Here is a 111,092-nt window from a genome sequence, read left to right on the forward strand (position 1 = left end):
CAAGGACCCCGAGGCCCCGATCTTCGAACTCGTCGACTACGGCGTCGTCGGCGACCTCTTCACCGTCCTCCCCCAGCTCACCGACGAGGTCAAGGCCCGCAAGGGCTGACCTGTCGAGGCTGAACTGCGGCGCGGCCCCCGGGAGTTGTCCCGGGGGCCGCGCCCTTTTCGCGCCGTGGCGATCAGCGTCCCGCGAGGGTGCGCACGAAGCGGTTGGCGTCGATGGTGCCGAGGCCGGACGCCAGGTCGTAGCCCTTGACGGCCTGGTACCCGGTCACGCCATTCCAGGAGTTGTCGCTCTCGGTGACGTCCGTGATGCCGCTCCACTGCGGGGGCAGCGCGGCCATCGCGTACAGGCGCGGGTTGAGCTGGCCGAGGCGGTGCCCGGCGAGCTGGTTCGCGAGCGCCACGATGCCCGAGAAGATCGGGGTGGCCTCGCTGGTGCCGCCGGTCAGGTGCCAGCCGACCCGGGTCGGGTCGTAGGACTCGTACGTCCAGGCGGCGCCGTCCACGGCCGCGCTCATCGAGATGTCCGGGGTGCCGCGGTGGTTGCCGGTCACGTGCGCCACGCCCGCCTGGTACCAGGGGCGGTCGAAGACGCCGGAGACGCCGCCGCCCGCCGCGCCGTAGTCGTCGTGCCAGACCTTGTCCGGGGCGGTGCGGTTGCCGTTGTTGTCCAGGGTCAGCTGGGTGCCGCCGATCGAGGTGACCAGCGGGTCCGCCGACGGCCAGGAGTTGACCCGGTACGGGTACAGGTCGGTGCCGTTCTCCATCGCGTCGGTGGCGCCGTTGTCGCCGGACGCGGCGAGCACCGTGACATCCTTGGCGGCGGCGAACCTGAAGGCGTACCGCAGGCTCTCGATGGACTTGAAGTCGCCCTTGTCGAAGCCCGGGAAGGTGTTCTCGGTGGCGCCGAAGCTCTGCGAGATCACGTCCACGTCGCGGTGCTGCATCAACGCCTTCTCGGCGTCCATCATCTCCGGCAGACCGGTGACGCCCTCGGTCTCCGCGACGCCGGTCTCCACCAGCACGATGTGCGCGTCCGGGGCCACGGCGTGCGCGTACTCCACGTCCAGGGTGGTCTCACCGGCCCAGCCGGTGTGGTCCGGGTTGCTCGGGTCGAACACCGGGACGTCGCCCCACTTGACCACCTCGACCTGGGTGTCCGGGATGCCCCACTGCTTGTCGAACACCTCCAGGTCGTGCTGGATGGTCGGCGAACCGAAGGAGTCGACGATCACGATGGTGCGGCCCTTGCCCGTGATGCCCTGCTGGTACAGCGGGTTCAGGTTGTAGGCCTGGCGGTACTGCAGCGGCGAGTAGCAGTGGATGCCGATCTGCGAGACGCAGTCCGAGGTCGATATCGGCGCGACCCGGCCGAGCGCGTCGATGTGCCCGGCCGAGGCGGGGCGCAGCTGGAAGGCGGCCGGCAGGTGCAGGTCGGCCGCCGTCCGGGCGGTCGCGGTGGCGCCGGTCAGGGCGGTGGCCCCGACAGCGAGCAGCGCGGCGGCCCGCAGCGCGGTGGAGCGTCGGGGACCCGCGGTGGCGGGGTGCATGCCCAAGGGGACTCCTCGAGGAGACGGTGCCCGGCCGGACCGGTCGGGGCGGACCCCTATCCCACCGGGACCGGCGGGGCCGGGCCATAGTCCGAGACGGGCGGTGGGGATGGTTCCGGTCGGCCACCGGAATCGGTAAAGGAAAGGGAGGGATCCGGTAACGCCCCAGCTCAGCACGGGCGGTGACGCGCCGCCAGGCGGAGGGCGCCGCAGGTGTACTCCGGCGGGTCCGGCTCGTAGAGTCGGGCGGCATGGGACTGCTGAGGCGACTGGACGGCGGGTACGAGGTGACGGCATGGGGCTGCTGACGGCGTTGGACGGTGTGTTCGGGGATCGTGCGGACGGGGTGGTGACGGCATGGGGTTGCTGAGGGCGTTGGACGGTGTGTTCGGGGACGGCCCGGACGCGGTGGTGGTGGACGGGCGGGCGCTGTCCCGGGAGGAGTTGCTGGGCGCCGCCGGTGCGGTCGCCGAGCGGGTCGCCGGGGCACCCGCGCTGGCCGTGCTGGCCCGGCCCGAGCCGGAGACGGTGGTGGCCGTGGTCGGCGGACTGCTGGCCGGCGTCCCCGTGGTGCCGCTGCCGCCCGACTCCGGGCCGCTGGAGCGCGCCCACATCCTGCGCGACAGCTGCGCGACCCTGCTGGCGGGCACCCGGCTGCCCGAGGACACCGAAGGGCTGACGGCCCTTCCGGTCCGGCTCGGCGACCGGCCGAGCGGCCAGTGGCGGCCCGCCGCCGACGACCCCGACCGGACCGCGTTCGTGCTGTACACGTCCGGCACCACCGGCGCCCCCAAGGGCGCGCTGATCCCGCACCGCGCCGTCGCCGCCGGACTCGACGGCCTCGCCGACGCCTGGCAGTGGAACGCCGAGGACACCCTCGTCCACGGCCTGCCGCTGTTCCACGTGCACGGCCTGGTGCTCGGCGTGCTCGGCGCGCTGCGCACCGGCAGCCGGCTGGTGCACACCGGCCGGCCCACCCCCGCCGGGTACGCCGCCGCCCGTGGCAGCCTGTACTTCGGCGTCCCCACGGTGTGGTCACGGATCGCCGCCGACACCGAGGCCGCCCGCGAGTTGGCCGCCGCCCGACTGCTGGTGTCCGGCAGCGCCCCGCTGCCCGTCCCCGTCTTCGAACAGCTGCGCCGGCTCACCGGCCAGGCCCCCGCCGAGCGGTACGGCATGACCGAGACGCTGATCACCGTCGCCACCCGGGCCGACGGCGAACGGCGGCCCGGCGCGGTCGGCGTGCCGCTGCCCGGCGTGCGCACCCGCCTGATCGGCGAGCACGGGCAGCCCGTGCCGCACGACGGCGAGAGCGTCGGGGACCTCCAGATCCAGGGCCCCACCCTGTTCGACGGCTACCTCGGACGGCCCGACGCCACCGTCGAGTCCTGGACCTCCGACGGCTGGTTCCGCACCGGCGACGTCGCCGTGATCGGACCAGACGGCTTCCACCGGATCGTCGGCCGCGCCTCCGTCGACCTGATCAAGAGCGGCGGCTACCGGATCGGCGCGGGCGAGGTCGAGGCTGCGCTGCGCGACCATCCCGGGGTCGCGGACGCTGCCGTGGTGGGCGTCCCCGACGACGACCTCGGGCAGCTGGTGGTCGCGTACGTGGTCGCCTCGCGGGCCGACTTGGCGCAGGACCAGCTCGTCGACTTCGTGGCGAAACGGCTGTCGGTGCACAAGCGCCCCCGGCGGGTCGTGCTGGTCGACGACCTGCCGCGCAACGCGATGGGCAAGGTGCTCAAGAAGCGGCTGCTCGACCCGGACGCGTGAGCCGGAACTCCCGGACGCGGACCGGTCCTCGCGGGGACTCCTTTCAGGGCCCCGGGGAGTGGGTACCACTGGGATGGCGCGGGGCCAGGGCCTCGCGCTGCCCGGCGGACCGGCCGGGCCGGCACGGAGGGGCAGGGGTGCTGTGATCGTCTGGGTCAATGGGGCATTCGGAGCGGGCAAGACGAGCGCCTGCCGGGAGCTGACCGGGCTGCTGCCCGGAAGCGTGCTGTTCGAACCGGACACCGTCGGGACGCTGCTGCGCGCCACCCTGCCGCCGGGCCGCCTCGCCGAGGTGACGGACCCGCAGGAGCTGCCCGCATGGCGGCGACTGGTCGCCGAGACCGCCGCCGCGCTGGCCGGGGAGGCGACCGGCCCCGTGCTCGTCCCGATGACGCTGCTGAGCCAGCAGCACCGCGACGAGATCTTCGGCTCGCTGGCCGGGCGCGGTCTCCCCGTGCACCACGTGGTCCTCGACCCTGTCGAAACGATTCTGCGGGCCCGGATCGCCACCCGGCAGGACGTCCTCGGCGACGCCGGCTCCCGGCAGCGCAGTCGGGAGGCACTGCCCGCGTACCTGGTCGCGCGGGGCTGGCTGGCCGGTGACGCGCGGATGATCGACAACGGAGTGCTGACGCCGCGCCAGACGGCTGAGCGGATCGCCGAGGTGGTGCGCAGCGGCGCCGCGCGCTGTCCGATCGTGCGGACCGAGGGCGGGGACGGCGACACCGTGGCCGCCGCGGTGCTGCTGTTCGACGACCGGGACCGGGTGCTGCTGGTCGACCCCGCGTACAAACCGCACTGGGAGTTCCCCGGCGGCGTCGTCGAACGCGGCGAAGCACCGACCGCCGCCGCCGTCCGGGAGGCCGCCGAGGAACTCGGCCTGCGCCTGCGCCCCGAGGAGCTGCGCCTGCTCGCCGTCGACTGGGAATCCGGCGCGGGCGGCGGTGGTGGGCGTGGCGGCCTGCGCCTGGTCTACGACGGCGGCCGGCTCGGGCCCTCCGAGGTCCTGCGGCTGCGCCTGCCCACCGGGGAACTCCGTGACTGGCACTTCGCCACCCTCCGGGAAGCCGCGCAGATGCTGCCCGCGACACGGCTGCGCCGGCTGGTCGCTGCGCTTGAGGCCCGCACGGAGGGCGAGTTGAGGTACTTGGAGGGCGGGCGGCGGGCGGCGACGGGGGCTGCGTCGGCGCGGTGAGAGGGCCTCGTGGGGCGGCGGGGCTGCGGGCGCGGGGTGGGGCGGCTGCTGGGCGTTGACCAGGCGTATGGGTGGCGGGTGAGTGGTGTGGTGCGTCGCGGGGCTGCGCGTTGACCGGTGAGCGGGGGGTCGGGGCTGGGAGGATGGCGGGTATGCCGTTCACGTTGAGTCATGTTGCGGCCGTGCTGCCGGGGTTGCGGGGGGCCCGTCGGAAGGGGGCGGTGGTGGCGGCCGGGCTGGTGGCCGGGGCGATGGCGCCCGATGTGCCGTTCTTCGCCGAGTCGGTGGTGCCCGGGGTGTACCGGCACGGAGATCTGACGCACCGCTGGTGGGCCGCCGGGACGGTCGATGTGGTGATCGGGGCCGGGCTGGTCGCCGCCTGGTACGGGGTGTGGCGGGGCCCGATCGCCGAGGCCGTCCCCGGGGCGTGGACGGGGCCCGTGCCCGAGGGCCGGCCGGCCGCAGGCGAGTTGGCGCTGGCCGCCGGGGCGGTGGCGGTCGGTGCGGTCAGCCACCTGACCTGGGACGCCTTCACCCATCACGGCCGGGCCGGAGTCCGGGCGCTGCCCGTGCTGGAGCGGCGGGTCGGGCGCGTCCCGCTGTACACCGCCCTGCAGTACGGCACTTCGCTGCTCGGCCTCGCCCTGCTGGCCAGGCACGCCGGGCCCTGGCGGTCCGCAGACCGTCGCACCGCCGCGCTGCTCGCCGCCGCGACGCTGCTGGGCGCGGTCGAGCGGGTGCGACGCGGCGAGCGCGGCGTCGTGGACGAGGCGTGCTTCGGCGCCGGCGCGGGGCTGGCGGTCGGGGCGGCGCTGCTGGGTGCGGCGCGGGGCTGACGGGGTGGGCCCGCGGGCGTTGTCGCTGCGCCGCGAACCAGGGAGGGCACGGGGGGCCGGTGGCGAGTAGCGTGACTTCGCATGACTGAAGCCGAGATCGAGGTGAGCGAGGGTCTGGTCCGCGCGTTGTTGCGGGACCAGCATCCGGATCTGGCCGGGCTGCCGATCTGTGAGGTGGCGGGCGGCTGGGGCAATCAGATGTGGCGGCTCGGGGGTGAGTTGGCGGTTCGGGTGCAGCGGATGGACAGCGGCCCGGACTCGCAGCTCAAGGAGCGGCGGTGGCTGCCGGCTCTCGCCCCGCGGCTGCCGCTGCCGATTCCGGTGCCGGTGCGGGACGGGGTGCCGTCCGGGCGGTTTCCGAAGATCTGGACCGTCATGACGTGGGTTGAGGGCACGCCGCTGGACCACGGTTCGATCACCCGGGGCGATCACGCGGCGGACGTGCTGGCGGACTTCCTGAAGGCGCTGCACGTGGCGGCGCCCGCCGAAGCGCCGGGCTCCGCGGACCGCGGTGGTCACCCCGGGGAGTGCACGGAGGGGTTCGAGTACTTTCTGCGGGCCGTGGACGACCTCGGCGGGCTCGCCGCGACGGACGTCCGGGCGGTGTGGGACGACGCGGTGGCGGCTGCGGGGTGGGAGGGGCCGCGGGTGTGGGTGCACGGTGACCTGCATCCCGCGAACGTGGTTGTCGCGGACGGGACGCTGGCGGGCGTGGTCGACTTCGGCGATGTGTTCGCGGGGGACCCGGCCTGGGATCTCGCGGCGGCCTGGCTGCTGCTTCCGGCGGGTGGGGCCGCGCGGTTCTTCGACCGTTACGGGGTGGCCGACGAGGCGGCGGTCCGGCGGGCGCGGGGGCTGGCGGCGATGAAGAGTCTGTTCCTGATGCTGATGGGGCAGAACGGGGACCGCGGTCTGCCCGGCGGGAAGCCGAACTGGGGGCCGGTCGGGCGGTCGGCGCTCGGTCGCGTCCTGAAGGGCCTCTGACGCCGGTTCTGTTCGACCGGGCAATGCCCGGCACTTGTCGCCGAACCGGGTTGGTTCCTGGGCGAGTTGTGAGGTGGGGCCGCCGCCCGGGCGGGGTGTCCGGGCGGCGGGGGAGGGGCCGGGTTACTCGCCGGGCTGGGGGAGGTAGCCGTGGTCGGAGAGGTGGGCGCCGATCATGCGGTAGACCTCGGGGTCGTCGGGGGTGAGGGCGGCGAGGCCGTCGACGTAGCGGTTGTACATGCAGAACGCGGAGGCGATCAGCACGGTGTCGTGGATGGCCGCGTCGTCCGCGCCGACGGCCCGCGCGGTGGCGATGTCCTCCTCGGTGACGGACAGTCCGCTCTCGGCGACCTTGCCGGCGAGCCGGAGCAGGGCCCGCATCAGGTCGGAGACGGGCGCGGTGTCCAGGTCGCGCTGGACGGCGGCGACCAGGTCGAAGTCGCCGTCCAGGCGGTGCGCGGCGGTGGCGCCGTGGGCGGCCGCGCAGTAGCGGGTGCAGTTGAGGGAGGAGACGTAGGCGGCGATCAGTTCGCGTTCGCCGACGGACAGCGGGGATTCGCCGCGCAGGAGTTGCTCGGCGAGTTCGCTCAGGCGAAGGCCGGACGCGGGGTTGAAGGCGAGCAGGCCCCGGATTCCGGGGTGGGGGGCGGGGAGCGCGATATGCGGCATGGGCTTACTGAACCGGTTCGGGATGCTCTTGGCAAGGCCTTGACCTGCGGTTGTGCCGTCACAGCGGGTAGGCGGCAGGCCGGTTGGGCACGCGGCCTCCGGCTGCCGTTCGGCAAGGGCGGGTCCTGGCCGGAGACCGGTGCGGGCAGATTAGGATGGGCGACCGTGACTGACACCGGTAGCACCCAGGACCTGGACCCCGTCGAGCCGGTCGCGGCCCTTGCCGACGACGCCGGTGACGAGGCGTTGGACGTTGCGTCGGACGAGCCGTCGGACGCCGCGTCGGAGGAGAGCGTGAGCACGGACGCGGGGGCGGATGCCGAGCGGGCGGCGCTGCTTGACGGGGTGTGGGACGTGGTGGTGGTCGGCGCCGGACCGGCCGGATCGTCGGCGGCGTACGCGGCCGCGGCCCGGGGCCGGCGGGTGCTGCTGCTCGACAAGGCCGAGCACCCCCGGTACAAGACCTGCGGCGGCGGCATCATCGGCCCGTCCCGCGACTCGCTGCCGCCGGATTTCAAGCTCCCGTTGCAGGACCGGATCTCGGCCGTCACCTTCGCGCTGAACGGCAAGTGGACCCGCACCCGGCGTTCGAAGCGGATGCTGTTCGGCGTGGTCAACCGCGACGAGTTCGACCTGCGTCTGGTGCAGGCCGCCGAGCAGGCCGGCGCGGTGCTGGTCACCGGCGTCACCGCGACCGGTGTCGAGCAGCAGGGCGGCGACAGCCGCACCGTGTTCGTGACGCTGGCCGGCGGCGGGCGGGTGGAGGCCCGGGCGGTGGTCGGCGCGGACGGCTCCGCCAGCCGGATCGGCCGTCATGTCGGCGTCAGCTTCGACCAGATCGACCTGGGCCTGGAGGCGGAGATCCCCGTCCCCGAGGCGGTCTCGCGCGAGTGGGCCGGCCGGATCCACCTCGACTGGGGCCCGCTGCCCGGCTCGTACGGGTGGGTGTTCCCGAAGACCGACTCCGGGACGCTGACGGTCGGTGTGATCGCGGCGCGCGGGCAGGGCGAGCAGACCAAGCAGTACCTGGCGGACTACATCCGGCGGCTCGGCCTGGCCGGGTTCAAGCCGCTGGTGGAGTCCGGGCACCTGACGCGCTGCCGGGCCGAGGACTCGCCGCTGTCGCGCGGCCGGGTGCTGGTGGCCGGCGACGCGGCCGGCCTGCTGGAGCCGTGGACCCGCGAGGGCATCTCGTACGCGCTGCGCTCGGGCCGGCTGGCCGGCGAGTGGGCCGTGCAGGTCGCCGAGGCGAACGGGGCGGCGGACGTGCGGCGTCAGGCGCTGAACTACTCGTTCGCGATCAAGGCGGGCCTGGGCGTGGAGATGCGGGCCGGCAAGATCATGCTGGCCTCCTTCGAGAAGCGCCCGCACCTGTTCCACGCGGCCGTCTCGCTGGTCACCCCGGCGTGGCGGGCGTTCGCCCGGACCACCCAGGGGCACACGACCTTCGCGCAGATCATGCGGGACCACCGGGCGGCGCGGAAGCTGGCGTCGGTCGCGGGGCGGTAGCTTCGACGCGGTCATGGATCCGCCCGGGGAGGGGAGTTCCCTTCTCGGGCGGATCCGTCTGCGTTGCGGGTCGCGGGGCCGATCGACTGGGGCCGTGATCTGCGGATTGTCGGTGCCGGCTGGCAGCATCCTCGGCATGGGACTCGATGTGGTGGTGGGGGCGCTGATCGGCGCCGAGGAGGATGTGGCGGACTGGTTCCGCGCGGAGTGCGTGACGATCCGCACCGTGCTGGAGCACGAGGGCCTGCCCGGCTGGCAGGAGCCGGTTGACGGGCCCCGGTTCAGCGACCGCGTGTGGGGGTACTCGGGGCTGCACACGCTGCGCCGCGTGGCCGCGCACCTGGCCGCGAACGGGCAGCTGCCCGAGCCGCTGGCAGAGGGCGAACGGGCCTCCGAGGACCCGGAGTTGAGGGAGGCGTACTTCGACATACCGGACGACCCGGCCGGCCCGTTCGACCACCTGATCCACCACTCGGACTGCGAGGGCTACTACGTCCCCGTGGACTTCGGACCGGTGCTGACCGACGAGGAGCTGTCGGGCGGGATGCTCGGGTCCTCGGTGCGGCTGCTGGCGGAGCTGACGGCGGTGGCCGAGGCGCTGGGCCTGCCCGAGGGCCTCGACCCGTACGGGGACGAGGTCACCGCGGTGCTCGACGGCGAGGTCGCGGACCCCGAGGGCTGGCGGCGCTACGGCACCGAGTCGTTCATCTGCCTGCTGCTGATGCGGGCGGCCCGGCACTCGGTGGAGACCGGAGCGGTCATGGCCTTCTGCTGACGCCCGGTCACGGTCCGATCAGCTGCTCGGCGAGCGGGCTGCGCGCGTACAGCACCAGGCGGCCGTGCCGGGCGCGGGTGACCAGGCGGGTGGCGTGCAGGACGGAGAGATGCTGGCTGACCGCGCCCGGGGTGACGCCCAGGCGGCGGGCCAACTCGGTGGTGGCGGTGGGCTCCTGGAGCAGCGCCAGCAGGCGGGCCTTGGGCATGCCGAGCAGCTGCTCCAGGGCCTGCGGCGCGGGCGGCGGGTCGGCCGGGCCGGTCAGGTTGCCCTGGCCGCGCGCCACGTAGCTGATCGACGGGGTCAGGCCGGGGCCGATCGCGGTGATCGCGCCGCGCGCGAAGCAGGTCGGCAGCAGGGCCAGGCCGCGCCGGTCCACCACGATCTCCAGGTCGCCGCAGCCCCAGTTCCGGTCGATGGTCAGCACCCCGTCCGTCCAGCGCAGCCGGTGGTCGAGGTCGGCGAACAGGCCGGCCGCGCCGCGTTCGGCCAGCACCCGGGCGCGGTGCACGATGTCGGCGTGCAGCACCGAGCGGGCGCGCGGCCACCAGCCGGGCTCCAGCACCCGCGTCCAGTACTGCTCCAGGGCGTCCGTGATCAGCCGGATCAGCTCCGCCGGACGGTCGTCGAAGGCGGCGAGCAGCGGCGGGATCTCCCGGTCGTGCGGCAGGAAGGTGATGGCCAACTCGCTCCGCAGCCGGGCCGGTTCGAAGGCGCGGACGACGGCCAGCTCGGCCGCGAAGTCCGGGAACGGGACGCTCGGGCGGGGCGTCAGGAAGTCCGGCACGTACTTGTTGCTCGCCACCAGGGCGCGCAGCAGCGGCGCGGCCGGCAGCGCCTCGAAGGCCGGGCGCATCGCCTCGAACGCCGCCCCGTGCGGGTACATGCCCGGGTGCGTCCACATCCGCAGACTGAGCACCGCCTCCTGGAGCGGCGAGCAGGCGAAATAGGTGGCGGCCAGATCGGCCAGGCCCAGCCGGAACCGCAGCGTCATGGTGCTCCCCCCGTGCGGGCCGAGGATTCAGGCCCGGGCTAAATCAATACCACGAGCGCTCCGTACCCGGTCTGATCGGATCATGACCGCCACTGAACTCGCGGCCGACGAGGCCGCGTTGCCCAGCCATGCCCCCAGCCAGGTTCTCGGCCGGCTCGCCCGGCTGCTGCCCCAGGACCCGGTGCTGCGCCGGCTGTCCGTGATCACCCTGATCAACACGGCCGGCAACGGCCTGTCGATGACCCTGTCGGTGCTGTTCTTCACTCGCATCCTGGGGTTCGGGGTCGCGCAGGTCGGCGTGGTGCTGACCGTCGCCGGGGCGGTCGGGTTGGCGGCGGGCGTGCCGGCGGGCTGGCTGTCCGACCGGTTCGGGCCCAAGCCGGTGCTGGTGGTGCTGCTGGTGGCCCAGGGCGTGTGCTCGGTCGGGTACGTGCTGGTGCACGACCTGACGGTGTTCGCGGTGCTGGCCTGCCTGTTGGCCGCCGCCGACCGGGGCGGCATGGCGGTGCGCGGCGCGCTGTTCGCCGAGGTGCTGCCCCAGGACGGCCGGGTGGCGGGCCGGGCCTACCTGCGTTCGGTCACCAACATCGGCATCGGGCTGGGCACGGTCGCCGCCGCCGCGGTGCTCCAACTCGACAGCCGGGGCGCGTACTTGACGGCACTGCTGTTCGACGGCGCGACGTACGGCGTGATCGCGGTGATGTACCTGCTGATGGTGCACGTCCCGCCGCGCACCGCCGAGCAGGCCGCGAAGGCGAAGGCCGAGGGCGGGGTGCTGGCGGTGCTGCGGGACGGGCGCTACCTGGCGGCGACCGGCCTGAACGCGGTGATCACGCTGCAGTTCGTGATGATCGAGGTCGGCGTGCCGCTGTGGGTGGTGCGGGAGACCGACGCGCCGCGCTGGATGGCGGCCGGCGCGCTGCTGGTCAACACCGGGCTGGTGATCGCCCTTCAGGTGCGGGCCACCCGGGGCACCGAGGAGATCGGCGCGGCCGCCCGGGTCTTCCGGCGCGGCGCGCTGCTGGTGGCCGGCTCGTGCGCGGTGCTGGCGCTGGCCGCGGGCCTGCCCGGCTGGGCCGCTGCGCTGGTGATCGCCGCCGGTGTCGGGCTCCAGGCGCTCGGCGAGGTGTACAGCCAGGCGGGCGCCTGGGCGCTGGGCTACGACCTGGCGAAGGAGCACGCGCAGGGCGCCTATCAGGGCGTGTTCAACACCGGTATGTCGGGCGCGATGATGTTCGGTCCGGTGCTGATCACCTCGGTGGTGATCGCCAACGGGACGGTCGGCTGGCTGCTGCTGGCCGCGATGTTCGCCGCCGCGGGCGCCGGGATGACGCTGCTGGTGCGGCGGGGCTGAGCGTGTTCCGGCGGCCGGGCTGAGTGTGCTCTGACGGCACGGCTGAGCGGGTGCTGACGCGGCGCTGGGCGTGTTCCGACGGCGGCGCTGAGCGTGTGCTGATGCGGCGCTGTGCGTGTGCTGACGGCGGCGCGGGTGACGGTTCGTGGAGGACCGCCGCCCGCGCCGCTGTCGTCCTAGCAGGTCAGGTTGGAGCCGGTGGGGACGCCGAGGATGGCGGCGAAGCCGGTGTAGGCGTTGACCCGGCTCTGCACCTGGGCCGGGTTGCCGCCGTTGCACTCCAGCGCGCCGTTGATCGAGCGGATGGTCTCGCCGAAGCCTTTACCGTTGACCATGGCGTTGTGCGCGGTCATGGTGCCCGGGCCGTTCTGCGTCATCCAGTACCAGATGCCGGTCTTCCAGGCGACGGCCGCGTCGGTCTGCACCAGGTTCGGGTTGTGCAGCAGGTCGATGCCGAGCGCGTCGCCCGCCGCCTTGTAGTTGAAGTTCCAGCTCAGCTGGATCGGGCCGCGCCCGTAGTAGGCGGCCTGGCCGGCCGGGCAGCCGTAGGGCTGGGTGGTGTCGCAGTAGTGCGGGTAGTTGGCGGTGTTCTGCTCGACGACGTACACCAGCCCGCCGGTCTCGTGGCTGATGTTGGCGAGGAAGGCTGCCGCCTCCTGCTTCTTCACGGTGTCGGAGCCGGTGCCCGCGAACGCCGGGTAGGCGCTCAGGGCCGCGACCAGTCCGCTGTACGTGTAGAACGGGTTCCGGCTCGGGAACATCTGGTTGAACTGGGCCTCGGAGACCACGAATCCGCCCGGATTGGGGGTGGCACTCGTGCTGGTGCTGGGGCTGGGGGACGGCTGGTCGACGGCGCAGTCGGACGGGCTCCAGTACCAGGTGGAGATGGTCGGGTCGTAGCCCGGGTTGTCGTGGGTGGCGACGTAGAACCGGCCGTTGGGCGGGTACTTGACCACCGTGCCGGTGGTGTACTGGGTGCCCGCGACCCAGATCTGGAAGGCGCAGACCGTGCCGGTGGGGTTCGGGCTCGGCGTGTTGCCGCCGCCGGTGCCGCAGGCGCCCTGGTCGGCCCAGACGCCGCTGCCGGCGGTGCTCGGGGTCTCGCCCTGGGTCCACCACTTGGCGTTCCAGTTGTGGCCGTTGTACGAGGCGGTCATGCCACCGGTGTACACCTGCGAGGCCGAGTAGGGGCTCGCGCAGGCGGTGGCCGCGGTGGAGGGGGCCGGCACCAGGACGGCCAGTCCGGTGGCGGCCAGCGCGCCGGTCAGCAGGGCGGCGACCTTGCCGCGGCGGGAGTGCGAGCGGTGCGGGGAGAGTGTGCGGGTGGGAAACATCGGTCACTCCTTGTGGGGGGAACGAGCGGTGTGCCGAGCACTCAACCCAGGGTGACCGTTAACAGTCAATAGGTCTATACCTTAAGAGAACTGAGGGTGCGTACCCGGCGGGTACTGGCCAGTGGGGCCGCTGTCGTGCCAGGGTGCAGGCGGACACCGACCGACCCACCCTCAGCCGGAAGGCAGACCAGCCCAGATGACCAGCGAAGCGCCCCTCCTGCGCCGCAGCACCGCCGACGCCGTCGCCATCCTCGAACTCGACTCCCCGCACAACCGCAACGCGCTCTCCACCCGGCTGATGGCCGAACTCACCCAGGGCCTCGCCGACGCCGCCGCCGACCCCGAGGTCCGCGCGGTCGTCCTCGGCCACACCGGCCGGGTGTTCTGCGCGGGCGCCGACCTCTCCGAGGCCACCGGCGACGACCCCACCGTCGGACCGCGCGGCCTGGTCGCCCTGCAGCGCGCCATCGTCGACTGCCCCAAGCCCGTCATCGCCCGCCTCGACGGCCACGTCCGGGCCGGCGGACTCGGCCTGGTCGGCGCCTGCGACCTCGCCGTCGCCGGACCCGACTGCACCTTCGCCTTCACCGAGGCCCGCCTCGGCCTCGCCCCCGCCGTCATCTCGCTGCCGCTGCGCCCCAAGCTGGAGCCGCGCGCCGCCGCCCGCTACTACCTCACCGGCGAGACCTTCGACGCCGCCGAGGCCGCCAGGATCGGCCTGGTCACCGAGGCCGCCGACGACACCGGCGCCGCGCTGAAGACGATCCTGGACGCGCTGCGGCTGTGCTCGCCGCAGGGCCTCGCGGAGTCCAAGTACCTTGCCAACGCCGCCGTCCGGGAGTCCTTCGAACGGCACACCGAGGAACTGGTCGCCCAGTCCGCGCGGCTGTTCGGCTCCGAGGAGGCGCAGGAGGGCATGCGGGCGTTCCTGGAGAAGCGGCCCGCGCGCTGGGTGCGCTGAGTCGGCTGCGCCGGCCGGGCGCGTTGACCTCGCCGTTCGACGGAAGTTACCGGCCGGTGTGAGTTTGGTCCCGTTGTCCGTCGCGGGCCGCCACCGGCCGATACGGTGAGCGCATGTCGATCGTCCGCGCGCTGCTGGGGTCCGTCCGTGAGAGGTCGCGCCGGGCGGCCGGGCGCGCGGTGCACCGAGGCTGGCGCTGGGTGCAGGACGCCGGCGCCGTCAGCAACCGCAACCCCGGGCCGTACCGGTTCGGGGAGCTCGGCGACGGCACCAAGCTGGCGTTCCCGCTCGGCACCGTCTTCAACGAACAGTGGATCACCATCGGCCCGTTCTCCATCATCGGCGAACGCGTCACCATCTCGGCCGGCTTCCTGCCCGGGCTCGACCTCGGCCCCGAGCCGATCGTCCGGATCGGCGGCGGCTGCGTGATCGGCCGGGGCAGCCACATCGTCGGCCACCAGCAGATCGTGCTCGGCGACGACGTGTGGACCGGCCCGAACGTCTACATCACCGACCAGGCCCACGAGTACCGCGACACCGAACTGCCCATCGGCAAGCAGTGGCCGCGCAACGAGCCCGTCTCGATCGGCGCCGGCTCCTGGATCGGCACCGGCGCGGTGATCCTGCCCGGCGCCCGGCTCGGCCGCAACGTGGTGGTCGCCGCCAACTCCGTGGTCTCCGGCGAGGTTCCCGACTTCACGGTGGTGGCCGGCGCCCCCGCCCGCCAGGTCCGCACCTGGGACCCGGAAGCCGGCTGGCAGCCCCCCATCCGCCACGAGGCCCCCCGCCCCGTCCCCGAGGGCGTCACCGCCGAACAGCTCCGCGCCCTGGTCGGCTGGGACCTGCGCCTGCCCGGCGAGAGCGCCCCCGAGGCGTAACTGTCGTACGGCGCTGGGACGATGACGCCATGAACGAACAGCTGGGCAGCGACGGCGCCGGTCTTGAGCAGGCGGCGCGGCAGATCTTCGTGCGGTTGGCGAGCACCGCGCCCGCGCAGTGGACGGCCCTGCGCCTGGACTTCCGTGGTGGGCCGGTCCATCGGTGGGTGGACGGCCACTGGACGCTGGCCGACGGCACCCGCCGCCACACCGTCCCCGACACGGCGGACCTCTACGCGCTCGCCACCGCGATCGGCGCGCTGCGCGGCTGGCCCCGGACCCGGCTCGAACTGCACCACCAGGCCGACGGCCCGTTCACGCTCACCGCGACCCGCGACACCTCCCTCACCCGGCCCGCCGGGGGCGGCCACGGGGCCGTCCTCGACCCGGACCTGGCGATGGCTGCCCCCGGCGAGGACCGCCCCGACTCCACCGCGCCACCGGCCGGCGACCCCGAACGGGCCGCCGACCTGCTCCGGGCGTCGATCGACCGTCGGGCCGAACTCCTCGGCCACCGCGCCGAGTTGCCCCCGCCCGCCACGCCGCAGCGGATCGTTGAGGCCGAGGCGACCCTCGGTTTCCCGCTGCCCGCCGACCTGCGCGCCCTGTACCTGGTCGCGGACGGCAGCGGCGAGAACGACGTGCTCGACGGGCCGCGCCTGCTGTCGCTCGCCGAACTCCCCGGCGCGCACGAGCACTTGGCGTACGCCGCCCCGCCGTTCGACTGGAACAGCCCGGACGAGGCACTGGTGCAGTGCGAGCCCGGCCCGCTCGACACCGTCCGCCGCCGGCACCACCACCCGGCCTGGCTGCCGTTCGCCACCGACGACTCCGGCAACTACTACGCCGTAGACCTCGCCCCCGCCGAGGCCGGCCGCCCCGGTCAAGTGATCGAACTCGGCGGCGACTTCTACGAGGGCCCCGCCTACCGCGCGGACTCCGTCACCACCCTGCTCGCCCGCTGCCTCGACCTGCTGGACCGCGGCTGCTACGAGATCGAGGACGACGAACCGCCGTACCTCGAGTTCACCGAATCCGCCGAGGAACCGGACGGCCCGCAGACCGTCCTGACGGCCGCGACCACGCCCGGCACCGTCCCCGCCACGCTGCTGCACGCCCGCCTGACCGGCCCTGCCCCCGTCCTCGCCCCGCTCGCCGCCGCACCCCGGCTGCGCCACGTCACCCTGGCCGCCCGCCCCGCCGACGGGCTCGGCGCGCTGCGCGGCGTGGCCCTCGAACACCTCACCGCCACCCTGGCCGGTGACGACCTCGCGCCGCTCGCGGGCCACCCGCACCTGGGCGTCCTCGACCTGTCCGGTGACGGCCCGCTCGACCTCGCCGTGCTGCGCACCCTGCCCGCCCTGTGGTGGCTGGACCTGTCGCGCTGCCGGACGCTCGACGTCGCCGTCCTGGGCGAGTTGGCGGGCCTGCGGCACCTGGCGCTGACGGCCGCGCAGTGGGAGGCGCTGACGGTGCTGCCGCCGGGGCTGGTCTCGGCCCGGCTCGCCGACCGCGACACCACCGCCGAGCAGGCGGCGGCCTGGGCGGTACGGCTCGGGCTGGTGCCCGGCGAGCCGTACCGGGTCACCGGGGCGCACAGGAGCTGAGGGCGCGGCACGGGGTGCAACGGCTGTCGCAGGTGGGCATCACCGGCAACCGGGAGGGGCGGATCGGTGTGGTGAGGGCTGTCGGGTGGGGCAGGACGCTCCCTCGTAAGGACGGCGCGTGAGCCGGACGCCTGCGGGCCCAGGCCCGATACGGACTGAGTCCGTCAACGTCGAAGACCCCGCTCGCAGTCGGCGAGGGGGGTCTTGTCGGTTGGGTGTCGGTCGTCGTGGAGCCGCCGGGAGGTGGAGGGGACGGGCCGTCAGGCCGGGTGGCGGGTGGTGAGGGAGAGGAGGGCGGCGAGGGCGGAGGTGGTGGCGACGGTGAGGAGGGCGAGGGGGAGGGTGGTGGCGTCGGCGAGGAAGCCGATGACCGGGGGGCCGATGAGCATGCCGGCGTAGCCGAGGGTGGAGGCGGTGGCGACGCCCTGGGGGCCGGCGGTGGCGCCGGCGCGGGCGATGGCGAGGGGGAAGATGTTGGCCAGGCCGAGGCCGACCAGGACGAAGCCCGCGAGGGCGGCGGGGACGGACGGGGCGAGGGCGGCGGTGGTCATGCCCGCGCAGGCGGTGAGGCCGCCGAAGAGGACGAGGCGGGTCTGGCCGAGGCGTTCGGTGAGCCAGGTGCCGGAGAGGCGGCCCGCCGTCATGGCGAGGGCGAAGGCCGCGTAGCCGGCGGCGGCCAGGGCGGTGGTGGCGTGGACGTCGTCGGTGAGGTGGAGGGTGGCCCAGTCGGCGAGCGCGCCCTCGCCGTACGCGTCGCACAGGGCGGTGAGGCCGAGGAGGAGGACAAGCAGGCGGGTGTGGCTGGAGAGGCGTGAGGTGGTGGGGGAAGGGTCGGTGACGGGGCGCGGGCGGGCCGCCGGGGCGCGCAGCAGGGTGGTGCCGGCGGCGATGGTGACGGTCAGTCCGAGGGTGGCGGCCAGGGTCAGTGACCAGGCTGCGGAGAGGTGTCCGGCGAGCAGGCCGCCGACTGCCGCGCCGAGCAGGCCGCCGAGGCTGTAGCCCGCGTGGAAGCTCGGCATGACGGGCCGTCGGAGTTCGGCGACCAGCTCGACGGCGGCGCTGTTCATCGCCACGTTGGCCGCGCCGTACCCGGCGCCGAACAGCAGCAGGACGGCGCCGAGGGCGAGCACGGAGTGGGTGTGCGCGGGCAGGGCGATGGAGAGGGAGAGCGCGGAGAGGGCGGCGACCGTGACGGGGCGTGAGCCGTAGCGCAGGCAGAGCCGGCCGACCAGGGCCATGGTGGCGACCGCGCCGGCCGAGATGCAGAGCAGGGCCAGGCCCAGCGCGCTGTGCGAGGCGGCGACCTGGGCGCGGACGTCCGGGATGCGGACCACCCAGGCGGCGAACAGGAAGCCGTCGGCGGCGAAGAAGGCGGTGAGGGCGAGGCGTGCCGCCGACCAGGAGGAGCTGCGGCCGGACGGAGAGCTGAGGGCGGAGGAGCGGGCTTCTGTTTTGTTCAGTAGCGGCACAAAGTCAGAATAGGGGAGTGCCGCACACACCTTCAAGCCAGCATCGGAGCCCCGCCGTGAGCAGCCCGCGCCGTACCGCCCCCGACCGCGGCCGCACCCTGCTCGGCCCGGCGCTGCGCCTGATCCACACCGGGCAGGCCCCCACCCGCTCCGCGCTCACCGGCGCCCTCGACGTCACCCGTGCCACCGCCGGCGCGGTCACGGCCGAGCTGGAGGCGCTCGGCCTGATCAGCGTCGACTCCCGCCCGGCCGGCGGCGGCCGCGGCCGCCCCTCGCACCGCCTCGCGCTCGCCGACCCCGGCCCCGCCGTGCTCGCCGCCCAGCTGCACGCCGACGGCGTCTCCGCCGCGCTGGCCGGTCTCGGCGGCCGGCTGCTGGAGTCCGTCCACCTGCCGCTGCCCGCCGACACCTCGCCCGCCCGGCTGCTCGGCGCGGTCGCCGAGGCGGGCGCGCACCTCGCCCGAGGCAGCCGCCGCCGGGTGCTCGGCTTCGCGCTCGCCCTGCCCAACCCCGTCACCGAGCCCGACGGCACCGCGCTCGCCGCGCTGCACTTCGACTGGCCGTCGGGCACCCCCGTCGCCGAGCTGTTCGCCGAACAGGTGGCCGGCGCGGATCTCGGCCCGCGCGCCCGCAGTGCGCTCCCGACCGCCGTCGCCAACGACGCCAACCTGGCCGCACTCGCCGAACACCGGCACGGCGCCGGCCAGGGAGCCCGGCACCTGCTGCTGGTCACCTCCGGGCACCGCGGCGTCGGCGGTGCGCTGGTCGTCGACGGCCGCCTGCACACCGGCAGTTCGGGCCTCGCCCTGGAGGTCGGCCACCTCACCGTCGACCCGCTCGGTCGGCCCTGCCCGTGCGGCAACCGCGGCTGCCTGAACGCCGAGACCGACACCGACGCGCTGTTCGCCGCCGCGAAGCGCCGCCCCGACCCGGACCGGCCGCTGCTGCCCCAGGCCCGCGAACTGGCCCGCGACCCGGAGGCCGCCGACGCCGTCGACCACCTGGTGGAGCGCCTCGGCCTGGGCCTGGCCGGGCTGGTCAACATCCTCAACCCCGACCGGATCGTGCTCAGCGGCCTGCACCAGGACCTGCTGGCCGCCGCCCCCGACCGGCTCGCCGCCGTGGTCGCCGAACGCTGCCTGTGGGGGCGCAGCGGACGGGTGCCGATCGTCCCCGCGCAGGTCGTGCACGCCGGGCTGGTCGGGGCCGCCGAACTCGCCTGGGAGCCCTACCTGGACGACCCGCAGGCCGTCGCGGCGTCCTGAAACGCGAGTGGCGTTTTGAGACGCGAACGGCGCGGGAAACGTCGGCGGCCCCGGAAACGCGAACGGCGCGGAAACGCGAACGGCGCGGGTGACGGATCGTCAACCCGCGCCGTTCAGCGCACTGCCAGGGGCGGCGTCACTTGCCGAAGCGGAGCTTCCACGGAGCGACGGCCGACTCCAGCTGCACGCCCAGGCTCATCTTCGACATGCCCTCGACCCGCTCCTCGAAGCGGATCGGCACCTCGGCGATGCGCATGCCGTGCTTGACCACGCGGTAGTTCATCTCGACCTGGAACGAGTAGCCGTTGGAACGCACCGACTGCAGGTCGACCCGGCGCAGCGCCTGCGCCTCCCAGGCCTTGAAGCCCGCCGTGGCGTCCTTGACCTTCAGGTGCAGGATCGCGTTGACGTAGAAGTTCGCCCACGCGGACAGCGCCTTGCGGTGCCACGGCCACTCGGAGGCGGTGGAGCCGCCCGGGACGTAGCGCGAGCCCAGCACGACGGAGGCGTCGGTGGTGGTGAGCTTCTCCACCATGGCGGGGATCGCGGTGTGCGGGTGCGACAGGTCGGCGTCCATCTGGATCACGATGTCGGCGCCGTTCTCCAGCGCCTGCGTCATGCCCGCGATGTAGGCCCGGCCCAGGCCGTCCTTGTCGGTGCGGTGCAGCACGGTCAGCGTGCCGCCCGACTCGGCGCCCAGCTTGTCCGCGACGTCGCCCGTGCCGTCGGGGGAGTTGTCGTCCACTACCAGAACGTGCAGGTTCGGCATGCCGAGCTCGCCCAACCGACCTACCAGGATCGGGAGGTTCTCCCGCTCGTTGTACGTCGGAACAACCACAACAACCTTCGGGTGGGCCTCAGCCATGTTTCTTCTATCCTCGATACGGTTATGAGAGCCGGATGCGGCAGTCTAGCGTTGATCCCCGCACGTACGTTCCGGGGGGCCGCCCGGGTGCCGCACGGGAATCGCGTCCGGGAATCGGTGCGCCCGCCTGCCCGTTCACCGGGCATGACCGACAACACGCAGGCCGATCCCGCCGAACCGCTGCGCTACGCCGCCTTCACCGCCGACCCGGCCGGCGGCAACCCCGCCGGTGTGGTGCTGGACGCCGCCGCGCTGAGCGACGAGCGGCAACTGGCCCTCGCCGCCGAGCTCGGCTACTCCGAGACGGCGTTCCTCACCGAGGTGCCCGACCAGCCGCGCACCCGCACCGTCCGCTACTTCAGCCCGCTGACGGAGGTGCCGTTCTGCGGGCACGCCACCATCGCTGCCGCGGTGGCGCTGGGTAAACTGATCGGCCCCGGCGAGCTGTTGTTCGAGACCAAGGCCGGTCCGGTGCCGGTGGAGGTGGCGCGCACCGAGGCCGGAGAGTTCACGGCGACGTTGACGAGTGTTCCGTCGCACGTCGAGGAGGTCGCCGCGGAGGACGTCCTGGAGGCGCTCGACGCGCTCGGCTGGCGGGCGGAGGAGTTGGACGAGAGGCTGCCGCCGATGATCGCGTACGCCGGTGCCCGGCACCTGGTGCTGGCCGCCGCGACCAGGGCCCGGCTGGCCGACCTCGACTACGACTTCGACGCGCTCGCCGCGCTGATGCGGCGCCTGGAGCTGGTGACCCTTCAGCTGGTCTGGGAGCAGGACGCCACCACCTTCCACGTCCGCGACCCGTTCCCGGTCGGCGGCATCGTGGAGGACCCGGCCACCGGCGCGGCCGCCGCCGCGTTCGGCGCCTACCTGCGCCACCTGCGGCACCTCGGCGCCGCCCGGCTGACGCTGCACCAGGGCGAGGACCTCGGCCGGCCCGGCCTGCTGACCGTGGACGTGTCCGCCGAGGACACCCGGGTGCGGGTCACCGGCCGGGCGGTGCGGATCTCCTGACGTTCCCTCGGCCCCGGGGCGGTTCAGCCGGTGTCGGGGCCGAGGCGGGTTCGGGGCAGGCCCGGGGCGGTTCAGCCGGTGTCGGGGCCGAGGCGGGTTCGGGGCAGGCCCGGGGCGGTTCAGCCGGCGTCGGGGCCGAGGCGGGTACGGGCCAGGTCGAGCAGCGGCGGGCCGTAGTCCGGGTGCGCGAGGGCGTGCGCGAACTGGGCGAGCAGATAGGCGTGCGGATTGCCGGTGTCGTACCAGCGGCCCTCGATGACCTGGCCGTAGACGGCCCGGCGGGACGCGTACGCGTTCAACGCGTCGGTGAGGTACAGCTCGCCGACCGGGTTGGCCCGGAACTGCCGGTACTGTTCGCGCAGTTCGTCCACCACGCCGGGCGTCAGCACGTAGCCGCCGATCGCCGCGTAGTGCGACGGGGCGGCAGACGGGTCGGGCTTTTCCACCAGGCCGGTGATGCGCAGCGCGCCGTCGCCCAGGTCCTCCTTGACCACGGGGACGCCGTAGCGGTGCGACTCGGCCGGGTCCATCGGCATCAGCGCGAGCACTGGGGCGCTGGTCTTCTCGTGCGCGGCGATCAATTGGCGGGCGCGCGGCACCTGGGACACGAACACGTCGTCCGGCCACAGCACCAGGAACGGCTCGTCGCCGAAGTCGCGGGCCGCGTTCAGCACCGGGGTGCCGTTGCCGTACGGGCCGTGCTGGAACAGGTAGGTGATGTGGCCGCGCCGGGACAGGTCGGCGACGTCCTCCACCGCGTCGGCGTACGCGTCCTTGCCGGCCGCGCGCAGTTGGGCGACCAGCGCCGGGTTGGGGCGGAAGTGGTCCTGGATCAGCGACTTGTCGCCGGACACCACGATGGTGATGTCGGTGATGCCGGAGTCGATCAACTCCCGCACCGTGTGCTCGATCACCGGCCGGTCGCCGACCGGCAGCATCTCCTTCGGGGTGGCCTTGGTGAGCGGGAGCAGCCGGGAGCCGAGGCCGGCCGCGGGGATGACGGCTCGGCGGAGGGTGGCGCGCATGGGGCCTCTTCCTGTTCCTGGGCGGTCGCGGACGGCACCGACCGTACCAACGCCGTCGCGCTGGGTGACAGCCCCGTACTGCGGCGGGAGTAGGTGTGTCTGCTCCGCGGGGCCGATGGTGCAGGCCGGAGGCGCCGCTAGCCTTCCGGTATGGGAGATGTTCGGCAGCCGTGGGTGCCCGTCTGGGTGCGGGTCGGCAAGGCGGGGTGGCCGGTGGCGGCCGCCGTCGTGGTGACGGTGGTCCAGGTGGTCGGGACGACGGTGGCCGCCCGGCACCAGGGCGCGCGGGTGCCGCTGGACGCCTGGGGGTACCTGCTGCTGGCGCTCGGCCCGGCGCTGCTGGTGCTGCGGGTGCGGTACCCGGCGCTCACGGTCGCCGCGGTGACGGCCGTGACGGCCGCCTACCTGTGGGCCGGATACCCGTACGGGCCGGCCTTCGTGGCGCTGGTGGGGGCGTTCTTCTCGGCCGTGCAGCGCGGCCACCGGCGGGCGGCCTGGCTGAGCGCCGGCGCGTTCTACGTGCTGCACCTGCTGGTGAGTTACGTGGTGCCGGCGTCCTGGCTGCGGGCGCCGGGCCGCGAGGCGGTGGCCTGGCAGGAGCTCGGCGTCACCGCCTGGCTGCTGCTGATCTTCGTCGGGGCCGAGCTGGCCCGGTTCCGGCGCGAGCAGATCGCCGCCGTGCGGGCCGCCGAGGAGGAGGCGCGGGCGCGCCGCAGCGACGAGGAACGGCTGCGGATGGCACGGGAGTTGCACGACATCCTGGCGCACTCGATCTCGCTGATCCACCTCCAGGCGGGCGTCGCCCTGGAACTGCTGGACGCCCGGCCCGAGCAGGCCCGGGACGCGCTCACCACCATCAAGGCGACCAGCAAGGAGGCGCTCGGCGAAGTCCGCCAGGTGCTCGGCACGCTGCGCACCCCCGGGGCCGCCGCGCCGCGCACCCCCGCGCCCGGCCTGGAGCGCCTCGACGAACTGGTCGCGCAGGCCGGCCACGCGGGCCTCGCCGTCACCGTCCGCACCGAGGGAAGCGCCGAGGGACGCGCCGAGGGACGCGCCGAGGGACGCGCCGAGGGGGGTACAGAGGGCCGCCCCGAGGGCCGCATCGGGCAGCTCGGCGCGGGCCTCGGACTCGCCGCGTTCCGGATCGTCCAGGAGGCGCTGACCAACGTGCTGCGGCACTCCACCGCCCGCACCGCCGACGTCCAACTCGCCTGGCAGCCCGGCTGGTTGGAGCTGACCGTCACCGACCCGGGGCCGCCCGGCGGTGGCGACGCGGGCGGCAGCGGCACCGGGCTGACCGGCATGCGCGAGCGCGCCGCCGCGTTCGGCGGCACCGTGGACGCCGGGCCCGACGGCGCCGGCGGCTGGCAGGTCCGGGCCCGGCTGCCGCTCGCACCTGTCGAACCGAAGGGAGCCGAGGCGTGATCAGGGTGCTGCTCGCCGACGACCAGCGGCTGGTGCGGGCCGGATTCCGGGCCCTGCTGGACGCCCAGGCCGACCTGGAGGTGGTCGGCGAGGCCGACGACGGCGAACAGGCCCTCGCCCGGGCCGCCGAACTGCGTCCCGACGTGGTGCTGATGGACATCCGGATGCCCCGCCTGGACGGCCTCGCCACCACTCGCCGGATCTGCGCCGATCCCGAACTGGCGGGCGTGCGCGTGGTCGTGCTGACCACCTTCGAACTCGACGAGTACGTCTTCGAGGCGCTGCGGGCCGGCGCCGCGGGCTTCCTGGTCAAGGACACCGAACCCGGCGAACTGCTGCGCGCCGTCCGGGTCGCCGCCTCCGGTGACGCCCTGCTCTCCCCGGGCGTCACCCGCCGCCTGATCGGCGAGTTCGCCGCCCGCTCCAAGGAGCCGTCCACCGCCCGCCTGGACGTCCTCACCGAGCGCGAACGCGAAGTCCTCGCACTGGTCGGCCTCGGCCTCACCAACGAGGACATCGCCCGCCGCCTGGTGGTCAGCCCGCTCACCGCGAAGACCCACGTCAGCCGCACCATGGTCAAACTCGGCGTCCGCGACCGCGCCCAACTCGTCGTTGCCGCCTACGAATCCGGGCTCGTCCGGCCCGGCTGGCTGGGGTAGTCCCCCGGGAGTAGCGGGGGTGCCGCCCGGTGGGGGACGCGGCGGGGGTGGCGGCGGCGGGACGGTGGAGGGGTGGCCGGGGAGGAGATCCCGGCCCCCGCTCTAGGAGATGAGTTCCGATGGTCACACTGCTGGCCGATGGGTACGGGCACTGGCCCGGGCCGTGGGTGCTGGTGTTCCCGTTCTTCTGGCTGCTGGTCGTGGTGCTCGTGGTGCTGGCTCTGCGCCGGGTGGTGTGGCGGCGCCGCGGCTGGTGGGGCGGCGGCTTCGAGCACGCCCCGCTGGCGGTGCTGGGGCGGCGCTACGCGCAGGGCGAGATCGACGCCGAGGAGTACCGCGAGCGCCGCGCCGTGCTGACCGAGGGCCAGGACACCCCGGGGGTGAAGCGATGAGCGCCGCCGCCCGGGTCGAGGAGGCCGTGAAGGAGTACGGCGCGGGGGAGACCCGGGTGCGGGCCCTGGACGGGGTGAGCGTCGAGTTCGCCGCCGCCCGGTTCACCGCCGTGATGGGGCCCTCCGGCTCCGGCAAGTCCACCCTGATCCACTGCGCGGCCGGGCTCGACACGCTCAGCGGCGGCCGCGCCTGGCTCGGCGACACCGAACTGTCCGCCCTCGGCGACCGGGAGCTGACGCTGCTGCGCCGGGAGCGGATCGGCTTCGTGTTCCAGGCGTTCAACCTGGTACCGACCCTCACCGTGCGGGAGAACATCACCCTGCCGCTCGACCTCGGCGCCACCGCGCCCGACCCCGACTGGCTGGACACCCTGATCGGCGTGGTCGGCCTCGGCGACCGCCTGCACCACCGCCCCAGCCGGCTCTCCGGCGGCCAGCAGCAGCGCGTGGCCGTCGCTCGGGCGCTCGCCGGACGCCCCCAGGTGGTGTTCGCCGACGAGCCGACCGGCAACCTGGACTCCCGCAGCGGCGGCGAAGTCCTCGGCCTGCTGCGCTCCGCCGTCGACACCATGCACCAGTCGGTGGTGATGGTCACCCACGACCCGGCCGCCGCCGCGTACGCCGACACCGTGCTGTTCCTCGCCGACGGCCGCCTCGTCGGCACCATGCAACAGCCCAGCGCCGAACGGGTACTGGACCGGATGAAGGCCTTCGACGGCCGCCGGACCGAGGCGGGCGCCCGGTGAACGCCGGCGTCCGGATCGGGGCGCGCTCGCTGCTCGCCCACCGCCGCCGCCTGGTCGGCACCGTGCTGTCGATCGTCCTCGGCGTCGCCTTCCTGACCGGCACGATGGTGCTCGGCGACACCCTGCGCGCCAACTTCGACACCCTGTTCGCCGACGCCAACGCCGGCACCGACGCCGTCGTCCGCAGCGCCGACGCGGTCGCCGACCCCGGTGTCCCCGGCGGCGTCCGCGCCCCGCTCGACGAGTCGCTGACCGCCGAACTGCGCGCCGTGCCCGGGGTGAGCGCCGCCGAAGGCTCCGTCCAGGGCGCCGGCCAACTCATCGGCGCGGACGGCAAGGCGATCGGCGGTCAGGGCCCGCCCACCTGGGCCGGCAACTGGATCACCGACCCGAAACTCAACCCCTACCGGCTCGCCGAAGGCCGCGCCCCCGCCGCCCCCGGCGAAGCGGTGATCAACCGCGGCGCCGCCAAGGCCGGCACACTGCACGTCGGCGACACCACCGTGCTGCGCACCCCCGACCCGGTGCGGATCACCGTGGTCGGCATCGCCACCTTCGGCGCCGACGCCGACGGCATGGGCCCCAGCACCTTCACCGCGCTCACCCTCGCCGACGCCCAGGCCCACCTGACACCCAGAGGCAGCGGCCAGGTCTCCAGCATCCGGCTGCGCTCCGACAGCCTGAGCCAGCGCCAACTGGTGGAGCGGGTACGCCCGTTGCTGCCCGCCGGGGTGGAGGCGCTGACCGGCGCGGACGCCACCGCGCAGTCCACGGCCGACGTCTCCGGGCGCTTCCTCGGACTGTTCACCACCCTGCTGCTGGTGTTCGCCGGCATCGCCCTGCTGGTCGCCACCTTCACCATCCACAACACCTTCGCCATCGTCACCGCCCAGCGCACCCGCGAGAACGCCCTGCTGCGCGCCCTCGGCGCGAGCCGCCGACAGGTGCTCGGCACCACCCTCGGCGAAGCCCTCGCGATCGGGCTGCTGGCCTCCGTACTCGGCCTGCTCGGCGGCTTCGGCGTCGCCGCCGGCCTCAAGGCGCTGTTCGCGGCGATCGGCTTCACCCTGCCCACCGGCGGCACCGTGATCAAGGCCGCCACCATCGCCCTGCCGCTGCTGGTCGGCACCCTGGTCGCGGCCGGATCCGCACTCGCCCCCGCCCTGCGCGCCGCCCGCACCGCCCCGCTCGCCGCGCTCCGCGACACCGCCGTGGACGAGACGGCCACCGGCCGAAGTGCCCTGCTGCGCACGGCACTCGGTGCGCTGCTGGTGGCCGGCGGGCTGCCCGCCGTGATCCTCGGCGCGACCCGCGGGCCCTCGCTGGTGCTGGCCGCGACCGGCGCGCTCGCCCTGCTGCTGGGCACCGTGGTGCTCGGACCGGTCGCCGCCGCGTCCGCCGTCCGGGTGCTCGGCGCGCCGCTGGCCCGGCTGCGCGGCGTCACCGGCGCCCTGGCCCGCCGCAACGCCGCCCGCAACCCGAAGCGGACCGCCGCCACCGCCGGCGCGCTGATGGTCGGCGTCGCCGTGGTCACCCTGTTCACCGTGTTCGGCGCCTCCGTGCAGGCCACCCTGGATGACACCGTCTCCCGGTCCTTCGCCGGCGACCTCGCCGTCACCGCCCCCGCCGCCGGGGCCGGCGGCAGCGGCGTCTCCCCGAAGCTGGCACCGGTGCTGGCCGCCCTGCCGGAGGTCCGCGCGGCCGCCGGTCTCGGCCGGGGCGTGGCCCAAGTGGACGGCCACGGCAAGCAGTTGGACGTCGCCGACCCCGCGCAGCTGGTGCAGGTCACCGACCTCGGACGGATCGACGGGTCGCTGGCCGACCTCGGCACCGACGGCCTCGCCGTCTCCCGCACCGAGGCCGCCGCCCGCGGCTGGCAGCTCGGCACCGTCGTCCCCGTGCGGTTCGCCGACGGCCCCGCCACCTTCACCGTCCGCGCCCTGTACCGCGGTGGCGGCGTCACCGGCGACTACCTGATCAGCCGCGCGGCCTGGCAGCCGCACCGCGTCCAGGACTCCGACAGCGTGATCGCCGTCGCCCTGAAGCCCGGCGTCGGCCTGGACGCCGGCAAGGCCGCGATCGCCCGCGTGGCCGACGCGTACGGCAACCCGCAGGTGCAGACCCGCGCCGAGTACGCCAAGAGCTCCGCCTCCGGCGTCGACACGATGCTCTCCGTGGTCTACGCGCTGCTCGCGCTCGCCGTGCTGATCGCCCTGCTCGGCATCGCCAACACGCTCACCCTGGCCGTCCACGAGCGCATCCGCGAGCTCGGCCTGCTGCGGGCCGTCGGCCAGACCCGGGCCCAGCTGCGGGCCATGGTGCGCTGGGAGTCGGTGCTGGTCGCCGCGTTCGGCACGGCCGGCGGGCTGGCGCTCGGCGCACTGCTCGGCTGGGCGCTCACCCGGGCCGCGGACAGCGCCGGCACCGGCTCGTTCGCGCTGCCCGCCGGGCGGCTCGCGATCGTCGCGCTGGTCGGCCTGGCGGCCGGGGCGCTGGCCGGGCTGCGGCCCGCCGCCCGGGCCGCGAAGCTGGACATCCTGGCGGCGGTGGCCGCCTCATGACCCGCTGCCGGCTTCGGAGTTGAGGGTTTCGCGCGCGGCGGCCCCGGCTTCCCCATAAGTGGAAGCTGGGGTCGCCGTAACCGTCACTTATCGTAGTCGCCTGTTACAGTGGGTGGGTATTGGCGGATGTGAGGAGAGTGCGCGATGACCGTTGCGAGTGTTCCCACTCTGGACGTGGACCGTTCCGACCCCGAGTACCGGGCCTGGCTGAAGGAAGCGGTCCGCCGCGTCCAGGCCGACGCCAACCGCTCCGCCGACACCCACCTGCTGCGCTTCCCGCTGCCCGCCGGGTGGGGCATCGACCTGTACCTGAAGGACGAGTCCACCCACCCCACCGGCAGCCTCAAGCACCGCCTCGCCCGCTCGCTGTTCCTGTACGCCCTCTGCAACGGCTGGGTCCGCCCCGGCAAGCCCGTCATCGAGGCGTCCAGCGGCTCCACCGCCGTCTCCGAGGCGTACTTCGCGCAGCTGATCGGCGTCCCGTTCATCGCCGTGATGGCCCGCTCCACCAGCCGCGCCAAGATCGAACTGATCGAGTTCCACGGCGGCCGCTGCCACCTGGTCGACAACGCCTGCGAGGTGTACGAGGCCGCCGCCGGGCTGGCCGCCGAGACCGGCGGGCACTACATGGACCAGTTCACCTACGCCGAGCGGGCCACCGACTGGCGCGGCAACAACAACATCGCCGAGTCCGTCTTCGCCCAGCTGCGGATGGAACCGCACCCCGAACCCGCCTGGATCGTCGCCACCGCCGGCACCGGCGGCACCTCCGCCACCATCGCCCGGTACGTGCACTACATGCAGCACGACACCCGGATCTGCGTCGCCGACCCGGAGAACTCCTGCTTCTTCGACGGCTGGGTGCACCGCGACCCCGACGCCACCGTTCCCACCTCCTCCCGGATCGAGGGCATCGGCCGCCCCCGGATGGAGCCGTCCTTCGTGCCCGGCGCGATCGACCGGATGATGCGGGTGCCCGACTCCGCGTCCGTCGCCGCCGTCCACCTGCTGGAGACGGTGCTCGGCAAGAAGGCCGGCGCCTCCACCGGCACCGGCCTGTACAGCGCGCTCAAGCTGGTCGCCGAGATGCGGGCGGAGGGCCGCACCGGCAGCGTCGTCACGCTGATCTGCGACCCCGGCGACCGCTACCTCGACAAGTACTACTCCGCCCAGTGGCTCGCCGCCGAACGCCTCGACCCCGGGCCGCACCGCGCCGCCCTGGAGGCGTTCCTCTCGGGCGGCGAGTGGGTGGACGGCTGAGGCGCCGCGTCACTTCGTCCTCGGCGCCGTCTTCGGACCCTTCTTCTGCACCGTCTTCGGCTCGGTGAGCGTGAGGGTGGCGACCGCGATCATGGTGGCGGCCGTCGCGAAGTGGATCACGAAGGCCGCGAGGACGCTGCCGTGGTGGGTCAGGACGGTGGTCGCGTCGCCGATCGGGGTGAGCGCCGTGACCAGCAGCGCCCAGCCCGAGGCCCGGCGCTGTCCGAGCAGCAGCAGGACCGTCGGGACGATGCCGGAGACCACGTCGCGGATGCCCTTGAGGATCAGGAACGCCGTCGCGTCGCCGTGCGGCCACACCGGGAGGCCGAAGCCGGTCGCGGTGTGCTCCGGGGCGAGGATGTAGCTGAGGCCGAACCAGAGCGGGAAGAGGCCGAGCAGCACGGTGCCGACAGTGGCCGCGTGGACCCGCAGACCGGTGGCGGAGGTGGCGGGCGCGTTCGCGGTGATGGACATGGTGGTTCCCCCAAAGCTTTCCGTGAAGTGGGCTGCGCCGCCCGTTGGTTAGCGGCGCTAGCGACGTGAACAACGCTAGACCCGCGGCCCGTCAGTTGTCTAGCGCTGCTAGGATTTCGGGCATGGCTATCAAAGAACGCAGGGCGCGCGAACGCGCCGAACGGGAACAGCTCATCGTCCGGGCCGCCCGCGAACTCGCCGAGACCGAGGGCTGGGACGCCGTCACCACCCGCCGCCTCGCCGAACGCATCGAGTACAGCCAGCCCGTCCTGTACAGCCACTTCGCCGGCAAGGACGCGATCGTCGCCGCCGTCGCCGTCGAGGGCTGCGCCGAACTCGCCGTCCAACTGCGAACAGCGGCCGCCGGCCTGGACGACCCGAGGGGCGCGTTCGCCGCCGTCGCCCGGGCCTACCTGGCGTTCGCCGCCGCCAACCCCGCGCTCTACGACGCGATCTTCACCATGGCCACCCCGCTCCCGTTCGGCACGCCCGAGGCACCCGCCGCCCTGCACGAAGCCTTCGCCGCCATCGCCGACCCCGCCACCGCGAGCGCCACCGCCGCCGGCCTCGACCCGGCCGGCTACACCGAACTCGCCTGGTCCGCCCTGCACGGCATGGCCACCCTCGCCCGCGGAGGCCGGCTGCGCCCCGAACTCGACGACAGCCGCATGGCCGCCTTCACCGCCGTCTTCTGACCCCACGCCGGGTGCAACCGCGCCGCCGCTCCGCCCGTCCGAACACCGTGACGGCGGACGCGACGGTCGCGGCGCCCGAGGAGGAGACACACCGTGAACCTGCTGGGACGCCCTGCCGCCGCCGCCATGGGCACGGCCTTCGCCGCCGTCGCGACCCTGGCCACCACCCGGATCCTCGCCCACAACTGGATGGGCTGCGCCACCCACCTCGAACCCGGCAGCCGCGCCGCCCTGCTCCTCTTCACCCCCCTCTGCTTCGGCCTCCTGGCCGCCGGCGGCGCCACCGCCGGACTCCTCACCCGCGGCATCCGCCGCCACCTCGAGGACCCCGAATTCCTCCGCCTCTTCGCCGTCGCCCTCGGCATCACCCTCACCGCCCTCACCCTCGGCACCCTCCTCACCGGCCCGGCCACGACCGGCTGCCCGGCCGCGCCATAGGCCTGACGGACCGTCACGGATAGGGTGGTGGGCCACTGCCGTGTCGGTGGAGGAGGCAAGCATGAGCGATGCCTGGCGCGTGGACCTGTCCGCCCCGTTCGCCAGACGCCTGGGGAAGTCGGCCGCCGAGCTGGGCTCCTCCGACGGCCGCGACGAATGCCCGGACATCTGGCAACTCGCCAACGGCGACATCGCCGTCATAGGAGTGGACGCGACCGAGACCTACCGCACCCGCCTCCCCGAAGACGTCCGGCTCGGCGAGGGCGAACGCCTGGTCGTCATCCCCGGCGCCATGCTCACCGCGGCGAAGCCGGACATCCCGGATGCCTGAGCGTCGCGTCCCGCCGCTGAACTCCGGGCACGGGTGTCGGCTCAGCCGGGAGGAGCGCCGGCGTGACTTCCGGGAGCGGGATGCGGTGATCCGGGGGCGGGGCTCCTGGAAGCTCGAAGGCCGTCAGTACGGTGACGCACACAAAGCCCTCAGCCTCGACGGACTGGCCCGGGCCCTGCGTGGCCGCGACGTGGAGGCCGCTCGCCGTCACTGGGGTGCGGCGCTCGTTCTGCTGGCCGGGTACGACGATCTGCGGGCGGTGCGGCAGCGTGAGTGGGTCGAACGCGGCCTTGCGAGCTGAGGATTCGTCATGCGGTGAGGCGGGCGTGGGTGGCGAGGGTTTCGGTGAAGGTGGTGGTGAGGCGGTCGGGGCGGGTGCGGGTGTAGGCGGCGAGGGGGCGGTGGATCGGGGGGTGGGGGCGGAGGATGGCGGCGTCGAGGGTGGGCGGGAGGATGGTGGCGGGGACGAGGGCGGGGCCGAGGCCGGCGGCGGCGAGCATGGGGGCGGCGGCGGTCTGTTCGGTGCGGACGGCGGGGTGGGGGAGGAAGCCGGCTGCGGCGCAGGACCGGTCGAGGAGTTCGGCGAGGCCGTGGCCGGGGGCGTAGTGGACCCAGGCGCGGTCGGCGAGGGCGGAGAGGGGGAGGGTGCCGTCCGGGGGGTCGGCGAGCGGGTCGTCGGTGGGGAGCACGAGGGCGAACTCCTCGATGCCCAACTCCCGTACGGGGCCGTCCCATTCGGTGGGGACCGGGCCGATGGCGAGGTCTGCGCCGCCGGCGGCCGTCGCGGCGCGCAGCAGGTCGGCGTGCGGGTACTCGCGCAGGCGGATGCGGATCGTGGGGTGCTGTCGGCGCCAGGCGCGCAGGACCGGCGGGAGGATGCCGAGGGCGATGGAGTGGACGGTGGCGACCTCGAGTTCGCCGTCCTCCAGGCCGACGGTGCGGCGGGCCGCGGCGTGCAGGCGCTGGGCGTCGGCGAGGACGGCGCGGGCGTGCGGCAGGACGGCCCGGCCGAGCGGGGTGGGGCGGACGGCGCGCGGGAGGCGTTCGAGGAGGGGGCCGCCGAGGGCGGACTCCAGCGCCCGGACCTGGTGGGAGAGCGCGGGCTGGGTGACGTGCAGGTGTTCGGCGGCCCGGGTGAAGGAGCCGGTGTCGACCACGGTGACCAGGTATTCGAGCTGCCGGAGCGTTGCTGCCATGCACACAGTTTATGGGTGGGGTGAAGAACAAGCCTTGGACCTATCGCAGCAGGTCGAGGAGGGTGGAGGGGCAGGAAGTACCGTCCAGGAAGAAGGAGTCCCCACCATGTCCGAAGCTCTCGCAGGCCGCCGCGTCCTCGTGGTCGGTGCCGGTTCGCGCACCGGCCGGCTGCTCGCGCACGCCGCCTCCGCCGCCGGGGCCGAGCTGGTGCTCGCCGGGCCCGATCCGCGGAAGCTGGAGTGGACGGCGGGCGAACTGGCCGGCCCGTCCACCGTGGTGCCCGTCGATCTGACGGACGAGGCGTCGATCGAGGCGCTGGCGGCCCGGGCCGGGCGGGTCGACCACCTGGTGTCCACCGCCGCGATGCCCGCCAACGGGCCGCTCGAGGAACTTCGACTGGCGGACATCCGGCGGGCGTTCGACGCGAAGGTGATCGGTCCGATGCTGCTGGCCAAGCACCTGGCGGGGCAGTTCGCCGAGGACGGGTCGCTGACCTTCTTCTCCGGCGTCGCCGCCTGGCGCCCCGCGCCCGCCCGGACCGTGATGGCCACCACCAACGGGGCGCTGGCGTTCCTGGTGCAGGCCCTCGCGGTGGAACTCGCCCCGCTGCGGGTCAACGCCGTCTCCCCGGGCATCGTCGACTCCGGCTCCTGGGACGGCCTCGGGGCGGGCAAGGAGGAGTTCCTGAAGACAGTCGCCGCCCGCAACCCCGCCCGCCGGGTCGGCACCCCGGAGGACCTGGTCAAGGCCGTCCTGTACGCCATCGACAGCCCGTACGTCACCGGCACCGTCCTGCACGTGGACGGCGGCGGCCGGCTGGCCTGAGCGGCGAACGGCGGCGAGCAGCGGCGAGCAGCGGGGCTCAGGACGGGAGGTCGGCGGGGACCAGGAGTTGGAGGTCCTCGGTGGTCGGGTCGGTGAGGTGGGCGACCCGGGAGGCGTGGCGTTCGATCATGCTCTCGAAGACCTGGCGGGCGGTGCGGCCGTTGCCGAAGCCGACGCCCCGGTCGAGGGTGGTGAAGTGGGCGTGCAGGGCGGCCTCGGTGGCCGGGTCGAGGTGGTACTCGTGCTCGGCGGCCTGGGCGCGGGCGATGTCGAGGAGCTCGTCGGCGGTGTAGTCGGGGAAGGTGACGGTGCGGGAGAAACGGGAGGACAGGCCCGGGTTGGCGGCGAGGAAGCGCTCCATCTCGGCGGTGTAGCCCGCCACGATGATCACCACCTCGTCGCGGTGGTCCTCCATCAGCTTCACCAGGGTGTCGATCGCCTCCCGGCCGAAGTCCCGCCCGCCGTCCTCCGGGGCCAGTGCGTACGCCTCGTCGATGAACAGCACCCCGCCGCGCGCCTTGTCGAACGCGGCGGCGGTGCGGATCGCGGTGGAGCCGATGTGCTCGCCGACCAGGTCCAGGCGGGCCACCTCCACCAGGTGGCCGCGCTGCAGGACGCCCAGCGAGGCCAGGATCTCCCCGTACAGGCGGGCGACCGTGGTCTTGCCGGTGCCGGGGGAGCCCGTGAAGACCAGGTGCCGGCGCGGCGACGGGGCCTTCAGGCCCGCCCGCTGCCGGGCCCGGCCGACCGAGATCAGGTCGATCAGCGTCCGCACCTCCTGCTTGACCGTCGCCAGGCCCACCAGGGCATCCAGCTCGGCCAGCGCGACCTCGGCCGGGCGGCAGTCCGGGATGGGGGCGATCACCGCGGGGGCGGGGACGGGCGGGGCGGAGGTCTGGACGGCGGGGACGAGGGAGGCCAGTGGGGGAGCGGCCGGCTCGGCCGGGCGCGGGGCGGGCAGCGGCGCGGCGTCGTCCGAGGTGCAGCCCTCCGCGACCGGGCCCGGCTCGGAGAACTCGAACCCGGCCCGGGCGTTGCGCTCCGCCCGGCAGCGCACCAGCTTCGTCCGGCACCCGTCGATCACATGGAAACCGAACCCGCCGCCCTGCGACACCCGCACGGTGTCGAACTCGCCGCGCCCCTGCGCCGACACGTACACCCCGGCCTCGCTCGCGCCGCGCACCGTGCACTCGCGCAGCACCGGGTCCGCGCCCTTGGTGACGATCACCCCGGTGGCGACGTCCGCGATCTCGCAGTCCGTCAGCAGACCGCCCGAGCCGTGGTCGCGGAACCACAGGCCGGTGCCCGCGCCCTGGATCCGGCAGCCCGACAGGTCCGCGCTCGCCCCGCCCGAGACCGAGACCGCCGAGGAGCGGATCGCGGTGAACGAGCAGTCGCGGGCCGAGGCGGAGGAGCCCTGGTCGAGGACGAACAGCGCGTCCGGCAGGTCGTCCAGGGAGCAGTCGGCGAGCTCCAGGGCCGCGCCGTCGCTCACCCACAGCGCCGGGTAGTCGCCCTGCGCGGAATGGAAACGGCTGCTCTGCGCGACCACCTTCGTCCCGCCGTCCCACACCGACAGCGCACCCCGGCCGAACGCGTGCACCGTCACCTGGCGCAGCGTCAGCTTCGCGCCGCCGCGCAGGTCCGCCGCGTTCTCCGGCACCTCGTGCACCCGGCAGCCCGTCAGCTCCAGCTCCGCACCGGTGTCCAGGCTCAGCCCGTTGCCGGACACCCGGTGCACCGTGCAGTCCGTCAGCCGCCCCACCGCCTGCGCCTCGGCCTGCACACCCGAGCCGCGCACCTCGTACACCTGGCAGCCCGTCAGCTCCGCCACCGACCCCGGGTCGGCCAGCAGCACGCCCGCGCCGCCCGTGTGGTGCACCCGCAGCCGCTCCGCCCGCAGCCGCGAGCCGGACAGCACCGCCAGGCCGCTCTGGCCCGCCGCCGAGATCTCGCAGTCCACCAGCTCCGCGTCGGCCTGCGCACGCAGCCGGACGCCCAGGCCGGACGGGTTCTCCACGGTGCAGTTCACCAGCTGCGCCCGGGCGGCGTCGGCGAGTTCCACCCCCACCGCGGAGGACGTCTCGATCCGGCAGTCCGCCAGCACCGCGCCGTCCGCCCGGGCCAGCAGCACCGCCGGCGCGGAACGGTCGGAGCCCTCGACGGTCAGACCGCGGATCGTCGCGGCCGCCGTCACCGTCAACGCCGTACCGCCGCGCATCGCGCTCTCCGGCGGCGAGATCCGGACGCTGCCCGGCCCCTTCTCGGCGACCAGCGTCACCGGCTTGTCGACCAGCACCGCCTCGTAGAACGTCCCCGCCCGCACCGTCAGGGTGTCACCGGGCTCGGCCACTTCCAGGGCCTCGCGGAGCGTCGCGTACTCCCCGCTGCGCCGCCGCCACCGGGAGGCGCTGTCCTGCGTGACCCGGACCCTGAGCTCACCCATGACGATCTGTCATCCCCGCCTTCGTCGAATGCGTGCGAGACGCTGCGCGATCACCCCCACCGTAGCGCGCGAGGCCGACCGGACCGTCGCCCGGTTCAACGAACGAGCCGGGGGGTGGTTCCGGGTGCCGGTCAGCGGCGGTCCGGCTGCGGGGCCTCCACCGCCTCCAGGACCTCCACCTCGTCGCCGACCGCGAGTGTTCTCAGGACATCTGCGGTGGGGGTCGGACGGACCGGGATCAGGTTCTGGCCGAACACCAGCTTCTGGCCGAAGCGGTGGTGCCGGCCCAGTGCGCGCAGCGGCTCCGGGCCGCGACGCTCACCGGACTCCTGGTCGGTGGTGGTCACCACGCAGCGGCCGCACGGCTTCGCCACCCGGAACTCCAGGCCGCCGACCCGGATCCGGCGCCAGCCGTCCTCCGCCCACGGCTCGGTGCCGGCCACCACCAGGTTCGGCCGGAAGCGCTCCATCGGCAGCGCCGCGCCCTTGCGTTCGTCGCCCGGGTGGTCCTCGGCGATCCGGGCGTTCAGCTCGGCCAGCGAGGCGCTGGTGGTGAGCAGCAGCGGGTAGCCGTCCGCCATCGACACCGTCTCGTCCGGCCCCGCGTACTTCGGGTTGATCGGCCGGGAGACCTCCGGGCGGTCCAGGTGCACCAGGCGCACCTCGCCGAGCTTGGCGGGCAGGCGTTCGGCCAGCCAGGCGGAGGTGTCCTTGGTGGCGGTGGCGGCGGAGAAACGGGTGCCGAAGACCTCGACCGTCGCCTCCGGGGCGCCGCCCGCGAGGGAGGGCGCGGGGAGCGTGTGGGTGGCACCGTCCGGGGCGGTCAGGGTGAGTGACGTGCCGTCGGCGGACGGGACGGGACGGAACTGGCCGATCGACGGCTCGTCGCGCTGGGTGAGAGCGACGCCCTCCGCGTCCACGAGCATCCAGCGACGGTCACCGGCCAGGCCCCAGGGGTGCACCTCGGCCGTGGCCGGGCTGAGGCGGTACATGGACTTGACGGGGTACAGGTGGAGGGAGAGAAGGTGCGGCATGGCGGCCATCCTGCCAGAGGCCGTGGTGGGTGGGAGGCACGGCCGGTGGACGGACCTGACCGGCGCTCCCGTTCCCCCTCGCGCCGTTTCCGCCCCCTCGCCTTCGGCCGGGCAGACCCCCGGCGCCCCGGTCGGGGCGCGGGGGCGTCGTGCGGTTCACCCGGCCCTGGCGGGCAGCGGGGAACATGTTCCAGCTGAGACCTTGCCCCTGTGGGGAGGGGATTGCTGTCGGCCCCGGTCAGCCTGCCTGGGGGTACTGGCGGTACTGGGGGAACTGCTGCGGGGCGCTGGGCTGGGCCGGGCGCAGGGTGTTGCCGCCGAAGGACTGGTCGGCGAAGCTCTGCGGCTGGGAGACCGGCTGGGCGCCGAACTGCTGCGGGGCCCCGAACTGCTGGCCGCCGAACTGCTGGCCGCCGAACTGCTGCTGGGGGACGAAGTTCTGCGGCGCGGTGGCGAAGCTGTTCGCCGGGGCGGGCTGCGGGTAGGCCGGGGCGGCCGGGCGCTGGCCGGTCATGAACGGTTGCGGCGGCACGGGCGCGGCCGCGTAGCCGGGCTGCGCCGGGATGTGCGGCGCGGGCACCGGGGTGCTGCTCGGGCCGGGGCCGAGGGCGAGGCGGGCCGGGGGCAGGGCGGGCAGGTTCGACGCGGCGGGGGCGTCGAAGCCGGTGCCGAACCCGCCGGTGCCGAGCCCACCCGTGAAGCCGGCGCCGTAGGCGGTGGACCAGGTGGGGGCCGCGTTGGCCGGGGGCACGTTGATGGGTGCGATCTGCGGGATGCCACGCTCTGCGACAAGGCTGTCGTAGATGGGCGTGGAGGAGAAGGACGGAGAGGGGTAGCCGACTCCGTCGTAGGAGCGGGGCGAGGTCATGGGGCCTACCGTAAGCCCACACCATGCCTGCTGAGGAGAGCGGGAGGGCCCGGAGTTCACATGTTTACGGAGTCTTCGCGAGCCGAAATCGGACAATCCCGGAGCTAGTTGGGCGAAGGGGGTTGGCTCATTCCGGCCGTCCCAGGGCCTTCCCGGACGTATGGTCCGTGCGCGCTCTCAGCGGGCGGCGTGCGGTCGGCGGGGCCGGACGCCGGTGAGCTTCTGCCAGCGGTCGCGGGCGGCTTCGAATTCCTGTTCGGCTTCGGCGATCGCGGGGTCGGCGTCCTGCTTGGCGCGGATCTCCTCCAGCCGCTGGTGGGCCCGGTCCACCTCGGCGGTGTCGGCGCGGGCCTCGGCCAGGGCGGCCTCGGCGGCGGGGAGTTCGGCCTCGCGGGCCAGCCGGGCGGCCTTCGCGCGGGCCACGCCGTCGCGGGCGGCGATCACGAAGGCGCGCACCTTTTCCTCGGCGAACTCGCTGTGCGCGAAAGGCAGTTCGCGTTGCGCGCCGTCGGGGAGCACCAGATGGACCTGGCTGGTGCCGGCCGCGTGGTCGGCGTGCAGCAGGACGGAGTCGAGCGCGTGGTCGGCGGCGCGGCCGTTGGTGGTCAGGACCAGCTTGTGCTCGAACAGGCGCAGCACGCCGAGGGTTTCGCCCTCGGCGCCGCGGCCCGGGTCGCGCAGCCGGTCGACCCCGGCCTGGGCGGCGGCGACCCGGGCGCGGTGCGCGGTGGCGGCCCGGGCGGCGCCGTCGCGGGCGGTGGAGACGGTGCGGCGGGAGGTGCGGCGGACCGCGCAGAGGTGGCCGCGGTGGGTGTCGAGATCGCGCCGGTGCTCGGCGTACCGCGCCTCGAACGCGTAGCGCCACGCGCCCGGGTACTGGAGCCAGCGCCAGAGCACGGCCGCGGCCGCTCCCGCCGCGATGGCCAGCAGCCAGCCGAGCACGCCCATCGAGCCCTCCCCGCACGGTGGTTGACGACCGAAGGGGGATCACTATCGGCACCGGGGCGGGACCGTCAAGCGGCGTGGGGGCGGGGCGTCGGGTTCCGGACAGGCGTCGGCCCGGACGGCGGGTGCGCCGTCCGGGCCGGGGTGTGCGGTGGCTCAGTGGGCGGCGGTCTTGGCGGTGACCTGGACGGGGAAGCCCGGGCGGCCGGCCAGTTCGCTGGTGCAGTACGCGCAGCGGGTGGCGGCGGCCGGGACGGTGCTGAGGCACTCGGGGCAGTCGGCCTTGGCCACCGGGGCGTCCTTGACCGGGTTGAACCGGTTCTGGAGCTTGGCGACGGGCAGCACGACGGCGAAGTAGATGACCGCGGCGACCAGCACGAAGCTGATCAGCGCCTGGAGGAAGGCACCGTAGGGGAAGGTGACGTCGGCGACGGTGAACGCCTCCTTGCTGAAGTCGCCGACCGCGCCGGAGGCGACGCCGACCAGCGGGGTCAGGAAGGCTGCGACGAAACCGGTGACGACGGCGGTGAAGGCGGCGCCGATGACGATGCCGACCGCGAGGTCGACCACGTTGCCGCGCAGCAGGAAGCTGCGGAATCCCTTGAACATGCCCGCCATCCTGACGGGCCAACCTCCGGGTGGTCCAACCGAGTTCACCTGATCCGACCAATTCGGCGAACCGGCTTGCGAGCCTCGCTCACACGTCGCCCAGCGCGGCCCGGACCTCCGGTGCGAAGGACTGCACCCGCACCACCGCGTCGGCGACCCGGCGGACGGTGGCGGCGTTCATGTGCGACCACAGCGGGACGGTCAGCACGGAGTCGGCGAGCCGGTCGGTGCGCTGCAGTTCCGCCGCCTGGCCGAGGTGGGCGTAGGCGCGCTGCCGGTGGACGGGCGGGTGGAAGTAGCGGCGGGTGTCGATGCCCTCGGCCTTGAGCGCGGCGGCCAGTTGGCGGCTGCTCAGGCCGAAGGCGCCGGCGTCGAGGATCAGCGTGAGGTCCTTGAAGGTGGAGGTGTCGCCGTCCTCCGGCAGGGCCAGGCGCAGGCCCGGCAGGCCGGCGGTGGCGCGGGCGAACTCGGCGACCAGCGCGCCGCGGTGGGCGACCCGGGCGGTCAGGCCGGCCAGCCAGGTCAGGCCGACGGCGGCGTGCAGTTCGCTCATCCGGGCGTTCAGGCCGGGGAACAGCGTGTCGTAGTCGCCGGGGTTGCCGTAGTCGCGGGCGGTGCGCAGGGTGGCGGCGAGCGCCGCGTCGCGGGTGGTGACCAGGCCGCCCTCGCCGGCCACCGCGACCTTGGTCGGGCTCATCGAGAACACCTCGGCCAGGCCGAAGTTGCCGACCGGCACGCCGCGCCGGGCCGAGCCGAGGCCGTGCGCGGCGTCGTACACCAGCGGGAGGCCGGCCGCGTCGGCGATCCGCTGCAACTCCTCGGTCTGGCAGGGCGTCCCGTACACGTGGGTGGCCATCAGCGCGGCGGGCGCGTCGGCGGCCTTCAGCCGGGCCTCGGCGTCCGCCGGGTCGAGGGTGATGTCCTGCTCGCGGGCCTCGGCGAACAGCGGGGTGCCGCCCGCCCAGTGCGCGGCGTGCGCGGTGGCGGAGAAGGTGAAGCCGGGCATCAGCACCGGGCGGCGGCCGCCGACCCCGGCGGCCTGCAGGACCAGCATCAGGCCGGCCGTGCAGTTCGACACCGCCACCACGTGCGGCACGCCCAGCAACTCGGCCACCTGCTCCTCCAGTTGGCGGACGGTGGGCCCGTTGGTGAGCATCCCCGAGTCGAGCACCTCGGCGAGCCGGCCGAGCAGCCGTTCGCGGTCGGGCACCCGGACGCGGGTCAGCGGCAGGCCGTCGGGAAAGGCCGGGGCGCCGTCGAGGACGGCGGGGCGCAGCTGGTCGGTGGTCATGCGGTCGATCCCCCCTGGGTTCGGTACGGGTCCGGTGCGCCGACGGCGACCGGAGGTTCGGGCCCCGGGCCGCCGCCCCACTGGCCGGGCTGCACCCGCCACACCGGCGGGCGCCGGCGGCGCGCCACCGGGCCGGAGCCGGCCGGCCGGGGGATCGCCAGCAGCACCAGGACCAGCGGCAGCACCTGCACCCGCTCGCGGGACAGGATGCCCATGTTGTTGATGGTGGAGAACGCCCAGCAGAACAGCAGGGTGTACACCACCGCGAAGGCGACGTACGACCGCTGGACGAACAGCTTGGGAATCCGGGCCAGTTGAGGCCAGGCCCGGACGAACATCACCAGCAGCGCGAAGCACTCCACCGACTGGATCAGGTTCTGCACGTTCGACGCCTCGAACGGGAACGGCCGGAACAGCACGCTGATCACCGACATCGGCAGCCGCGCGGGGTTCAGGCTGAACGCGGGCGCCGGGTCCTCCGCCGTCGAGGCGTTGATCACCGAGGAGCCCTGCGAGGTGCGCCGCGAGGTCTCCGACAGCACCTGGTTGACGGCGTCCCCGCCGGTGCCGTTGGTGCCGAAGAAGGTGGACACCTGTTGCAGCATCAGCATCACGCCGACACCCAGCACCGCCACCGTCAGCACCGTGCGCAGCGGCCCCAGCGCGGACACCTGCTGCGGCCGCTTGCGCAGCACGTACGCGACGGACAGCCCGGCGCCCGCCAGCACCGTGACGTGCGGGCGGACCATCGCGGTGCCCAGCGAGCCCAGCGCGATGCACACGAACGCGCCGAAGCGGCGGTCCAGCAGCCGGGCCACGCCGTACGTGGTCAGGCCCAGGCAGAACATCATCCAGGCGTCCTTGCCGATGCTGGACGGCCAGAACAGCAGCGAGGGCAGGAAGAACACCAGCTTCGCGTAGCGCCGCGAATCGGCCTCCGGGAAGGCGATCTGCAACGCCCGCCAGAAGAACAGCAGCCCCCAGAAGCCCAGCCAGGAGAACACCAGGAACCCGCCGACCAGGGTCGGACCGGTGATCGCGTAGACCACCCCGGTGACGATGATGACGAACCCGGTGCCGGCGACCTTCATGCCCAGGTCGTAGTGCAGCCCGCCGAGCAGGTCGGTGGTGGTCAGGTACTGGGCGAGCTCGGAGCCCTTCTGGTCGTACATCTTGGCGTCCGCCGCGCCGCCGTACAGCACGAACGCCATCAGGTAGCGCGGGAACGCGCAGGCGAGTTTGGCGCCCATCGCCACGATCAGCAGCTTGAACACGCCCCGCTCGGGATTGTTCGCCGCCACCCGGGCCAGGATCGGTGTGCCGATCGCCATCAGCGCCGGTGCGACCAGCAGCGCACCCCAGGTGTCGTAGGTGGTGTGCACCATGGCCAGCACGAACACCGTCACATAGCCCATCACCAGCGCCCAGGCGAGGGCCGTGAGCCGGCCGCGCCGCACCGCCGCGCGCAGCCGGAGCAGCAGCCGCGGCAGCCGGGGGCGGGCGGTCAGCGGCCCCGTCGGGGTGCGGGCGGCCGAGCGGCGGGTGACCGGGGTGCGGGCGGCCGGGGTGCGGGCGGCCGACGGCGGGCCGGTGCGCGGCGCGGCCATCAGAAGACCTCCAGGTCGCCGAGGCTGAACCGCCAGTCGGCGAGGGTGCGTTCGGCGGGCAGCGGCCCCGTCGGGGTGCGGGCGGCCAGCACCATGCCGGTGCGCGGCGCCGTCAGGCAGCCCGCCCGCAGGCCCGCCTCGGCCGCCTCGGTGCCCGGCGCCAGGTGGGTCGCCGCGTGGTCGCAGCCGGAGCCGGCCGCCTCCCGCAGCAGCCGCCCGGCCGCCGCCCGGTCGCCGGGGCGGACGATCAGCTCGGCGAGGGTGAACTCGGCCAGCGGGCCGCGCCGCCTCGGCCGGCCGAACGCCAGCCCGACCAGCTCGCCGCCGCGCTCCACCGTCACCACCCGGTAGTCCAGGCCCGGCGCGGCCCCGTACCGCCAGGCCAGATACCCGGCGGTGCGCACCGTGCGCAGCCGCGGCTCGGCGGCGTCCGCCAGTTCCCGCTCCGCCAGCAGCTCCGGCAGCCGCGGGTCCGGGAAGGCGAACCACTCGGCGGCGGTGGGCAGTTCGCAGCGCGGCGGCCCCGACGGGACCGGGCGGCGGGCCAGCGCCGCCCGCGCGCCCCGGGCGAACGACAGCGGCCGGGCCACCCGCAGCGCCACCGGCACCCGGCCCACCTCCCGCCAGCCCATCCGCAGGTAGCCCGGCAGGCTGTTGCCGTTCGGCGTGTTGAACACCAACTCGGCCTCGCCGGAAACCTGTTGGAGCAGCTCCATGGTCAGCCGGCGGAAGACTCCGCGCCCCCGGAAGTCCGGGTGCGTCGCGGTGTCCACCGGCCGCACCGCCGCCACCTCGCGGCCCCGCGCGCCCCGCCACGACCAGCGCAGGAACAACCGCACCCCCGCCAGGCGCCCGTCCGGGGCGAGGGCCACCAGCCCCGGACTCGACCCGAACGGGTTCGCCCGGTGCTTCCAGTCGAAGAACTCGGCGCTGCGCCGCCCCGTCGGGCCGCCCGCCAGCGAAGCCGTCAGCAGCTCCAGGACCATCGGCACGTCCGCCGACTCCAGCCCGCGGTACGTCAGTTCACCGCTCACCTCGTGCTCGTCCCCTCCGGACTCAGCGTGCCAGCACCCGCGCGTAGACCCGCTCGATCGCCCGCTGCGCGCCCGCCACGTCGAAGGACTTCGACCGCTCCCGGGCGGCCGCGCCCATCCGCTCCCGCAGCCCCGGATCGGCCGCCAACTCGCCCAGCGCCAGGGCCAGTCGAGCCGGATCACCGGGCGGCACCGAGCGGCCCTCGACGCCGTCGTCCAGCACCTCCGGCATGCCGCCGACCCTGGTCACCACCGACGGCAGGCCGCTGGTCATCGCCTCCATCAGCGCCACCGGCAGGCCCTCCTGGCGCGAGCTCAGGCAGAACACGTCCCAGCCCGGCAGCAGCCTCGGCACGTCGCCCCGGGAGCCCGCGAACAGCACTCCGTCGCCCGCGAGTTGGCGCAGCCGCTGCTCCAGCGGTCCCGAACCGACCAGCACCAGGCGGGAGTTCGGGTGCTCGCGGCGCAGCAGCGCGAACGCGGCCAGCAGCGAGGCCTGGTCCTTCTTCGCCGTCAGGTTGCCGACCGTGCCGATCACCAACGCGTCCTCGGGCAGCCCGAGTTCGGCCCGGGCCGCGCGGCGGGCGGCCGGGCCCGAGGGCGCGTCGCCCAGGTCCGGGCCGTGGTGCACCACCGTCAGCCATCCCTCGCCCGGGCGGCGGCGCCCGATGCCCGCCGCCACCGCGTGCGAGACCGCGATCACCGCGTCGTTGCGCCCGTACGTGAGCGCGTTGGCCCAGCGGGTCGGCAGACGGTAGCGCTCCCAGAGGTTGTGCTCGGTGTGCACGAGCTTCCGACGGCCCCCCAGCAGCCGGGCCGCGACGGCCGGCACCGGCATGTGGGTGTGCACCAGGTCGTAGCGGCGCTCTGCGAGCAGCGCCCGCAGCCGCAGCGGCCAGCGGCGGCCCGGCGGCCCGCCCAGGCAGTGCACCGGGACGCCGGCCGCCGCCAGCGCGGGCACCAGCGCGTCCTTGTGCGGCAGCACGTACGCCACCTCGATCGCGTAGTGCGAACGGTCCGCGTGGCGCGCGCAGTTGACCAGCAGCTGCTCCGCGCCGCCCCGGCCCAGGCCCTTGGCCAGCCAGAGCACCCGGGCCGGCCGCCCCGTCACCGCTCCTCGCCCAGGCGCAGCTGCAGGGTGGTCTCCACCGGCTCCTCCGGCGGCAGTTCGGCCGGCCGGCGGCCCCAGCTCGTCGCCCCGTCCCGGCGGTCCGGGCCCTCGCCGTACACCGGCGCGCCCGGACGCGGATCGGCCGGCCGCTGGTGCTCGCCCGCGCGGCGCTGCGACTCCGCCCGGTGCGGTGGCTCGGCGCGGCGCTGCTGCTCGGGGACGGGCGGGGCGGTCTTTCCGGTGGGCGCGGCCTTCGCGGTGGTGCCCTTCGTGGTGGTGCCCTTCGCGGGCGCACCCTTGGTGGTGGCGCCCTTCGTGGCGGGGCGGCCCGGCCGCAGGGTGCGCTTGCGCCGTCCCGTGGTGCCCTCCGCGCCCAGCAGCGCCACGCCGGCCACCGGCACACCGGTGCGGGCCAGCAGCTCGGAGACCCGGTCCGCCTCCTCCGGGCGGACGTTGCCCGCCATCACCGTCACCAGCACCGTGTCAGCGTGCTGCACCAGGTCGTAGGCGTCGTTGGCGTGCAGCAGCGGCGAGGAGTCGATCAGCACCACGTCGGCGTGCCGGCGGGCCAGCTTCAGCACCTCCCCGGCGCGCAGCACCAGTGCCGCCGGGTACGCGGTGGTGTTGCCGCCGGTGATCAGCGCCACGCCCGGCACGTTGGTGCGGCGGATCAGGTCCACCGGGTCCGGCAGTTGCTCGCCCGACAGCAGCTCCGCCATGCCGGGTCCGTCGCCCACCCCGAAGTGGTCGCGCAGTGCCGGCTGGCGGAAGTCGCAGTCCAGCACCAGGACTTGGCGGCCGGTCTCGGCGAGCGTCGCGGCCAGGTTCGCCACCGTGGTGGTCCGGCCGTCCCCGGAGCGCCCGGACATCACCAGCACCACCGGCGCCGGTCCGGCGGCCTGCCGGGCCCGCCGGTCGTCCGGGTCCAGGCCGCCCTGGCCGAGCTGCGCCGACAGTGCGCGCGGGCCGGTCAGCAGCAGGGTGGAGCGCAGCGAACGGTACGCCTCGGTCGCCGGGTCCTCCGGGCGGGCCGTCACCAGCGGCTCGCGCAGCCGGCGCAGGCGCCGCGACAGCCGGGGGATCGCGCCGATCACCGGCAGGTTGAACGCCTCCTCGACGCCGTCGCGGGTGCGCAGCCGGGTGTCCATCCGGGACAGCATCAGCGCGGCCACCACGCCGAGCGCCAGGCCCAGCACCACCGCCAGCGCGAGCCGGACGCTGCGGGTCGGCGAGGTCAGCAGGTTGCCGCCGAGTTCCTTGGCGTCGATCGACCCCCACTGCTGGATCGCGTCGGTCTGGCTGTAGTTCTGCAGGTCGGCGATCGCACCGAGGGTCTTGGTCAGCGCCGCCGTCGCGGTGGACAGCTGCGGCTGAAGCTTGGCCTGATCGGTCGCGTTGGCCCGGCTGAACTGCTTCTGCAGGTCGTCGAGTTGCTGTTGCTGGGCGTCGGCCTGGGCGCGCAGCCGCTTGATCGACTCGTCGGCGCTCTTCTTCGACTCCTGGCTGTAGCCGGTGATGGTGGCCTCCGACAGTGCCGCCGCCAGGTCCGCGCAGGACTGCTGGGTCGGGCCGGTGGTGGTGAACACCAGCATCTGGGTGGACGCGGCCGTCACCGTACGGCGCGCCGAGAGGCCCGCGACGTCCGTGATGTGCAGCTTCTGCGCGGCCGCCGTGGTCACCGCCGAGCCCTGCGCGTACGAGAGCACCTGGTCGGCCCGGACGGTGTCCGCCGCGCCCGCGACGGGAGTGATCGCCACCTTGCACTGCCACTTGCCGTTGTCCACCGTGTCACCGGCCGGCGTCAGCACGAATCCCACGATCAGCGCGGCGGCCGTACAGCCGGCCAGCAGCCGCCAGTACCGCCGCAGGACGGTGAACAGATTTGCCGGTTCCACCGGTTGGTTCCCCTCGCCTCGTACCGGCGCCCGCGCACGCCCGCCCACGGACGGTGTGCGCCGGCGCCCCGAATCCCCCCGGAAGCGGCGCCGAGCAAGAACTCCGCACGGTGCTCCACGGCTACGGCCTCGAACAGCTGGACGGTCCCCCCAGACCGGCCCCCGTCAACCGATGCTTCCCGCCCCGGACCTGCGGCGCAAGCACTTTGGCGATTCCGATGCCAAGCTGTGGACGGATTCCGGACGCCCGCACGGGAGGTGACGAAACGTCGGACAACGGGAAAGCGGTGGTGGGGGCGCGAACCGCCCGTCCGGCGTCAGGTCAGTGCGCGTTCGTAGAACTCGACCATCCGGGCGGAGACCTGCTGGAGGGTGAACCTGGTCAGGAAACGCGCCCGGGCCGCCTTCGCCCGCACCAGCGCCTCGCCGCGCCCGTCCAGCGTGCGCAGCAGCGCGGCGGCCAGCTCCGCGGGCCGCTGCGGCGGCACCAGCAGCGCGTAGTCCTCCGAGCCGACCGTCTCGCGCAGCGCCGGGACGTCCGCGCACACCAGCGGCACCCCGACACCCATCGCCTCCATCGCCGCGCTGCCCAGCCCCTCCCAGCGCGAGGGCACCGCGCACACGTCCGCCGCCGCCATCAGGTCGAACACGTCGTCGCGCGGCCCCAGGAACCGCACCCCCGAGGTCCGGGCCGCCAGCTCCTCCAGCCGGGCCGTCTCGGCGCCCCGGCTGCCGGCCAGCAGCAGCACCGCGTCCGGTCTGGCCGCGCGCACCGCGGGCCAGGCGGAGAGCAGGACGTCCAGGCCCTTCTGGTACTGCTGCCGGGCCGCCGCCAGCACCACCGGGACGTCCTCGGCGAGCCCCAGCTCCGTCCGCACCGCGGCCCGCCGCTGTGGTGTCACCGACCCGAGCAGCAGCGGGTCGCGGCCGCGCGGCACCACGTCGATCCGGCGGCGCGGCACCAGCAGGCGGGCCGCCATCGCGTCCGCGACGTGGTCGGTCAGCGCGTGGAAGCGGCGCACGCCCTGCGCGGTCAGCGCGTCCACGCCCTGCGCGGCCCGCACCTTCCACGGGCTCAGGCCGCGCGCCCGCAGGTGCTCCGGCCCGTACGCCGAGTTCACCAGGCTGGAGACCACCGGGACCCGGGCCGCGAGCGCCGCCGTGCGGCCCAGCACGTCCGACTCGTACAGCGTGGTGTGCACCAGGTCCGGCCGGCGGCGGCGGAACTCGCCGCGCAGCGCCGCCAGCCGGGCCGGGCGCGAGCCGCGCAGCACCGGCACCGGCTCGGCGCCCGCCGCCCGCAGCTCGGCCTGGAACCCGCCCGGCGACTCCTTCAGGAACGCCACCTGCAACTCCACGCCCGCGCGCACCAGCAGCGGGGCCATCGCCGCCAGGCCCTGCTCCGCGCCACCCACCCGGCTCACACTGTCGATCACGTACACCACGCGCACCGCAGCAACCCCCTCGCCCAGGCCACCCCCTGACCGCCGCTCAGCATCCCAGCCCGGCCGGGCCCGCGTCCGCGAAACCGGTCAGCTGGCCGTCGGCGGAACAGTGGTGAGCATGCCGGTCAGGGCGAGGTCGAGCAGACGGTCGGCCTGCTGCGGGGTGTCGTGCTCGCGGCTCCAGGCGGCGGCGTTCATCAGGGTGAACAGGTCGGCGCCGGTGGTGTCGCCGCGCAGCGCACCGGCCTCCCGGGCCCGGTCGGTGAACCGGTCGCAGAGCGCGGTCAGCTCTGCGCACGACTCGCCCAACTCGACGCTTCCCGCCGAGAGTTGGTCGGCCAGCCCCTGGTAGGCGGCGGCGTGCCGGACGACCGCGCGGACCCACTCGGCCAGCGCCCGGGCCGGGTCCGCGCCCTTGGTCAACTCCTCGCCGTACCCGAACAAGACCTGATTGCGCTCCTCCAGCAGGGCGGCGATCAGCGCGGCGCGGGTCGGGAAGTGCCCGTACAGCGTGCCGATCGCGACGCCCGCCCGGCGCGCGATGCCCTCCAGGGACGCGCCGGTGCCCTCCTGCCGGAACACCGCGTCGGCCTCGGCGAGCAGCCGCTCCCGGTTGCGCAGCGCGTCGGCGCGAGGTCGGCGGCGGGCGGGGCCGGTCGGTTGTCGGACCCGGCGCCCAGGCCGTGGACGGCGAACAGCCGATGGTGCGTCAGCTGGGCGCGGTGATCGAGGCGGCGGCCGCCGCCCGCGTCGAGCGGGTCGTCAAGGTCTCGGTGTGGCACGCCGCCCCCGGCGGACGGCTCTCCGAAGGCGCGCACCGGGAACTCGACCGCCGCCTCGCCGCGTCCGGCCTGCCCTGGCCGCTGAGCTGCATCCGGATCCAGCGGTTCGGTGGGCGGGGAGGGTTCGGTCGGTCCGGTCGCCCGTCGCCGGTCGCTGCCGTTCGGTTCGCGAGGCAACTGGTGCGCGGGGGAATGGACTTGGCCGATCCGGGCCCGCCGCCCCGAGGCGTCTCGGTAGGGTCGGGCGCATGGCTGAGCCGCGCGTCCTGCACGTGATCACCGATCCGCGCGCCCGGGGCGCCCAGCGCCTCGCCCGTGACCTGCACGCCGAACTGTCGCGTCGGGGCCAGGCGTCCGAACTGGTGGCGCTCCACCCGCACCCGGACGCCGACCCGGCCGACCCGGTGGCCGTACTGGGGTCGTCGCGGCACCACCCGGCCACCTTGGGTGCCTTGCGGCGGGCCGCCGCCCACGTCGACGTGGTGGTCGCGCACGGATCGTCCACCCTTCAGGCATGTGCGCTCGGACTGGTCGCCACCCGCACCCCGTTCGTCTACGTCAACATCGGCGACCCCCGGCACTGGACGTCAACTCCCGCCCGTCGTCTGCGAGTCGGCGCGTTCCTTCACCGGGCCGCCGCCGTTGCCGCGATCTCCCCGCAAGGCGTGGACCTGCTGCGCACCCGCTTCCGGCTGCCCGCCCACCGGCTGCACGTGCTGCCCAACGCCCGCCCCGCCGACAGGTTTCCGCCCCCCGCGGGCCCCGCCGAGAAGGCCGCCGCCCGCGCGGCCCTCGGACTCCCCGCCGCCGGTCCGCTGATCGCCTGGATCGGTGCCCTCAGCCCCGAGAAACGCCCCGACCTCGCCCTCGCCGCCCACGCCCGGCTCCCCGAGGACGTCCACCTCGCCCTGGCCGGCGCCGGCCCCCTCCGCGAACGCCTCACGGCCACCGCCGGCCCCCGCACCCACCTGCTCGGCCCACTCGCCGACCCCGCCCCCCTCTACCGGGCCGCCGACCTGCTGCTGCTCACCAGCGACTCCGAGGGCGTCCCGGGCGTCCTGATCGAAGCCGCCCTCGCCGCCCTGCCCGCCGTCGCCACCGACGTCGGCTGGGTCTCCGACATCGTCCGCGACGGCACCACCGGCCTGCTCACCCCTCCCGACGACCCCACCGCCATCGCCGACGCCCTCCGCACCCTCCTCACCACCGACCGCACCCGGTACGCCACGGCCGCCCGCGAGCACGCCCTCACCCACTTCGACCTCACCACCGTCACCACCCGCTGGCAGCACCTGCTGCGCCAGGTCACCCGCGCCCGTTGACGATCTGGGCCCGACAACGTCACCGGGCGCGAGTACGCTACGGACCCGCGCGATTCCGGTGGAGGGAGCAGGTTCGATGGTTCGCACCAGCCCGCCCCGTCCGCTCGACGTCGAGGCGTTGTTCCCCGAGGTGGCGGCGCTGCGGCGGGACGCTGTGCGGCTGCATCCCAGGTGCGGGGAGCCCGGGCCGGGGGAGAGTTCGCTGGGCGGCCCGGTGCGGTGGCCGCGCACCGAGCCGTGGCCGCACTGCGCGGACGAGCACCCGCGCACCGCGTACGCGCCGCCACGTGGTGCGGGGCCTGTTCCGCTGGTGCCGGTGGTGCAGCTGCTCGCCACCGATGTGCCCGAACTGCCTTGACCATCTGCTGTCCGTCGGCAGCGCCGAGTTCGACGGCGAGAGCTGGCGTACCTGGCTCGCGGTCGAGGACACCCCGGCCGCCGGAACCGTGTGGGAACTGCCCTACGAGGAACGAAGGTTGATCCAGAGCGCCGCCGATCTGATGCTCGGCGACATGGGCAGCCTGCACCTGTTCGGCTGCCCGTCCTGCCCCGATCGCCCGTACGCCTACCGCGCCGGTGCCTAGGTCGCTCATTCGGATCCCGCTGGTTCGCCTGCCGCCGAACGGTGTCCACGGCGCCCGCCCGGCCTACGTGTTGGCCCTGCGGTGGGCCTTGGCCCGGTCGAGCCGGTAGTAGAGCGGGTACTCCTCGGGGCCGACCCACGCGAACTCGCCCGCCTTGCGCGCCATGGCCGCGGCCGCCGGCCCGGCGACCGCCATGGCGACGGGGGTGCCGAACAGTACCGGGACGAAGAACGCAGGGCCGTGGGTGAGGCCCACCATGAGCTCGTTCTCCAGGAAGAACACCGCCCCCGCCACCAGGGACGCCCGCACGGACCACCGCCTGGTGCGCTCACCCTTTCGGCTCACGGCCAGCGAGATCCCGGCCACCAGCCCCGGCAACGCCCCCGTCACCAGCCCGAACGCAACGGCCGCGAGCCCGAGCCCGAGCCCGAAGTACCTCGCGACGCCCACACCGACGAACAGGTAGGGCACGACCCCCACCGCCGCGCCCAGCCCGGTGGCCTGCCAGACAACCGTCGACTTGCGAAGCACGCCGCCCACCCCCCCTTTGGCAGGTGACTGTATACGAAACATCCGACGGGCGACAGGCGAGTCCCAGGCGGCGCAACAGGCCCCGCCCGGCCGACGAGGGGCGATCGGAAGGAAGCGGTCAGCGGTCGCCGAACTCCTCGGCGAGGATCTCCACTTCCTCGCTCGGCCCGGTGATGGTCAGCCACTGCAGTACGCGGCGGTTGTTGTGATGATGCAGGAGATGGCGGGCTTCGGGCGGCCACGGGCCGGGCGGGCCACCTTGCGCCGGTGGTGCTGTGCACCGAGGCCGAGCAGCGCACCTTCGAGGAACTGACCACTGCGGCGAGGAACTGCGGCTCGCCCTGCTGCGCGAGGTGAAGCCTCCGCGGCCGGCTGGGGCGTCGAGTTGGACCGCGTCGAGGTGAAGAGTGTCACGCATGCCGGTTCGTTGGTACCCGAACCGGACCGGCCCTGGGAGGAGTTCGTTTCGCGGGCGGTCCCGGGTCTGTAACAGCGGCGTATCGGACGGAGACCCGAGGAACCGTCCGCCCACCGGACGCGTGGTGACGCATGCCCGCCCACCGGCGGACCACATCTCGCCCCCACAGGAGCCCCCGATGAATCTCCGCAAGCCCGCCGCCGTCGCTCTGCTGGCCTGCTCCGTCCTCGCCCTGACGGCCTGTGACCCCGACACCTCGGCCAACCCGGCGCCCGCCACCAGCTCCGCCGCGAGCAACCCGGCCGCCTCGACGTCGGCTTCCGGCTCCGCCGGCGCCTCCGACGGCAAGTCCTCCGCCCCGGGTGCCAAGCCCGCCGCCGACCTCCCGGCCTGCGGCGGCTCCGAGAAGGAGAGCGACGTCAAGGCCGAACTGACCCTCGACAAGAGCGCCGACCCGCGGATCACCGGCATCATCAAGCTCACCAACACCTCCGGCACCGAGTGCGTCGTCTACGGCAAGCCCGATCTGCGCACCGACCACACCGCGCAGTTCCAGAAGCTCACCAGCGGCGTCCTCGGCTCCGGCACCTTCGCCACCGACAAGGCCCACGGCACCGTGCTGCACCCTGACGTGCCGGTCTACCAGGCCGTCACCTGGCTCTCGTCGCCGCCGGTCGCGCCCAACGCCTCCTGCACCACCGGCTCGCTGCTGGTGCTGGTGCGCAACGACAACCTGCTCACCCTCCCCATGCCGGTCAAGGACGCCCGGTACTGCCCGATGAAGGAAGAGGGCTCCGACCAGGTCCAGATCGGCGTCCCGCAGGCCTCCGAGGCCGACGCCAAGGCGCAGCTGCGCAACCTCGGCAAGTGACCCGGGGCCGGTAGGCCGGCCCGGCCGGTGGGCGAGCGTGCGGGGGCGCCGCCCGCCCACCGGAAGAGGCCCCAACGTTCGTCTCTCCGACGCCAGTTCGAGCGCCGCTGCTCCGTTCCGGCGAATTCGGCCGACCGGCGCCGGATCGCCTGGCCGGTGCCGGGGCGGGCTGCCACGCTGCCCTGGTGAAGCCGCTGTTGAGAACCACCGTCCTGATCGCCGTCGCCGGGGGCCTGGTTGCCGCCCCGGCTGCCGCCGCCCACGCCGTGTCCGCCCTTCCGGCCACACCGCACGGTCTGACCGGGAAGCAGTTCATGACTCCCGATCAGTATCTCGCCGCCATTCAGCAGCCCGGGCCGGCCCACCACAACGGGACGCAGCCCGCCGCCCGGCCGGACGCGCCCGCACCCCAGGCCCCGGCCACCGCGCCGCAGGGCCCCGCCCCGCAGGCCAACGGCCCGCAGGCCAACGGTCCGAAGGCCGCCCGGACCCACGAGGCCGTCGAGTTCTTCTGGTACAACTGCTCGCACTCCGCCCGCCTCGAAGCCCCGCTCACCAACTGGGCCGCCAGGCACCGGTCGGACGTGCAGCTGCGGCGCATCCCGGGGATCTGGGTGGGCAGCCCGGACGAGGCCGAACAGCGAGCCCACGCACGGCTGTTCTACACGCTGGACCGGCTCGGCGAGGTGGACCGGCAGCAGGCCGCCGTGTTCCGCGCCGTCCGCGACGAGGGCGCCGATCTGACCACCGAGCGGCGCGCCACCGACTGGGCCGCCGCGCACGGCATGGACGCCGCCAAGTTCCGTGCCGCGTACCACTCCGTCGAGGTGGACCGGGCCGTGGAGCAGGCGCCCAAGCTGTTCGCCGACTACCAGGTCAACGAACTGCCCACCGTGGTGGTCGACGGCAACGGCCGCACCTCGCCCACCCGGGCCGGCGGCGTCGAGAACATGCCCGCCGCACTCGACCAACTGGTCGCGGAGGGGAACGCCCCCCACTGATCGACGCGAACTCCGCCGCCGGGCAGGGGAATCCGGGAATCCCACTCACCGATCGACGCGAACTCCGCCGCCGAGCAGGGGAACGCCCCCCATTGACAGGCGCGAACCCGCCGCCGAGCAGGGTGATCCCACCCGCCGAGCGGCGCAAACTCCACCACAGAGCAGGGCAGTTCGGCCCGAAACCGGCGACAACCCGTCGGCAATCCGTCGGCAATCCGCCGACAACCGGCCTGAGCTGGCGCAATCTTCACGGAACCCGCCCGCCGCCCGCACACTCTGTGCCATGGTGGTCGCCGGGCCGCCCGGACCGCACCGTCCGCCCGGCTCCGACACAGCCGACACAGACACCGGGCGCGGCCGCACCGCGCCCGGAGAGGGCGGGAGTCCGTGGGGGGACAGCGCGCACAGGTCATCGACGACCGCGAGGGCCGACCGGCACCTCCCGGCGTCGCGATCCCGGCCGGGCCACCGCCCGAACTGGTCTTCAAACGCCGGCTGCGCCCCGTCCAGGTCGCCCACGAGCTGTGGGCGGCACGGGAGTTGGTGCGGGCCCTGGCCGAACGCGACCTGCGGGCCCGGTACAAGCAGGCGGTGCTCGGTTTCGCCTGGGCGGTGCTCACCCCGCTCGCGCTGTGCGCCATCTTCACCCTGGTCTTCCACCGCGCCGTCAAGATCGAGACCGGCGCCGCCCCGTACACCCTGTTCGCCTATGTCGGCCTGATCGTCTGGCAGTTCTTCAGCAACACCATGAACCAGGGCGCGCTCAGCCTGGCCAACAACCTCAGCCTGCTGAACAAGGTGTACTGCCCGCGCGAGGTGTTCCCGCTGGCCACCATGCTGGTCGCCACCGTGGACATGGCGATCGGCGTCGGCGTGCTCGGGCTGATGTTCCTGGTGTTCTGGACGGCCCCGGCCGCCACCTTCCTGTGGGCGCTGCCGCTGCTGCTGATCCAGTTCGCGTTCACCTACGGCATCGCGCTGATCCTCTCGGTGGCGGTGGTGTACCTGCGCGACGTCCGCCACCTGCTGCCGATCATCACGCAGATGGGAGTGTTCGCCACCCCCGTCGCCTACCCGCTGGCCAAGATCCCGCACCGGCTGCAGGAGATCTACGTCGGCATCAACCCGCTCGGCGCGGTCATCGAGGGCTACCGGAAGGCGCTGCTGTACGGCGAGGCACCGGACGCCCGGATGACGCTGATCGCGGCCGCCAGTTCGCTGGTCTTCCTGGTCGGCGGCTACCTGTTCTTCAAGAAGCTGGAAACGGGGATCGCCGATGTCGCGTGACTACCCGCTGGGCACCATCCGCACCGAACAGGTCTGGAAGCGCTTCCGTGCCGACCAGCAGCGGATGCTGCTGCGCGACCGCGTCGAGCAGGCCGCCCGCCGCCTGCGCGGCGACCGCGGCGAGGACTGGCGCTGGGCGCTGCGCGACATCAACCTGCACATCGAGCCCGGCGAGTCCGTCGGCCTGATCGGCTCCAACGGGTCCGGAAAATCAACCCTGTTGAAGATGCTGACCAGGGTCATGTACCCGTACGCGGGCATCATCGACGTGCGCGGCCGGATCGGGGCCCTGATCGAGATCCGGGCCGGCATCCACCCCGACCTGACGGGCCGGGAGAACATCTACCTGTTCGGCGCGCTGCTCGGCCTCAAGCGCCGCGAGGTCGCCGGACGCTTCGACGACATCGTCGAGTTCGCCCGGCTCGGCGGCGCCATCGACCGGCAGGTGAAGTTCTACTCCTCCGGCATGCAGATGCGCCTCGGCTTCGCCGTCGCCGCGTACCTGGAGCCGCACGTCCTGCTGGTCGACGAAGTCCTCGCCGTCGGCGACGCCGTCTTCCAGCAGCGCTGCCTGGACCGGATGCGCGAGGTCGCCGAACAGGGCACCACCATCGTCTTCGTCTCCCACGACCTCCCCGCCGTTCAGTCGATCTGCCGGCGCGGCGTCTGGCTCGAACAGGGCACGGTACGGGTGGACGCCGGCATCAAGGACGCGCTGGCCGGCTACCGCGACTCCATCGAGGCCCAGTCCGTGGCCACCGCCCGGGTCGGCGAGCCGCTGCAACTGCTCAAGTACGAGGTGCGCGGCGAGGACGGCGAGGAGAACCTGCACACCGACGAACCCGTCACGGTCGAACTCACCCTCGGCGGCGACTACCGCGGCGACGCCACCTTGCACCTCGGCGTCAGCGAAGGCACCTCCAGCCCGATCTTCCAGATCAGCCACGAGATCCGCCTGGCCGGCGGCGACCACCGGGTGGCCTGCGTCATCCCCCGGCTGCCGCTGCCGCGCGGCCGCTACACCCTGTGGACCGGCGTCTACTCGATCGGCAAGACCGACGGCGGCACCCTGATGAGCTGGCACTCCGCCGGCCAGTTCGACGTGTTCGGCCCGATGCTGGACACCCCGCCGCGCGCGGTCGTGCTCGCCGCGCCGGTCTTCGTACCGCACCAGTGGGAGGAGTGAGCGTGCGTTCGGTCCGTGTCCTGGTCCACCTCAACAACCTTGCCCTCGGCGGCGCCCAGCTCAACGCCGTCGACATCGCCCGCACCCTGCGCGACCGCGGGCACCAACCCGTGCTGTTCGCCCAGGGGGTGGACGGCCCCGCGCCACTCGTCGAACTCGCCGCCGAACACGACCTCGACCTCGTCGTCGCCGGCGACCCCGACACCCCGCACGCCGTGATCCGCGCCCGCCTGAGCCGGCTCGCCGACGAACACGGCTCCCAACTCGTCCACGCCTGGGAGGTCCGGGCCGCCCGCAACGCCTACTTCGGCCCCGGACGGCAGGGGCGCCTGCCGATCGTCACCACCTTCTACGGCATCCGCATGCTCCGCGGCATGCCCCGCCACCAGCCCCTGGTCCTCGGCCTCGGCGCACTGATGCCGGACGGGCGCGCCTTCGGCCACCGCGACCTGCGGCTGATCGAGCCCCCCGTCAACACCCGGCTGGACGCGCCCGGCGCGGTCTCCGGCGACGCCTTCCGCGCCGAAGTCGGCGCCTCCCCTTCGCAGTTGCTGCTCTGCATCGTCACCCGCCTGGTCTCCGGACTGGAGAAGGACGCCGGCGTCCGCCGCACCATGGCCGCCGTCCGCCTCCTCGACGACCCGTCCCTCGTCCTCGCCGTCGTCGGCGGCGGCCCCAGCGAGGAGCCGCTGCGCGCGGAGGCCGCCCGCCTCAACGCCGAACTCGGCCGCGAGGCCATCGTGCTGACCGGCCAGCGCGCCGACCCCCGCCCCGCCTACCAGGCCGCCGACCTCGTCCTCGGCATGGGCGGCTCCGCGCTGCGCGGCCTCGCCTTCGCCAAACCGGTGATCGTGCACGGCGCGAGCGGATACACCGCGATCCACGAACCCGGCCCGCTGGTCGAACCCCACGCCTCCCGCTGCATGTACGGCCACGGCGACGGCCAGGCCGACGCGAAGGCCCTCGCCGCCCAGATCCGCACCCTGGCCGACTCCCCCGATCGCCGCGCCGAGCTGGGCAGTTGGGGCCGCGACTGGGTGGTCGGCCGGTTCTCCCTCGACCACGTCTCCACCGCCTTCGAGGAGATCTACCGCGAACTCCTGCGCCAACCGCCGGGCCGCACCGCCTGGCTCCGCGACCTCGAACAGATGACCCGCTACGAGTACGTCAAGCCGACGGCCCGCCGCCTGCTCACGCGCTGACGGCCGGCCGCAGCAGGACGGTGACGAAGCCGAAGCCCTCGCGGTACTCGCTCAGCCACTGCTCGCGGTGGCGGGTGACGGCGGCGAGGGCCTGGTCGCGGTCGGGGCCCGGGGGCTGGTCGAGGGCCCAGTCGGTGAGGGAGCCGGTCCAGGACCACTCGTAGGTGTCGAGTTCCTCGCGGGTGGAGGTGTGCCCGGCGATCGGCCACCAGCCGGCGGTGCGGAGGGCGGCGAGGACACCGGACAGGTCGGTGAGGCCGGCGCCGAAGAACTCGCACGCGTGGTCGGTGGGCCGGCCGTTCCAGTAGGACTCGCCGAGCAGCAGGGTGCCGCCCGGGGCGAGCAGCGGGCGGACGGCGTCGAGGGTCGGCAGCAGGCCGCCGAAGGCGTACGTCGCGCCGACCGAGAGGACGGCGTCAAAGGGCTCGGTGGCCCTGAACTCCCGTACGTCGGTGTGGTGCAGCCCGATCCGCCGGGCCACGCCCGCCCGTTCGGCGGTCCGGCGGCCGGCCTCCAGGGCAGCGGCGTGGGTGTCCACGCCGATCGCGTGCAGGCCGGGGTGCATGCTCAACGCCCGTACCAGCCAAACGGCTTCGCCGCAGCCGAGGTCGAGCAGGCGCCCGTCCGGGCAGCGTCGCAGCTGGCGTTCCAACAGGCGGTGCACGGACTCGTCCGACAGCGGTGCGGCCACGGGGTGGTCGCGGTGCGCGATCCGTCCGATCTCCTGGCGTTCCATCAGACCGTCCTCCGGGTTCGGTCGGCGCGTCGCGGGTGTGGGTACGTCCGGCCCTTCCAGGCCGCGCCGCGTCCGCGCCAGTGCTGGACGGCGGAGTCCACCGTCATCAGCAGGTACAGCAGCGCGGTGAACGGCAGCAGTGCGGCCTCCACCATCGGGCGGCCGTAGTGGCGCAGCATCGGCGCGAAGGTGCCCGCCATCACCGCCCACGCGGCGAGGCCGGCCCCGGCCGTCCACCAGGCGCCGGTCAGCAGACCGGTCACGGCGGCGGCGGGCGGCACCAGGTAGATCAGCGTCAGGCCGAGCACGGTGCCGAGCAACAGCGCCGGGGAGTAACGGAGTTGGGCGTACGCGCTGCGGGAGACCATGCGCCACAGCGGCGACAGCCCCGGATAGGGCCGGACGGAGTCGACCCGGTCGGCGAGGCCCAGCCAGGTGCGGCCGCCGGTGCGCTTGACCGCGCGGGCGAGCGAGACGTCGTCGATCACCGCGCCCCGGATCGCCGCCACCCCGCCCGCCCGTTCGAGCGCCGGGCGGCGCACCAGCGAACAGCCGCCGGCCGCGGCGGCCGTACGGCAGGTGGGGCGGTTGGAGCGGCGGAACGGGTACAGCTGCGCGAAGAAGTACACGAACGCCGGGACGATCAGCCGCTCCCAGCCGGACGCCACCCGCAGGCGGGCCATCTGCGACACCAGGTCCAGGCCGTGCGCCTCGCCCGCCGCGACCAGTTCCCGCAGGGAGCCGGGCCGGTGCGCGATGTCGGCGTCGGTCAGCAGCAGCCACTCGGCGTCGCCCGCACGCTCGACGCCGTGCCGCAGCGCCCACAACTTGCCCGTCCAGCCTTCCGGGAGGGGCGGGGGCGTGGTCACCTCCAGCTCCAGCCCCGCTCCGGTCGTCAGGGCCCGTGCCAACTCGGCCGTGCCGTCGGTGCTGTGGTCGTCCACCAGGACGACCCGGGCCCGGCCGGGGTACTCCTGCGCCAGCAGCGTGGGGAGCGAGAGCGGCAGCACTCCGGCCTCGTCGCGGGCCGGCACCACCGCCACCACCTCCGGCCACCGCGAGGGCTCCGCACCCCCGCGCGGCAACCGCTGATCGGTCCGCCAGAACCCACCGTGACACCCCGCCAGCCACACCCAACCCGCCAGCGCCACCACCGACACCCACCACAGCACGGTCACCCCGGCAGTCTGCCCCACGGGACCTGCGGCGACGCCGAGGCACGACGGGCCGCGAGGACGCGGGGTTGGGGGGACCGCCGGGGGGTGGTGCGGCGGTCGGCGCAGTGCGGCGTGCGGCGGCGCCGTGGCAAGCCGTGAGGCCACGCGGCAGCGGGGACGGCCTGCTCGGGTACGGCGGGCCCTTGCCGCGGTCGGGGCCGGGGTGCGGCTGGTGTGGGTGCGGCGACGAACGGTGGGGGTGGGGGCGTGTGCCCGGCGGTGGGCGTCGGCGGAGCGGGGGCGGTGCGGCCACCGGCGGGTCCGGACCACCCGCGGAAGCCGTGGTGCGGCCGCTCCGGTGCGTGCGGCGATGTCCGGAGCGGCGGGCGGACGGGCACGGACAGCCGTGGTCGTCGCGGGCAAGGGTCAGCAGTGCGACCGGCCTGGCGGTGCCCGGCGGCCGGTGGGTCAGACCCGGGCGCCGAGCAGGATCTCGCCCTGCGGGTAGTTGAGGGCGGCGGCCTGGAGCGCGGCCGGGCGGCCGGAGTGAAGGACGGTCAGGGTGCCGGCGCCGGGGGTGGTGGGGGCGATGCGGCGGAGGGCCTGGGCGGCGACGGCGTCGGCGGAGCCGTGGAAGCGGGCGGGGACGGCCAGGGCCGAGGCGATGCGGTCGTCGACGAGTTCGTAGTGGGTGCAGCCGAGGACGACGTCGGTGGTGGAGGCGGGCGTGCGGGCCGCGGCGTAGGCGATGGCGGCGGCGATCGCGTCCTCGTCGGCGTGTTCGACGGCCTCGGCGAGGCCGGGGCAGGCCACCTCGTGGACCTCGGTGGCGTCGCCGCCGAATTCGGCGATCAGGCCGCGCTGGTAGGCGCTTCCGGTGGTGGCGGGGGTGGCCCAGATGGCGACCACGCCGCCCGCCGCGGTGGCGGGCTTGATCGCGGGAACGGTGCCGATCACCGGCAGCTCGGGCTCGAACTCGGCGCGCAGCCGGGCGAGCGCGTGCACGGTCGCGGTGTTGCAGGCGACCACCAGCGCGTCGGGCCGGTGGGCGACAGCGGCGCGGGCGCAGGCGAGGGCGTGCTCGGTGATGTCCTCGGGGGTGCGGGGGCCCCACGGCATGCCGTCCGGGTCGCAGGAGATGACCAGATCCGCGTCGGGCCGCAGGCGGCGCAGCGCGGCGGTGGCGGCGAGCAGTCCGATTCCGGAGTCCACGAGGGCGATCTTCACGAGCAACGACTCTACTCCCTGACCGGCGCGGCCTCAGTTGAACATGTTCAAATGCGCCCTCGAAGGGGCCTGGCCGCCCGCGTTTGCGACAGGCAGGCAAACGCCTGCACGATGGAGGAGTGAGTCCGGAACCGGCCTCCGCCACCCCGATGGACGCGGTGTTCAAGGCCCTCGCCGATCCGACCCGCCGGTCGCTGCTCGACCGGCTGCGGGTGCGGGACGGGCAGACGCTGCGGGAGTTGTGCGGGGAGGTGGCGATGGCCCGGCAGTCGGTGACCCAGCACCTGGACGTGCTGGTCGCGGCGCGCCTGGTCACCGTGGTCCGCCGGGGGCGGGAACGGCTCCACTACCTCAACCCCGGGCCGATCCACGAGATCGAGCAGCGGTGGATCGCCGACTTCGACCGGCCCCGGCTGGCCGTCCTCGGTGCGATCAAGCGACAGGCAGAGCGGGAGTACGCCATGAGCAGCGAATCCGACACCGGAACCGTCCCGACCTACGTCTACGCCACCTACATCCGGGCCACCCCGGAACAGGTGTGGAAAGCGCTTACCGACCCCGAGCTGACGGCCCGCTTCTGGGGCCACGCCAACGTCTCCGATTGGCAGGCCGGATCCACCTGGGAGCACCGCCGGACGGACGGCTCCGGCACGGTGGACGTCACCGGACACGTGCTGGTGGCCGAGCCGCCGACCCGGCTGGTGCTCACCTTCGAGGACCGGCCGGACCTGTTCATCGACCAGGCCGCCACCGTGACCTTCCTGATCGAGCCCTACCAGGACATCGTCCGGCTGACCGTCACCCACGAGAAGCTGCGCGACCGCACCGCGCTGCGGGCGATCTCGCACGGCTGGCCGGCCGTCCTGGCGAACCTGAAGTCGCTGCTGGAGACGGGGGAGACCCTGCCGCAGGCCCCGTGGGAGATGGCCCCCACCGAGAGCTGAACCCGGAGGCCCCGCGACGCCCGGCCGACCCGCGGCGGCGCGGGCCGGGCCGGGTTACGGGCGGGTACGGAGGGTGCCCACGCTCGGGCCCTGCAATACCCAGGCGAACCGTTACGCCTGGGCGCCCAGCAGGCGCTGAACCGCCGGCTCCAGGCCCGACAGGATGGTGTCGAAGCGGCGGGTCGAGGTGGTGGAATCCACCTGGAGGCGGCTGATCCGCAGCGGGTGGGCCGGCAGCCGGGGGCCGAGGCGGTGGTCGGAGAGGAAGCCCAGCCGGTAGCCGAGCTGGCGCAGCACCGCGTCCGCCCGCTCGTCGAACCCGCCGTCCGGGTACGCGAACGCCGACGGGGCCTCGCCCAGCCAGCGGGTCAGCGCCCGGTGCGCGCCCGCGATCTCCGCCTGCACCGTCGCCTCGTCGCAGCGGCGCAGCGACGGGTGCCCCAGGGTGTGGTTGCCCACCGTGACGTCCGCCTCGCGCAGCGCCCGCAGGTCCTCCGGGCGCAGCTGCTCCTGGGCCGGCGGGCGGCGGGACGCGGAGACCCGCAGCTCGGCCAGGCTGCGCCGGCGGTCCGGGTCGGGCAGCGCCTTGAGCAGCGCCAGCACCCGCGCCGGGTCCCCGCCGCGGGGCAGCAGCCGGGCCCGGCCGCCGTGGCGGGCCAGGAACGCGGCCTCGTGCCACCAGAACGGCTGCTCGGTGCCGACCACCTCGGCGATCACGAACGCGGCCGCCGGGATACGGCGCGCCACCAGCTCCGGCAGCGCGTGCCGCAGCACGGTGCGGTCCGGGTCGTCGAAGGTCACCAGCACCGAGCGCGGCGGCAGCGGCCGGCCCTCGGCCAGCGAACGCTCCACGTCCTGCACCGAGACCGGGGTGGCCAGCCGTCGGAGCCGGTCGAGCTGGGCGCCGAACGACCGCGGATCGGTGATGCCGTGATAGGCGAGCACGGCCAGCCGCTGCGCGGCCCTGGCCCGGAACAGCGGCTGGGCCGGACTGAACCGCAGCCAGCTGCTCCGGTCCCGGGGCTGCTGCGGCGCGGCGGCGGTGGGTGCGGCGGTGGGTACGGCGGCAGGCTGGGGCGGGGCGCAGACGGCGGCGGCGGTAGTGGCGGTGGCGTACGACACGGTTCCCCCCTCGGTCGCCGGCATGCGGCGTGGCGGTACCGTCGGCAGGCGGAGCCCGGCCTCCGACCCCGGGCGCGGCGGCTCCGCTCCCGAGTGATCTAGCCCGCGGCGGGTACTCCCAATCCCGCTCGTGGACGGCTCCTGGATCGCTCAATGTAGTGGAGACCATCGACGTGGCGGGATGGTTGTACGGGGGACGGCGAGATTTCGCGGGCGCCCCGGAACGACCGGCCCGCGGGCGCCCCGGAACGACCGGCCGGAACCCTCCGAACGGCAGACCGGACTCGTCCGACCGACCGGCCGGAACCGTCCGAACGGCAGACCGGAACCGCCCCGACGGTGGACGGGGGAGTCGCCAGGGCGCCCCGGGCGGGCGCGGGCCGAGCTCCCTGACCAGGGCCCAAAGGCTGTGGCCCGGCATCCGGGGGCGGGTTACCGTGGATGGCATGGGAGACACCCCGAGTGATCGCGCCGCTACGCGCTGGTCCACCGTGTTCGGCGGCTGCGCGCTGCGCCGCCACCAGCTGCTGCTGTCCCTGGTCGGTGTGGGCTGCGTGGTGCTCGGCATCCTGGTCGCCGTGCTGGTCCCGGAGAGCGACGGGCCCGCCTGGGTGATGGCGGTGGCCGGCTGCCTGGCCACCGGAGTGCTGTTGCTGGCCCGGGTCGGGCTGGCGCTGCTGCGGCCCGGCCGCGACGCCGCGTCCTGACGCCCCTGGGGCGAGTGGCTCCCGGAGGGGTGCGAATCGGCCGGAGGGTCGGAAGGTGTCGGCAAACGGACAGTGCCGGTCAGATCGACTGATTTTCGGCCTACCTACGCACTTCTTTCACGTTTCCCCAGCAGTGGCACCACACTTCCCCCTACTGTGAAACGCATCGCCCGCGCAAGCCGCGGGCCGGGGGAGTTTCATCAGGGGTCGGTGCGGGGGCACCGCGAGGGGGAAGTCATGGCGAGCACCGCCGGCGACGCCACAGGCATCAGGACGAAGGTCAAACAGCAGCTGGCCCGCGCGGCCGGCCGCGCTCCCGGCGAGGGCGCCACCCTCCTCATCTACCACCGGATCGGCGGCGGCACCGCCGACGAGCTCGACCTCGCCACCGCCGACTTCACCGCCCAGGCCGACCTGCTCGCCGAACTCCCGGCCGGCCGCGTGGTCTCCCTGGACACCGCCGCCGACCGCCTCGACGCCGGCCGGCGCACCCCCAGCACCGTCCTCACCTTCGACGACGGCTTCGCCGACACCTACGACACCGCCTGGCCGATCCTCAAGGAACGCGGCCTGCCGTTCACCGTCTACCTGGCCAGCGGCATGGTCGGCGGCCCGATGCGCTGGGAGGGCTCCACCGCCAAAGGCGCCCCCGCCACCGGGCTCAGCTGGGGGCAGCTGCGCGAGATGGCCGCGTCCGGGCTGTGCACCGTCGCCAACCACACCCGCAGCCACGCCCGGCCCGCGCTGCTCACCACCGCCGAACTCGACGCCTGCGGCGACGACGTCGAGGAACACCTCGGCACCCGCCCGCGCCACTTCGCCTACACCTGGGGCACGCCCGTCCCGCACATGGAGAGCGCGCTGCGCGCCCGGTTCCGCACCAGCGCCACCGGCCGGGTCGGCCGCAACCTGCCCGGGCACGACCCGGCGCGCCTGCACCGCGTCCCGGTCCGCCGCACCGACCCGATCGACTTCTTCCGTGCCAAGCTGTACGGCCGGCTCGTCCCCGAACGCGCCTACGCCCGGATCGTCGCCACCGCGAAGGCGGTGGGCGCCCGTGCCTGACCGGCTGCCCCTGCGGCTGCGCGGCGAGGGCGGACGGCCGCTGCGGGTCGCCCACCTCACCACCGTGGACATGTCGCTGCACCTGCTGCTGGCCACCGAACTGACCGTGGACGTCGAACACGGCCTGAGGACGTACGGCCTCAGCGCCCCCGGACCCTACCGGCAGCGGATCGAGCAACTCGGCGTCCAGTACCGGCCGTTGCCCTCGCTCACCCGCGCCTGGAAGCCCGCCGCCGACCTCGCCGCCGCCCGCGAACTGCTCGCCGCGCTGCGCGAGATCCGGCCCGACGTGCTGCACACCCACAACCCGAAGACCGGCGTGCTCGGCCGCGTCCTCGGCCGGCTCGCCCGGGTGCCGGTCGTCGTCAACACCTGCCACGGACTGTGGGCACAGGCCCACGACCCGCTCGCCAGAAGGCTGTTGGTGCTCGGCGCCGAAGCCTTCGCCGCCCGGTTCTCGCACGCCGAGCTGTACCAGAACGCCGAGGACCACCGCACCCTCGCCCGCTGGGGCGTCCCCGCCCGGCGCGCCCGGGTCGTCGGCAACGGCGTCGACCTCGACCGCTTCCCCGCACCCGGGCCGCGGCGGGACGCCCTGCGCGCCGAGCTCAGGAAACAACTGGGTGTACGGGACGAGGAGTTGCTGGTCGGCGGAGTCGGCCGGCGGGTCGCGGAGAAAGGCATCCGCGAATACGCCGAAGCCGCCCGGGCGCTGGCCGGCAAGGCCCGCTTCGTGTGGATCGGACCGGACGACCCCGACAAGCCCGACGCGCTGCGCGCCGCCGAAGCCGGACTCGAATTCCTCGGCAGCCGCGACGACATGCCCGCCGTGTACGCCGCGCTCGACGTCTTCGTCCTCCCCTCCCACCGGGAAGGCTTCTCCCGCTCCGGCATGGAGGCCGCCGCCAGCGGACTGCCCATGGTGCTCAGCGACATCCGCGGCTGCCGCGAGATCGGCACCCACGACCAGCACCTGCTGCTCGCCCCCGCCGCCGACGCCGCCGCCCTCACCCGCGCACTTGACCGGCTTCTCACCGAGCCGCACCTGCGGACCCGCCTGGCCACGGCGGCCCGCCGCCGCGCCCTCGAACAGTTCGACCAGCGCACCGTCGCCCGGATCTCCCTGGAGACCTACGCCGCCGTCGCCCGCCGCCGCGGCCTGCCCTGGACCACCGACTGACCCGGCGCCACCCGCACCGCCGTTACGCCTTCTGCACCGCACCGCCGTTACGCGCGCCCGCAGCCCGGCGCGCCCACCACACCACCACGCACCAACCCAGTTGGGGGAGAAATGAAGCGAGGGGGGGACCTCGCGGTCGCCGCACTGGCCGGGATCATCGCCGTCCCGCTCGGCCTGGTGATCGCCCTCCTGATCCGCGCCACCATGGGCGGACCGGTGATCTTCCGGCAGACCCGCTCCGGCCGCCACGGCCAGGAGTTCCGCATCCTCAAGTTCCGCACCATGCGCGACAAACGCCACCCGGACGAACCCGACGCCCCGCGCATCACCCGCCTCGGCGCGCTGCTGCGCAGGACCAGCCTCGACGAACTCCCGCAGCTGTGGAACGTCGTGCGCGGCGACATGGCCGTCATCGGCCCCCGCCCCACCCTGCCCGAACAGGTCGTCCACTACTCGCCCCGGCAACGCGGCCGCCTCGCGCTGCGCCCCGGTCTCACCGGCTGGGCGCAGATCCGCGGACGCAACTCCATCAGCTGGCCCGAACGGATCGAGCTCGACCTCTGGTACATCGAACACCGCTCCCTGCTGCTCGACCTGCGCATCCTCGCCGGCACCGCCAGGATGCTGCTTCACCCCACCGGCATCACCGCCGCCGGCGGCGTCAACCCGGGATTCCCGATCCCCGCCGAGACACCGGCGCCGGCCGCAGCGCGAGTGGTGCTGCCGCGGCAGGCGACCGCGCCCCGGATGGCCCGGGAGGAACTGCGCGGCTGAAGGAACGATTCGGCCCGGGACCGGGCGGCCGCGGCTCACCCCGCTGCCGCCCGGTCTGCCGTAGGGTCCGGGACAGTCAGTGCGAGCGGAGGCGGGGCGGGATGCTGTGGATCGCGGGTGCGGGCGGGGTCGGCCGGGAGGCGCTGGACGTCGCGATCGCGGCGAGTGTGCCCGTCGCCGGATTCCTGGACGACCGGCTGGCAGGTGAGCGGGTCCGCGGCCTGCCCGTCCGCAAGCCCGGTGAACTCCCCTCCGGCGCCCCGTACTTGATCGGGATCGCCGACCCGGCGGTGCGGGCCCGGCTGGCCCTGCTGCTGGACGCGGCGGGCGGCAGCCCGGCCACCCTGGTGCACCCGCGGGCGATCATCGCGCCGGAGACCGAACTCGCCGCCGGCTGCCTGGTGATGGGCGGCGCCCACGTCTCCAGCAGCGTCACCCTCGGGGCGCACAGCCAGGTCCACTACAACGCCACCGTCGGTCACGACGCCCGCCTCGGCGCCCGCGTCACCGTCTACCCCGGCGCGAACGTCTCCGGCGCCGTCCTGCTGTGCGAAGACGCCACCGTCGGCTCGGGCGCCGTCGTCCTCCAGGGCCGCACCGTCGGCCCCGGCGGCTTCGTCGGCGCCGGCGCCGTCGTCACCCGCGACGTGCCCCCGCGCACCACCGTGATCGGCTGCCCGGCCCGCCCGATGCCGTGATCCGGCACGGTTAGGCTCGTGGGCATGGGAATTCCTGTGTTTCTGGCCGAGCTGCGCGAACTGGTGGGCCACCGGCCGCTGTGGCTGTCCGGCGTCGGTGTGGTGCCGGTGGACGAGGACGGGCGGGTGCTGCTCGGGCGGCGGGCGGACAACGGGGCGTGGTCGGTGGTCGGGGGGATCGTCGACCCGGGGGAGCAGCCCGCGGACGCGGCGGTGCGGGAGTGCCTGGAGGAGACGGGCGTGACGGTGCTGCCGGAGGCGCTGACCTCGGTGACCGTCTCGCCGCTGATCGAATACCCGAACGGGGACCACGCCCAGTACCTGGAACTGACCTTCCGCTGCCGCCCGTTGGCCGGCGAGGCGCGGGTGAACGACGAGGAATCGCTGGAGGTCGGCTGGTTCCACCCCGACGCGCTGCCCGAACTGGACGCGTCCGCACGCAAACGGATCGAGCTGGCGCTGGCCGGAAACAGCACGGCGTACTTCGAACTGAACGCGTCGTGACCGGCTGACCCCCGCTGCCCCCACTGCACCTGCTGCCCCCGCTGCACCCGGAGCGCGCAACGGCGCGCTCCGGGGCGGCAGTTCGCGCCGGCGGTGGCTCAGGGCGCCCGGAACCACTCCGCGGTGCGGCGCAGGCCCTCCGGCAGCGGGACGGGCCGTATGCCGGGAAACAGGGCGCGCAGGCGGGAGTTGTCGGCCTGGGAGTCGCGTACGTCCCCCGGCCGGGGATCGACGTGCTCGGCGGCGACCGGCTCGCCCAGTGCCTCGCCGAGCAGGGCGATCAGCTCCAGCAGGGTGGTGCGGGTGCCGAACGCCAGGTTGACCGGCTCGGCGCTGACCACCCGGCGCAGCACCGCCTCGGCGAGCACCTGCGCGACCGTGCCGACATAGGTGAAGTCGCGGCTCTGCAGCCCGTCCCCGTGCACCGTCACCGGCCGGCCGTGCAGCGCCGCGTCCAGGAACGCCGGGACGACGGCGGCGTACGCATGGCCGGCGGGCTGGAGCGGGCCGAAGACGTTGAAGAAGCGCAGCGGGAGCACGCCCAGGCCGTAGCAGTGGTGGTAGGCCCCGAGGTACGCCTCGGTGGCCAGCTTGGACACCGCATAGGGGCTCATCGGTGCCGGCCGCATCGACTCCCGCTTGGGCAACTCGCGGTTGGCGCCGTACACCGAGGACGAGGACGCCGCCGCCACGTACAGCCCACCGGCCCGGCGGGCCGCCTCCAGCACCTCCAGGGTGCCGGTGGCGTTCGCATGGTGACTGGCCAGTGGCGCCGCCACCGAGCGCGGCACCGAGGGCAGCGCCGCCAGGTGCACCACCGCGTCCGCGCCCGTGAACGCCGCGTCCAGCAGCGCCGGATCGAGGATCGTGCCCTCGAACAGCGTCACGCCGACGCCCGCCAGATTGGCCTTGCTGCCGGTGGACAGGTCGTCCACCACCCGGACCTCCGACACCTCCGGGCGGGCCGTCAACTCCCGTGCCAGATTGGCCCCGATGAACCCGGCCCCGCCGGTGATCACCACTCGCATCGCCGCACACCACCCCTTCGCCGGGCCCCGGGGATCCCCCCACCGGGCCGATGCGCCGACTCTAGCCGCGCACCCACGCCCACCGGGCCGAAAACCCGGTCAGTCGCACCCAAACCGTCCCATCGGCCACAATCCCGTACGACGAGCGGCCGGGAACAGGTAGCCGTGCGGCGGGTTTCAACGCTTCGGGCGCCGCCCGGCCTCCTCCGCCGCGTCCAGCACCGCCGCCAGGTCGCCGCCCGCCGTCGCGGTCGCCACCGCCGCCACCGCGCCCTCCACGAACGGCGCGTCCGCGAACCGCACCGGGAACGGCAGGAGGTGCTCGTCGGCCTCGCCCAGCAGCGCCAGCACGGTGTCGACCGCGCCGTTCAGGTCGCACAGCACCACCACGCCATGGCCCTGGTCGACCCGCCGGGCCGCCGTCGCCACCAGCACCGCGCTGGTGCCCAGACCGTCCGCGAGCGAGCCGCCGGTCGCCACCACCGGAGCCGGATCGCCCGACTCCGCCACCGCCAGGGCCAGCGCCCGCACCGCGTCCGCCACCTCGTGGCTGTGCGAGACCAGCACCACACCGACCCGCCCGTGCCCGACCGGCCGCGAGGGCCGCGGCACGGTGGGTGTCGGGGCGGGCAGTGTGCCGGTGGCGCTGCCCGCCGGCGGGGCGGACGGCGCGGTGGTGATCGGGATGACGTCGGCGCGGCTGCGGCTGCCGTCCCGCTGGTCCATCGGCTGCTCCCCGGTGCGTGGCTGACTGCTCGTCACCCATCCCTACCTCGAACGGGCCCCGGTGGCCTGCCTTTAGCACAGGTGTCGGCCGGACACGGCCGGATCGGACCATCTCCACCACCCGCGGGGCAGACCCGGCGCGATCCGCCGGACCCGCCGCCCGCGATGGCTAGGCTGGCCGCTCGAACACCTCGGTGGCGACGCCGGGACAGGCCGGCGATCGGCACCGACCCGCGATCGGCACCGACCGGCAAGGGCCGGTACGGCAGTGGAGGGGAGCACCACCATGGCGGCACAGGCGGCGGACCGGCGGAAGATCGAGCTGGATGTGAGCGGAGCCGAGTGGCAGTCCGCGAACGACGACCCGAACGGCGTGCAGATCGCTTTCGTCGAAGGCTGCATCGCGATGCGCAACGGCGCGGAGCCGGACGGCCCGGCGCTGATCTTCACCCCCGCCGAATGGCGGGCCTTCGTCCTCGGCGCGCGGGACGGCGAATTCGACCCCGACCGGCAGACCCAAGGCTGACGCGGTCACCGGCCCCCGGGCGGCGGCCCGAACTCGGCACCCACCGAGCCGAATTCGGCCCCCCCAGTGTCGAATTCGGCCGCACGCGGGCGGATTTCGGCCGTTTCGAAGATGACCGGTACGCCCGGACTGCCCTGATCCGCACCCGTCGAAACCGCTCGTGAAGGTGACGAGTGGGCATACTCCGAGGTTACAAAAGAGTTCTGATGGGCCGAAACTTGTTGACTGTCCGACAAGCCTGCCAGAGAGTAAGAGCAGGCAGACGCCGTGCCGACCGCCCCCACGCGGTCTGGCACGGCGCCCGCTTGTGCTGCCCGTCACCGGCGCCGATGACGGGCCCTCCCACCCTGGACCGCACAGCGTGCGGCACCCGTCGCGACGGGAGCAGGCCCGACCGGGAAGAGCTACCTCCCGACTGGGCCAAAACCCGGATTCCGCACGCCCCCACGCGGCGGTGATCCGGGCAAGGTCCGCGAACGCGACGGCTTGAGGGCCCCGCGGACCTGGCTCGGTGTTCCTATGGCTTTGTGTGCCGATTCCCTCGGTCCGTCGGCCGCCGGAGCGCCTGCCGCGTCGTCCGCAGGCTCCCGCAACGGCGAAGACCGATCGAATCAGCAAGTGGTGCTTGTGAGTTCACACGACTGACGTTCACACGACCGCATGCGCAGTGAGGGAATGCGCGCAAGGCACGCCGCGACAAGCCGCACCCTGTGGATCTCGCCCGGAGCGGCCGTCGTGCTGAACCGAACGTAGCCCGGACGGTTGCTCAGAGTCAACATTGGTCCCTGAGCGTAGATCCCGGCCTGATCGCGGACCCACTCACCGGCCCCGGCCCACCGGGCACGTACGATGGGCCCATGTCATTTCTCCGCCGTCGCTCCGGACAGCCCGCCGGCCCGGACTTCGACGTCCTGGCAATGGATCCGGGCGACTGGCCCGGCCTGTTCGGGGCCATGATCATGGCCGGTCCGGACGGCTCCTGCCAAGGCATTTTCCTGCGCTACGACCTGCTCGGCGGCCGCGGCCCCGCGATGCTGATCGGCAACGTCCCGCAGGGGTCGCCCGCCCGCGAGAGCGAGGACGGCGTGCCCTTCGAGGTCCGCCAGCTGCTCGCCGCCCTGGAGAACGACGAGCCGGTGGAATTCGTCTCCGCCGAGGACTTCCCGGTCATGCTCGGCGACGACCTGCTGATCGTCCGGAAGGTCAAGGTCAGCGAAGGGCGCCTGTACTGCTCCCAGTTCGGGCGCAGCGATGACGTCCAGGTCACCATCGCCTCCTGGGACCGACCGATTTCGGACGACCTCTACCAGCTCCTGAAGCCGCTTCCGGCGGAGATGTTCCAGCAGGACTAGGCGCGCGATGCCCCGGCCGCTGCTGCTCACCCGCCGCCTGCACGTGGACCTCCGGCGCACCGCCGGCGCGGCCTGTCCGGCGTCCTGACCCACCCCGAGTCCAGGACCGCCCGACCGACCACGCCCGCCCGGAGGACCGCCGCCATGCCTCGCACCCCCGCGCACACCCCTGCCGTCGAACGCGGAACCGATTCTGCGAGCAGCCAGGGCGAGACCGCCCTCGAACGGGCCCTCGGCCGGCTGCCCCGGGTGGTCGACCTGCTCGCCGCCCGCGCCGCCGAACACGACCGCGACGGCACCTTCCCGTACCAGGGCATCGAAACCGTCCACGAAGCCGGACTGCTCACCCTGACGGTCGGGCAGCGCTACGGCGGCCCCGGCGCCGGACTCGCCGACACCGTCCGGGTACTGGCCCGGCTCGGCCGCGGCGACGCCTCCGTCGCGCTGCTCACCGCGCACACCCTGCTGCACCACGCCGAACAGGCCGCGGGCGCGCCTTGGCCCGCCGCGCTCTACCGGCGGCTGCTCACCGAATCCCGCCGCGGCCCGGCCCTGGTCGGCACCCTGCGCGCCGCACCCGGCCGCCCGCCCGCCGTCACCGCCCACTGGCGCGGCGACGCCTGGCAGCTCACCGGCCGCGCCGCGCAGTGTCCCGGCGCCGAAGCACTCGCCTGGCTCGCCGTCGAAGCCCGCACCGAAGAACAGCGGCCCCGCACCGGCCTGTTCCTGATTCGCGGCGACAGCCCCGGGCTGGAGATCGACCCCGCCGCCGACCAACTCGGCCTGCGCGCCGCCGCCGGCCACGACGTCCTGCTGGACGGTGCCCGGGTCGGCACCGACGCCGTCCTGCTGCCCCGCACCCCCGCCCCGGCCGACCGTCCGCTCTCCGCCGCCCGGCGTCAACTCGCCCTCGTCGCCGTCCTGCTGGGCACCGCGCGGGCCGCCCTCGACTGGTCCGCCGGACACCTGCGCGGCAGCACCGCGCACCGCCGCCCGATCGGCGAACTCGACGCCCGGCTCACCGGCGCCGAGGAACTCGTGCACGGCCTCGCCGCCCGCATCGACGCCGACCCGGCCGCCGCCGAACGCGCCCCCGCCGTCCAGCTGCTGGCGGCCCGCACCGCCGCCGACACCGTCCAGCAGGCCCTCACCCTCACCGGCAGCGCCGGCCTCGACCGCCGCCACCCGCTGGAGCGCCACCTGCGCGACACTCTCGGCCTGCGCACCCAACTGCCCGCCGAGGACGCCGTGCTGGACGCCCTCGGCGAAGCCCTGCTCGGGCGCGTCTGACCATTCCGCCGGGCGCGCGATGCCGGATCCGCGCGCCGGGAGGTGCCGCCCCGGCGCACCGGCGAGCCGTCCGAGTGCGCCCGGCGCGAGGACGGCCCGCCCGGCCGGGCGTGAACCGCGGGCACCCCCAGCCCCCAGGGCCAGGGGTGCCCGCCGATCCGACGGGAATCGCCGGACGGGCCGCGAAGCCGACGGCAGGTCAGCGGGTGCCGACCGCCGCGCGGACCGCGCGGCGGGCCAGGGCCGCGTCGTCGTACAGCCGGCGGATCATGATCCGCTGCTCCTCGCCCGCGCCCGGGAGGTCGTGCAGCCGCAGCTCCCGCATCAGCACCAGCGTCAGGTTGACCAGGAACGCGTCCCGGGCCATGGTGCCGCCGGACTGGGCGAGTTGGCTGATCTGGCGGCGGGCCGCGGTGTCACCCGACAGCACGCTCCAGAGCACCGCCAGGTCGTAGCCCGGCAGGTACCAGCCGGCCTGCTCCCAGTCCAGCAGGACCGGGCCGGACGGCGCCAGCAGGATGTTGCCGAGCAGCGCGTCGCCGTGGCACAGCTGGCGCGGCACCGAGGACAGGCCGTGCAGCAGGCCGCGCAGGTCGCCCGCGTCCCGGTCGGTCAGCAGGCCGAGCGAGTGGAACCGGGCGATCTCGGTCTGGTAGTCCAGCGGCTGGTCGAACACGTCCGTCGGCGGCCGCCACAGGTTCAGCGTGCGTACCGCGCCGAGCACGGCCCGCACCTCGCCCGGCGTCGGGGCGTTCGCGGGGTGCCGCTCACGGGCCGCCGGACGGCCCGGCACCCGCTCCAGCACCAGCACGCAGCGGTCGTGGTCGGCCGCCACCAGCCTTGGCAGACGCACCGGCGGACGGTGCCGCACGAACGCCCGGTACACCGCCACCTCGTGGTGGAAGCGCTCCATCAGGTGCGCCGCCTGCGGGCCGCGCAGCGCCCCCGGCGCCAGGCACTTGGCCACCACCGGGGCCCGGCCGATGGTGCCCGCGACCAGGATGTGCCGACTGCCCTCCCGCAGCACCTGCCGGGGAAGGAACGCGGGACATATCCGCGCGACGTTGGCAAGCACCGCACGCACCGCCGGGGTCTGCAGCGCGGCCGGATCCACCCGGTCCACGAACGCCTCCGCGCCCCGCCCGGGCATCGGACGGCCGAGCCGGCCCACCTGCTCCGGCATCGGACGGGTCACCAGGGTGGTGCGCCCGCGCGGGTCGCGCAGCTCCACGGCGCGCGGCGCGGGACGGCCCGCACCGGCGGTCGGGGGGCGCAGACCGGAGCGTGGGGGGCGCGCGGCCGCGCCGTCCACCCCGATCGGGGCGATCGGTCGAGTACCGGTGCTGGCTGTGGAGTACATGGGCGGGTGAGGGTCCTTCCTTGACCGGCGGCAAGCTTCACGGGGCCCGGACGCGCAGGGGTCGGGCCGCCGGGTGGGGAGCGGGCGCCGGGCACGGAGCCGGAGCCGTCGAACCGTCCGCACCCTGGGGAAATGCGTCCGCTCCGACCCTCCGTGCCATGCCCGGTGCCCCCGCGCCACCCGGTTGCGCCACCCCCTGAACCACGCCTCGCAGGAACGGACCCTGACGGGCCGTCGGTCGACATCCGGGCCGGTCGGGAGCCGTTCCGACGCGAGATCGGGGTGGCGCACACCTACCTGACACCCGATCGGCACTGGCACGCCACATAGCGAACCCTGGCGAAGCCTGGCGAATGGTCGCTTGGCATGTGACAGAGCCATTAGTGTCGTGCCCAGCCGATGAACCTGGGGGCTCATGTGAGCAGGGGGCCGAACAGCAGGCTGGCCGACCATTTCGCACTGACCGGCTGGTCCAAGGGCGAATTGGCGCGGCTGGTCAACCGGCGGGGTGCCGCACTGGGCGAGCAGCAGCTGTCCACCGACACCTCCCGGGTCCGGCGCTGGATCGAGCAGGGCGAGATCCCGCGCGACCCGGTGCCGAGGGTGCTGGCGGCCGTGTTCACCGAGCGGCTCGGCCGTGTCGTCACCACCGAGGACTTAGGTCTCGAACGGCACCGACCCGCCAGGTCCGGCAGCACGGCACCACCGCCGACGGAACCCGGGGCACCGGATCGGACGGCCGCGGTCCTCACCGAGTTCACGGGAATGGACCTCATGCTGAACAGACGCGGACTGGTCGGCGCCTCCGCGGCCCTCGCGGCGGGCGCGGTCATCGCCGACAACCTGCACGACTGGCTCACCGGCGGCGCGGTCGCCGAAGCCGCCCGCCGCCCCCACACCCCGGGCGGCCCCGCCCTGGTGACCGACGTCTACGAAGCCGGCCCGGTCGGCAACGAGGAAGTCACCGCCCTGGAACGCTCGGTCGAGGTGTTCCGCGCCTGGGACGCCTCCCGCGGCGGCGGACTCCAGCGCAAGGCCGTGGTCGGCCAACTCAACGAAGTCGGCGGCCTGCTCGCCCACAGCCACCCCGCCGCCCTGGAACGCCGGCTCTGGACGGTCGCCGCCAACCTCGCCGTGCTGGCCGGCTGGATGTCCCACGACGTCGGCCTCGAACCCACCGCCCAGCGCTACTTCGTGATCGCCGCCCAGGCCGCCCGGGAGGCCGACGACCGCCCCCGGGCCGCCGAGGCCGTCTCCCGCGCCGCCCGCCAGATGCTCCACCTCGGCCGCGCCGACGAGGCCCTCGAACTCATGCAGCTCGCCCGGGCCGGCACCCGCCCCGCCGACGGCGCACTGCCCCGCACCCGCGCCATGCTGTGCACCGTCGAAGCCTGGGCGCACGCCTCGCTCGGCCGCTCCGAGGCCACTCACCGGACCCTCGGCGAGGCCGAACACCACTTCGTCCAGGACACCGACCGGCCCGCCCCCGCCTGGATGCAGCTGTTCGACGAGGCCGAGATGCACGGCATGCAGGCCCTGGTGCACCGCACCCTCGCCGAACACGACGCCGGCGCCGTCCCGTTGGCCGTCCACCACGCCCAACAGGCCGTCCGGCTGCGGCAGAAGACCGGCCGGGAGCGCTCCGCCCTGCTCGACCGGATCACCCTGGCCTCCGCCCACTGGATCGGCGGCGAACCCGAGGCGGCCGTGGCGCAGGCGAACGGCGTCCTCGACGCGATCGGCCAGACCTCCTCCCGGCGCACCTGGGACCGGCTCCGGGAGATGGACCGGCTCGCCGAACGCCACCAGGGCCGGCCGGACGTCGCCGAACTGCGCGAACGGATCCGCGACGCGCTGCCCGCGCCCCGGGCTCCCCGGCCGATCTGAGCGGCGGGCGCCCGGCGTGGGCCCGGTGTGCGGTCTTCACTCGTACGTGACGGGTGTGTGGCCGGTGCCCGGTTCCTGCTCCACGGGTGCGTCCAAGGTCCGGAACCGGTCGATCCGGTACGGACGGAGTCGGCTCGGCATGGCCGTACCTGCGGAAATCCGTTGCCCTGTGTGCGGAGCGGCCCCCCAGGCGGTAACCTTCGGTGATTCCGGCGCCCGGGCGCCTGAGCTGTGCCAACCGACCCCGGCGACGGAAATCCCGTTGCCTTGACGACCGCCGCAACGGATGCTGACCTCATGTTCGAGCCAGTGATAGCGCCCAGCGCCAGCCTCCTCGGCCTCCTCCAGAGAGGCCGCGGAGACGGGCAGCTGCATGCGTTGGCCGCAGACCGCGACGAGGCGATCACCGCCGTCGAGAGCTGCGTGACCAACGACCCCCGCGCCGACTGGCAGGTCGAGAACCGCTCCTTGTACTACGCGCGGCTCTACATGGAGTTGGAGGCCCCCCTCACCGGCCTCGAACTCCACCTCACCTCCCCCGAGGACGCCACCGACACCGACGAGGCCCGCACCGGCCTCGCCCTGGCCGTACTCGGCCACCTCGCCGGCTACGGCCGCCGCGACGCCCTCGACCTGCTGCGCGCCTACACCACCACCGGGACCAACTGGGCCTGGGCCCTCGACGAACTCGCCCTGCGCGACACCGACGAGGCGCTGCTCGCCCTGGCCCCCGCCGTCCTGCGCCGCTTCCCGGCCGGCCCGGAGGGCGACGCCGAACTGCGCGAAGCCATCCGCGCCGCGTACGAGCCACGGGTCTGGCGGCTGTGGGCCGTCCACCACCCGCGGGTCGCCACCGCGAGCGAGCAGTCACCCTTCGACCTGTGGCAGCGGCAGCTCAACCGCCAGGGCGTCACGCCCGGTTGGTCCACCGCCGACGTCCTCGCCTGGGCCGACCAGGGCGAAGGCCCCGAACCCGGCGCCCTCGCCCGCCGTGCCGCCGCGGCCGCCCGCTGCCTCACCGCCGTCGTCCGGCCCGAGGACGCGCCGCTGCTGCACGAGGCCGCCGCCGGCGGACCGGCCGGCGCCCGCTGCGCCGCCCTCCGGTACCTGGTCGAGCAGCGCGACCCGGCCGCCGCCGAGTACATCGAGACCGCCGCCGCCGACCTGGACCACCGGATCGTCGCCACCGCGCTCGAAGTGCTCGGCCGGATGCGAGGTCCCGAGGCGCTCCAGCACGCCCGCCGCTGGGCCGACCCGGCCACCGGCAGTGCCGACAGCGCCCTCGGCCAAGCCGCCGTCCGCCTCCTCGCCGACGCCGGCGAAGCCTGCGACGCCCCACTGGTGGTCGCCGCACTCCATCAGTGGATCTCACTGAACGGCGTCACCGGCACCGCCCTCGGCAGCCTCGTCGACGGCATCGGCCGACTCCGCGCACACGCCGCCGTGCCCGCCCTGCGGCACGTCTACGGCGAGGCGTCCTCCTCCGAACTGCGCGGCCGGGCCGCCCAGGCACTCGCCGTCACCGACCCGTACTTCGGGGAGGGCCCCGCCGTCGAATGCCTGTGGGACTGCGAGGAATCCACCCGGGAACTCGCCGCCACCCACGTCACCACCACCGGCGACGCCCGCGTCCTCGAACGTCTGCGCCGGCTGGCCGCCGACCCCGCCGAGGAAGCCGAGGTCCATGCCGCCGTTCGCGGCCGCCTGACAGCCCGCGACCGGTAGAGTCACGTCCATGCAGCGACCGCGAGCTCCGCGCCCCGCCCTGACAGCCCTCCTCACCCTGGGGATGCTCCTCGGGGCGGCCGGCGGCGCCGCCGCCCACGTCGAGGTCAACACCACGACGGCGCAGGCGCTCAGCGTCGATGCCACCGTCACCTTCTCCGCCGAGGGCGAGTCCTCCACGGCGGGCATCACCGACCTCAAGGTCACGCTGCCCGCCGGTCTCGCCCCCGCCGACATCACCCCCGTCAAGACCCCCGACGGCTGGGCGTTCACCCCCACCGCCGACGGCTGGACGGTCGCCGGGCCGGCCCTCGCGCCCGGCGCGGCCGCGGAGTTCTCCGTGAAGGTCCGTCAACTCCCGTCCAGCACCTCGGTGGTGTTCAAAACCCTGGTCGACTACTCCGACGGCCACACCGACCGGTGGATCGAACTCCCGCAGGGCGACACCAAGCCCGAACATCCCGCCCCCGTCCTCGCCCTCCGCCCGGCCGCGGCCGGGGCCACCCCGCTCCCCGCCGCGACGCCCTCGGCCTCCACCTCCGCCTCCGCCTCCGCCTCCGCCTCCTCCTCCGCGACGCCCTCGGCCGACGCCTCCTCCGCCGCGCCGTCGGTGTCCGCCTCCGCCTCGGCCACGCCCGTCGCGTCCGAGAAGGACACCGAGAGCATCACCACGATCGTCCTCGGCGGTCTCGCCGCGGTCGTGGTGCTCGGCACGCTGATCGCCTTCGCGGTGCGCCGCAGGTCCTCGCGCCGCGAGAAGTAGCGGGTGCCCGCTTTCGGCGCGGTCCGCTGATCCGGTGGTCATGACCGTATGACCAGCGCGGACCGGCCGCCGCTCACCGACGCCTGCGGCCCGACGGACCACCTGCCGGCCTGGCGCGGGCGGTGCGGCCGAGTTCGTGCTGGCGGTCGCGCGTGGGTTTTGCGTTGAGGTCAGGCCGGTTTGAGGTGCGGGAGGGTGCGGACGTGGGGGGAGAGGAGGGGGAGGAGGGTCAGGGTGGCCTGGGTGAGGGCGGTGGTGGTGGCGACCAGGTGCGGGCCGTAGTGGGTGGCGAGGGGGCCGCAGGCGAGTTGGCCGAGGGGGATGGCGAGGTAGGAGAAGACGTCGGCGTGGGAGGAGACGCGGGACAGCAGGTCGGGTGGGAGGTGTTCCTGGAGTGAGGTGTCCCAGGCGGTGGTGGCGAGGGCGCTGCCCAGGCCGGCGGTGAGGGCGGCGGCGAGCAGCCAGGGGGCGGGGGCGTGCAGGCCGAGGGCGAGGAGGGGCAAGGGGAGGGCCAGGCCTGCGAGTTGGCCGGCGGCAAGGAGGCGGGGGAGGGCGAGCCGGTAGAGGGCGGCGCCGGCCAACAGCAGACCGGTGCCGCGGGCGGCGAGCAGAGTGCCCCAGAGGGCGGGGCCGGAGAGTTGCGGGCCGAGGATCTGCCACGGGCCGGTGAGCAGCAGGTTGGTCGCGCAGTACGACCAGGTCGTCCACCAGATCCAGCGGGTGCGCCGGAAGGCCGTCCACCCCTCGCGCAACTCCGGTAGCAGGGCGGGTCGTTGGGCGCGGATCCGGCCGGCCGGAAGGCGGGCGAGGCAGAGCGCGGCCGGCAGGTAGCTGAGGGCGTCAGCCGCCACCGCCCAGCCGGCGCCCACGCCTGCCACCAGCAGGCCGGCCAGCGCCGGGCCGAACACCTTGCTGCCGTTGGAGGCAATGCCCAACAGGGCGTTCGCGGGCCGCAGTTGCTCGCGCGGGACGAGTTCGGGCAGGACGCCGACCAGCGCGGGCGAGGTGAACGCCGTGAGCAGCCCGTTGAGGAACTCCAGGGCGGCGATCGGGCCGAGCGCGTAGTGGCCGGTCAACAGCAGCGCCGCGACCGCGCCCTGGGTGAGTCCCGCCCCGAGGTGGGTGGCGAGCAGGACGGTGCGGCGCGGGAGACGATCGGCGATCGCGCCGCCCAGCAGCAGGAACGCCAGCAGGGGGAGCGTCCGCAGGGCGAGCACGATGCCCAGGTCGGCGGCCCGGCCGGAGTCGCCGAGCACTGCGAACGCCAGCGCCACCGGCGCCATCGCGCTACCGAGCAGGGAGATCGCGCGACCGGCGAAGAACCAGCGGAAACCGTGGTGGTGAAGGAGTGGTGGAAGCACCCGCAGAGTGTGCGAGCCCGTACCGCCGGGCCTCTATCGTTTCGGCGACCGACGAAACCTGGAGAAGGGTGGACGACGTTCGCCATGGTGATGCTGCGCCTCGACTCGCTGGCGTTGTCGCGCTCCCGGTTCGCCCTGTCGCCGTTCGCCGAGACACTCGCCACGATCATCCAACTCGCCCGTCCCGCAGCCGATTCGTGGCATCCGGAGTGGCACACCCGGCACCGGGTGGAGTTCCACGCCCGGCTCCGGGCGGATCCGTACGCGCGGGGGCTGGTCGAGCTGATCTCGGCCACGAAGTACCTGCCGGACCACCTGGTGGTGCCGCCGGGCGGCGGGATGGAGACCACCCTGGAGGCCGAACTCGCCGAGGTGGCGCGGGTACCGGACGAGGCGGTGCGGGAGAGCCTGCGACTGTCACTGGCGCACAGCTGGGAGGACGACCGGCACCTGGACTGGCTCACCGGGCGCCAACACGGCGCGCGGGCCGCCGAGTTGTTCCGCGCGGTCTGGGACACCCACCTCGCCGCCGAGTGGCCCGCCCGCCGGGCCGTCCTGCAACGCGACGTCACCCACCGGGCCGGACTGCTGGCCGCGCACGGCTGGCCGCGCGCCCTGCACCTGATGAACCGTCGCAGCGGGTGGGTCGGCAGCGACGCCATCCGGTTCAGCGACCAGCCCGGCCCCGACCACGTGGTCGGGCCGGACGGCATGCTGTTCGTGCCGGTCAGCGCCCGCCGCAGCTCCTGGCTGTGCCACGCCCCCGGCCGTCCGCACGCCCTGGTCTACCCCGCCCGCGGAACGGGTGTTCCCGGCCCCGCCCCGGCCGGCGAGCAGGCCCTCGCCCGGCTGATCGGCACCGGCCGTGCAGCCATCCTCCGCCACCTCGACATCCCCGCCACGACCAGCGAACTCGCCATCCTGATGGGCCAGTCCGTAGGCACCATCGGTGGCCACCTCACCATCCTCCGCGAATCCGCCCTCGTCGACCGCACCCGCCTCGGCCGCCGCGTCCTCTACCACCGCACCCCCCTCGGCGACCACCTCGCGGACGGCGCGCCGGGGTTGTGAGGGCCGACCATGCAGTGTTGTGGGTTCGGGAGGTGTATGGGTCGAGCTCGCCGGCGCGGAGCTTGCTGCCCTCGGGTGAACTGTGCGCTGCCCAGGTGAATTGCCGTGGCCGATCGCGGCGACGCGGATCATCCCGGACGCGAAGCGCTGTGCACACCCTCTAGCTTCGCGACTGGGCGGACGGGCCCGGTATGGGCCCCACGCGTTCGCGAACAGCTCGGACAAGGAGAGGCAGTGCACATCACCAGGAAGGCCGCCACCCTCGCGGCAGCAGTCTCACTCGCCGGCGTCGTTCTCGGGGGTGGTCCGGCGCGGGCCCAGGGCGAGTCGTTCACCGCATCCGTCCAGGTGGCGAGCGACAACACCAACCTGGACGAGTATCTCGGGGCCGCGTTCTGGACCCGGGATCCCAGCTTCGGCTACCAGGACTGGACGTTCACCAGGGTCGGTGAGACGTCCGACGGCATCGGCATCTTCATGATCAAGGGCGGCCACTACGGGAAGTGCATCGCGGACGCGGGCGACGGGCAGTCCGTGACCCAACTGGCCTGCGAGGAGGGCGACGAGACCCAGCGGTGGGTGGTCGACACCGACCGGGAGTACACCACCATCGCCAGCAGCGAGGACCGGGAGATGGTCCTTCAGGGCAATGGAGAAGACCGGTCCGTGACCATCAACCCGGCCGACGGCGGGTGGCACCAGACCTGGATGCTTTACCAGAAGTAGCGGGCGCAGGGAAAAGGTGCACGGAAGAGGCGAATGAAGAAGGGGCAGGCCAACCGGCCCGCCCCTTCGGGGGTGGTGGCGGTCAGTGCACCGCGCCCGCGTCGGGGGCGAGGACGCCCGTGGTGACCAGGCCGATGATGGTGATGCCGAGCAGGACGCGGTAGATCACGAACGGCATGAAGCTGTTGTGCGAGATGTACTTCAGGAACCAGGAGATGGCCGCGTAGCCCACCGCGAAGGCGATCAGGGTGGCCAGGACGGTCGGCCCCCAGGCAGGTGCCGGGCCTTCGCCGATCTTGAAGAGTTCGAGCGTGCCGGAGGCGAGCACCGCCGGGATGGCCAGCAGGAACGAGTAGCGGGCGGCCGCCTCGCGGCTGTAGCCGAGGAACAGGCCGGCGCTGATGGTGCCGCCGGAGCGGGAGACGCCCGGGATCAGCGCCAGCGACTGCGCGGCGCCGTAGATCAGCGCGTGCGGGAAGGTCAGTGAGCTGATCGGGCGGGCATTGCGGACCGCGCGCGAGCGGTCGGCGACGGCGAGGATCAGGCCGAACACGATCAGCGTGGTGCCGATCAGCCGCAGGTCGCGCAGCGTGGTCTCGATGGTGTCCTGGAACAGCTTGCCGATGATGCCGATCGGCAGCGTGCCGACGATCACGTACCAGCCGAGCTTCGCGTTCTGGTCGCGCCGCCACTCGGCGCGGAACAGCGACAGCGTCCAGGCCTTGATGATCGAGCCGATGTCGCGGCGGAAGTAGATCAGCACTGCGGACTCGGTGCCCAGCTGCGTCACCGCCGTGAACGCCGCGCCCGGGTCGTCCCACCCCGCGAGGGCGGAGAACACCCGCAGGTGCGCACTGGAGGAGACCGGCAGGAACTCGGTCAGACCCTGCACCAGGCCGAGCACGGCCCCGTGGAACCAGTCGATCACCGGACAGACCCCGCGGATATCGATCGGTGGTTCAGCATGGCGGCAGTCCTGTTCGCTCGTGGGGTGGCCCGGCGGCGGCTCGGGGGCTCGGTCCGGTGTGGCCCGGATGATAGGGGCTCAAGGTGTCGCGGACCTTTCGTCCGGGTGTATGCGGGGATCGCGGGTTGCCCGGACGGTGGGGGGGGCGAAACGGAGGTGCTCAACCTTCCTGCGGGGGAGGGGAGTTCGATGCCCTGAGCGCCTGGGGGTGACTACCGCCGGGGGGCAGCCTGTGCGGGACCGCCACTGTGCCGCACCGTCCAGTCGGGGCGGGTCAGCTCGTACACCACGTCGCCGTGTTCGCTGCCCGGGATGGGGTCCGGCCAGTCCTCGAAGAAGGTTCGGACGTGGCGCAGTCCGGCCCGCTCCAGTACCCGGCGGGAGGCGGAGTTCACTGCCATGGTGGTGCCCACCACCTTTTCCGCCTCCAGCTCGGTGAACGCGGAGTGCACCAGGGCGAGCGCCGCCTCGGTCGCGTAGCCCCGCCCCCAGGCGGCGGGCAGCAGGCGGTACCCGAGTTCCAGCCCGCCGGCCGGGCCGGTCTCCAGCCCGACCGAGTGCGCCGGGCGCAGCGCGGCCCAGCCGAGGAAGGGTTCGTTGCCCGTGGCCAGGGCCCAGCAGCCGAGGCCGGCCGGCAGGCGCCCGTACTCGTCGAGCAGGGCCGGGAGCACCTCCTCGGCGACCTGCGGTGCGGGCATCGGGCGGCCGTCCTCCAGGTGACGCATCACCTCCGGGTCGCCGCACAGCGCCGTGACGGCGGGGAGGTCGGCGGGGGAGAGGCGGCGGAGCGTCAGTCGGTCGGTGCGCAGGCGGTTGTCCATGGGGCGAGCAGAGCACTCGGGCGCGGGGTGCGGCAAGCGCTTTCCGGGTGGGACGGGAAAGCGGTTTCCCGTTGGGGTGGGAAGGCGCTTTCCGGTTGGGGTGGGCAAGCGCTTTCGCGTCCGGGCGGGCAGGCGCTTTCCGAGTGGGGTCGGGGAGGGGAACAGCTCGGTCGATCAATGTGTTGGTCTGCTTCGTTCAGTCTGATGTACCGTTCCGCTGTTCCGCTCCACACTTGGGGAAGTGACATGATCGCTCTGCTGCTGGCCCTCGGCAGTTCGCTCGCCTACGGCTGTGCCGATTTCCTCGGCGGCCTGGGCGCGCGCCGGGCCCACGTACTGCGCACCGTACTGATCGCCGCCCCGGCCAGCCTGCTGGTCGAGTTGGCGATGTGGCCGGTGCTCGGCGCGAAGTTCGGTGCCGGGGCGGTCGGTTGGGGCGCGGCCTCGGGCGCCGCCTCGGCGGCGGCGTTCGCGCTGCTGTACCGCACGCTGGCGATCGGCCCGATGAACGTACTGTCGCCCGTGACGGCACTGGTGTCGGCGGTGCTGCCGGTCGCCGTCGGCCTGATCCAGGGTGAACAACTGGGCAGCGCCGGGCTGGTGGGCCTGCCACTGGCGCTGGTGGCCGTGGTACTGGTCAGCGCGGGCTCGACGGACGGCCGGGCCCGGGTCTCCCGGACCGCGCTGCTGCTCGCGTTCGGCGCGGGCACCGCGATCGCCGTGCAACTGGTCTGCCTCCACCAGGCCCCCGCCGGCAGCGGCATCGCCCCGCTGATCGTCGGCCGGACCGTCACTTCCGCGCTGACCCTCACCGCCGCCGTGCTGCTGCGCCGCCGGCTCGGCCCCGCGCGCCCGGCCTACCGCCTGGCGGCGGCCGCCGGTGCGCTGGACTCCGCGGCGAGCGTCCTCTTCCTGCTGGCCGCCCGTAGCGGCGACCTCACCGTGGTGGCCGTGATCACCGCCCTGTACCCCGCCGGCACTGTGCTGCTGGCCCGCGCCGTCCTCGCCGAACGCATCCACCGGGGTCAGTTGGCGGGCCTCGGCGCGGCGGCGGTCGCGGTCGGTCTGCTGGCGCTGGCGTGATCGACGTGCCCTTCTCCGAACGGAGCAGCGTTCGCGTGGGGTTCGTGCACTCGCGCCGCACCGTCGGCTTCGGGCCGCTCGCTCGCCGGGGGCCACGGTGGCCTGCCTGCCTGCGCCTTCCTGCGCGCCCGCCCGGGCCGATTGTCCGTACCTCTCTGAACGGAGCACCACCGCATGACGTCTGTGCACCTGCACCCCGCCGTGGCCGAGGCCTTCCCCGGTACCCGGATCGCGCTCATTACCGCGCGCGGGATTCGCGGGACCGAGCCGTGGCCCGCCACTGCCGCCGCGCTGGAGCGGTTGGAGGGTCAACTTGCCGACGGTGACTGGCGGCCGGCCGGCGAGGACGATCCGCGGATCGGGGACTGGCATGCCGCGTATCGGGCCTTCCGAACCAACCCGCGGCGGATGCGGCCGAGTGTGGATGCGCTCGGGCGGCGCTTGGCCAAGCAGGGGGTGTTGCCCCGGATCAATCCCGCCGTGGACTCGTACAACGTGGTGTCCGTTCGGCACGGGCTGCCTGCCGGGGCGTTCGATCTGGCGGCGGTGCAGGGTGAGGTGGTGATCGGATTCGCGGACGGGAGCGAGGAGTTCACGCCGCTCGGGGAGCCGGGGACGGTGGAGCGGCCGAAGGAGGGCGAGGTGATCTACCGGGATGCGGCGGGCGTTCTCACCCGTCACTGGAACCACCGTGACGCGCACCGTACCCGGGTCACCGAGCACTCGGCGGATGCCTTGTTCCTGCTGGAGACCTTGGCGCCGGACGGGGAGCAACTGGCGGCTGCGGCAGGGGAGTTGGAGGAGTTGCTGGCGCCGCACAGCGCGACGGTGACGGTACGGTACCTCGACCCGGGGCATGCCCGGGCCGAGGTCTGAGCCGTCAGCGGGCGGTCAGCGCGGCCGCCCGCTGCGGGTGCTGGTCACGCCAGGTTTCCAGGGCGTGCTGGACGGCCTCGGCGACGCAGGCCCGGACCGGGGTGTTGCCGAGGATCTCGCGGCGGCAGCCTTCGTAGCTCGGTTGGTCCAGCTTCACCGAGACGACCGCCGTCAGCCGGGCGCCTTCGCCGAGGACGGCCGTCACGCCGTCGCGGAAGCCGACCAGGTGGGTGCCGCCTTCGGTGCGGCGGGAGTTGGTGAACCCGAGGACCTGTGGTTCGCCGTCTCCGGCCGGGGCGAGGGCGATCTCCATCGACCCGCCCATTCGCTCGTCCTTGCGTTCGACGACCACCGCCTCGGCCGGGTCGGCGCCGAGCTGGGTGAGGAACTCCCGGACGCCGTCCGGGGCGTGGAAGCGTTCGGTGTGCGGTTCCTCGCCGCGTTCGTCGGTCAGGACCACGTCCAAGGTGCGGTTCAGCATGGCGAGTTCGCGGAAACGCGCGGCCAGGGCGGGGCGGTCGAACTCCACCGTCTCGAAGATCTCAGGGTCGGGCCGGAAGGTGATTGCCGTGCCAGTGCCGTCCGCCGGGCCCGTCGGGTGGGGCGGGGCGATCGGCTTGCCGCAGGAGTACTCCTGGCGGGTCGTCACCCCGTCGCGCCACTCCTCCGCGAGCAGCCGGTCGGAGAGCGCGTTGACCACGAAGAGGCCGAGGTCGTACCAGCTGACGGTACGGCGATCGCTGGTGCTCCGACCGGCCGGCCGCAGGACCGTCAACTGGTGGTCGAGGGGGCGCTCGTGGATACCGTCGTGGGTGACCCGCGCGCTTCCGTCGGCCAGCAGGACGACCTCCACCCGTCCGGCGCGTCCGAGCACCACCTCGTTCATGGCCGAGTCCGTCACCTCGTACAGCAGGTTGTGCAGCCCCCATTCACCGGTCGATCCGACGTACATCCCGGGCCGTTTCCGGACCGCCTCCAGGCCCTCCAGCACCACGATCGAACTGGCGTCGTATGCATGCGTCACGGTGTCCCCTCCGGTGCTCGGGCAGTGCCCCAACCCTAGGGGGAATCCGAGAAAACGCCAGGTCAGGGGCTATATGGCGAGGGCCTGCACGCGGTGGCGCGGGGGGTTTCGGAGGGGCCCCGCCGCGACGGTCGCGGGTGGGGGCGGGAGGCGCCGGGCGGGGTGACCGCGGGCGCCTGCGGGGCAATTCCGGGTGGCTGTGGCAGCACGAATTCGGGGAATTTTTCGGCGGTGCCGGACCGTCAGGTGAAGGCCTCCACCCGGACGCCCGCGGAGGCCAGCGCGCCCCTGACCCGCCAGGCGAGCTGGGCGGCGCCGGGGGTGTCGCCGTGGACGCAGAGCGAGCGTGCCCGGACGGCGACGGGTTCGCCGCCGACGGCGGTGACGGTGCCGTCGCGGGCGATGCCGACCGCGCGGGCGATGACCGCCTCCGGGTCGTGGACGACGGCGTCGGGGTCGCGGCGCGGGACGAGGGTGCCGGCCCAGGTGTAGGCGCGGTCGGCGAACGCCTCGGTGACGACCGGGAGTCCCACGCCCTCGGCGACGTCCAGCAGGCGGGAGCCGGGCAGGCCGAGCAGCGGCAGCGGGCCGTCGCAGATCGCGCCGGAGCGCAGGACGCCCGAAACCACCGCCTCCGCCTGCTCGTTGTCGTGGACGACCCGGTTGTAGAGGGCGCCGTGCGGCTTGACGTACGACACCCGGGAGCCGGCGGCGCGGGCGAACACCTGGAGGGCACCGATCTGGTACGCGATCTCGTCGGCCAGTTCCTCCGACGGGACGTCCATCGCGCGACGGCCGAACCCGGCGAGGTCGCGGTAGGAGACCTGGGCGCCGATCCGCACCCCGCGTTCGGCGGCCAGCGCGCACACCCGGCGCATGGTGGACGGGTCTCCGGCGTGGAAGCCGCAGGCGACGTTGGCGCTGGTGACCACGGACAGCAGGGCCTCGTCGTCGGTGAGGCTCCAGCGGCCGAAGCCCTCGCCGAGGTCCGCATTGAGATCGATCGCCGTCTCGGCCACTTCGCCTCCTCCGCCCTTTCCCGCACGGTTCGACCCGGGGTCCGGGTGCCCGTTCCTGGGGGTGATCGTAGGGCCTGATCGTTTCGGCGGTGGCGGCTGCCGGATTCCGGGCGACAGGTTTTACCCGCCAGTTTCCTGGCCTGTGCCGCACTGGCCACCCACTCGGGTGCAACGCGGTCGGGGGAGCGTCCGGCGGCGCGAATTGACGCCGAGCCGGGAGAGCGTCCGGCGGCGCGAATTGACGCCGAGCCGGGGGAGCGTTCGGCGGCGCGAATTGACGCCGAGCCGGGGGAGCGTTCGGCGGCGCGAATTGACGCCGAGCCGGGAGAGCGCGCGGACGGGTCGTCAGTCGCGCGGCCAGGGGCGGCCCTGGATCTTCTCGATGTCGCGGTTGAAACGTTCCAGGACCTCGGCGAACCCGGCGAGGTCCTCGGCCGTCCAGTCGTCGACCACCTTGGCCAGCCCCTGGATCGACCAGTCGCGGTCGTGGTGGAGGCGGCGCAGCCCCTCCTCGGTGATGCGCAGCTTGCGGGCCACCCCGCCGTCCGGGTCGGAGATCCGGTCGACCAGGCCGGCCCGCAGCATGGCGGCGGTCTGCCGGTTGACGGTGGAGGTGTCCAGGCCGAACGCTTCGGCGAGTTGGCCGATGGTGAGCGGTCCCTCGGTCTCGATCCGGCTGAGCAGGGTGTACGCGCTGCGGTCGAGGCTGTCGGGGCTGCCGGAGGTGCGGGCGGTGGCGAGCACCTGGTGGCGGTTGAGCAGCATCATTTCCCGCTCGATCAGGGCGAGTTCCTTGGTGTGCCGCATGCTCCTCCGTCCGGTGCGTCGCTTTTCGGCAGCATATCCCGCGAGGGTCTCATATGTATGGTACACATGATGTGCATCATGCATATGCAATGCCAGCCGGAGAGCTGAACCAGAGAAATGAGAAGAACCCCATGAGTCAGGCACGCACCGGCCCCGTCGTCGGAGTGCTCGCCGGCGCGGGCATCGTGGTCTCGCTGATGCAGACCCTGGTCGTCCCGCTGATCCCCCAACTGCCGGACCTGCTCCACACCTCCGCCGCCAACGCGTCCTGGGCGATCACCGCCACCCTGCTGGCCGGTGCCGTCGCCACCCCGGTGCTCGGCCGACTCGGCGACATGTACGGCAAGCGCAAGGTGCTGCTGATCAGCCTCACCCTGCTCGTCATCGGCTCACTGATCTGCGGCTTCAGCAACGCGCTCGCGCCGATGGTGATCGGCCGCGCCCTGCAGGGCATCGGCGCCGGCGTCATCCCGCTCGGCATCAGCATCATGCGCGACGAACTGCCGCCGCAGAAGCTCGGCTCGTCCATGGCGCTGATGAGCTCCTCGCTCGGCATCGGCGGCGCGTTCGGCCTGCCGCTGTCCGCCGTCATCGCCCAGCACGCCAGCTGGCACGCCCTGTTCTGGATCTCCGCCGCGCTCGGCGTGCTGATCGCGGGCGCCGTCGTCGCGCTCGTCCCCGAGTCCCCGGTGCGCTCCGGTGGACGCTTCGACGTGGTCGGCACGATCGGCCTCGCCATCGGGTTGGTCTCCCTGCTGCTCGCCATCTCCAAGGGCGGCGACTGGGGCTGGGCCTCCGGCTCCACCCTCGGCATGCTCGCCCTCGCGGCCGTGGTGCTCCCGGTCTGGGGCTGGTGGGAGCTGCGCACCGAGCAGCCGCTGGTGGACCTGCGCACCAGCGCCCGCCGCCAGGTGCTGATGACCAACCTGGCCTCCGTGGTGATCGGCTTCGCGATGTACGCGATGAGCCTGGTCTCCCCGCAACTGCTCCAGCTGCCCACCAGCACCGGCTACGGCCTCGGTCAGTCGATGGTCGCCGCCGGCCTGTGGATGGCCCCCGCCGGCCTGGTGATGATGCTGCTGTCGCCGATCTCCGCCAAGCTCTCCCGGGCCAAGGGCCCCAAGGTCTCCCTACTGGTCGGCGCCGTGATCATCACCGGCGGCTACCTCGCCGCGCTCGGACTGATGGGCCACGCCTGGGGCGTCCTGGTGTTCTCCTGCCTGATCAGCGGCGGCATCGCGTTCGCCTACGCGGCCATGCCCGCGCTGATCATGGGCGCCGTCCCGGCCTCCGAGACCGCCGCCGCGAATGGGCTCAACGCCCTGATGCGCTCCATCGGTACGTCCACCTCCTCGGCCGTCATCGGCGTGGTGCTGGCACACATGACGACCAACTTCCACGGGCGCACCCTGCCGTCGGAGGGCGGCTTCCGCACCGCGTTCCTGATCGGCGCGGGCGCGGCGGTTCTCGCCGGGCTGGTCACCCTCGCAATCCCCGGCATGCGCCGGGCGGCCGCTCTGAAGGCCGTACCCGCCGAACAGACGCCCGCCGTCGCGGCGAAGTAGCCCGGCGCGGGGTGCCGCGCGCCAAGCGCCAACCGGCCCGCGAGGTCGCTGGCACGGGCAGGTCAGCGCCGTCCCGCCCGGTGAACGTCCTCGCCGGCCGACCCGAATCACGCGACACAGGCCCCACCTCGTCCTCCCCACGCGGGTGGCCGGAGCGGGGCCTGTGCCGTCTCCCGGATCCTCCGGGCGGGCCGGTCGACCGCACAGCCGTGTTTCCGCCGGTGGCCGTGTCGGTGCCGACGGCCGGTGCGCCCTGGCGGTCGAGCTGCTCGCGCTCGCCGCATAGGACCAGCGAAGCCCCCGGCGAAGCGTCGGGGGCTCAACTGCGGGGCGTTGCGGTCACACGTTGCCGAAGCGGCCAGCCTTCACGGCGTCGATGAAGGCGTCGAAGCTTGCAGGGCTGAATCGGAGGTGCGCCCCCTCCGGGTCCTTACTGTCCCGAACAGGAACGATGCCCTCGGCGGCAACCAGGTTCCGCGCCACCTCCACGCACTCCCCGCCGTTGCTGCTGTACGACGACTTGAACCACACGGGCTCGGTCACGGCACTTCCCTCCTTAGCTGGCCGATCAGGGCCACAGACTCAGCTTGTGAGAGTGCTGTGGTCTGTAGCTGATAGTAGGCCGTCAACACCGGTAGGACTGCACCGGTTTCTCGCTCAAGATGACCTTGTTGCGCGGACTCTGCGTAGGACATGAGGGACCTGTCCGGCAGGGTGAGCACATACACAGGAAGATCGAAGGCCCGGTCCTCGCCTATGGCGAGAGGGGCAATCTGCAACACGGTGTGCGGCATCTCGGCGAAGGTCAGCAAAGCATCCAACTGATCGGCCATGACCGCCGGCCCGCCGACCGGGCGGTGGATACAACTCTCATCCAGAACCGCATGGATCTGTGGTGGCGGCTCCCGGCGCAGGGCCGCCTGCCGACGTGCGAGGTAGGCCACCCGTTCATCGGCCTGGTCCTGCGTGATGCTGCCTCGGCGGACTGCCCCTGCGGCGATGGCCCGTGCGTAGTCCATGGTCTGAAGTACTCCGGGCACGATGCCCAGGGTGAACAGGCGCAGTTCCACGGCGCGAGACTCGTGCGCGACGTACTCAGGGAAGCCTTCGAGCAGTACCGAGCTGTGCAGATCCTGCGCTCGACGCTGGAATACGTTTTCGGTACCCAACGCCTTGTCAAGTTCCCGAGAGAACCTGGGAGTTGGGGGACGCCTGCCATTTTCCACGGCAGACACGTGCGTCCCCGAGTAGCCGGTGTGTTCGCCCAATTCCTCCTGAGTCCACTTTCGCGCCTCGCGTGAGCTGCGCAGGAACGCACCGAAGGCTGCTTCGGGCGACTCGGCGGGGTCCAGCTCAGACCGGTTCACCGTCTCAACTCCTTACTCTCCGAGCAACTTTGACAAGTTGAACACTTTGCGACGCTGGGCCACAGTGAAGCCCCCGGTAGTGGCTCGACTACGGAAGGGCACGACGTGATGGACGTGGACACTAGACCCGAATCACCGTTGGCGAGCATCGTTCGTCAACAGCACGCGGAGGCGCACACCGTGTGCGACGCCTTGCGGGAAGTTGCCGATGCATTCGGCATCGAGCTGCCGGAACTCGGCGTCGACCGGTCCGAGCCCTTCACGGGCGAAGTGCTGGTGGACGTGGGTCGGGCGCGGGTGGGAGCGGTGCGACTGCTGGCCGAGCACCTGCAACTCCTCAACACGCACTGGGACGCGATCGTTGCCGCCGTCACCGAGCCGGTCACGCCCGCCGTTCCGCTGTTCCGCCCGAAGGTCGGGGACCTGGTGGTGGACACGAAGGCAGGCCGAGCCGGCGAGTTCCGCAGCGAGGATGGCGACAGGTGGTGTCTCGGTCCGGTGTTCGGTGACGGCGAGCCGTGGACGGCCGACCCCCGCGTGGTGCGAGCGGCGACCGTCAACGAGCTGGTGCGGGTGGGCATGACGGCGAAGGCCAACCGTCAGCCGAAGGCGGGGTGAGCTGTGACACGCTTGACGGCCGTGACGGGCGCGCTGGTGCTCGGTGTCGGAGCGGTGCCGGCTGGGCTGCTGCTCGCGTCGCCATGCAAGTGCGTGCTCCGGTTCCGTCGGACGGTTCAGGTGGCTCCGTGGTATCGCGCCTTGGTGAAGTCCCGCGCCGGCGCCCCGAACTGCTGAGCCCGAAGTGCCGTTCATGGATTTCCGCCAGCACCACGGCGGGATGCGCGCATGCCCCGCAGTCCCTGCTCGCCCCGCCGAGTAGACCCAACAACTCCCGCTCTGGTCGCGTGCCGATCCCGCGAGCGGAGCGGGTGCACCACCCGGCCGGTCACCCGATTGGCCGGACACTCGATCACCCCTTGGAGGGAAACATGTCGAAGCTCGACCTGTACGCGCTGCCGACCGAAGGCCTGGAGCTGGCCAAGGCGTGCGGCGGAAACTCCGGCGACGGCGAGTCCGAGTCCTGCGCGACCATCGGTGCCATCCCGGGCACGACGGACGCCTTCGCCCTCGGTGACAGCAAGCTGGGCGACGGTTCGCCGCTGCTCCGCTTCAACGGGGCCGAGCTGGACGCCCTCGCCGCCCGGATCAACGCCATCCGCGCCACGGCGGCCTGACGATCCGACGGCCCAGGCTGACGCACCGCTGATTCACGCTGGGGGTCGCTGGTCTGAGTCTCAGTCAGACCAGCGGCCCCCGCTCCGTGGAGGATAACCCGTGACAGAACTTGCTCACTTCCACGGCTATGGCCCGTGGATCGGCAGGCCCGAGACCTACCACAGCGAGTACCTTCGGCGCCCCGCTTCGTTCGACGCGGCGTGGCACACGATGGTCTCCGCCATGAAGGGCCCCGACCAGGAGGCGCACCTGCCGTTCGAGCAGCGGACGGTCCCGCCCATGCAGACGGGGCACCACCTGCTGCGCCGTCCGTCCTGCCTCTCGCGGCAGACATGGACGGAGCCGAAGGAGGCCGCCCAATGGCTGGCCGGCACCTACGAGTTGCACCCGCCGGCCCCGCTACCGGACGGCCGACCGGTCTGTCCCGGGCTGTCCGCCAAGGTGGAGTACGCGACGGCCGCGCTCATCAACGGAACAGACGTGGTGTGGATGCACCACCTGGCGGGTGAACGCATGTTCAACGCATCCGTGATCGTGTGCCCGAACCGGCACCTGCCCGACGTGCCCTGCCCGCTTCCCCCATCGTGATCGGAGATGAGTGCATGGCACTCGCCACCCTGGTCGGCCCAGAAGCGGCCGAAACTCTGTTACGCGCCTGTCCGGTCGAACCCGCGGTGTACCGCCGCAAGGAGTCCGAACTGGACGGTCGGATCACGCTTCCGCTCATTGGAACGCTGCTCGACCACGGGCTGACGGACCCCGGGCTCACGGCCGCCGTGAAGGACGGGAAAGCCGTTCACCCCGGTCGGTTCTCGCGGGACGGAAGGATGCGCCTCGGGAAGCTGCGGGAATTGTTCGACCACGGCCACACGATCAACTTCCGGCACTTGCAGACCCGGGTGCCGTACCTCGCCGAGCTGTGCCACGCGATCCGCGCCGAGACCGGATACACCCTGTACGTCTCGGGTCTGGTCACCCCGCCCGGGGCGCAGGTGCTGCGTCACCACTGGGACCAGTTCCTGGCCGTGGTGACACAGATCCACGGTCGAAAGCGCTGGCCACTCTGGCGCCCCGAAGTCCGGTTCCCGGTGGACGAGTACCTGTCGTCCCCCACCACGTGGACGGCGGAGATGCAAGAACGGTGGGACAACACCGACCCGTACGCCGTGTTCGATCTGAAGCCCGGTGACACGCTGGTCATGCCGCGCGGGTGGGTACACAACCCGCACTGTCTTTCGGCCGACCCAGAACCTTCGTTCCACCTGACGTTCGCGCTCCGGGAACGCATGCCGCTCGACCTGGCGGAAGCCCTGGTGCGTACCGCACTCGACCGCCCCGAGTTCCGGGCCGGGATCGCACCGAGCCGACTCACCCCCGAGCGCCTGCCTGACACACTGACAGAAGTGCAGGCACAGATGGTTCGGTACCTGGCTACCACCGATCCGGCGGACATCGCGGACAGTGTCCGTACGGCGCTACTGGCCCCGTCCGAATGACCTGTAGCGGATGGGGGCTTCAGTTCAAGCCCGTTCCCGTTGGCTCCTGGGGGCAGTAGGGTGCGCGGATGGCGACCCATGAGCGTGAGATCACCGAGCCCGTTGACCTGTGCCGGCCTGATGGGCGGCTCAACCCCGGGGCGGTTGGGTGGTCTCGGACTCCGTTGCATCGGGGGAACCTGCGGGGGTGGGGGCGGACCAAGCGGTTCGAGTACTGGTGTGTCACGACGCCCGGCCATCTGGTGGCGCTGACTGTCAGCGATCTCGACTTCCTCACTCTGGATGCCGTCCACTTCCTGGCCTGGGACGACCACGGTGTGCTGGAGGACCACGAACGCACCGCGCTGGCCCCCGGCGTGCCCGGCCGCCGTACCGCGATGCCGGAGGGCATCGCCGGGTCCGGTGGCCGGTACGGCGGGGATCTTGTCGTCGGGCCCGAGCGGCCCAGCCGCCGTCAGGTCCGGGTGGCGATCCGTCAGGAAAAGGGTGGCACCCGGCTGCTGGCCCGCGCGCTCACCGCCGATCTGCGGCCGCTCGAAGTGGACCTGCTGGTGGCTCTGCCCGACGGCCACGAGGCGCTGTCGGTGGTCGTGCCCTGGGACGGAAAGCGCTTCCAGTACACCTCCAAGCACACCGCCCGCCCCGCCACCGGCACCGTGCGACTCGGCGACCGCAGCTACGAGTTCGGCGCGGATGCCTGGGGCGTGCTCGACCACGGCCGGGGCCGCTGGCCGCGCTCGCTCAGCTGGAACTGGGGCGCCGCGTCCGGCCGCACCGACGGGCACGTGGTCGGCCTCCAGTTCGGCGGGCAGTGGACGGTCGGGACGGGCGCCACCGAGAACGCGCTCTGCGTGGACGGCCGGCTCAGCAAGATCGGCACCGAACTCGACTGGCAGTACGACCCCGCCACCCCGCTCGCCCCCTGGCGAATCAGCACCCCCGACAGCGACCAGGTCGAGCTGACCTTCACGCCCTTCCACGACCGCCGCGTCCGCACCGAGGCCGGACTGCTCGCCAACCGCACCGACCAGTGCTTCGGGCACTACCGGGGAAGCATCCGCACCGACGACGGTCAAAAGGTCGCGGTGGACAGGCTGTTGGGGTGGGCGGAGGACGTCCGGATGCGCTGGTGAGTACCGGGGGCCGCCGGAGAACCGCTGTGCGGGCCGTGGGCGCCGGTGACAGGCAGCCGCGGGTGGAGAACAAGCTCGACTTCGCCGACCTGCCGCGCCCGGTCGGTCAGCCGCCGGCAGACCAGGGCGCCGCGATCGCCGCCGCGCAGAGCCTCGACGGGGCCGGTCGGTGAACGTCCCCGCCCCGCTGCCCAGGTGCCCCGGCCACGGTGACGGCATCGACCCCGCCACCCTGGTCGGCCGACGGCCGGCCGGGCTGGCGGCGGCCTGGTACGCGCGCCCCGCCGAGCGCGAGTACCAGGCCGAGCCGGTTGCCGTTCGGCTCCACGACGACCGGGGCGGCCGTACCCGGATCACCACCGGCTCCGACTGGTGCCTGATCGTGGACGAGGAGCCGCCGCACGAGGACCTCGGCATGGGGGAGTCGGGCCGCATCGACGTCCGCCGCGACCACGCCGTGACGCCGTTCGCCCGCCACCTCGGCGAGCCCGTGCTCGCCGCACGCGAGGAACACGAGCCGCTCACCGGCCGTGTCGCCCTCGAACTCGCCTTTCCCGCCGGGGCCGTTCGATGCGACAGCTGGGCCGGTGACCTGCGGGTCCGGTCAGCTCGCGGCGGGGACCAGGCAGAACGGGTGGCCCTCGGGGTCGGTGAGGACGACCCACTTGTCGCCGCCGGGCTGGAACTCGGGGCGGGTGGCGCCGAGTTCGAGCAGCGCGGCGACGGCGCGGTCGAGGTCGGCGACGGTGAAGTCGAGGTGCAGGTGCTTGGCGCCCTCGGGCCACTGCGGGGCGCGGTAGTCGGCGACCCGGGCGAAGGCCAGGGCGGGACCGCCCCGGCCGGCGTCCAGGGCGGCGAACTCCTCGGTGCTGTCAGTGAGTTGCCAGCCAGTTGCCTTCTGGTAGAAGGCGGCGAGCGCCACTGGATCGGCGCAGTCGACGAACACGGCGGAGAGCTGGGTGAGAGCGGACAAGAGGAGACTCCTCGGTGAAGGGACGAAGCCACCGCGGCTTCGGTGACGAGCCTCGCCCACCCGGTCCGCCCGGGTCTTGAACATTCTTGCGGCCCCGGGCCACTTGTCGGACCCGGCGGGTACGGTGCGGGCCGTGCTCTCCCTCCAATCCGTCGCGTCCCGGCCCGATTTCGAGATCAGCGCCGTCGTCTGCCGCAGCGACCACACCCGGTGGTCGCCGCCCGAAGTGCACCGCGCGCACCAGGTGGTGCTGGTCCGGCGCGGCCGGTTCCGGCGCCGGGCCGGCGGGAGGGCCCTCGAACTCGACCCGAGCCTCGGCTATCTCGGCCCGCCCGGCGAGGAGGAGTCGTTCGCCCATCCGTCGGGCGGCGACCACTGCACGGCGATCAACGTCACCCCCACGCTCTGGCACACCCTGGCGGGGGACACCGCGCCGGGCGCGTTCTACGTCGATCCGCCGCTCGACCTCGCGCACCGCCGGGTGCTGCGCGCGGCCGGTTCGGGGGACGTCGACTACGCAGTCACCGAAGAACTGCTCGCCCTGCTGGCGAAGGCCGTCGCCCGGACGGCGACCGGGCCGGCGCCCTGCACGGACGAACGGTCGGCCGCCGCGAAGGACCGGGCGCTGGTCGCGGCCGCCCGGGAGGCCATCGCCGCCGACCACCCGGCGTCCGGCACGCTGCTCGCGCTCGCCGAACTGCTCGGCGCGTCCCCGTACCGGCTGAGTCGGGCCTTCCCCCGCGAACTCGGCGTCTCCGTCACCCACTACCGCCACCGCGTCCGCCTCGCCCGCGCCCTCGACCGCCTGGAGGCCGGCGAGACCGGCCTCGGCACCCTGGCCGCCGACCTCGGCTACGCGGACCAGGCGCACCTGACCCGCACCGTCCGCCGGCACCTCGGTCACACCCCGGCCGCGCTGCGCCGCCTGCTGGGACCGCCGCGCGGCCGCTGAGGCCGGCCCCGACGGCGGCCCGCACCGCCCGCAGACGCCCGGCGGCGCCCAGCATCGCCGGGCGCCCGTCAGGCCCGGTCGGTGTCGTCCGGGTGCAGGGCGATGTGGTCGGCGCGCAGGTCGGCCGCGACCCGGTGTTCCATGCCGAGGGCGGCCAGGAACTTGGCGGGCAGCTGGACCCGGCCGGTGCGGTCGAGCATGACGTACTCGCGTTCGCTGACGGTCTCCTGGCCGTGCTCGTCGGTGACGGTGCGGCGCAGCACCTCGCTGCTGGTGCGGCCGTCGCGGATCGCGACGGTGCGGCGGACCTCGCCGGCCACCATCGGGTCGTGGGTGACGATGACGACGGTGGTGCCGAGTTCGCGGTTGACGGTGCGGAACGCCTCGAAGATGCCGACGGCGGTCTCCGAGTCCAGTTCGCCGGTGGGTTCGTCGGCGAGCAGCACCGCCGGGTCGTTGGCCAGCGCGACGGCGATGGCGACGCGCTGCTGCTGGCCGCCGGAGAGTTCGGCGGGGCGGCGATGGCCCAACTCGGCGATGTCCAGGGCTTCCAGGAGTTCGGTGACGCGGCCGCGCTGCCGTTTGGCGGCGCGGTGGCCGGAGCGCAGCTGCATCGGCAGGGCGACGTTCTGGGCGGCCGTCAGGAACGGCAGCAGGTTGCGCGCGGTCTGCTGCCAGATGAAGCCGACGACCTCGCGCCGGTAGTTCAGCCGGTCCTTGGGGGTCATGGTGAGCAGGTCGCGGCCGGCCACGGTGGCGCTGCCCGCGGTCGGGGTGTCCAGCCCGGCGAGCACGTTCAGCAGGGTGGACTTCCCGCTGCCGGACGCGCCGACCAGGGCCACCAGGTCGCCCTGGTCCACCGTCAGGTCGAGGCCCTGGAGCGCCTGCACCTCGATGCCGTCGGTGCTGAAGATCCGGACCAGCCGTTCGCAGCTGATCGCGACGTCGGACCGGACGGTCCGGGGCGCGGAGGCGGCCAGGGCCCTGGTGCGGAGCTCGTCCAGGCTCGGGGGCGGAGTGCTCATGGGGTGTCTCCCGCTCGTAGCTCGGTGGTGATCTGCCGACGGGCGGTGACGGCGGCCTCGGCCAGCACCGCGAGGGCGGCCAACAGCGCCAGCCCGATGGCCTGTTGGAGGATCGGCGCGGCGGTGAGCCGCAGCCCGGTCGGGGTGTCGGCGCCGACCAGCGGGGCGAGGTCGACGGCCGGGCCGAGCAGCAGGACGCCGCAGACCGCCGTGAGTGCCCCGCCGAGGGCGGCGACCAGGGCCTGCGGCAGTGCCTCGGCGAGGATCAGCGCCAGCCCCTGCCGGGGCCGCAGGCCCATGGTGCGCAGCCGGGCCAGGGTCGCGGCCCGTTCGGGCCCGGCGCGGAACAGCGTGAGCAGGACGGAGAGCACCGCGAACAGCGCGGTGGCGCCGACCGAGACCCAGAACATCCGCTCGGCCGAGGCCTGCAGGGGGTCGCCGCCGAGCTCCGCGATCTCGCCGGTGCGGGTGCGCACCACGTGGCCCGGCTGGTCGCCGGCGGCCGGCGGCCCGAGGTACTGCGTGGCCAGGGCGCGCAGGCGGGCGTCGTCGATGTTCCCGCTCGCCAGCCACTTTCTCGGGTCGCCGAACCGGGGCACCAGGTCCTTGGCCGCGTCGAGCGGCAGCACCACGGTGGTGCCGGCGGCGCCGTTCAGGGCGGGGGTGGCGTCGACGACGGCGACGGTGTGGATCCGGACCGCCTCGCCGCCCGCCAGCCGGAGGCTGAAGGTGCCCTCCGGCAGGTCGCTGCTGACCAGGGCGGGCAAGGAGTTGTCCGGTTGGGCGGTGAAGACCGCCGGGTCGAACCGGCCCCGCCCGGCGACCTCGGCGAGCTTCGCGTACCGGACGGGGTCGGCCACCACCACGTTGACCCGGGCCGAACCGCCGTTGCCGAACGACAGGGTCACGTCGTCGTCGGTCCAGATCGGCAGGGAGACGTCCACGCCGGGCAGCCGGTCGGCGGCGCCGAGGAAGGCCTGCGACAGCCCGGTGAGCGTGCCGGCGCCGACCGAGGCGTCACCGCCGATGCTGTACCGGGCGACCTCGGTGCGCTTGGCGGCCACCGAGCTCAGCACGGTGGCGCCGATCGCGCCGCAGGTCACCGCGAGCACCAGGGCGAGCAGCGGCAGCGCCGAGGGGCGCGAGCGGCCGCTGCCCCGGGCGGCGCGGGCCAGGCCGAGGAACGCGATCGCGCCGGGCCGCCGCCCGGCCCAGCGGGCCAGCAGCCCGATCAGGACGGGCTGGAGCCGGGCCAGCAGCAGGGCGCCGGTCAGCGCGAGCAGCAGCGGCGCGGCCACCAGCAGCAGGTCCGCTCCTTCGCCGAGCGGGGCCACCCCGCGCCGGACGACCTGGGTGACGGCGGCCGCGGTGGTGGCCAGGACGGCGAGTTCGGCCATCAGGCGGCGGCGCCGGGAGAAGCCGCCACCGGCCTTGTCGCGGAGCAGCACGGCGGCGCGGACCGGGAAGGCCAGCAGGGCGAGCAGGGTGACCGCGCCGGCCGCGACGGCGGAGGGCATCTGACGCGGGGTCGGCAGCAGCGTGAAGGCGAGCAGCGCGCCGAGCCCGGCGGCGGGCAGCACCGTCAGCGCGCCTTCGCCGAGCAGCCGTCGGCAGGTGCCGCCGATCGCGGCGCCGCGGGCCCGCAGCAGCCGCAGTTCGGTGGTTCGCCGTTCGGCGGTCAGCGCCGCCGCGAGGCAGAGCACCACGGCGGCGACCCCGGCGGCGCCGGCGGGGCCGACCTCGGCGAGCGAGTCGATGGCGCTCTGCCGCTTCCAGGCGTTGTCGATCAGGGTGCGCAGCTGGGTGGTGATCCGGACGTCGGACCGGCCGAGGCCGGTGGTCACCTTGATGGAGACCGGACCTTGGGTGACGGTGGCGAGGCCGAAGGAGGTCTGCTTGAGCCGGTCGGCCCGCAGCGCGTCCACCCCTACCGGCAGTCGCCAGTAGTCCTCGGCCCCGCGGCCCCAGTCGGCCAGCCGGGACACGTTCTCGGGGCCGGTCAGCGCGACGGCGTACCAGTACTTCTCGGGCGGGTCGCCCGGGCCGCTGCTGGGGGTGAGGTTCAGGCAGGCGGCGACCGCGCAGCCGAACCGGTCCCAGAACGGGTCCGCCGGGTCGTCGACGGTGTACAGGCCGACCACCCGGATCTGCTGCGGGCTGGGCGGCGTGATGATGCGGTCCAGCACCGACCTGGTGCCGTCGAGCACCGCGCCGACCTTGACCCCGATGGTCTCGGCGGTGGCCGCCGACAGCGCGACCGGGATCGGCCCGCCGTCCGGCGGGCTGTCCGGCCACTGGCCGGAGGTCAGCCGGAGGTGCTCGCGCGCGCCGTGCTGGTACTGCACGGCGAACTCCGGCGGGACACCGTCGGGGCGGGTCAGCGTGGGATCGGGCAGCCTGCGCGCCTGGGCGCCCCGGCGTCCGTACACCGTGCCGCTCGGGTCGAGCGGGAGCACCGGGCCGATGGCGGCGGCGAGTTGGCCCGCGGTGGTGTCCAGCAGCTGCGACGGGTCGCCGCTGCTGGGTATGGCGGAGGTGACCTGCACGCTGGTGGCGGTCGGGCCGGCCGTGCGCAGGAAGCTGTGCAGCGCGCCGTCCGCGCCCCGGTCCTGCGCCCGGGGCAGGGCGGCGGACAGGAACACCACGGTGAACGCCAGGGCGGCGGTGAGCAGGGCGCCCAGGGGCGAGGTGCGCAGCCGGGTACGGACCCAGGGGGCCGGGGTGCTCATTTGTCCTCCACGAACCGGAGCCGGGCGGCCATGTCGCGGCGGCTGCCGACCAGGAAGGCGGACAGCAGCGGCAGGGCGGCGGTCCCGGCCGCCAGCGCCAGCATCTGGCCGAGCGGCAGCCCGACCAGGACTTCGGGCATTGGGGGGCGGGCCGCCGGGGTGAGCACCACCAGCGGCACCACCAGGTGGGCCAGCACGGCTCCGAGCAGCAGCCCGACGCCGGTGCCGATGCCCACCAGTACGACCTGTTCGGCGGCGGCGGTCCGGCGCAGCAGCCGCGGGGGCGTGCCGAGGGCGAGCAGCACCGCCGACTCGCCGGCCCGTTCGCTCGCCGAGGCGGCCGCGGCGGCGACGAAGCCGATGGTGGCGAGGACGGCGGCGGCCAGGGCCAGCGCGGCCAGCGCGCTCTGCGGGGCGGCGCTCAGCGGGTCGCCGGAGCGGGTGGCGGCGTCCTCCTCGCGGAGCGTCAGCTGCTGGGCGGTCGGTCCGGCGCGCAGGGCGGCGGCGGCCTCGGCCGGGGTGCGGTCGTCGGGGCCGGTGGCGGGCAGCCACCACTCGGTGATGGGCGGCACGTCGGCGCTCCGGTCGGTCAGCCACCGGTGGGTGCCGGCCAGGTCGAGCAGCAGGGCGGTGTCGCCGTACACGGGCAGCGCCTCGACCTGGCCGGTGATCCGCACCGGGAGGGTGGTGCTGCCGAGCTGGACCTTGATCAGGTCGCCGACCTCGGCGCCGGCGTCCGTCAGGTAGGTGCGGGTGGCCAGGGCCTTGACCTCCGGGCCGGACGGGCTGCTGCCGGGGGCGAGCACCAGGGCGTGCTTGCCGTCGCGCCGGTCCGCGCCGTTGGGGTCGGCCGGGGTGTAGGCGACGGTCACCAGCCGGTCCTCGGCCGGGTCGTCGGTCACCGTCACCGGGATGCCCGAGCCGCTCCAGGTGCCGGGGGGCGCCGGGACGGGCGTGGCCGGTCCGGTCGCGGTGTCGGAGACGGCCAGCCGGCGGAGCGTCACCTCGCTCGCGGAGTCCCTGGTGTTCGTGCCGTACGTCAGCTCGAAGCCGATCAGGCTCAGCGGCGCGGCGGCCGAGCCGAGCGGTGCGGCGGTCAGCGCGTCCAGGTCCACCGAGAAGGTCCGTTCGCCCTGGACCGGGAGCTGCGGCACCAGGATGCGGTACCCCGCGCCGAAGCCGTCCCGCAGGTGGAGCCAGAGGTCGGGTGCCGCCAGCTCCGGCTGCTCCCACTTGGGGAACGGGTAGAGCCCCTCGGGGCGGTCGGCGACGTGGACGGCCAGGGTCAGGTCGATCCGGGCCGGCTTTCCGGGCAGCTTCACCCCGGCCGGCTGCGGTTCGGCCAGCGGCGCGAACAGCTCGGTGGCGGGCCGGCCGTCGAACAGGTCGGGCCGGACGTGCAGTTCGGTGGCCGCGCGGGCGGTGTCGGTGAGCAGCACCCGGCCCCGCTTGTCGCCCGGGAGCCACTGGTCGAACCCGGCCACCGGCAGCAGCCGGTCGCCGCCGGGCAGCGCCGCGTACCGGCCGCCCTGGCCGAACGGGGGCAGCGCCGAGCCCTGGATCCGCAGGCCGCCGGCCGAGGCGAAGTCGGCCTGGTCGCGCTGCGAGTCGCGCCAGGCGGCGTGCTGACCGAGCGCCAGGACGCCGGTGGCGACCGCCAGCACCAGCAGCAGCACCGGGCCGTTCGCCCGGCCCGGGCGGCGGGCCAGCTGCCAGCCGCCGAGCGCCGGGCCGAGCCCGCGGCCCCGGGCGGCCAGCCGGGCCCCGAGCCGGGCCGCGAACGGCAGCAGCCGCAGCACCAGCAGCGTCCCCGCGCACAGCGCCAGGGTGGGCGCCGCGACCAGCACCGGGTCGATGCCCAGCTGCCCGGAGGCGTCCACCGAGAGGCCGCCGGTGCGGGCGTCGAGCTGCCGGTAGGTGATCACGGCCAGCACCAGCAGCGTCAGGTCGGCGCCGGAACGGGCCACCGAGCTGACCACGGCCTGCCGGCGGGACACCACCCGGTCGGCGCCGCGCCGCAGCACCGGCGGCAGCGCGACCAGCGCGACGCAGGCCAGCGCGCACAGCGCGGCCACCGGCCGGCGGACGGCGGTGTCGGCGTGTGCCAGCGGCAGGCCCTTCAGCGGGCCCCAGGAGGTCAGCAGCCGCAGCAGCGGCCCGGTCAGCAGCGGGGCGAGCAGGGCGGCGGGCAGTGCCAGCAGCAGCGCCTCGACGGCCGTCCAGGCGGCCAGTTGGCGCCGGGTCGCGCCGCGCGAGGTGAGCAGCGCGTTCTCCCGGGACTGACGGTCCGCCACCAGGTGCACCACCAGCAGCAGCGCCGCCCCGGCCAGCACCGCGAGCTGGAGCGCCCCGATCAGCAGGCTGGAACGGGCGACCAGGGTCGCCGAGTGCAGCTCGGCCAGCAGGGCGGGCAGCTCGCTCTGCGGCTGGAGGCCCGGACCGTCCTGCTTGACGAGGTCGGGCAGCTTGTCGGCGCGGGCCCGGATCCGGTCGATCCGCTCCGGGTCGGCGGTGGAGAAGTCGGCGGTCAGCAGCAGGCTCCGGCTGCCCTGGCTCAGCCGGCCGGAGGTGAAGACGCCGTCGTCCACCACCATCGGCCCGTACGTGGTGAAGGCCCGGACCTGGATCTCGCGGCCGCCGAGCGGGTCGAGCCGCCAGTACGGCGCGTCCCGGTCGGCGACCTGGTAGACGCCGGTGATCTCGACGGTGAGCGGGCGGCCGCCGTACCGGTCGGACAGGGTGACCTTGGCGGGCAGCGCGTTCTCGGTCAGGCCCAGCCGGAGCAGGGCGCTGCGCGGCACGGCCGCCCGGACCGCCTCCGGGCCGCCGTCGGCGGTCGGCCACTGGCCGGCCGTCAGCTTCAGCCGGCTGCGGTCCGGCGCGGCCAGCATCGTCAGGTCCACCTCGCGGGCGGCGGCGTTCGGCGGGGCGGGCAGCCCGTACGCGCGGCTGAGGGCGAGGGACTGTGTGGTGACCGGCAGCCCGTCGAACAGCCGCGCGCCGACCTTGGCGGCCGCGGCGTCGTCCGCCGCCCTGGCATCCACCGCGTGGTCGGCGCTCAACTGCACACCGACCCGGCTGCCGCCGTCCAGATTCCGGCGCAGGCCGGCCTCGGCGACGGTGCGGTTGAAGGCCACCAGCGTGGTCAGCACCGTGGTGGTGATCAGCACCGTGAACAACACCGCGGCGGCCAGCGGCAGCCGCCCGCGCAGTCGGCGCAGGACAAAGCCCAACATTGTTTCCCCGTACCCCCGTGCCGGTCAGCGTGTACCGGATGGCGGACGACTCTTGCAGATCGGATCCGGCAGCGGAAGGGCCTTGCGCGAACCGTTGTCAAGGTGATCAGAATCGAGCACCGTCATATTCAATGGCCAGCGGGGGGAACCGAGATGACCGAAGCACAGGCACCCATGGTCGTGGTCGAGGAGCTGTGGCGCAGCTTCGGCACCGGAGCCCGGGCCGTGCACGCGCTGCGCGGGGTGTCCTTCACCGCGGCCCGCGGCGAACTCACCGCCATCAAGGGCCGGTCGGGCTCCGGCAAGACCACTCTGCTCAACCTGGTCGGCGGCCTCGACACCCCGACCGGCGGACGGATCTCGCTCGACGGCACCGACCTGTCCGGCCTCGACGAGGCGGGGCGGTTGGCGCTGCGCCGGGACCGGATCGGCTTCGTCTTCCAGTCCTTCGGCCTGCTGCCGACGCTCACCGCCGCCGAGAACGTCGGCGTCCCGATGCGGCTGCGCCGGCTCCCCGCCGCCGAACGCGAGGAGCGGGCGCGCACCCTGCTGGCCCTGGTCGGGCTGGCCGAGCACGCCGGGCAGCGGCCCACCGAGCTCTCCGGCGGCCAGCAGCAGCGGGTGGCGATCGCCCGGGCGCTGGCCAACGATCCCGCGCTGATCATCGCGGACGAGCCCACCGGCCAGCTCGACTCCGAGACCGGCCTGGCCGTGATGGAGCTGCTGCGCGCGGTGGTCCGCTCCCAGGGCGTCACCGCCCTGGTGGCCACCCACGATCCGGCCCTGATGGACCAGGCCGACCGGGTCGTGGAGCTGCACGACGGCACCGTGAGCCTGTCGGAGGCCGGCGCCGCGTGAGGTGAGGGGCGCTCAGGGGGAGGGGACGACCCGGGCGAAGTCGTGGTGGGTGCGGACGGCCTGGTCCCACTCCAGGGTGCGGATCAGGCGGTGCACGACCAGCAGCGGAATGACGCCGAAGACACCGAACGACATGTCGACGAATTGCCAGAACAGCGGGATGCCGCGCAGCGGACCGCAGATCAGTGCCAGCGGAATGACGCCGCCGCAGGCCAGCATCGCCCAGCGGATCACCCACACATTGCGGACCGGATCCCGCAGCGGCCCCCAGAACGCGGCCGCGATCACCAGGTGTGCGAAGGCCAGCCAGTCGGTGCCGTAGGCCAGGAACGGGTGGTTGCCGTAGCCGTCGGCGAGCCCGTCGCGGACCCGGCGCACCCAGGCGTCGAGGGCGGGGAGCGCGGAGTCGAGGCCGCTCGCGTCCAGGGCCCGGACCAGTAGGTCGGTCTCGGTCTGCAACGGGAAGGCGGTCAGCCCGCTGAGCACCAGACAGACGATGAACAGCCACAGCCAGCGCCTGATCCGGCGCCGGACGAGCGCGGTGTCGGTGACGGTGGCGGGGCCGGGGCCGGCGGTGGTGGAACCGGTCGGGGCGGTGGCGATGTCGGACATGGGGATTCCCCCCTCCATGACGCGGGTGCCGGAGACGGCACGCGGTGTCGCGAGAAGGACTCTAGACCTGAAATTGAACACGTTCAACACGCCGGAACAGCTCGCCCAAAGGGGACGTTTCGGACCTGTCCACGGAAAGCCCTAATCTTGTCCTCCGTGACCGCCATCGCAGACCAGCCCACCAGGCCCGCCCCCGGACCGGCCGCCGACGAGGGACTCGCCCGCCGGCTCAAGGCGCTCGCCTGCACCGCGCCGCTGCACGACCTGGACAGCCGCAAGGTCAACCTGGCCGGCGAGTACGCCTCGTACACGATGGCCGAGATCGGCCTCGCCGCCATCGACCTGGTCACCCTCAACATGGACTTCGACACCGGCGCCGACCGCGACATAGTCCTCAGCCGGCTGCACCCCCGGATCGCCGCCCAGAACCCCGGCCGGGCCGCCACCGAGCACGAGCGGGTCGCCCGCTGGGTGCTGGAGTCACTGATCAACGTCGGCAGCGTCGACCGCGGCTTCCGCGCCGTCTACGGCACCTTCGGCCCCGACGGCGAATACACCCGCCGCGACTACGACTTCAAACTGATCGAGGAAGTCCCCGGCCAGGACGGCGGCGTCTACCTGCGCACCACCGACGAGGCGGTCAACGTCCTGGTCGGCGCGCTGGACACCGACGTGACGAGCGCTCAGATCGCCGCCGAGGTCAAGCTGGAGGTGCTGATCCGCCGAGGCCGCCTCGCCGACGCCCAACTCGCCGCCGAACAGGCCCGCTACCGCACCGTCCAGTACGCCGAGACGCTGCGCCGCGCCCTGGAGGCCACCCGCCGCAACGTCCGCGCGGTGGACTGGATGGAGACCGTCCCCGACCTGATCGACGAGGCGCTCGACCACATCGCCGACCGGTACCGGCACGAGAACGCGATCCTCACCAACATCCGCAAGGCCCGCGACGAGAGCACCGACGCCGAGCACAAGCGGCGCGCCGCCGAACTCGTCGACATCGTCAAGGACTGCATCCGCCGGCACACCCAGCTCCAGACCCGACTGCTGGAAGCCGGCCCGCTGTTCCGCGCCGAACAGGACCGGCAGGCGTTCTCCGCGCCCACCGCGCGCACCGGCATCGACCTGTACGGTCAACTTCTCGCCCCGGTCCTCACCCTCCCGCTCGCCGAGGCCACCCGGCCCACCGACGCGTTCTTCGCCCGCGGCACCGGCCTGCGCACCCCCGTCTCGGTCCGGGTCAGCGACCTGGTCGACCTGCTGCTCACCCCGCCCGTGGAACGCGAACACCTCGGCGCCGAACTGCCCGAACCCGACCTGGTCGCCACCCCCGACGACAGCCGGTTCTCCGAGGCCCAACTGGAAGCCGCGCTCGACCTGCTGGACCTGCCCGCCGACGCGCCCCGCCGCCTGTCCGGCCTGCTCGCCGACGCCCGCGCCCGCGGCACCGACGGCGGCGAGGACGGCGAGGAACTCGCCTACCTGGTCGCACTGTTGGCCGTGCACGCCGCCAGCCCGCCGGTCGGCACCGCGTACCGGCAGGGCGAGGAACGCCTGCTGTTCGCGGTGGACGACGGCACCCGCCTGGACGACCCGGGCTTCGGCGGCGCGGACCTGATCGTCGGCAGCGCCCTGCTGGACGCCGCCGGGATGGCCGCCGACCGCCGGGACGCGGTGTGACCGGCCGTCCTGCCCGCACCGCCCGCACCGCTTGCAGCACCTGCACCGCCCGCGGCACGAGCGCTGCCCGCAGCACCAGTACGGCCCGCACCGCCCGCAGCACCAGTACGGCCGGCACCGCCCGCAGCACCAGTACCGCCCGCGGCACGAGCACCGCCCGCAGCACCAGTACCGCCCGCGGCACGAGCACCGCCCGCAGCACCAGTACCGCCCGCACCGCCCGCAGCACCTGCACCGAAGGAGCACCCGCATGACCACCAGCACCGAGGCGTGGGCGCCGCAGGACGCCGAGCCGGCCGCCGCCGCCCACGCGGCGATCAGCCCGGCGGACGTCGCCGAGGCCGCCCGCCTGGTGTCCTTCGGCCTGCAGGCGAAGCTGCTGCCCTCCCGGGACGCGGAGTACGCCGAACTGGTGCGCCGCTACCGCGAGGACCCGCAGTTCGGGCGCCTCGCCGACGCCGTCGCCACCGGCATGGGCCTGGTGGTGCTGGAGGTCTCGCCGCGGGCCGGCATGGCCGTCGCCGCCGCCGAGGAGTCGGTGTTCGCCGTCCGGATGGGCGACTACTCGCGCCGCGCCGCCTCCGAGTCCACCGACCGCTTCCTGCACGGCCTCGCGCACCTCGCGGTCGCCGCGCTCGCCTTCCCCCGCCCCGAGGACCTCGCCGACGACGGCTACCTCGGCCGGGTCAGCGTCAACGGCGTGGACGCGTTCGTCCGGCAGGCCTGCCGCCGCCTGGAGGAACGCGCCGCGGCCGAGGGCAGCAACACCGACCCGGCGAGCTCCGCCCCCGCCCTGGAGGCGGCCTGGCGGGTGTGGGCGCGCCGCTCCGCGACCGGCGCCACCAAGGACGCCCGCCGCCTGTCCGGCTCCACCACCGGCATCGTCTCCAAGGCGGTGTCCTTCCTGGTCGACTCCGGCTTCCTGCAGAAGACCTCCGACGACGCCGGCGGCACCTACCGCACCACCGCCCGCTACCAGTTGCAGGTCCGCGACCTGGCCGGCAGCGCCGCCATGGGCGAACTGCTCGACCTGGGCGTCGTCCCGGTCAGCGACGGCACGGCCACCCTGCTGCCGCCCGACGACAGCGACGAACTCGTCGCCGACGCGGGTCTGCCGTTCCACGCACTCTGACGTTCCGTCACCACACGTTCTGAACTGACCGCTCCAGGAGAACCACCGCACATGTACGAGCTGAACCGGGTCCGCCTGTACTCGATCGGACCGGCGGGCGCCCGCTACGCCGACACGGTGCTCGACCTGCGCGGCGTCGGCGAGCCGGTCCCCGAACCGCAGCCGCAGCAGATCGGCCTGTTCGGGGAGGAGCCGGAAGGCCCGCAGCGCCGCCCCGCGCCCGCCGGCGTGCTGTTCCTGGAGAACGGCGGCGGCAAGTCCGTCCTGCTCAAGCTGATCTTCTCGGTGATGCTGCCCGGCCACCGCAACACCCTGGGCGGCGCCTCCTCCGGCGTGCTGCGCAAGTTCCTGCTGGCCGACGACTGCGGCCACGTCGCCCTCGAGTGGCAGCACACCGTCACCGGTGAACTCGTCGTGGTCGGCAAGGTCAGCGAGTGGCGCGGCCGCCAGGTCTCCTCCGACCCGCGGAAGTTCGCCGAACTCTGGTACTCCTTCCGGCCCGGCCCCGGCCTCACCCTGGACGCGCTGCCGGTCGCCGAACGGCCCAGCCTGGCCGGCGATCAGAAGGCCCGCGGCCGCCGCCGCACCATGAAGGGCTTCCGCGACACCCTCACCGAGGCCGCCAAGGCCCACCCGCATCTCGACGTCACCTTCGAGGAGATCCACGACCGCTGGAACGAGCACCTCGGCGCCCTCGGCCTCGACCCCGAACTCTTCCGCTACCAGCGCGAGATGAACGCCGACGAGGGCGAGGCCGCCGGCCTGTTCGCGGTCCGCAACGACGCCGACTTCACCGACCTGCTGCTGCGCGCCGTCACCGACACCCGCGACACCGACGGCCTCGCCGACCTGGTGCACGGCTTCGCCGCCAAGCTCGGCCGCCGCGCCGAACTCACCGCCGAACGCGACTTCACCGCCGGCTCCGTCGACCTGCTGCAGCGCATCGTCGACGCCACCGCCGGCCGGGAGACCGTCCGCGAGGGCCACCGGGCCGCCGAACGCCGCACCCGCAAGCTCGCCCTGTCGCTGTCCGCCCGCTCCGCCGTCGAACGCGACCGGATGCACGACCTGGCCGTCGAGGTCGCCGCCGCCGCGAGCGCCGTCACCGCCGCCGAGACCGACCGCACCCGGCACGCCCTGATCGTCGCCGAACTCGGCCACCGGCACGCCACCCTCGGCCTGGAGGCCGCGACCGCGGAAGCCGGCCGCCTGCGCCGCGAACTCACCGACGCCCGCGCCCAGTTCACCGCCTGGCAGGCCGCCGAGGCGGTCCTGCGGCACCGCGCCGCCGCCGACCGCGCCAGCCGGGTCGCCGCCGCCATCCGGGAAGCCGAACTCGACGCCGCGCCCGCCCTCGCCGCCCGCGACCGCGCCGCCGGCGCCCTCGCCCGCGCCCTCGAAGCCGCCGCGCTCGGCGCCGAGACCCGCGCCGACCAGGAAGAGCTCCGGGCCGGCGAGTTGCAGCAGGACGGCTCGGCCGCCCAGGCCGAAGCCACTGCCGCCGCCACCGCCGCCCAGAAGGCCCGCTCCGAGGCCGAACACCTGCGCCAGCGCCTCACCGAGGTCGAACAGGAGACCGCCGCCGCCGTCGAAGCCGGCTGGATCGACGACTCCGGCGCCGAACCCGACCCCGCCCGCGCCGCCCTGCACGCCGCCGACGCCGAACGCGCCGCCACCGAAGCCCTCGAACTCGCCCGCACCGCCGCCGAATCGGCCGCCGTCCGGGCCCGCGAATCCGCCGCCGCCGAGGCCCGCGCCGAACTCGCCGCCGCCCGCGCCGCCGACGCCCGCACCGCCGCCGAACGCGCCCTGGCCGCCGAACAGCGCACCGCCGCCCAGCTCGCCGCCGAACCCCGGCTCGCCGAACTGCTCTCCCTGACGCCCTACCAGGACGGCGCCGAGGAGACCGAAGGCTTCCTGACACCACGCCAACTCGACGCCTCCGCCGAGGACCTGCGCGAACTGCTCGACCAGGCCGTGGCCAACGCCGAACGCACCCTGTTCGACCTGCGCACCGCCGCCGCCGACGACTCCCGGATCCTCGCCGCCCTCGGCGACGGCGGCCTGCTGCCGCCCGGCCCCGACGTCCTCGCCACCGTCGAGTACCTCGGCGAACAGGGCATCCCCGCGCTGCCCGGCTGGCGCTACCTCGCCCAGTCCGTCGACCCCGCCGACCACGACGCCATCCTCGCCGCCCGCCCCGAACTCGTCGACGGCGTCGTCGTCACCGACCCCGCCTCGCTCGACCGGGCCCGCGAAGCGCTCGCCGCCGCCGCCCTGCTGCCCCGCTCCACCGTCGCCGTCGGCACCGCCGCCGCCCTGATCGCCCCCATCGAGGGCGAACCCGGCTTCTTCCTGGTGCCGCCGAACCCGGCCATGCACAACGAAACCGCCGCCGACGACGAACGCCGCGAACTGCGCGCCCGCGCCACCGCCCGCGAGGAACACATCCGCGAACTCGCCGCCCGCCTCGGCGGCGACCGCGCCCTCGCCGCCCGCCTCGCCTCCTGGCACGCCAGCTGCCCGCCCGGCACCCTCGCCGAACTCGCCGAAGCCGCCGCCGCGGCAGCCGAACACGCCGAACACGCCGCCGCCGAACTCGCCACCCTGCGCGCCGACCACGCCGAAGCCGACACCGACCACCAGGCCGCCGCCGCCCGCCACGAGGAATGCCGGGAAACCGCCCAGCGCACCCGCCGCCGCGCCGACGCCCTCGCCGGCCTCGCCTTCCGCCTGCGCGAACGCGCCAACTGGACCCGCCGGCAACGCGAACTCGCCGACGACGCCACCGAATGCGAACGCCGCCAGGCCCTGTGCACCGAACGCGCCCGCACCTGCGACGAGGACCGCCGCGCCGCCCAGCGCGCCGCCGACGACGCCCGCCGCACCGCCCGCACCCTGCGCGGCGAACGCGCCGAAATCGCCGCCGCCGACACCAGCGCCGAACCCGACGACACCGCCACCCCCACCTCGCTGCCCGCCCTCCGCGAGGCCTACCGGGCCGCCGCCCAGCTCTACGAAAAGGTCGGCGTCGGCGCCGACCTGCGCGCCGAACAGGCCCGCGCCGAAGGCGACGAAGCCGCCGCCGCCGCCGAACTCGACCGCCTCAGCAACAAGGTCAAGGCCCGCGCCGAAGAACTCCTCGCCAGCCCCGACGGCGCCGACGGCCCCGCCCGGCAGGCCGCCGCCGCCCGCGCCGAAGAACTCGTCACCATCATCGAAGCCCGCTCCGGCGCCGCCGCCGAAGAAGTCGGCCGCCTGCGCGGCGACGCCGAACGCTCCGCCCCGGTGAACGGCGAAGCGCACACCGAACTCCCCGAGGACCTGCTCCCCGCCGACCCCGAACACGCCCAGGCCCTGCTGCGCACCGCCACCGCGCTGCTCGCCGAACGCCGCGAACGAGTCGACACCGCGCGTACCGAACACGCCGACCTGCAGCGCACCCTCGACCAGGCCCAGGCCGCCGCCACCGACTTCGAGGAACTCGCCGGACAGCTCCGCGACGCGCTGCGCGACAACGGCGACGAGACCGAGACCGCCGACGCCTACCTCGGCGGCCTCGCCGCGGCCCGCGCCGCCGCCGCCGACACCCGGCGCGCCATGCGCACCGCCGCCACCGAACTCACCGGCGCCGAACTCGCCGTCCGCGACGCCTCCGACGCCCTCGTCCGGCACGCCAACGCCGCCCGCTACGAGGCCGTCCGCACCCCCGCCCGCCAGCAGATCCGCGAGCTGCCCGCCGCCGCCCTGCCCGACCACGCCGCCGCCTGGGCCGCCGCGTTCGCCCCCCGGCTGCGCGTCCTCACCGACGAACTCACCCAGCTGGAACGCAACCGCGCCTCCATCGTCGACCGCCTGCGCGGCCTGGTCGAATCCTCCCTGGCCACCCTGCGCGCCGCCCAGCGGCTCTCCCGCCTCCCCGAAGGCCTCGGCGAATGGTCGGGCCAGGAATTCCTCCGCATCCGCTTCGAGGACCCCGATCACGCCGTCCTGGTCGAACGGCTCGGCGAGGTCATCGACGAAGCCACCCAGTCCGCCGT

Annotated in this window: 104 protein-coding genes and 1 pseudogene (1 of these 105 running past the window's edge); 63 read left to right on the forward strand and 42 right to left on the reverse strand. The window is 74.1% G+C overall.

Features of this window, described 5'->3' with window-relative positions:
- Positions 1 to 109 (forward strand): annotated as a pseudogene (locus ACZ6R9_RS28655) (electron transfer flavoprotein subunit alpha/FixB family protein); the annotation flags it as partial.
- Positions 110 to 182: 73 nt separating this feature from the next.
- On the opposite strand, the gene ACZ6R9_RS28660 reads toward ACZ6R9_RS28655, so the two are convergent.
- Positions 183 to 1,556: a S53 family peptidase gene (locus ACZ6R9_RS28660; RefSeq protein WP_465541291.1), complete on the reverse strand. Its 1,374-nt coding sequence runs from the start codon at positions 1,554 to 1,556 to the stop codon at positions 183 to 185.
- A 357-nt stretch (positions 1,557 to 1,913) separates the two neighbouring features.
- On the opposite strand from ACZ6R9_RS28660, the gene ACZ6R9_RS28665 reads away from it, so the two are divergent.
- From ACZ6R9_RS28665 to ACZ6R9_RS28680, 4 genes are all read left to right on the forward strand, one after another.
- A complete protein-coding gene (locus ACZ6R9_RS28665; RefSeq protein ID WP_465541293.1) occupies positions 1,914 to 3,332 on the forward strand; it encodes an acyl-CoA synthetase in 1,419 nt (472 codons plus the stop codon).
- Positions 3,333 to 3,474: 142 nt separating this feature from the next.
- A complete protein-coding gene (locus ACZ6R9_RS28670; protein ID WP_465541295.1) occupies positions 3,475 to 4,527 on the forward strand; it encodes an NUDIX domain-containing protein in 1,053 nt (350 codons plus the stop codon).
- Between the two features lie 152 nt (positions 4,528 to 4,679).
- Positions 4,680 to 5,363: a DUF4184 family protein gene (locus ACZ6R9_RS28675; protein WP_465541297.1), complete on the forward strand. Its 684-nt coding sequence runs from the start codon at positions 4,680 to 4,682 to the stop codon at positions 5,361 to 5,363.
- Positions 5,364 to 5,444: 81 nt separating this feature from the next.
- Positions 5,445 to 6,347 carry a phosphotransferase gene (locus ACZ6R9_RS28680; RefSeq protein WP_465541299.1) on the forward strand — a complete coding sequence of 301 codons (903 nt, stop codon included), beginning with the start codon at positions 5,445 to 5,447 and terminating at the stop codon, positions 6,345 to 6,347.
- Between the two features lie 123 nt (positions 6,348 to 6,470).
- Here ACZ6R9_RS28680 and ACZ6R9_RS28685 read toward each other — a convergent pair whose 3' ends face one another.
- Positions 6,471 to 7,016 carry a carboxymuconolactone decarboxylase family protein gene (locus ACZ6R9_RS28685; protein WP_465541301.1) on the reverse strand — a complete coding sequence of 182 codons (546 nt, stop codon included), beginning with the start codon at positions 7,014 to 7,016 and terminating at the stop codon, positions 6,471 to 6,473.
- A 294-nt stretch (positions 7,017 to 7,310) separates the two neighbouring features.
- Between ACZ6R9_RS28685 and ACZ6R9_RS28690 the strand changes: the two genes are divergently transcribed.
- Both ACZ6R9_RS28690 and ACZ6R9_RS28695 read left to right on the forward strand, forming a co-directional pair.
- Positions 7,311 to 8,525, forward strand: a complete 1,215-nt coding sequence (locus ACZ6R9_RS28690; protein WP_465541484.1) for a geranylgeranyl reductase family protein — start codon at positions 7,311 to 7,313, stop codon at positions 8,523 to 8,525.
- 136 nt (positions 8,526 to 8,661) lie between these two features.
- The gene (locus ACZ6R9_RS28695) at positions 8,662 to 9,300 is read left to right on the forward strand and encodes a hypothetical protein (RefSeq protein WP_465541303.1); all 639 of its coding nucleotides are present in this window, start codon (positions 8,662 to 8,664) and stop codon (positions 9,298 to 9,300) included.
- A 7-nt stretch (positions 9,301 to 9,307) separates the two neighbouring features.
- Here the strand turns inward: ACZ6R9_RS28695 and ACZ6R9_RS28700 are convergent, their stop codons facing one another.
- Positions 9,308 to 10,294: an ArsR/SmtB family transcription factor gene (locus ACZ6R9_RS28700; protein ID WP_465541305.1), complete on the reverse strand. Its 987-nt coding sequence runs from the start codon at positions 10,292 to 10,294 to the stop codon at positions 9,308 to 9,310.
- 82 nt (positions 10,295 to 10,376) lie between these two features.
- Between ACZ6R9_RS28700 and ACZ6R9_RS28705 the strand changes: the two genes are divergently transcribed.
- The gene (locus ACZ6R9_RS28705) at positions 10,377 to 11,648 is read left to right on the forward strand and encodes an MFS transporter (RefSeq protein WP_465541307.1); all 1,272 of its coding nucleotides are present in this window, start codon (positions 10,377 to 10,379) and stop codon (positions 11,646 to 11,648) included.
- Between the two features lie 176 nt (positions 11,649 to 11,824).
- Here ACZ6R9_RS28705 and ACZ6R9_RS28710 read toward each other — a convergent pair whose 3' ends face one another.
- Positions 11,825 to 12,982 (reverse strand): glycoside hydrolase family 19 protein, encoded by a 1,158-nt coding sequence (locus ACZ6R9_RS28710; protein WP_465541309.1) that lies wholly within the window; start codon positions 12,980 to 12,982, stop codon positions 11,825 to 11,827.
- Between the two features lie 196 nt (positions 12,983 to 13,178).
- Between ACZ6R9_RS28710 and ACZ6R9_RS28715 the strand changes: the two genes are divergently transcribed.
- The 3 genes from ACZ6R9_RS28715 to ACZ6R9_RS28725 all read left to right on the forward strand — a co-directional run bounded on the left by ACZ6R9_RS28715 (position 13,179) and on the right by ACZ6R9_RS28725 (position 16,428).
- A complete protein-coding gene (locus tag ACZ6R9_RS28715) occupies positions 13,179 to 13,943 on the forward strand; it encodes an enoyl-CoA hydratase family protein (protein WP_380485074.1) in 765 nt (254 codons plus the stop codon).
- 113 nt (positions 13,944 to 14,056) lie between these two features.
- Positions 14,057 to 14,821 carry an acyltransferase gene (locus ACZ6R9_RS28720; protein ID WP_380485072.1) on the forward strand — a complete coding sequence of 255 codons (765 nt, stop codon included), beginning with the start codon at positions 14,057 to 14,059 and terminating at the stop codon, positions 14,819 to 14,821.
- Between the two features lie 29 nt (positions 14,822 to 14,850).
- On the forward strand, positions 14,851 to 16,428 hold the full coding sequence (locus tag ACZ6R9_RS28725; RefSeq protein WP_465541312.1) for an SMI1/KNR4 family protein: 1,578 nt from the start codon (positions 14,851 to 14,853) through the stop codon (positions 16,426 to 16,428).
- A gap of 260 nt (positions 16,429 to 16,688) precedes the next feature.
- On the opposite strand, the gene ACZ6R9_RS28730 is transcribed toward ACZ6R9_RS28725, so the two are convergent.
- Positions 16,689 to 17,897: an MFS transporter gene (locus ACZ6R9_RS28730; RefSeq protein ID WP_465541314.1), complete on the reverse strand. Its 1,209-nt coding sequence runs from the start codon at positions 17,895 to 17,897 to the stop codon at positions 16,689 to 16,691.
- A 56-nt stretch (positions 17,898 to 17,953) separates the two neighbouring features.
- Here ACZ6R9_RS28730 and ACZ6R9_RS28735 point away from each other — a divergent pair, with 56 nt between their 5' ends.
- Entirely contained in the window at positions 17,954 to 19,162 is a 1,209-nt protein-coding gene (locus ACZ6R9_RS28735) for an ROK family protein (protein WP_465541316.1), read from the forward strand.
- 136 nt (positions 19,163 to 19,298) lie between these two features.
- On the opposite strand, the gene ACZ6R9_RS28740 is transcribed toward ACZ6R9_RS28735, so the two are convergent.
- Positions 19,299 to 20,027, reverse strand: a complete 729-nt coding sequence (locus tag ACZ6R9_RS28740; protein ID WP_380485064.1) for a polyprenol monophosphomannose synthase — start codon at positions 20,025 to 20,027, stop codon at positions 19,299 to 19,301.
- 144 nt (positions 20,028 to 20,171) lie between these two features.
- Between ACZ6R9_RS28740 and ACZ6R9_RS28745 the strand changes: the two genes are divergently transcribed.
- Positions 20,172 to 21,038, forward strand: a complete 867-nt coding sequence (locus ACZ6R9_RS28745; protein ID WP_465541318.1) for a PhzF family phenazine biosynthesis protein — start codon at positions 20,172 to 20,174, stop codon at positions 21,036 to 21,038.
- 119 nt (positions 21,039 to 21,157) lie between these two features.
- Here ACZ6R9_RS28745 and ACZ6R9_RS28750 read toward each other — a convergent pair whose 3' ends face one another.
- Positions 21,158 to 22,063, reverse strand: a complete 906-nt coding sequence (locus ACZ6R9_RS28750) for a UTP--glucose-1-phosphate uridylyltransferase (RefSeq protein WP_380485060.1) — start codon at positions 22,061 to 22,063, stop codon at positions 21,158 to 21,160.
- A 150-nt stretch (positions 22,064 to 22,213) separates the two neighbouring features.
- On the opposite strand from ACZ6R9_RS28750, the gene ACZ6R9_RS28755 reads away from it, so the two are divergent.
- From ACZ6R9_RS28755 to ACZ6R9_RS28780, 6 genes are all read left to right on the forward strand, one after another.
- Positions 22,214 to 23,488, forward strand: a complete 1,275-nt coding sequence (locus ACZ6R9_RS28755) for a sensor histidine kinase (RefSeq protein WP_465541320.1) — start codon at positions 22,214 to 22,216, stop codon at positions 23,486 to 23,488.
- Positions 23,485 to 24,147, forward strand: a complete 663-nt coding sequence (locus ACZ6R9_RS28760; protein ID WP_380485057.1) for a response regulator — start codon at positions 23,485 to 23,487, stop codon at positions 24,145 to 24,147. The genes ACZ6R9_RS28755 and ACZ6R9_RS28760 overlap by 4 nt, the downstream gene beginning before the upstream one ends.
- A 119-nt stretch (positions 24,148 to 24,266) precedes the next feature.
- Positions 24,267 to 24,539 carry an SHOCT domain-containing protein gene (locus ACZ6R9_RS28765; protein WP_465541322.1) on the forward strand — a complete coding sequence of 91 codons (273 nt, stop codon included), beginning with the start codon at positions 24,267 to 24,269 and terminating at the stop codon, positions 24,537 to 24,539.
- Positions 24,536 to 25,285 carry an ABC transporter ATP-binding protein gene (locus ACZ6R9_RS28770; protein WP_380485053.1) on the forward strand — a complete coding sequence of 250 codons (750 nt, stop codon included), beginning with the start codon at positions 24,536 to 24,538 and terminating at the stop codon, positions 25,283 to 25,285. The genes ACZ6R9_RS28765 and ACZ6R9_RS28770 overlap by 4 nt, the downstream gene beginning before the upstream one ends.
- Positions 25,282 to 27,846: an ABC transporter permease gene (locus ACZ6R9_RS28775; RefSeq protein ID WP_465541325.1), complete on the forward strand. Its 2,565-nt coding sequence runs from the start codon at positions 25,282 to 25,284 to the stop codon at positions 27,844 to 27,846. The genes ACZ6R9_RS28770 and ACZ6R9_RS28775 overlap by 4 nt, the downstream gene beginning before the upstream one ends.
- 144 nt (positions 27,847 to 27,990) lie before the next feature.
- On the forward strand, positions 27,991 to 29,106 hold the full coding sequence (locus ACZ6R9_RS28780) for a PLP-dependent cysteine synthase family protein (protein WP_465541327.1): 1,116 nt from the start codon (positions 27,991 to 27,993) through the stop codon (positions 29,104 to 29,106).
- Between the two features lie 9 nt (positions 29,107 to 29,115).
- Here ACZ6R9_RS28780 and ACZ6R9_RS28785 read toward each other — a convergent pair whose 3' ends face one another.
- Positions 29,116 to 29,580 carry a DUF4267 domain-containing protein gene (locus ACZ6R9_RS28785; RefSeq protein ID WP_380485047.1) on the reverse strand — a complete coding sequence of 155 codons (465 nt, stop codon included), beginning with the start codon at positions 29,578 to 29,580 and terminating at the stop codon, positions 29,116 to 29,118.
- A gap of 122 nt (positions 29,581 to 29,702) precedes the next feature.
- On the opposite strand from ACZ6R9_RS28785, the gene ACZ6R9_RS28790 reads away from it, so the two are divergent.
- The 4 genes from ACZ6R9_RS28790 (at position 29,703) to ACZ6R9_RS28805 (ending at position 31,345) form a co-directional block, all read left to right on the forward strand.
- Positions 29,703 to 30,275, forward strand: coding sequence for a TetR/AcrR family transcriptional regulator (locus ACZ6R9_RS28790; protein WP_465541329.1), 573 nt, complete (start codon positions 29,703 to 29,705; stop codon positions 30,273 to 30,275).
- A gap of 93 nt (positions 30,276 to 30,368) precedes the next feature.
- On the forward strand, positions 30,369 to 30,713 hold the full coding sequence (locus ACZ6R9_RS28795) for a hypothetical protein (protein WP_465541330.1): 345 nt from the start codon (positions 30,369 to 30,371) through the stop codon (positions 30,711 to 30,713).
- A 61-nt stretch (positions 30,714 to 30,774) separates the two neighbouring features.
- Complete coding sequence (locus ACZ6R9_RS28800; RefSeq protein ID WP_465541332.1) at positions 30,775 to 31,044, forward strand: hypothetical protein; 270 nt, start codon at positions 30,775 to 30,777, stop codon at positions 31,042 to 31,044.
- Positions 31,037 to 31,345, forward strand: a complete 309-nt coding sequence (locus ACZ6R9_RS28805) for a hypothetical protein (RefSeq protein WP_465541334.1) — start codon at positions 31,037 to 31,039, stop codon at positions 31,343 to 31,345. The genes ACZ6R9_RS28800 and ACZ6R9_RS28805 overlap by 8 nt, the downstream gene beginning before the upstream one ends.
- Positions 31,346 to 31,352: 7 nt before the next feature.
- Here ACZ6R9_RS28805 and ACZ6R9_RS28810 read toward each other — a convergent pair whose 3' ends face one another.
- Positions 31,353 to 32,240, reverse strand: a complete 888-nt coding sequence (locus tag ACZ6R9_RS28810) for a LysR family transcriptional regulator (RefSeq protein WP_465541336.1) — start codon at positions 32,238 to 32,240, stop codon at positions 31,353 to 31,355.
- 106 nt (positions 32,241 to 32,346) lie between these two features.
- Between ACZ6R9_RS28810 and ACZ6R9_RS28815 the strand changes: the two genes are divergently transcribed.
- Complete coding sequence (locus tag ACZ6R9_RS28815; RefSeq protein ID WP_380485040.1) at positions 32,347 to 33,066, forward strand: SDR family oxidoreductase; 720 nt, start codon at positions 32,347 to 32,349, stop codon at positions 33,064 to 33,066.
- Between the two features lie 37 nt (positions 33,067 to 33,103).
- Here the strand turns inward: ACZ6R9_RS28815 and ACZ6R9_RS28820 are convergent, their stop codons facing one another.
- The 12 genes from ACZ6R9_RS28820 to ACZ6R9_RS28875 all read right to left on the reverse strand — a co-directional run bounded on the left by ACZ6R9_RS28820 (position 33,104) and on the right by ACZ6R9_RS28875 (position 47,933).
- Positions 33,104 to 35,512 carry a right-handed parallel beta-helix repeat-containing protein gene (locus tag ACZ6R9_RS28820; protein ID WP_380485038.1) on the reverse strand — a complete coding sequence of 803 codons (2,409 nt, stop codon included), beginning with the start codon at positions 35,510 to 35,512 and terminating at the stop codon, positions 33,104 to 33,106.
- A 131-nt stretch (positions 35,513 to 35,643) separates the two neighbouring features.
- Positions 35,644 to 36,546: an MOSC domain-containing protein gene (locus tag ACZ6R9_RS28825; RefSeq protein WP_465541338.1), complete on the reverse strand. Its 903-nt coding sequence runs from the start codon at positions 36,544 to 36,546 to the stop codon at positions 35,644 to 35,646.
- 238 nt (positions 36,547 to 36,784) lie between these two features.
- The gene (locus tag ACZ6R9_RS28830; RefSeq protein ID WP_380485034.1) at positions 36,785 to 37,414 is read right to left on the reverse strand and encodes a DUF6643 family protein; all 630 of its coding nucleotides are present in this window, start codon (positions 37,412 to 37,414) and stop codon (positions 36,785 to 36,787) included.
- A gap of 177 nt (positions 37,415 to 37,591) precedes the next feature.
- Positions 37,592 to 38,362, reverse strand: a complete 771-nt coding sequence (locus ACZ6R9_RS28835; RefSeq protein WP_465541340.1) for a hypothetical protein — start codon at positions 38,360 to 38,362, stop codon at positions 37,592 to 37,594.
- Between the two features lie 153 nt (positions 38,363 to 38,515).
- Positions 38,516 to 38,968 (reverse strand): large conductance mechanosensitive channel protein MscL, encoded by a 453-nt coding sequence (mscL, locus tag ACZ6R9_RS28840; protein ID WP_465541342.1) that lies wholly within the window; start codon positions 38,966 to 38,968, stop codon positions 38,516 to 38,518.
- Between the two features lie 88 nt (positions 38,969 to 39,056).
- Positions 39,057 to 40,259: a DegT/DnrJ/EryC1/StrS family aminotransferase gene (locus ACZ6R9_RS28845; RefSeq protein WP_465541344.1), complete on the reverse strand. Its 1,203-nt coding sequence runs from the start codon at positions 40,257 to 40,259 to the stop codon at positions 39,057 to 39,059.
- Positions 40,256 to 41,866 (reverse strand): hypothetical protein, encoded by a 1,611-nt coding sequence (locus ACZ6R9_RS28850; RefSeq protein WP_380485028.1) that lies wholly within the window; start codon positions 41,864 to 41,866, stop codon positions 40,256 to 40,258. The genes ACZ6R9_RS28845 and ACZ6R9_RS28850 overlap by 4 nt, the downstream gene beginning before the upstream one ends.
- A complete protein-coding gene (locus ACZ6R9_RS28855; protein WP_380485026.1) occupies positions 41,866 to 42,900 on the reverse strand; it encodes a GNAT family N-acetyltransferase in 1,035 nt (344 codons plus the stop codon). The genes ACZ6R9_RS28850 and ACZ6R9_RS28855 overlap by 1 nt, the downstream gene beginning before the upstream one ends.
- Before the next feature lie 22 nt (positions 42,901 to 42,922).
- Complete coding sequence (locus ACZ6R9_RS28860) at positions 42,923 to 44,011, reverse strand: glycosyltransferase (protein ID WP_465541347.1); 1,089 nt, start codon at positions 44,009 to 44,011, stop codon at positions 42,923 to 42,925.
- Positions 44,008 to 45,906: a polysaccharide biosynthesis tyrosine autokinase gene (locus ACZ6R9_RS28865; protein WP_380485022.1), complete on the reverse strand. Its 1,899-nt coding sequence runs from the start codon at positions 45,904 to 45,906 to the stop codon at positions 44,008 to 44,010. The genes ACZ6R9_RS28860 and ACZ6R9_RS28865 overlap by 4 nt, the downstream gene beginning before the upstream one ends.
- 317 nt (positions 45,907 to 46,223) lie before the next feature.
- Entirely contained in the window at positions 46,224 to 47,357 is a 1,134-nt protein-coding gene (locus tag ACZ6R9_RS28870) for a glycosyltransferase family 4 protein (protein ID WP_465541349.1), read from the reverse strand.
- An 81-nt stretch (positions 47,358 to 47,438) separates the two neighbouring features.
- The gene (locus tag ACZ6R9_RS28875) at positions 47,439 to 47,933 is read right to left on the reverse strand and encodes a TetR/AcrR family transcriptional regulator (RefSeq protein WP_465541351.1); all 495 of its coding nucleotides are present in this window, start codon (positions 47,931 to 47,933) and stop codon (positions 47,439 to 47,441) included.
- Between the two features lie 119 nt (positions 47,934 to 48,052).
- Here ACZ6R9_RS28875 and ACZ6R9_RS28880 point away from each other — a divergent pair, with 119 nt between their 5' ends.
- The 4 genes from ACZ6R9_RS28880 (at position 48,053) to ACZ6R9_RS28895 (ending at position 50,039) form a co-directional block, all read left to right on the forward strand.
- On the forward strand, positions 48,053 to 48,409 hold the full coding sequence (locus ACZ6R9_RS28880; protein WP_465541353.1) for a hypothetical protein: 357 nt from the start codon (positions 48,053 to 48,055) through the stop codon (positions 48,407 to 48,409).
- On the forward strand, positions 48,382 to 49,455 hold the full coding sequence (locus ACZ6R9_RS28885) for a glycosyltransferase (RefSeq protein ID WP_380485013.1): 1,074 nt from the start codon (positions 48,382 to 48,384) through the stop codon (positions 49,453 to 49,455). The genes ACZ6R9_RS28880 and ACZ6R9_RS28885 overlap by 28 nt, the downstream gene beginning before the upstream one ends.
- A gap of 76 nt (positions 49,456 to 49,531) precedes the next feature.
- Complete coding sequence (locus ACZ6R9_RS28890; protein WP_380485011.1) at positions 49,532 to 49,813, forward strand: YwqG family protein; 282 nt, start codon at positions 49,532 to 49,534, stop codon at positions 49,811 to 49,813.
- Entirely contained in the window at positions 49,794 to 50,039 is a 246-nt protein-coding gene (locus ACZ6R9_RS28895; protein WP_380485009.1) for a hypothetical protein, read from the forward strand. The genes ACZ6R9_RS28890 and ACZ6R9_RS28895 overlap by 20 nt, the downstream gene beginning before the upstream one ends.
- Positions 50,040 to 50,102: 63 nt before the next feature.
- On the opposite strand, the gene ACZ6R9_RS28900 is transcribed toward ACZ6R9_RS28895, so the two are convergent.
- On the reverse strand, positions 50,103 to 50,570 hold the full coding sequence (locus ACZ6R9_RS28900) for a hypothetical protein (RefSeq protein ID WP_380485007.1): 468 nt from the start codon (positions 50,568 to 50,570) through the stop codon (positions 50,103 to 50,105).
- A gap of 596 nt (positions 50,571 to 51,166) precedes the next feature.
- On the opposite strand from ACZ6R9_RS28900, the gene ACZ6R9_RS28905 reads away from it, so the two are divergent.
- From ACZ6R9_RS28905 to ACZ6R9_RS28925, 5 genes are all read left to right on the forward strand, one after another.
- Positions 51,167 to 51,859 carry a DUF4232 domain-containing protein gene (locus ACZ6R9_RS28905; protein WP_465541355.1) on the forward strand — a complete coding sequence of 231 codons (693 nt, stop codon included), beginning with the start codon at positions 51,167 to 51,169 and terminating at the stop codon, positions 51,857 to 51,859.
- Between the two features lie 185 nt (positions 51,860 to 52,044).
- The gene (locus ACZ6R9_RS28910; RefSeq protein ID WP_465541357.1) at positions 52,045 to 52,860 is read left to right on the forward strand and encodes a thiol:disulfide interchange protein DsbA/DsbL; all 816 of its coding nucleotides are present in this window, start codon (positions 52,045 to 52,047) and stop codon (positions 52,858 to 52,860) included.
- Positions 52,861 to 53,247: 387 nt separating this feature from the next.
- Entirely contained in the window at positions 53,248 to 54,147 is a 900-nt protein-coding gene (locus ACZ6R9_RS28915; protein ID WP_380485001.1) for an ABC transporter permease, read from the forward strand.
- Entirely contained in the window at positions 54,137 to 55,333 is a 1,197-nt protein-coding gene (locus ACZ6R9_RS28920; protein ID WP_380484999.1) for an ABC transporter ATP-binding protein, read from the forward strand. Before ACZ6R9_RS28915 ends, ACZ6R9_RS28920 begins: the two co-directional genes overlap by 11 nt.
- Positions 55,334 to 55,335: 2 nt before the next feature.
- Positions 55,336 to 56,535 carry a glycosyltransferase family 4 protein gene (locus ACZ6R9_RS28925; RefSeq protein ID WP_380484997.1) on the forward strand — a complete coding sequence of 400 codons (1,200 nt, stop codon included), beginning with the start codon at positions 55,336 to 55,338 and terminating at the stop codon, positions 56,533 to 56,535.
- Here the strand turns inward: ACZ6R9_RS28925 and ACZ6R9_RS28930 are convergent.
- The 3 genes from ACZ6R9_RS28930 to ACZ6R9_RS28940 form a co-directional block, all read right to left on the reverse strand.
- On the reverse strand, positions 56,525 to 57,271 hold the full coding sequence (locus tag ACZ6R9_RS28930; protein ID WP_380484995.1) for an SAM-dependent methyltransferase: 747 nt from the start codon (positions 57,269 to 57,271) through the stop codon (positions 56,525 to 56,527). The two genes, ACZ6R9_RS28925 and ACZ6R9_RS28930, sit on opposite strands and share 11 nt — an antisense overlap.
- The gene (locus tag ACZ6R9_RS28935; RefSeq protein ID WP_465541361.1) at positions 57,271 to 58,449 is read right to left on the reverse strand and encodes a glycosyltransferase; all 1,179 of its coding nucleotides are present in this window, start codon (positions 58,447 to 58,449) and stop codon (positions 57,271 to 57,273) included. Before ACZ6R9_RS28935 ends, ACZ6R9_RS28930 begins: the two co-directional genes overlap by 1 nt.
- Before the next feature lie 447 nt (positions 58,450 to 58,896).
- Positions 58,897 to 59,655 carry a glutamate racemase gene (locus tag ACZ6R9_RS28940; protein WP_380484991.1) on the reverse strand — a complete coding sequence of 253 codons (759 nt, stop codon included), beginning with the start codon at positions 59,653 to 59,655 and terminating at the stop codon, positions 58,897 to 58,899.
- Positions 59,656 to 59,804: 149 nt separating this feature from the next.
- On the opposite strand from ACZ6R9_RS28940, the gene ACZ6R9_RS28945 reads away from it, so the two are divergent.
- Positions 59,805 to 60,599, forward strand: coding sequence for an ArsR/SmtB family transcription factor (locus tag ACZ6R9_RS28945; protein ID WP_465541486.1), 795 nt, complete (start codon positions 59,805 to 59,807; stop codon positions 60,597 to 60,599).
- 111 nt (positions 60,600 to 60,710) lie between these two features.
- Here the strand turns inward: ACZ6R9_RS28945 and ACZ6R9_RS28950 are convergent, their stop codons facing one another.
- On the reverse strand, positions 60,711 to 61,721 hold the full coding sequence (locus ACZ6R9_RS28950; RefSeq protein ID WP_465541363.1) for a polysaccharide deacetylase family protein: 1,011 nt from the start codon (positions 61,719 to 61,721) through the stop codon (positions 60,711 to 60,713).
- Between the two features lie 446 nt (positions 61,722 to 62,167).
- On the opposite strand from ACZ6R9_RS28950, the gene ACZ6R9_RS28955 reads away from it, so the two are divergent.
- The 6 genes from ACZ6R9_RS28955 (at position 62,168) to ACZ6R9_RS28980 (ending at position 66,649) form a co-directional block, all read left to right on the forward strand.
- The gene (locus ACZ6R9_RS28955; protein ID WP_380484987.1) at positions 62,168 to 62,428 is read left to right on the forward strand and encodes a hypothetical protein; all 261 of its coding nucleotides are present in this window, start codon (positions 62,168 to 62,170) and stop codon (positions 62,426 to 62,428) included.
- A gap of 237 nt (positions 62,429 to 62,665) precedes the next feature.
- Complete coding sequence (locus tag ACZ6R9_RS28960; RefSeq protein ID WP_380484986.1) at positions 62,666 to 63,493, forward strand: polysaccharide deacetylase family protein; 828 nt, start codon at positions 62,666 to 62,668, stop codon at positions 63,491 to 63,493.
- Positions 63,486 to 64,673, forward strand: coding sequence for a glycosyltransferase (locus ACZ6R9_RS28965; protein WP_465541366.1), 1,188 nt, complete (start codon positions 63,486 to 63,488; stop codon positions 64,671 to 64,673). Before ACZ6R9_RS28960 ends, ACZ6R9_RS28965 begins: the two co-directional genes overlap by 8 nt.
- Positions 64,674 to 64,784: 111 nt before the next feature.
- Positions 64,785 to 65,447 carry a sugar transferase gene (locus tag ACZ6R9_RS28970; RefSeq protein WP_380484982.1) on the forward strand — a complete coding sequence of 221 codons (663 nt, stop codon included), beginning with the start codon at positions 64,785 to 64,787 and terminating at the stop codon, positions 65,445 to 65,447.
- A 101-nt stretch (positions 65,448 to 65,548) separates the two neighbouring features.
- Complete coding sequence (locus tag ACZ6R9_RS28975) at positions 65,549 to 66,145, forward strand: NeuD/PglB/VioB family sugar acetyltransferase (RefSeq protein ID WP_465541368.1); 597 nt, start codon at positions 65,549 to 65,551, stop codon at positions 66,143 to 66,145.
- A gap of 24 nt (positions 66,146 to 66,169) precedes the next feature.
- Positions 66,170 to 66,649 carry an NUDIX hydrolase gene (locus ACZ6R9_RS28980; protein WP_465541370.1) on the forward strand — a complete coding sequence of 160 codons (480 nt, stop codon included), beginning with the start codon at positions 66,170 to 66,172 and terminating at the stop codon, positions 66,647 to 66,649.
- Between the two features lie 98 nt (positions 66,650 to 66,747).
- On the opposite strand, the gene ACZ6R9_RS28985 is transcribed toward ACZ6R9_RS28980, so the two are convergent.
- Positions 66,748 to 67,677: an NAD-dependent epimerase/dehydratase family protein gene (locus tag ACZ6R9_RS28985; RefSeq protein ID WP_465541372.1), complete on the reverse strand. Its 930-nt coding sequence runs from the start codon at positions 67,675 to 67,677 to the stop codon at positions 66,748 to 66,750.
- Positions 67,678 to 67,854: 177 nt separating this feature from the next.
- Positions 67,855 to 68,403, reverse strand: a complete 549-nt coding sequence (locus ACZ6R9_RS28990) for a PTS-dependent dihydroxyacetone kinase phosphotransferase subunit DhaM (protein WP_380485122.1) — start codon at positions 68,401 to 68,403, stop codon at positions 67,855 to 67,857.
- Between the two features lie 286 nt (positions 68,404 to 68,689).
- On the opposite strand from ACZ6R9_RS28990, the gene ACZ6R9_RS28995 reads away from it, so the two are divergent.
- From ACZ6R9_RS28995 to ACZ6R9_RS29010, 4 genes are all read left to right on the forward strand, one after another.
- Complete coding sequence (locus tag ACZ6R9_RS28995) at positions 68,690 to 68,929, forward strand: DUF397 domain-containing protein (RefSeq protein WP_380484978.1); 240 nt, start codon at positions 68,690 to 68,692, stop codon at positions 68,927 to 68,929.
- A gap of 857 nt (positions 68,930 to 69,786) precedes the next feature.
- The gene (locus ACZ6R9_RS29000) at positions 69,787 to 70,281 is read left to right on the forward strand and encodes a hypothetical protein (protein ID WP_380484976.1); all 495 of its coding nucleotides are present in this window, start codon (positions 69,787 to 69,789) and stop codon (positions 70,279 to 70,281) included.
- Positions 70,282 to 70,288: 7 nt separating this feature from the next.
- Positions 70,289 to 70,369 carry a putative leader peptide gene (locus ACZ6R9_RS29005; RefSeq protein WP_341869173.1) on the forward strand — a complete coding sequence of 27 codons (81 nt, stop codon included), beginning with the start codon at positions 70,289 to 70,291 and terminating at the stop codon, positions 70,367 to 70,369.
- Positions 70,370 to 70,425: 56 nt separating this feature from the next.
- Positions 70,426 to 71,571 carry an acyl-CoA dehydrogenase family protein gene (locus ACZ6R9_RS29010; RefSeq protein ID WP_465541375.1) on the forward strand — a complete coding sequence of 382 codons (1,146 nt, stop codon included), beginning with the start codon at positions 70,426 to 70,428 and terminating at the stop codon, positions 71,569 to 71,571.
- A gap of 199 nt (positions 71,572 to 71,770) precedes the next feature.
- Here ACZ6R9_RS29010 and ACZ6R9_RS29015 read toward each other — a convergent pair whose 3' ends face one another.
- Positions 71,771 to 72,931, reverse strand: a complete 1,161-nt coding sequence (locus tag ACZ6R9_RS29015) for an aminoglycoside phosphotransferase family protein (RefSeq protein WP_465541377.1) — start codon at positions 72,929 to 72,931, stop codon at positions 71,771 to 71,773.
- Between the two features lie 417 nt (positions 72,932 to 73,348).
- On the opposite strand from ACZ6R9_RS29015, the gene ACZ6R9_RS29020 reads away from it, so the two are divergent.
- The 3 genes from ACZ6R9_RS29020 to ACZ6R9_RS29030 all read left to right on the forward strand — a co-directional run bounded on the left by ACZ6R9_RS29020 (position 73,349) and on the right by ACZ6R9_RS29030 (position 77,306).
- On the forward strand, positions 73,349 to 74,818 hold the full coding sequence (locus ACZ6R9_RS29020) for a DNA-binding protein NsdB (RefSeq protein ID WP_465541379.1): 1,470 nt from the start codon (positions 73,349 to 73,351) through the stop codon (positions 74,816 to 74,818).
- A gap of 297 nt (positions 74,819 to 75,115) precedes the next feature.
- Positions 75,116 to 76,543, forward strand: a complete 1,428-nt coding sequence (locus ACZ6R9_RS29025) for a HEAT repeat domain-containing protein (RefSeq protein WP_465541380.1) — start codon at positions 75,116 to 75,118, stop codon at positions 76,541 to 76,543.
- 10 nt (positions 76,544 to 76,553) lie between these two features.
- On the forward strand, positions 76,554 to 77,306 hold the full coding sequence (locus tag ACZ6R9_RS29030; protein ID WP_465541382.1) for a DUF1775 domain-containing protein: 753 nt from the start codon (positions 76,554 to 76,556) through the stop codon (positions 77,304 to 77,306).
- A 170-nt stretch (positions 77,307 to 77,476) separates the two neighbouring features.
- On the opposite strand, the gene ACZ6R9_RS29035 is transcribed toward ACZ6R9_RS29030, so the two are convergent.
- The gene (locus tag ACZ6R9_RS29035) at positions 77,477 to 78,667 is read right to left on the reverse strand and encodes an MFS transporter (RefSeq protein WP_465541384.1); all 1,191 of its coding nucleotides are present in this window, start codon (positions 78,665 to 78,667) and stop codon (positions 77,477 to 77,479) included.
- 84 nt (positions 78,668 to 78,751) lie between these two features.
- Between ACZ6R9_RS29035 and ACZ6R9_RS29040 the strand changes: the two genes are divergently transcribed.
- Together ACZ6R9_RS29040 and ACZ6R9_RS29045 are read left to right on the forward strand one after the other, a co-directional pair.
- On the forward strand, positions 78,752 to 79,738 hold the full coding sequence (locus tag ACZ6R9_RS29040; protein WP_465541386.1) for an ArsR/SmtB family transcription factor: 987 nt from the start codon (positions 78,752 to 78,754) through the stop codon (positions 79,736 to 79,738).
- 234 nt (positions 79,739 to 79,972) lie between these two features.
- Positions 79,973 to 80,464 (forward strand): RICIN domain-containing protein, encoded by a 492-nt coding sequence (locus tag ACZ6R9_RS29045; RefSeq protein ID WP_465541388.1) that lies wholly within the window; start codon positions 79,973 to 79,975, stop codon positions 80,462 to 80,464.
- 82 nt (positions 80,465 to 80,546) lie between these two features.
- On the opposite strand, the gene ACZ6R9_RS29050 is transcribed toward ACZ6R9_RS29045, so the two are convergent.
- Both ACZ6R9_RS29050 and ACZ6R9_RS29055 read right to left on the reverse strand, forming a co-directional pair.
- Entirely contained in the window at positions 80,547 to 81,389 is an 843-nt protein-coding gene (locus ACZ6R9_RS29050) for an undecaprenyl-diphosphate phosphatase (protein ID WP_465541489.1), read from the reverse strand.
- 254 nt (positions 81,390 to 81,643) lie between these two features.
- On the reverse strand, positions 81,644 to 82,252 hold the full coding sequence (locus tag ACZ6R9_RS29055; protein WP_465541390.1) for a GNAT family N-acetyltransferase: 609 nt from the start codon (positions 82,250 to 82,252) through the stop codon (positions 81,644 to 81,646).
- Between the two features lie 246 nt (positions 82,253 to 82,498).
- Here ACZ6R9_RS29055 and ACZ6R9_RS29060 point away from each other — a divergent pair, with 246 nt between their 5' ends.
- Entirely contained in the window at positions 82,499 to 83,335 is an 837-nt protein-coding gene (locus tag ACZ6R9_RS29060; RefSeq protein ID WP_465541392.1) for an EamA family transporter, read from the forward strand.
- A gap of 174 nt (positions 83,336 to 83,509) precedes the next feature.
- Complete coding sequence (locus ACZ6R9_RS29065) at positions 83,510 to 84,211, forward strand: B3/B4 domain-containing protein (protein ID WP_465541394.1); 702 nt, start codon at positions 83,510 to 83,512, stop codon at positions 84,209 to 84,211.
- A gap of 4 nt (positions 84,212 to 84,215) precedes the next feature.
- Here ACZ6R9_RS29065 and ACZ6R9_RS29070 read toward each other — a convergent pair whose 3' ends face one another.
- The 3 genes from ACZ6R9_RS29070 to ACZ6R9_RS29080 all read right to left on the reverse strand — a co-directional run bounded on the left by ACZ6R9_RS29070 (position 84,216) and on the right by ACZ6R9_RS29080 (position 87,061).
- Entirely contained in the window at positions 84,216 to 85,235 is a 1,020-nt protein-coding gene (locus ACZ6R9_RS29070; protein WP_465541396.1) for a DNA gyrase subunit B, read from the reverse strand.
- Between the two features lie 242 nt (positions 85,236 to 85,477).
- Positions 85,478 to 86,254, reverse strand: coding sequence for a LamB/YcsF family protein (locus tag ACZ6R9_RS29075; RefSeq protein ID WP_380484952.1), 777 nt, complete (start codon positions 86,252 to 86,254; stop codon positions 85,478 to 85,480).
- A gap of 345 nt (positions 86,255 to 86,599) precedes the next feature.
- Entirely contained in the window at positions 86,600 to 87,061 is a 462-nt protein-coding gene (locus tag ACZ6R9_RS29080) for a MarR family winged helix-turn-helix transcriptional regulator (protein ID WP_465541398.1), read from the reverse strand.
- Positions 87,062 to 87,192: 131 nt separating this feature from the next.
- Between ACZ6R9_RS29080 and ACZ6R9_RS29085 the strand changes: the two genes are divergently transcribed.
- Positions 87,193 to 88,626 (forward strand): MFS transporter, encoded by a 1,434-nt coding sequence (locus ACZ6R9_RS29085; protein WP_380484948.1) that lies wholly within the window; start codon positions 87,193 to 87,195, stop codon positions 88,624 to 88,626.
- A gap of 339 nt (positions 88,627 to 88,965) precedes the next feature.
- Here the strand turns inward: ACZ6R9_RS29085 and ACZ6R9_RS29090 are convergent, their stop codons facing one another.
- Both ACZ6R9_RS29090 and ACZ6R9_RS29095 read right to left on the reverse strand, forming a co-directional pair.
- Positions 88,966 to 89,169, reverse strand: coding sequence for a DUF397 domain-containing protein (locus ACZ6R9_RS29090; protein WP_387861848.1), 204 nt, complete (start codon positions 89,167 to 89,169; stop codon positions 88,966 to 88,968).
- A complete protein-coding gene (locus tag ACZ6R9_RS29095) occupies positions 89,166 to 89,993 on the reverse strand; it encodes a helix-turn-helix domain-containing protein (RefSeq protein ID WP_465541401.1) in 828 nt (275 codons plus the stop codon). Before ACZ6R9_RS29095 ends, ACZ6R9_RS29090 begins: the two co-directional genes overlap by 4 nt.
- Before the next feature lie 108 nt (positions 89,994 to 90,101).
- Between ACZ6R9_RS29095 and ACZ6R9_RS29100 the strand changes: the two genes are divergently transcribed.
- From ACZ6R9_RS29100 to ACZ6R9_RS29120, 5 genes are all read left to right on the forward strand, one after another.
- Positions 90,102 to 90,611, forward strand: coding sequence for a hypothetical protein (locus ACZ6R9_RS29100; RefSeq protein ID WP_465541403.1), 510 nt, complete (start codon positions 90,102 to 90,104; stop codon positions 90,609 to 90,611).
- Between the two features lie 371 nt (positions 90,612 to 90,982).
- Positions 90,983 to 91,228 carry a DUF397 domain-containing protein gene (locus tag ACZ6R9_RS29105; protein WP_465541405.1) on the forward strand — a complete coding sequence of 82 codons (246 nt, stop codon included), beginning with the start codon at positions 90,983 to 90,985 and terminating at the stop codon, positions 91,226 to 91,228.
- 100 nt (positions 91,229 to 91,328) lie between these two features.
- On the forward strand, positions 91,329 to 91,817 hold the full coding sequence (locus tag ACZ6R9_RS29110) for a hypothetical protein (protein ID WP_465541407.1): 489 nt from the start codon (positions 91,329 to 91,331) through the stop codon (positions 91,815 to 91,817).
- Between the two features lie 14 nt (positions 91,818 to 91,831).
- Positions 91,832 to 92,725: a JmjC domain-containing protein gene (locus ACZ6R9_RS29115; protein WP_465541409.1), complete on the forward strand. Its 894-nt coding sequence runs from the start codon at positions 91,832 to 91,834 to the stop codon at positions 92,723 to 92,725.
- 68 nt (positions 92,726 to 92,793) lie between these two features.
- Positions 92,794 to 93,858, forward strand: a complete 1,065-nt coding sequence (locus tag ACZ6R9_RS29120) for a DUF2804 domain-containing protein (RefSeq protein WP_465541411.1) — start codon at positions 92,794 to 92,796, stop codon at positions 93,856 to 93,858.
- A 604-nt stretch (positions 93,859 to 94,462) separates the two neighbouring features.
- On the opposite strand, the gene ACZ6R9_RS29125 is transcribed toward ACZ6R9_RS29120, so the two are convergent.
- Positions 94,463 to 94,831 carry a VOC family protein gene (locus ACZ6R9_RS29125; protein WP_465541413.1) on the reverse strand — a complete coding sequence of 123 codons (369 nt, stop codon included), beginning with the start codon at positions 94,829 to 94,831 and terminating at the stop codon, positions 94,463 to 94,465.
- Positions 94,832 to 94,964: 133 nt separating this feature from the next.
- Between ACZ6R9_RS29125 and ACZ6R9_RS29130 the strand changes: the two genes are divergently transcribed.
- Positions 94,965 to 95,783 carry a helix-turn-helix domain-containing protein gene (locus ACZ6R9_RS29130; RefSeq protein WP_380484937.1) on the forward strand — a complete coding sequence of 273 codons (819 nt, stop codon included), beginning with the start codon at positions 94,965 to 94,967 and terminating at the stop codon, positions 95,781 to 95,783.
- A 68-nt stretch (positions 95,784 to 95,851) separates the two neighbouring features.
- Here ACZ6R9_RS29130 and ACZ6R9_RS29135 read toward each other — a convergent pair whose 3' ends face one another.
- From ACZ6R9_RS29135 to ACZ6R9_RS29145, 3 genes are read right to left on the reverse strand one after another with little or no spacing between them, the layout of a single operon-like run.
- Positions 95,852 to 96,808, reverse strand: a complete 957-nt coding sequence (locus tag ACZ6R9_RS29135; protein ID WP_380484935.1) for an ABC transporter ATP-binding protein — start codon at positions 96,806 to 96,808, stop codon at positions 95,852 to 95,854.
- Entirely contained in the window at positions 96,805 to 99,537 is a 2,733-nt protein-coding gene (locus ACZ6R9_RS29140) for a hypothetical protein (protein WP_465541416.1), read from the reverse strand. The genes ACZ6R9_RS29135 and ACZ6R9_RS29140 overlap by 4 nt, the downstream gene beginning before the upstream one ends.
- Positions 99,534 to 102,773, reverse strand: a complete 3,240-nt coding sequence (locus ACZ6R9_RS29145) for an FtsX-like permease family protein (RefSeq protein WP_465541418.1) — start codon at positions 102,771 to 102,773, stop codon at positions 99,534 to 99,536. Before ACZ6R9_RS29145 ends, ACZ6R9_RS29140 begins: the two co-directional genes overlap by 4 nt.
- A 153-nt stretch (positions 102,774 to 102,926) precedes the next feature.
- Here ACZ6R9_RS29145 and ACZ6R9_RS29150 point away from each other — a divergent pair, with 153 nt between their 5' ends.
- Positions 102,927 to 103,631: an ABC transporter ATP-binding protein gene (locus ACZ6R9_RS29150; RefSeq protein WP_465541420.1), complete on the forward strand. Its 705-nt coding sequence runs from the start codon at positions 102,927 to 102,929 to the stop codon at positions 103,629 to 103,631.
- Positions 103,632 to 103,643: 12 nt separating this feature from the next.
- Here the strand turns inward: ACZ6R9_RS29150 and ACZ6R9_RS29155 are convergent, their stop codons facing one another.
- Positions 103,644 to 104,243 carry a hypothetical protein gene (locus ACZ6R9_RS29155; protein ID WP_380484927.1) on the reverse strand — a complete coding sequence of 200 codons (600 nt, stop codon included), beginning with the start codon at positions 104,241 to 104,243 and terminating at the stop codon, positions 103,644 to 103,646.
- A gap of 156 nt (positions 104,244 to 104,399) precedes the next feature.
- On the opposite strand from ACZ6R9_RS29155, the gene ACZ6R9_RS29160 reads away from it, so the two are divergent.
- The 4 genes in view from ACZ6R9_RS29160 to ACZ6R9_RS29175 are tightly spaced (at most 51 nt apart) and all read left to right on the forward strand, a layout consistent with a single transcriptional unit that may run on beyond the window.
- Positions 104,400 to 105,920: a hypothetical protein gene (locus ACZ6R9_RS29160; protein ID WP_380484925.1), complete on the forward strand. Its 1,521-nt coding sequence runs from the start codon at positions 104,400 to 104,402 to the stop codon at positions 105,918 to 105,920.
- Positions 105,917 to 106,174 carry a hypothetical protein gene (locus tag ACZ6R9_RS29165; protein ID WP_465541422.1) on the forward strand — a complete coding sequence of 86 codons (258 nt, stop codon included), beginning with the start codon at positions 105,917 to 105,919 and terminating at the stop codon, positions 106,172 to 106,174. Before ACZ6R9_RS29160 ends, ACZ6R9_RS29165 begins: the two co-directional genes overlap by 4 nt.
- Positions 106,171 to 107,052: a hypothetical protein gene (locus ACZ6R9_RS29170; RefSeq protein ID WP_380484921.1), complete on the forward strand. Its 882-nt coding sequence runs from the start codon at positions 106,171 to 106,173 to the stop codon at positions 107,050 to 107,052. Before ACZ6R9_RS29165 ends, ACZ6R9_RS29170 begins: the two co-directional genes overlap by 4 nt.
- Positions 107,053 to 107,103: 51 nt before the next feature.
- Positions 107,104 to 111,092, forward strand: partial view of a hypothetical protein gene (locus tag ACZ6R9_RS29175; RefSeq protein WP_465541424.1) — the 5' portion only. It continues 559 nt past the right edge of the window; the window shows 3,989 of its 4,548 coding nt (coding positions 1-3,989); its start codon is at positions 107,104 to 107,106; its stop codon lies off the right edge, out of view.

Source organism: Kitasatospora sp. NPDC048662 (assembly GCF_055587065.1).

Coding starts and splice junctions, on each gene's coding strand:
- ACZ6R9_RS28660 (WP_465541291.1), bottom strand. CDS start 1,556: ATGCACCCCGCCACCGCGGGTCCCCGACGCTCCACCGCGCTGCGGGCC.
- ACZ6R9_RS28665 (WP_465541293.1), top strand. CDS start 1,914: ATGGGGTTGCTGAGGGCGTTGGACGGTGTGTTCGGGGACGGCCCGGAC.
- ACZ6R9_RS28675 (WP_465541297.1), top strand. CDS start 4,680: ATGCCGTTCACGTTGAGTCATGTTGCGGCCGTGCTGCCGGGGTTGCGG.
- ACZ6R9_RS28680 (WP_465541299.1), top strand. CDS start 5,445: ATGACTGAAGCCGAGATCGAGGTGAGCGAGGGTCTGGTCCGCGCGTTG.
- ACZ6R9_RS28685 (WP_465541301.1), bottom strand. CDS start 7,016: ATGCCGCATATCGCGCTCCCCGCCCCCCACCCCGGAATCCGGGGCCTG.
- ACZ6R9_RS28695 (WP_465541303.1), top strand. CDS start 8,662: ATGGGACTCGATGTGGTGGTGGGGGCGCTGATCGGCGCCGAGGAGGAT.
- ACZ6R9_RS28700 (WP_465541305.1), bottom strand. CDS start 10,294: ATGACGCTGCGGTTCCGGCTGGGCCTGGCCGATCTGGCCGCCACCTAT.
- ACZ6R9_RS28705 (WP_465541307.1), top strand. CDS start 10,377: ATGACCGCCACTGAACTCGCGGCCGACGAGGCCGCGTTGCCCAGCCAT.
- ACZ6R9_RS28710 (WP_465541309.1), bottom strand. CDS start 12,982: ATGTTTCCCACCCGCACACTCTCCCCGCACCGCTCGCACTCCCGCCGC.
- ACZ6R9_RS28715 (WP_380485074.1), top strand. CDS start 13,179: ATGACCAGCGAAGCGCCCCTCCTGCGCCGCAGCACCGCCGACGCCGTC.
- ACZ6R9_RS28720 (WP_380485072.1), top strand. CDS start 14,057: ATGTCGATCGTCCGCGCGCTGCTGGGGTCCGTCCGTGAGAGGTCGCGC.
- ACZ6R9_RS28725 (WP_465541312.1), top strand. CDS start 14,851: ATGAACGAACAGCTGGGCAGCGACGGCGCCGGTCTTGAGCAGGCGGCG.
- ACZ6R9_RS28740 (WP_380485064.1), bottom strand. CDS start 20,027: ATGGCTGAGGCCCACCCGAAGGTTGTTGTGGTTGTTCCGACGTACAAC.
- ACZ6R9_RS28745 (WP_465541318.1), top strand. CDS start 20,172: ATGACCGACAACACGCAGGCCGATCCCGCCGAACCGCTGCGCTACGCC.
- ACZ6R9_RS28750 (WP_380485060.1), bottom strand. CDS start 22,063: ATGCGCGCCACCCTCCGCCGAGCCGTCATCCCCGCGGCCGGCCTCGGC.
- ACZ6R9_RS28755 (WP_465541320.1), top strand. CDS start 22,214: ATGGGAGATGTTCGGCAGCCGTGGGTGCCCGTCTGGGTGCGGGTCGGC.
- ACZ6R9_RS28765 (WP_465541322.1), top strand. CDS start 24,267: ATGGTCACACTGCTGGCCGATGGGTACGGGCACTGGCCCGGGCCGTGG.
- ACZ6R9_RS28770 (WP_380485053.1), top strand. CDS start 24,536: ATGAGCGCCGCCGCCCGGGTCGAGGAGGCCGTGAAGGAGTACGGCGCG.
- ACZ6R9_RS28780 (WP_465541327.1), top strand. CDS start 27,991: ATGACCGTTGCGAGTGTTCCCACTCTGGACGTGGACCGTTCCGACCCC.
- ACZ6R9_RS28785 (WP_380485047.1), bottom strand. CDS start 29,580: ATGTCCATCACCGCGAACGCGCCCGCCACCTCCGCCACCGGTCTGCGG.
- ACZ6R9_RS28790 (WP_465541329.1), top strand. CDS start 29,703: ATGGCTATCAAAGAACGCAGGGCGCGCGAACGCGCCGAACGGGAACAG.
- ACZ6R9_RS28800 (WP_465541332.1), top strand. CDS start 30,775: ATGAGCGATGCCTGGCGCGTGGACCTGTCCGCCCCGTTCGCCAGACGC.
- ACZ6R9_RS28805 (WP_465541334.1), top strand. CDS start 31,037: ATGCCTGAGCGTCGCGTCCCGCCGCTGAACTCCGGGCACGGGTGTCGG.
- ACZ6R9_RS28810 (WP_465541336.1), bottom strand. CDS start 32,240: ATGGCAGCAACGCTCCGGCAGCTCGAATACCTGGTCACCGTGGTCGAC.
- ACZ6R9_RS28815 (WP_380485040.1), top strand. CDS start 32,347: ATGTCCGAAGCTCTCGCAGGCCGCCGCGTCCTCGTGGTCGGTGCCGGT.
- ACZ6R9_RS28820 (WP_380485038.1), bottom strand. CDS start 35,512: ATGGGTGAGCTCAGGGTCCGGGTCACGCAGGACAGCGCCTCCCGGTGG.
- ACZ6R9_RS28825 (WP_465541338.1), bottom strand. CDS start 36,546: ATGCCGCACCTTCTCTCCCTCCACCTGTACCCCGTCAAGTCCATGTAC.
- ACZ6R9_RS28830 (WP_380485034.1), bottom strand. CDS start 37,414: ATGACCTCGCCCCGCTCCTACGACGGAGTCGGCTACCCCTCTCCGTCC.
- ACZ6R9_RS28835 (WP_465541340.1), bottom strand. CDS start 38,362: ATGGGCGTGCTCGGCTGGCTGCTGGCCATCGCGGCGGGAGCGGCCGCG.
- mscL (WP_465541342.1), bottom strand. CDS start 38,968: ATGTTCAAGGGATTCCGCAGCTTCCTGCTGCGCGGCAACGTGGTCGAC.
- ACZ6R9_RS28845 (WP_465541344.1), bottom strand. CDS start 40,259: ATGACCACCGACCAGCTGCGCCCCGCCGTCCTCGACGGCGCCCCGGCC.
- ACZ6R9_RS28850 (WP_380485028.1), bottom strand. CDS start 41,866: ATGGCCGCGCCGCGCACCGGCCCGCCGTCGGCCGCCCGCACCCCGGCC.
- ACZ6R9_RS28880 (WP_465541353.1), top strand. CDS start 48,053: ATGGTGCGTCAGCTGGGCGCGGTGATCGAGGCGGCGGCCGCCGCCCGC.
- ACZ6R9_RS28885 (WP_380485013.1), top strand. CDS start 48,382: ATGGCTGAGCCGCGCGTCCTGCACGTGATCACCGATCCGCGCGCCCGG.
- ACZ6R9_RS28890 (WP_380485011.1), top strand. CDS start 49,532: ATGGTTCGCACCAGCCCGCCCCGTCCGCTCGACGTCGAGGCGTTGTTC.
- ACZ6R9_RS28895 (WP_380485009.1), top strand. CDS start 49,794: ATGTGCCCGAACTGCCTTGACCATCTGCTGTCCGTCGGCAGCGCCGAG.
- ACZ6R9_RS28905 (WP_465541355.1), top strand. CDS start 51,167: ATGAATCTCCGCAAGCCCGCCGCCGTCGCTCTGCTGGCCTGCTCCGTC.
- ACZ6R9_RS28920 (WP_380484999.1), top strand. CDS start 54,137: ATGTCGCGTGACTACCCGCTGGGCACCATCCGCACCGAACAGGTCTGG.
- ACZ6R9_RS28930 (WP_380484995.1), bottom strand. CDS start 57,271: ATGGAACGCCAGGAGATCGGACGGATCGCGCACCGCGACCACCCCGTG.
- ACZ6R9_RS28945 (WP_465541486.1), top strand. CDS start 59,805: ATGGACGCGGTGTTCAAGGCCCTCGCCGATCCGACCCGCCGGTCGCTG.
- ACZ6R9_RS28955 (WP_380484987.1), top strand. CDS start 62,168: ATGGGAGACACCCCGAGTGATCGCGCCGCTACGCGCTGGTCCACCGTG.
- ACZ6R9_RS28960 (WP_380484986.1), top strand. CDS start 62,666: ATGGCGAGCACCGCCGGCGACGCCACAGGCATCAGGACGAAGGTCAAA.
- ACZ6R9_RS28970 (WP_380484982.1), top strand. CDS start 64,785: ATGAAGCGAGGGGGGGACCTCGCGGTCGCCGCACTGGCCGGGATCATC.
- ACZ6R9_RS28975 (WP_465541368.1), top strand. CDS start 65,549: ATGCTGTGGATCGCGGGTGCGGGCGGGGTCGGCCGGGAGGCGCTGGAC.
- ACZ6R9_RS28980 (WP_465541370.1), top strand. CDS start 66,170: ATGGGAATTCCTGTGTTTCTGGCCGAGCTGCGCGAACTGGTGGGCCAC.
- ACZ6R9_RS28985 (WP_465541372.1), bottom strand. CDS start 67,677: ATGCGAGTGGTGATCACCGGCGGGGCCGGGTTCATCGGGGCCAATCTG.
- ACZ6R9_RS28990 (WP_380485122.1), bottom strand. CDS start 68,403: ATGGACCAGCGGGACGGCAGCCGCAGCCGCGCCGACGTCATCCCGATC.
- ACZ6R9_RS28995 (WP_380484978.1), top strand. CDS start 68,690: ATGGCGGCACAGGCGGCGGACCGGCGGAAGATCGAGCTGGATGTGAGC.
- ACZ6R9_RS29000 (WP_380484976.1), top strand. CDS start 69,787: ATGTCATTTCTCCGCCGTCGCTCCGGACAGCCCGCCGGCCCGGACTTC.
- ACZ6R9_RS29005 (WP_341869173.1), top strand. CDS start 70,289: ATGCCCCGGCCGCTGCTGCTCACCCGCCGCCTGCACGTGGACCTCCGG.
- ACZ6R9_RS29010 (WP_465541375.1), top strand. CDS start 70,426: ATGCCTCGCACCCCCGCGCACACCCCTGCCGTCGAACGCGGAACCGAT.
- ACZ6R9_RS29015 (WP_465541377.1), bottom strand. CDS start 72,931: ATGTACTCCACAGCCAGCACCGGTACTCGACCGATCGCCCCGATCGGG.
- ACZ6R9_RS29025 (WP_465541380.1), top strand. CDS start 75,116: ATGTTCGAGCCAGTGATAGCGCCCAGCGCCAGCCTCCTCGGCCTCCTC.
- ACZ6R9_RS29030 (WP_465541382.1), top strand. CDS start 76,554: ATGCAGCGACCGCGAGCTCCGCGCCCCGCCCTGACAGCCCTCCTCACC.
- ACZ6R9_RS29040 (WP_465541386.1), top strand. CDS start 78,752: ATGGTGATGCTGCGCCTCGACTCGCTGGCGTTGTCGCGCTCCCGGTTC.
- ACZ6R9_RS29055 (WP_465541390.1), bottom strand. CDS start 82,252: ATGGACAACCGCCTGCGCACCGACCGACTGACGCTCCGCCGCCTCTCC.
- ACZ6R9_RS29060 (WP_465541392.1), top strand. CDS start 82,499: ATGATCGCTCTGCTGCTGGCCCTCGGCAGTTCGCTCGCCTACGGCTGT.
- ACZ6R9_RS29065 (WP_465541394.1), top strand. CDS start 83,510: ATGACGTCTGTGCACCTGCACCCCGCCGTGGCCGAGGCCTTCCCCGGT.
- ACZ6R9_RS29080 (WP_465541398.1), bottom strand. CDS start 87,061: ATGCGGCACACCAAGGAACTCGCCCTGATCGAGCGGGAAATGATGCTG.
- ACZ6R9_RS29085 (WP_380484948.1), top strand. CDS start 87,193: ATGAGTCAGGCACGCACCGGCCCCGTCGTCGGAGTGCTCGCCGGCGCG.
- ACZ6R9_RS29100 (WP_465541403.1), top strand. CDS start 90,102: ATGGACGTGGACACTAGACCCGAATCACCGTTGGCGAGCATCGTTCGT.
- ACZ6R9_RS29105 (WP_465541405.1), top strand. CDS start 90,983: ATGTCGAAGCTCGACCTGTACGCGCTGCCGACCGAAGGCCTGGAGCTG.
- ACZ6R9_RS29115 (WP_465541409.1), top strand. CDS start 91,832: ATGGCACTCGCCACCCTGGTCGGCCCAGAAGCGGCCGAAACTCTGTTA.
- ACZ6R9_RS29120 (WP_465541411.1), top strand. CDS start 92,794: ATGGCGACCCATGAGCGTGAGATCACCGAGCCCGTTGACCTGTGCCGG.
- ACZ6R9_RS29135 (WP_380484935.1), bottom strand. CDS start 96,808: ATGAGCACTCCGCCCCCGAGCCTGGACGAGCTCCGCACCAGGGCCCTG.
- ACZ6R9_RS29140 (WP_465541416.1), bottom strand. CDS start 99,537: ATGAGCACCCCGGCCCCCTGGGTCCGTACCCGGCTGCGCACCTCGCCC.
- ACZ6R9_RS29145 (WP_465541418.1), bottom strand. CDS start 102,773: ATGTTGGGCTTTGTCCTGCGCCGACTGCGCGGGCGGCTGCCGCTGGCC.
- ACZ6R9_RS29150 (WP_465541420.1), top strand. CDS start 102,927: ATGACCGAAGCACAGGCACCCATGGTCGTGGTCGAGGAGCTGTGGCGC.
- ACZ6R9_RS29155 (WP_380484927.1), bottom strand. CDS start 104,243: ATGTCCGACATCGCCACCGCCCCGACCGGTTCCACCACCGCCGGCCCC.
- ACZ6R9_RS29170 (WP_380484921.1), top strand. CDS start 106,171: ATGACCACCAGCACCGAGGCGTGGGCGCCGCAGGACGCCGAGCCGGCC.